Source organism: Paenibacillus lycopersici (genome assembly GCF_010119935.1).
GTDB lineage: Bacteria > Bacillota > Bacilli > Paenibacillales > Paenibacillaceae > Paenibacillus_Z > Paenibacillus_Z lycopersici.
The window spans coordinates 770,686-886,028 of the sequence record NZ_CP048209.1 but is presented as its reverse complement, the minus strand read 5'-3'; the positions used below and the strand labels follow the sequence as shown (position 1 = coordinate 886,028).

Genomic DNA, 115,343 nt, shown 5'->3' with positions numbered 1-115,343 from the left:
TTCGCGCTCGAAGCGCTCCTGCAGCTGCGCGTACCGCTCCAGCAGCTTGTCGATCGCGCCGCCGTCCCCCGTGTCCGCCATGCGCTGCTCCAGCTCCGACATCTCGGCGCGGCACGCGATCAGCGGCCGGAAGCCGGAGGCGAGCACATCGTACACCGTGCCGGCTTCCCATTCCGTCGGGATTTGGGCGAGATAGCCGATCGTCAGCTCTTTGCGCGCCGTTAACTGCCCGTCGTCCGGCTTCTCCAGCTTGGAGACGAGCCGCAGCAGCGTCGATTTGCCGCTGCCGTTCCGTCCTACGAGCCCGACGCGTTCTCCTTGATGGATGTCGAACGTGACATCGGCCAGCACCAGCTTGGCGCCATGGTATTTCTGTATATGTTGAGCACTGATTATCATCATCGCGAAGGATCCTCCTTGGTAATGAAGACCCTATCCTGAACATACCGGAAGCAACAAAAAAAGACCGCAGGAAAATTCCTACGGCCTTCGGGGATCGCTCCGAACGAGGTTAAGGTAGGCGTCTTCTCATGAGTTGTGATGCCGTATGAGCGCTAATGGACAGACTTCTCCCGTTGCGAGCAAAAGCATGAACGATGCCAGCCATCGCAATCGGCAACTGGCTCACACGGTTGTTCACGAACTCTTGATTCATCCTACCTTCACCTCCATTTCCTGCTGATTACAGCCAGCATAACATAGCCGCCCGGCCATTCGCAACCGAGCAGCGCCCATTTCAATCGGTACCTGGTCGCCCGCTGCCCCTATTCGAAGAAAATCGCCATCTTCTGATCGATCAGGTCGATCTGCGATGCCGCACCGCCCTTGTTGCCATCGAACAGCGCGGAGATCAGGAAAATCCGTTCCCGCTCCAACTGGATCTCATTGGAGTTGGCTTTCGTCTTATCGACAAACTGACCCGCCTTCGTGTCGTAGGCGTAGTCCAGATTATACGGCGTTGCTTCATACGCGTATTGGCGCCCATAGAGATTCATGACCTCGTCCTTGCTCATCCCGACGCGAGCCCCGCGCGCCGTGCGATAGACGCCTTCCGAGCCTTCCCCCAATAAGAAGCCCACGGCGGCATCCCCGCGATACGCGACGCGCACGCCCGAATCATACCCTGCGATGGGCTTTCCGTTATCGCCATCGCCCCCAACGACCGCCTCGACAGCCGCTCTCGAATCGCCGTAGCACAAGGTCTTGTTAGCCTCTATGCTGACGATACACTTATCCTTCTCCAAGAAAGCATCCGCCTGGAACGAAGTCGTTTGTCCCCGGCAGCCGCTGATCGCGAACAACGCGATTGCGCCGATTATCCCTAAGTTTCTCCTCTTCACGCAGCCCTCCCCTTTCGGGGCGTCGATCTCGCTTGTCGTCATCGGTACAACCCCAAACTGTTTTCGCTTCATAACCTTTAATCGCTGCGGCTCATCCAAGCGCGGAACAAGCTTTCCAGCTCGTCGCTTTGAATCCGGTACGCCTTGTCGCCCGACCTCGGGAGAAGCTCGATGCCGCCCGAAGTAGTGATGAGCAGGTCGTCCGATGTCCCGTCCATGTAGACGATCGTCGCCTCGCCCGCACCGCTATAACTCATGCCTAGCGTGAAGCCGTCCATCGGCGCATGCGCCATCAAGTCGACGGCCCGGGCTAACTCTTCCTCGGATAGGGACGGCGCATCGGCCGGGATGCCGATCCTCATCTCCTGCACCTCGCCGGCGAGCAGCCGCTTCTGGAACGCAGACGCATAGCCGGAGCTCCCGCCGCCGCCGAACGAGCAGCTCGACACCATAATAACGAGACCGATAATGGCTGCGATTACGCCGACCGCGCGGTTCGTGAAGAGCGCCGCCTCGGTCGGCTCGGCATCCTTGATGCGCCAACCGACCGAAAGGTACCACGACGGGTACGGGAACACCGCATTGAAAAGCCCTAGCAGCATGAGCAGAAAACCGCCCAACGCGAACGCCTCCTTCCATTCTGTAAGGTTATACGCGGCCGTTCGAGAATTGTTGCCGAATTCCGCGCCGGACGACTCCATTCGCTGGCGAACCGTTGAGCGTCCTTCGATGAGCGTTGAGAGATGAGCGTTTAGAGATGAAGCAGGTTCGCAAGCATAACTACAGCCTGCGCTGGTACTCCTGCCGGCCAAGAAAAAGGCCCCCTCCAAAATCGGACGGGTCCCGCTTCTTTTTTTACGGTGTAACAGCTCCATTTATCTTCCCGAAGTACGGGGCTAGCCTGGAGGAGAGCTGCTCAACCCGCTGCTGCTCTTCTTTGGTCAACTTCTCCTCATGTACGACTCCATTGGCATCAGTGATCTTCAGTTTTAATTGCACCAATTGCTTGGTCAGTTCCGTGTACTCCTTGAATTCGTCTTCCGTGAGCTTGCCTTTCGCTGCTTGAAGCAGTCCCTCGATTTCTTGATATTCTTCCTGTGTGCCGCCGTGCTGTTCAATGGCCGCAGAAGAACCAAAAATATCGTCGGCCAGATAAGAAGCAGCAAAAGCGGCGGACGGAATCAGGATGGCTACTGCGGCAATGCCTGCCAGCATGCGTTTTTTCATGGGCGATCTGCCTCTCTTCTCATTTGCATAGTGTTTATAGGACTGTTGGACGCGTCGATACATTTCAGGCGGGCAGTGCAACGTATCTGCCGCCTTGCGAAGCTCTTCGCGCAATTCTTTCATCCTCGATGTCCTGTTTGTTGAAGACGAGAAACGCAACCGTTCGATATACGTCCCGGTGCGTCGCCTGGTAGACAAGCTGAAATGCCGATTCGTCGCCTATGATTGCTTTTTCTAACAACTGCAGTAATTCATTATCATCCATGGGGGGCCCTCCCTGACGTGTTACAACCTTTAATTCGCTCTCACGGGGAGAAAGGTTCAGTACGAGAATAAACGTTTTGATTTTACTCGTCAGGCGTATTCTTGATATTTTATACGTTTGCCCCTGGTATCGCGGACGTTCCCGGGAACACGAAGAAGAAGAGAACACAATCACCTAGCTAGGCGACTTTGTTCTCTTCTTCTTCGGAGTTATTCTTTTCGAATAGGGCCAAATTTTTCTAGGGCCTGTAGTGGAGTAAGGGTTTGAAACGAGTAGAAGACACAAAAAAGCGCGGTTTCGAAATATCGAAAACCGCGCCGTTATTGGAATGAATGGTGCTGGTGAAGGGAATTGAACCCCCGGCCTACGCATTACGAGTGCGTTGCTCTACCCCTGAGCTACACCAGCTTGTCTTGAAGCAATGTCGCATAGGCGACTTTTATAATATACGCCATCCTGGGCGATGAGTCAACCCTCTGCTCAAAAAAAAATACCCACCGCCTTCAGCCGTCCTGCTCGTCTGTATCTCCCGCAGCCGACGCGCGTCTTCCCGCCCCCCGCACGCGGACGGACAAGGGATCGCGATCCATAGGCTCGCGATCCGGCATGGACGCCGGATCGCCGTCGGCATCGGTTCCGGCTTGAGAGACCGGCAGCCGCAGCGTAAATTTGCTGCCCGCTCCCTTCTGGCTCTCCAGCGACAACGTGCCGCCGAGCAGCCGCGCCAGCTGCAAGCTGATGGACAGCCCCAGCCCCGTTCCGCCGTATTTGCGATTGATGGAGCCGTCCTCCTGCCGGAAAGCCTCGAAGATGAGCTGCTGCTTCTCCGGCTCGATCCCGATGCCCGTATCCGTAATCGAGAACGCGATGCGCATCGGATGGACGATCCGCACGGCCGGCCGGCCCCAAGCGACCGGATTCCAGCTTCGCAGCCGCCGCTTCCGCAGCTCGCCGGGCTCGATCGGCACGCCGCCCTCCGCCTTGACGGAGAGAATTATGCTCCCGCTCTCGGTAAACTTGAACGCATTGGCGAGGAGGTTGCGCAGGATCTGATTGATCCGCAGCGCGTCGGTCACGATCGCCTCCGGCACCTGCGGCGAGATGTCCGTTTCGAACGTCAACCCTTTCTGGTCCGCGATCGGCAAAAACTGCTGATGGATCGTCTGCACGAGCTCTTCGATGGAGTGCGGCTCCATGTAGATATCCATTTTGCCGGCCTCGACCTTCGACAGGTCCAGAATATCGTTAATCAGCTGCAGCAGCTCGTTGCCGGCGCCGTTAATCAAGCCCGCATACTGCAGCTCCTCCGTGCCGCTTCCGCGCTCCTCCTCGCTTTCCTTCATCAGCTGGGAGAGCATGATGATGCTGTTGAGCGGCGTCTTCAGCTCATGCGACATGTTCGCGAGAAACTCCGATTTGTACTTGTTGGCCAGCATCAGCTCGCGCGCCTTCTCTTCCACCTCGCGCTTCGCTTCCCGCAGCTCGCGGGTTTGCCGGCGGAGCAGCATGTTCATTTTGCGCAATTCGTCCACGCGCTGCTGCTCCTTCTGGAAATCGCGGATCGTGAAGATCATGAGACCGCACAGCAGCAGCCGCAGCGGAAAGGCGTACACCCCGTATTCGAGCCAGAACGCCTTGACCGTCATGTCCGATACGAGACCGATCACGAGCGAGGCGGTGATCGCGAAAATCACGTTGACGGAGACGACCGCCACGATGCTCTTCGTCAGGAAGCTCCACGGCTTCCAGCGAAGCCAGGCGCTCATCCATGTACAGATAAGCCCCAGCACGATCAAATTCGCGCAGCTCGCGACGGCGGTTTCGTCGAAGCCGATGAACAACCGTCCGATCCCGATCCCGAAGCCGATTAGCGCGATGGCCGACAGGCTGGGGAAGACGAGCATGGCGACGATCAGCGGCAGGAAGCGCAAATCCAGTACAAGCAAGCCGTCCACGCGCAGGCCGAAGGCCATCGCAAGCCACCCGCCGATGATGAAGACGGCGATCGTAATGCCATATTTCACGCGCATCGGCGCATATTGAAACAAATACCGGTACCCCAGGTCGAACATATAGGCCAATGCGATAAGCAAGCTGATGTTGGCGAATACCGCTTTTGCGAATGCAAACGTCACTCTCGTAATCCCCCCGCCTTGTATATCCCGGTCATTACCCGCTCCGGCCAAGTTTGACGCAGCGGCGAAGCGTTGGCGGATAATACCTCCGGCCTTGAGCGCATAATACTCTCTACAATCCCCTCGCGCGCCGTCTTGGATTCCAAACCTGTTAGAAAAGGGTAAGCAAAACAAACAGCTGACTCATGTTCATTTTATAAGGGACTAAAACTCACCCTATACAATGGCAGTATTATAGAAACGGAGGTACAATGCAAATGACCAAAGTCATAACCTTCAAAAATCGTTCAGTGCCGGTACACTATCCTTCAGAGCAGTTGTCGTACATGGAGCTGCTGCAAAATAAATTGCAGGAAATGGAGTTCAATTTTGACTTTCGCAAGAAATGGAAGCGAATCAAGTCCGTCGAGATGGTGCGCGACGTAGCGATTCTCCAGTACAGCGACGGAACCAAGCTTTACCTGGAAGTGTGCTGATCCGGACCGCCGCTCTCGCTTCAGCATGAGCTGCGGCCCAGACGGCCAAAAGGCAGCCTGTGCTTCCGTCGGTCCCGGCCTGCGCCGCGGCCCGGAAGATGCACAGACTGCCTTTTTTTGCTTCGGCAGCACCTGTCGGCATGCTTCCGAATACCTGCCAGCCCCCTTGCTTTAGCAGGCATTTCTTCGTATCTCCCACGGCTGGCAGCCCAGCACCGCCCGCATTCGCGGACCTGTTCGCAGGTCTATCATCCTGCTCCCAATGGCATACGTAACCATACACGGACATAAAAACCCTTCTCGCCAGGCAAGCTTCGCGGGAAGGGTTTTCGCCGATTCGAACGCCTTATTGCGGCGCCGATTCGTCCTCGATGACATATTTGTAGCCGACGCCCCAGACGGTGCGGATAAAATGCGGCTCCTTCGGGTTCTTCTCCACCTTGCGGCGCAAGTTCACGATGTGCACGTCGATCGCCCGGTCCGTCACGAAGGAATCGAAGCCGCGGATCGCGTTAATCAAGTCCTCCCGGCTGAACACTTTGCCGGGATGCGTCAGGAAGAGCTTCATGATCTCGAATTCGGAGAACGTCGTCTCGACGAAATTGCCGCGCACGAGCAGCAGCCTGCGCTCGGAATCCAGCTTGATCTCCTTCTCGGCCGCCGTATCCGCCGCTTCCGCCGTCCGGCTCTCCGCCGCAGCGGCCTGCATCAGACGGGATCTGCGGATAAGCGCTTCCACGCGGGCGCTCAGCTCATGCATGCTGAACGGCTTGCACAGATAATCGTCCGCCCCGGCCCGCAAGGCCTGTACCCGTTCGGATACTTCCGATTTCATCGAAACGATCATGATCGGCACGGAGGAATGCTGGCGCATCCGGCCGCACAGCTCGATACCGTCCCAGTCCGGGAGCATAAGGTCAAGCAACACGACATCCGGCCCAAACTGCTCCAACAGCTTCAGCCCTTGTTCGCCGTTCTCTGCCTGCTTGATGTCGTATCCCTCGCCGGACATATACATGGACAGCATATCGCTCATCATTACATCATCTTCGATAATCAAGAGCTTGTACATGAAATGCCCCACCTCATGAAGGAATTCGTTCCATTGCGACAGTAAACGCGGAGCTGATCGGCGGCGCGTTTCACCTACTATAAATATACAATAGGAAGATCGCACCAACAATAGATTGTTAGAAAAATGTTAGGAACTGCTGTCGAATTCTGGCATAACGGTTGACAATTCATCCATCAAACGCCGCAGCACCGCGCCTGCTTCGGCAGCGGCGGACGCCAGGCCGGGCGCGGGCCGGCCGTCGCTCGCCGCCTTCAGCAGCAGCTCCAGCCGCTGCGCCGACGCCGCCAGCTCCTCGGCGGACAAATTGCCCGCCACGCCCTTCAGCGTATGCGCCATCCGGCGGGCGCCGGCGTAATCGCCGCTTTCCATCGCCCCCGCGAGACGCTCCTCGAACGTACGATAATCCTTGAGAAACAGCTTCAGCATATGCGTCAATATATCCCGTTTGCCGTTCACCCGCTGCAGCGCCTCGCCAAGCCGCAGGCCCGGTATTCCCCGTTCCAGCCATTCCTCGCCGGCGTTCGGCACCGGCATGTAGACCGCGCTCGCCGCATCCCGCTCCTTCTGCTTCGGTTTGGCCGAATCGGCCGGCTTGCCCTTGCCCGGGTCGACGCGCATCGACTTGCCGTAGCGCAGCCACTTGGCGATCACTTGCTGCAGCGCTCCGGAGTCGATCGGCTTCGTCAGCACGTCGTTCATCCCGAGCTGCATGTAGCGGTCGTGATCCTCCTGCATAATATTCGCGGTCAGCGCGACGATCGGCATGCGGTCGTACTTGGAGTCGAGGCGAATGACGCGGGCCGCCTCGTCGCCGTCCATCTCCGGCATATGGATATCCATCAGAATCAAGTCGTACCGTTTGACCGTCAGCTTCTTCAGCACCTCGTTCCCGGTCACGGCGACATCGACCTTGCAGCCCCATTCCCGCAGCTGTTCAACGGCCACGAGCTGGTTGATGTCGTTATCTTCGGCAAGCAAGATCGTGCCGTTCAACGGTTCCGGCATCGCGGAGGAAGCCGCCGTTTCCTTCAGCCCGTCGCCTTCCTTCCGCTCCTGACGGTCGAACAGCGTCAAGAGCGCCTGATACAGGCTGATCCGCGTGCAAGGCTTGACCAGAATCGCGTCGGGCCGATTCTCCTGCGGCAGCTTCAGCAGCTCCTCGCGGCCGTAAGCCGTCGTCAGCGCAATCGTCTTGACGCCGGCCTCCCTGGCCGTCTGATGCATCGCATGCCACGTTTCTTCGGCGTACATGTCCGGCATCTCGAAGTCGAGCAGCACCGCGAACGGAAGCACGCCGATCCCGGAACGGATCAGCCGCTCGTAGGCGGTTTTCCATGACCATAACGGAATCGGCATGAGCCCGCTCTCCTCGATCACCGTGCACAGACGCTCGCTCAAGAGCGCGTGATCCTCCACGACCCATACGCAGCAGTCCCTGCCGGCTTCGATGGCGAACCGGTCCGCAAGCGGCGGCTCGGCAACGGCCAAATCAAGCGTGAAGGAGAACAAGCTGCCCTTGCCGGGCTCGCTCTTCACCGAAATCGTGCCGCCCATCAGCTCCACCAGCCGCTTGACGATCACGAGGCCGAGGCCCGTCCCGCCGTATTTGCGATTCGTCTGCGCATTCGCCTGGACGAACGGCTTGAACAGGTTGCTGAGCTGCTCTTCCGTCATGCCGATGCCGGTATCCTCGACGGTGAACGCGATACGGACGCGGCCGGCCTTCATCTCCCCTTCGTCCGGCATCCGCAGCCGCAGCCGAACGAATCCGCGTTCCGTGAATTTGATGGCGTTGATGCACAGATTCAGCAAAATTTGCTCGATCCGCAGCCAATCCCCGATCAGCGACTCCGGCAGCTGCAGCGGCGTCTCCATGACGAATTGGAACTGCTCCTTGCCGCCGACGAAGACGCTGAGCGTCTCGCTCAGCTTCTGGATCAGGTTGTACGGATCGAACGGCATCTCGTTCAGCTCGATTCGGCCCGCCTCTGCTTTGGAGAAATCCAGAATATCGTTGATGATCGTGAGCAGCGCTTGCGAAGAATCCCGCATTTTGTGCAAGTAATCAAGCTGCAGCGGCGTAAGCTCCGTCTTCTGCATCAGGCCCGTCAGTCCGATGATGCCGGCGAGCGGCGTCCGGATTTCGTGGCTGATCTGAGCCAGGAAGTGGCTCTTGGCAACGTTCGCGCTTTCCGCTTCGCGCTTGGCCTGCTCCAGCTCGAACTGTACGCGCTTCGGTTCGGAGATATCCCTCGCGATGCAGGAGTAGAACGCTTCCCCGTTCTCGTCGTCCCGGTGCAGCACCAGAATTTTGGAGACGGGAATAAACTCGCCCTGCAGCGTGCGGAGAAGCGCTTCCTTCTCCCGGTAGCCGGCCGATTGCGCGTCCTCGATGCCGTCGAGCAGCTCTTCGATCGTGCGCTTCGGCACATCCTCCACGCCCATCGCGGAGGGCTGCATGCCAAGCAGCGCCTTACCCGCCTCGTTAATGTAGAGCAGCCGGCCTGTCTTGTCGAACGTAGCGATCAAGTCCTTGGCGGCCCCCAGCACCTTCAGCTGCTGGCTTCGCACCTGCTCGGCCTGCTTCTGCTGCGTAATATCGCGCGCAATGGCGGCCACGCCGATAAACCGGCCTTCCCGGTCCAGCATGCCGTTCGAGCTGTGCGCGACCGGGAAGCGCGTGCCGTCCTTGCGAATATAGTTCCATTCTCTTTCGTAAGTGAACTGCTCCTCGCGCAGCATGCGGAACACCGTGATATCCGCGGGAACCGCCATGCCGTACGTCCGGCTGAGGCGGGCCGCCTCCCTCGCGATGTCGCCCGGATCGATGAACAGGAGACCGGTGGCATGCTGAATCACTTCCTCGGCCTTATAGCCGAGCATCCGCTCCGCGGCTTTGCTGAAGTAGGTCACTCTGTACTCGCTGTCCAGAACGATGAACGCAAACTGGTTCTGGTTGATCATGGCATCCATCTGTCCGAACATGCCGCTTAGATGATGCTTCATCTGATTGACGGAATTCGACAGCTGCGACAGCTCGTCCCCGCCGTTGTCGACGACGTTGTTCACATCGAAACGGCCTGCCGCGGCTGCTTCCGTGACGCTAATAATGCGTTTGAGACGTAGAATAATCGGATACGAGAACAAGAATAGAAGAACGGCCAGAATCGATTCCGCGATGACGATCAACAGGATCGAGCGCCATTTGATTTCCGAGAGGGGCTCGCCGAATTCCCGGTGCGGCACGTTCAAGGCAAGATGCCATGACGTGCCTTGGACATTGGCGTAGAAGAGGAAGGATTCGCCGGACGTTCCGTCCAGCTTGACGAAACCGTCCGGGCTCGTCAGCATCTGCTTGGCCGCCGGATAGAACGGGGAATCCGGGGACGTAATCGCATTCGCCGCGGTCGGCAACCCGCCGGCACCCGACGCGTCGATGATCCGCCCTTCTTTGTTGAACATGAACAGGGCATCGGAATCTCCGGCATGCGCAGGCGTATACATATGACCCTTGTACACTTGTTCCACGGACATGGAGGCGTCCACTACGCCTACGACCTCGTTGTTGCGGCCGTACACGGGAACTTGAATGACGATGCTGACGGTGCTGCCTTGCTGACGGATGAAAGGCTTGGTGACCATCGTGCCGCCCCTCATGGCAGCGGCAAAGGCGGGCTCGGCCGAAATGTCGACGACCTCCCCGTCGCCGAGCGTCAAGCGTCCGGCGGCATCCGCGAATCCGAGCGCGGCGAAAGGAGAGCCCGAACGGTCGAATTCGCGGCGGAAGTATTGCAGCCGTTCCTGTTCGGAGCCGAACCGCACGATATCGGTTCGGCTCATGACCTCCGCCTCGGCAATGCGGGCCGAGAACCATGCCGAGAGATTGTAGGCCGCGTTCTGGACATTCGTGCCGGCCTTGTCGACCAGCGCTTCAAGAATGGTGTGTTTCGCTGCCGAATAGTTGCCGTATCCGACGATAGACAGCACGCCCGCGGTGATGAATAGAATGAGAACCAATACCTTCGTCCTGAGTGACCATTTTCCCAATGCCCAATCCCCCTGCGCCCGTAGATCGTAATGCCCTCATTATACCTCCGGCGGAAATCGCTTCATAGGGAATTCGCTGGGAATGATCACACCTCTTGCAATTTCGTCTGCGGCTGCTGCAGCCGTTGTATGTAGTAGTGTTTCGAACAGTATCCCTTGGTGACGGAGAACCTGCCGCAATTGACCCATTTGCAGGCGGTAGGCTCGGCGGCCTGGCGGACTTTGATGACCGCCGGATCTCCATGTCTAAGCCAGCGCTGGTGGTGCATCGCGCACATTTTCTTCGCCTTTACCGGTTTGCCGCAAGCAGGGACGATACAATTGCCCATCTCTAGAATCTTCCTCTCGATGCAAGAATCTCATGATGCGTTTTTGTCTTATTATGAGGGAATCCGAATCGTTTGGAAAGTCCTCGCATGCCGCAATTCCACTATAAATGATGGGATTCGCAGAAATGCCCGGGCGTCATTTCCACATCGGTTCCAGAGCTGCAGCGGGCTGTTAAAATAGTGAAAACGCCTCGTCCGAGCAGCCATGGGGGTTCCCCGTTTCGGCAAGGCGATTTGCGGCAGAATGCAGCCGTCCCGTCCGCATCCGACGCAAATCTCGCTTCTTCGCGACATACCTGTTGAAATGTAGTTCCCCCCCTCTTATACTGTTGTATAAATCAGACTAGCCATAGATTGCGAGGGGACGCCGTTTGACGCTTTCTGCCGTTGTTTTTCAGCACCTCAAAACGCCGCTGGCCGTTGTCGTGATCGATCATGACGATGATTGCCGCTTTGATGTGGCCAACAAAGCTTTCGCTCGTCTCGTGGGCTGCTCCGAGGACGTGCTCGAGGGTCTGCCGCCGGAGCGATTGTTCACCGAATGGGACAGAAGCGCGCTGCAGTCGTCCAATCGGCACGAGACCACCCTGCTCCGGCATTCGGACGGCGATCATCCGCCCCGACTGCTCCTTACCTGCGAGGCGCTGGCCGATACGAAGGGCGACGCCTTCCTGCTCACTGCCGAAGACATCAGCGCCAATTCGTGGATCGACCGCCTATGCGAGACGCAGAAAGTGCTCATCGCCGGCATCCTTAACGAGCGCTACGCGATCGAGCGCATGTTCAAGTATTACCCGACGCCCGTCTTCGACAATTATCGGTTTCCGGTCGGCGAGCCGCTGGACGCTTACTTGGATGACGACGAACGAGAACGGCTCATCTCCGTACTCGAGCTGACGTCGCGGCAGGCCCGTACGCATCAGATCGCCGTCCGCACCAAAGCCCTGAACGATGGCGTGCAGCTCGACCTGAACATGATGTATCGTCCGTTCTGTCATACGGACGGCAGCTTGAAGCACATCGCCTTCATCGTGTCGGATATTCGTTCGGCAGCCGATTCCGAGTCCAATGCCGCCGATTCGTCCGTGACCTTGAAAGTGCTTATGGCGCGCAGTTACATGTCCGCCCAGCAGCTATCCGCCGCGACGGGCATCTCGATGCAGACGATTTCCAAGCTGCGCAACGGCAAGATCAACAAGCCGCAGCGTCAGACGGCACTGCTCATCGCACAGGCATTGAAGGTCGCACCGCAGGATATTTGGCCTTAAAACAGAAAAAGCCATCGAATGCCTAAATCCGAGGCACGCTGCGCCCCGATAGTTTAGTGCATTAAAGCGTCTTCCTATAAACGGGATGTAGCGTTACAGCGTTGCCCGATTTGTGAATTTATGCGTTGAAGCAGCGCTGCCGCAGTGCCCGTCAGAGAGCTTGCGGAGCTTGCGGAGAGCCGTTTGCGGCCTCAGGCAAAGAACAAGCGTGCAGAGCCCGAGCGCTGCACGCTTTTCTTGCCTGAGTACGGACCGGCCTCACTGCACCGCTTTGTGCACCAGCCGCAGCGACCGGCTGCTTGCCGCGATTTCGCCGATGAATTCGGCGTCCGCAGCCGTCAGCCGCTGCCATGCTTGGACGCAGGAAGGGCAGAAATGAACGCCGCTGCCTCCGATAATGATCGCCATTGCTTCCTCGTGCGACATCGCCTGCCGGTACGACCGGGACGACGTCAGCGCGTCATACACGTCCGCGACGGCCGCTATGCGGGCCAGCAGCGGGATTTCCTCGCCGCGCAGCCGATCGGGATAGCCTGTCCCGTCCCATTTCTCGTGGTGGGATCGGATGACGGCCAGCTCGTCGCCCAAGAATCCGAGCTGCTTGCACATATCGTAGCCCGACACGGGGTGCTGTTCGATGACGCGACGCTCTTCCGGCGTCAGCTTGCCGGCCTTATTCAGAATCGTGTCCGGCACCTTCAGCTTGCCGACGTCATGAACGACGCCGCCCTGGGCGATGGCGCGCAGCCTATCCTTCGACAGCCCCATCTCTTCGCCGAGGCGAAGCGCGTAGAGCGCCACCCGGTTATTATGGCCGGCCGTATATTCATCCTTGGCTTCCGTCGCCATAATGAGCGCTCTGACGCTTGGCGTCTTGCACGCCTCCAGCCAGGCTCGCGGGTCGGATTGGAACAGCACGCGCAGCGACGAACTGAACGAGCCTTGCGAGAAATACTGCTTGAACAAGCCGGCGACCATGACCAGCATGGCGCTCAGCAGCAGCAGATGGTACAGCCACCAGCTTAACCGCCACGTCGTGCCTTCGACGATGATATATTGGGCGGAGATGATCAGGCTGACGCTGTATACGACCGCCCTCTGCAGCGGAAAGCCCGCATGCAGGTAGGATCGCCAATAGCGGTAGAACGTCCATGCGCAGGCCGCCAGCGTTATGCCTGCCGCCAGCCATTTGTACGGATTATCCTCCAGCGGCACCATGCCTATGCGATGCGGCATTTGTACCGTATATAAGCCGGTCAGCAGGAGTACGAGCAGCCAGAAGGGAAGCAGCCACTGCCGTCTGCCGGCAATGGCCCGGACGAGCCGGTGATCCGTCGAGACGGCCGACAAGGCGAGCCACAAGGAAGCCAGCAGCACGCTGAATTGCGCGAACATGGCGGGCAATTCATAATCATGGGTAATGAAGCCGGGCGTCGTCAAGCCGTGGAGGAAGAATACGCCGGCGAGCGACAAGTACGCCAACGACATGAACCCGACCTTGATGTTGCGCAGCCGATGGCCGGCAAAGCCGACGGCGATCGCGACGGCCGCGGCCAATCCCGCCACAATGGTGACGACGACGAAATGGCCGTGCGGCATTCGCATCGTCATGTCGGCGGCCTGATGCGCGCGAAACCATTCAAACACTACAATTGGAAGCATTGCGGCCAATAAAGGACCGATAATGGCTTTGCGGCGTCCCTGCATACCCGGAAAACCTCTCCTTCATTCCTCGTTTGCCTTTCATGTCCGTCTGACCCGAACCGTCGTAAACATGCCGCCGGCCGGCAGCGTGAAGTTGTTCGCGTTATGATGGGGAATATGGCAATGAAACGGCCAATTGCCCGGATTCCACGCCAGAAACCGCACATCGCGCGTCTCTCCCGGCGCGACGAATATCGTGCTTCTGCGCTGACGGTTCCACGGCGGAATATCATTGCCGTCGCAAGCCGTTTCGAGCATTTGCACCCCATGCAGATGCATCGGATGCCCCTGCATGCCGAGGTTGGCCAGCCGTATCCGCACCGTCTCGCCCTGCCTGACGTGCAGCGGCGACGCATGCGGAAAGCAGCGCCCGTTCATCGTGAAGAAATTGAACCCGTCCGACAGCGGATCGATCGCATACGCGCCGGGTCCCAGCTGACCTTTGGGCAGCCCGGCCACCGCGAATTCCTGCAGCATGTACGCGAAGTCCCGGTCGATCCCCCGTTCATGCCGGTCCCCTATAATGAACAGCCCGCCCAGCCCCATCATTTCTTGGCGGATCGTTTCATAATGCGTGTGATACATATGCGTGCCGGGCGGATTCACGATGCGAAACCGGTAATCCGCGTAACGGCCCGGCTGGATCAGCGGAGTCGGTTCAATGTCCGGCACGCCGTCCATCGCGTTCGGCACGTCAAGGCCATGCCAGTGAACGCTGGTCTTCTCCGGCAGCAGATTGACGACGCGAATCCTTACCTCGTCCCCGGGCTCCACGACGATCGTCGGTCCCGGAATCATGCCGTTATAGCCGTATCCTTGCATGAACAAGCCCGGAAGCAGCTCCCGACTGACCGGCTGCGCAACCAATTCGAAGCATTTGACGCCGTGATGAAGCGTATAAGGCAACAGCGGCACATCAGGAGATTCCACCATTCCGCATCCCTCCCTCGTCGCAACCAACGAAATGTATGCGGTGCGGCCTCGAAACATGAGCGATGCGCGCGAAAAAAGTTCCCTACTCAGAATATCGGATGCAGGCGGGATAAATTCTAGCTTCAACCGTTATTTTTTTGTCGAATGATGTTGAATTCGATTAAGCTGCCCCTATGAGCAAAGACAAAAAAGGCTTTGTCCTCCATATCGATGGAACAAAGCCTCTTATGCGCTAACGCGATTACCTGCTGCCGACGTCGAGATCGCCGGAGCCCGTATGAATTTGTACCGGCACGGAACCGCTGCCGAAGACGAGGCGATGGACGTCGTCGTCGTCCGTGGAGCCTTTCCCTGCGTCCCAGTCGTTGTCGAGATCGCCGGAGCCGGTGCTGTAGCTGATCGTCACGTCGCTCGGCGGCTGATCGGTATAGATGCCCACGTCGCCGCTGCCCGTCTTGAGCGTCGCCGGGAGATTCAGCAGCTTGCCTTCGACCGTGATGTCGCCGCTGCCCGTCTTCACGTTCAGCTCGGCAGCCGCCTCCGTCAGGTCGACGTCGCCGCTGCTCAGATTGATATCCAGCCGTTTCGCCTTCAAGCGATCCGCCGAGATATCGCCGGAGCCGGATTTCAGCGTTACGCCTTCCGCGGCGTCGGTATCCGCGACCGACAGATTGCCGCTGCCGATCGACACCGTGACCGTTTGGCCGTGAATCTCCTTCAAGTCGACGTCGCCGGAACCGCCGTCCAATTCAACGGCATCTGCCTGCAGGCCGGCAATCGCAATGTCGCCGCTGCCGGATTTCAGCTTCAATCGGTCAAATTGCCGCTGCGGCACTTCAAGCTTCAGATTGACGTTTACGATATTCAGTCCGAACCGGAAGCCGGCCGACTCCTTGAAGCCGACATTGATCGTGTCGCCGTCCTTCTTCAGCAGAATGTCCAGCTTGTTGAGGTACGCTTTGCTTGCGCGGCCGGTCAGGCTTGCTCTTACTTCGCTGCCCGAAACGGGAACGACCGTCACGTCGACGCTGTCCGTATGAATATCGATATTGCGAATGCCGTCTATTGGCAGCGATTGATGACGCTCGATCTTCTCCGTCCCGAAAGAGAAATCCCCTGACGCGCCGATCGTCCCCGCCGCGCCGATCAGCCCGACGACGAACAGTATGAGGCCGACGATCACCCAGTTTCTCATTTATTCTTCACCCTCATCACTCTGGAATTGAATTTCAAATATTGAAGCGTCAGCTTGGCGAAGGCGCGCGTCAGCCAGTGCGTACCGGCGCCCAGCAGCATGCCGAGACCGATGAGCCCAAGCGCGATGAAGCCCGCCTGAACGGCCGTTACCGCTTCGCCGAACAAGCCTTCGTACATCACCATGAGCGAAGACGCTCCGACCGCGATGGCCGTCACCCATAGCGCGGCCAGTATGCCAAGCACGGCGCAGAACGGTCCGAGCACGAAAATCAAGTTGAAGAACCCGAGACTGACCGCCGCGAACACCGCGCGCGAGACGAGCGTAATGCTGCCGCTCTTATTGTCCGCCTGGTCGACGCGATAGTTCAGCAGCAGCTCCTTCGCGATCAAGCGCGGATCGCCAAGCTCGCCCGCCGCCTCCTCCTCGCTTCGTCCAAGCTCGGCCGAGACGCGGAAATGCTCCTCGTAATCGTACATCCATTCCCGTCGTTGCTTCTCCGGCACGGGCGCAAGCAGCTCCCACAAATGGCCCAAATACTGCTCTCTGATCATCGTTCTACACCTTCCTTAATGAGTTCATCCACCGCAACGGAGAAATTTCGCCATTCGCGGATCAGCTCCATGAGATGCGCATGGCCCTGGGGGGTCAATTTGTAATACTTGCGCGGCGGCCCTTCGCTCGATTCCTTGAGATACGTAGAGAAGAAGCCTTCCAGCGTCAGTCGGTTAAGCAGCGGGTATACGCTCCCGACCGCAACCTCGAACTTCGACGACATCGTCACCGCCAGCTCGTAGCCGTACCGGTCTTCCCATGCAGTCAGCGCCAGTACGCATAGATCGAGTACGCCTTTCTTAAATTGCACATTCATTCGCAGCGCCCCTATTAGTTATCGTTGAGTATTCATCAATGTAGAATAGCTGGCCAAAAAAATGGTGAGCTTTCGCTCGATAGCTATACTATATCACCAGCTATTCAACAATGCAATATAGCTGGCGGGAAACAGTAACATTTTGGCAGGCTTTAGCCAGGGCCAGGCAATATGGTATGATTTTCAATAAGCAAGACGACCGAATGTGACGACGGAGGATGATCCCTATGAATCAGAAACGCTATGAAGTGACGCAGCACGCGGACGTGTATCCGCTGTACACCTTGCAGGACGCCGGGACCGATTCTTCAGTTACGATCTGCCCCGAGCGCGGCGCCATCGCCATCAGCTGCAAGCTGCGCGGCGAAGAGCTATTTTATTTCGACCGGGCGACGTTCGTCGATCCGCAAGCGAATATTCGGGGCGGCAACCCGGTGCTGTTCCCGATCTGCGGCCAGCTCGTCGAAGGCAAGTTCGAGTGGGAAGGCCGTACCTATGCGATGCGCAACCACGGCGTCGCCCGCAATCGCCCGTGGGAGGTCGTTGCCGTATCCGAGGACGGCGAAGCGTCCGTGACGGTTCGCTTGCGCAGCGACGACGGCACGCTTGCGGAGTTCCCGTTCGCGTTCGAGCTGCTTTTCACCTATGCGCTGGTGGACGGCGAGCTTCGGATTCGCCAGTCGTACCGCAATCTGTCGGAGCGCAGCATGCCGTTCTACGCGGGCTTCCACCCGTATTTCCGCGCCGACGATAAAAACCTTGTCTATGACACCGATGCAACCCAATACCTCGATTACAACGATAACGTCGTCAAACCGATCAAGGGCGCTATCCCGCTCGACGGCCTGAAGGAATCCGTTGCATTGCTCGACGCCTCGGCGCGGCGCATCGCTTTTCCGGGTCCGGGAGGCGGCGCCGTGGCGCTGACATACAGCGACGCGTTCAAATACGTCGTGCTCTGGCAGGTGACCGGCTCGCCGTTCGTCTGCGTGGAGCCGTGGATGGCGCTGAACAGCGCGTTGAACACGCGGGACGGGCTCCCGGAGCTGGCGGCCGGCGGGCAGCTGGATCTGGAGCTGGCGATCGGGTATACCCGCTAGGGGAGTTTAGCTGGACGAGCCGCTTGCGGGAAGTTTGGTGCGTGAGGTGTTGGCGTCGTTGGTGTGTGAGTGCGTGAAATGATGAGGTGCTGGCACCGTGCGTACGTGAGTGCGTGATTTGATGGGGCGCCGGTACCGTTCTTTTGTGAATGGCTGGCACCGTGCGTACGGTGAACATGTATAAAGGAGATGCGGAGATGACGCGAACGGAACTGAACGAGCAAGGTGGTCCTATTCCAGGTCAAGGCCAGCCGGCCCAAGGCGGAGCAGCGCAAATCCGGCTTCGGCGAATGGGCCCTTCCGATTTGAACCTGTCGCCGCTCGGTCTTGGCTGCTGGCAGTTCAGCAAAGGCAGCGGCATGGTCGGCAGGTTCTGGCCTATGCTGAGCGATGCCGACATCGCCTCGATCGTGCGAATCAGCCTGGCCGGCGGCATTAATTGGTTCGATACCGCCGAAATCTACGGCGGCGGCCGGTCCGAAGAAGCGTTGGCGAATGCATTGAACGCAGCCGGGGCCTCTCCCCGGGACGTTCGCGTCGCGACGAAATGGTGGCCGATCATGCGAACGGCAAGCAGCATTCCGCGTACGATCGATGAACGTCTGCGCCGGCTGAAGGGCTGGCCGATCGACCTGTATCAGGTGCACCAGCCGTTCTCCTTCTCGTCCGCGACCGCCGAAATGAACGAGATGGCGAAGCTGGCGAAGGCCGGGCGCATCCGCCATATCGGCGTCAGCAATTTCTCCGCGGACAAGATGCGCGAAGCGGACAAGGCGCTGCGGGCGCAGGGCCTGCGCCTGACGTCCAACCAGGTCAAATACAATCTGCTGGACCGGCGTATCGAGCGCAACGGCATCCTGGAAACGGCCAAGGAGCTGGGCATCGCCATCATCGCCTATTCGCCGCTGGAACAAGGGCTCCTGAGCGGCAAGTTTCACAAGAACCCGGAGCTGATTCGCAGCATCACGGGCCCGCGCAAGCTATCCGGCGGCTTCAAGCCCGCCGGGCTGCAGCGGACGCAGCCGTTGATCGCCCGACTGGACGAGCTCGCCGCCAAATACGGCGCATCGCCGAGCCAAATCGCGCTCAATTGGCTGATCCACGCCAACGGCGAGACGGTCTTCGCCATCCCCGGCGCTTCCAAGCCGCATCATGCGGAAGAGAACGTCCGCGCGATGACATTCGCGCTCGGCGCGGACGAGCTGCACGAGCTCGCCGAGCTGTCGGCGCTGTGCGCGAAGCGCTAGGGGGCGAAGCGCTAGGGGGCGAACTGAATCCCTGTCTACTAAGCAGCTTGTTCGGGCGGGCATATCGCCTCGAACGAAAGCGAATTCCTACCTTCAGGCAGCTTTTTCGGCCATTTCGGCTTGGACGAGACCGAATTCCCAGTAGCCTTGCAAAGAACCTTACACACCTGCCTCAGAATGACGAAAAGTTGCTATACGAACAACTTTATTCGCGTCAGACCGACTAAAATGTCGGTAAAGTTGCTGTTCGGGCAACTTTTCCCGCCTCTGGCCGGCAATAATGCCGGTAAAGTTGCTGTTCGAGCAACTTTACCCACCACGGACCGGCAATAATGCCGGTAAAGTTCTGTTCGAGCAACTTTTCCCTCCTCGTACTCAGTAGCTTTGCAAAGAGCCTGCCGAAAAAGCTGCCTTCAGGCAGCTTTTTCGGCCATATCGCTTCGCCCCGAACGAGCGAGGCCAATTCCTACCACAGCAGCGTCCAGCCCGCCTGTCCGACGCGCCTCAGGCGACATTTCCCTTCCTTCTTTTCCATCCTTCCCTCCTTTCTTCCCCCTGCCTGCCGCGGCAGCATTTCCGCCCCGCGCGCCTCGAGCTCCACGGCCCCTGCCGTAGCGCAAGCCTCGTGCAAGCGAAGCCATAGCCGCTCCGTCGGCAGCAAACAAAACAAGCAAAAAGCTTGGTCCATCGACCAAGCTTCTTAACATAGAGAAACCCGCGTACGAACACCAAGTACGCGGGTTTCTCTTCTTAATTTAAGCTGCCCTTACTCGTCCTCCGCAAACACCGGACGAACGGTAAGCTCGAACGTGAACGCCTTCTCGTCGAAACGGTACTGCGGCAGCAGCTCCGGTCCGCAAGAGTTGGAGCCGATGCCGCCCATGCGATAATCCGCGTTGACGATCGTTTCCTTCCGCGGCTTCAGCTCATGCGTGTGGGCCGCTGCCGTCAGGTCGTGCGCCGTGTAATGCGACGCCTGGAACGAGAAGCTGTCCGGCGCTTCGAGGCGCAGCCCCATGCCGAGCGCGTTCGTGACGGCCGCCCATTCCGTGCCGTACCGCGAGCCGTTCTCCTGCGGCATCACGTACGACTCGAACATGCCGTCCACGGTCGTCCGGTATTTGCCCCGGCGCACGCTGCGGCGCTTGTCGATGTAGCTCTCATGCGGCCCGTAGCCGAGGTACTCGACGGACTCGCTGCCTGCCGGCATGGCGAGCTCCAGCCCGAAACGCGGCAGATGCGTCGCGCTTTCCTTCACCTGGATGTCGGCGCGAAGACGGATCGCCCCCGTCGCGTCCAGCGTCCAGCGCGCTTCGCCCTGCAGAATCGGCGTGCGGATGTAGCCGCCGAGCGAGAATCGGACGGTGATGGCAACCGTACCGTCCGTTTGACGCTCCCAGGCGGCGTCGTATACTTTCATCTCCGCCCGTTGGAAGCCCTCCTGCTCCCAGGCGGAACGAATGCCGCGGTCGTTGTCGGTCGGCGCGCGCCAAATTTGGAAACGCAGCGCCTCGGCGAGCAGCTGCACGCCATTCTTCGAGATGCCCGTGAATACGCCTTGGCGCAGATCGAACGTATGGCTGAAATCAAGCCCGCTCAGCTTCAGCACTCCGCCCGACTCCTCGGCCTGCACTGCCGCTGCGCCTAGACGCACGGCTGCTCCCCCATTGCCCGCCGCGGCGCCCACCGTACCGGCACCTCCGCTAGAAGCCGAAGCATCGCCGAGTCTGAACTGCTCGAACGTGATCTCGTAGCCCGCTTCCGCCCATGCCGTATCCGCATTCAACCGGCACGACAGCGTCAGATCGCATGCGCCGTCCGTCTGCTCGTTCCACGCGCAAGGCAGCTCGATCACCTGCGTTGCCTGCGGTCCGGCTTCAAGCGCATCGTACCAGCCTTGGCGCAGCAATTCGCCATCCCGCTCCAGCTTCCAGTGCAGCGCGAAATGCGATAGCCCGATGAAATCGTGCAGATTCGTCACTTTTACCCGTCCGCGTGCCGCGTCTTCCGCTTCGAAGCGCACGGGAGCGATGACTTTCTTCAGCTCCAGCAGCCCCGTGTGCGGCTTGCGGTCCGGCGAGACGAGCCCGTCGATGCAGAAATTGCCGTCGTTCGGCTTGTCCCCGAAATCGCCGCCGTAAGCGAAATATGACTGCCCGTTCGCCGCCGTCCGCAGAATGCCGTGGTCGCACCACTCCCAGACGCAGCCGCCCATCAGGTTCGGATAGCGGTAGATGACGTCCCAATAATCCTGCAGATCGCCAGGCCCGTTGCCCATCGCATGACTGTATTCGCACAGGAAGACCGGCTTGACTTGCGCCGGATCCTGCCCGTAGCGCTCCATCTCCTGCAAAGAGGCGTACATCCGGCTTTCGACGTCGAGGCTGCTCGTATCCTCGTTGCCCTTGTAGCCGACCGTCGCGCCTTCGTAATGGACCGGACGCGAGCGATCGCGACCGCGCGTCCACTCCGCCATGGCGATATGGTTATGGCCGTAGCCGGACTCGTTGCCCATCGACCACATGACGACGCATGGCTGGTTCTTGTCCCGTTCCACCATGCGCGAGGCGCGCTCGACGAACGCCGCTTTCCACGCCGGATCGTTGGACAGACGATGGAACGATCCTTCCTTCCAGTCTTCCGCCATGCCGATGCCGTGGCACTCCAGGTCGGCCTCGTCCACGACGTAGAAGCCGTATTCGTTGCACAGCTCCAGGAAGCGCGGATCGTTCGGGTAGTGCGACGTACGGACCGTATTGACGTTATGGCGCTTCATCAGCTGCAGATCCTCGATCATATGCGCGACCGGAATGGTCTGGCCGAGCGTCGGATGGGAATCGTGGCGGTTGACGCCCTTCAGCTTGACCGCCTGCCCGTTGATGCGGAAGACGCCGCCGTCCGTCGTCACCGTCTTGAAGCCGACCGGGAACAGCAGCGTTTCTTCGCCCGACCGCAGCGTCAGCTCGTACAAATACGGGGTCTCCGCCGTCCACAGCCGCGGCGCCTCCACGTTCAGCGACATCGCGCCCTGCCCGGAAATATCGGTTTCGGCCGCGGCAATCAGACTGCCGCCCGCGTCGCGCAGCTCGGCCGTCGCCCGCACGCTGCCCGTCGTTTCGATTTCGACGCTCAGCGTCGCGCGGCTGAAGCCCTCGGCGAACGACTGCCGATTGAACACGTCGCGGATATGCGCCTTGTCTCTTGCGAGCAGGTACACATCCCGGAAAATCCCCGAATACCGCCACAAATCCTGGTCCTCGATATACGTGCCGTCGCACCATTTCAGCACCATGACCGCCATCCGGTTCAGGCCCGGACGGACATGCGGCGTAATCCGGAATTCCGCCGGCACGCGGCTGCCTTGGCTGTAGCCGACGAACTCGCCGTTCACCCACAGGTAGAAGCAGGAATTGACGCCTTCGAAGACGGCGTATTGCTCCTTGCCGTCCCATTCTGCGCCCAGCTGGAACTCCCTCACGTACAAGCCGGCCGGATTGCGGTCGGGCACATACGGCGGATCGACGGGAATCGGATACGCTACGTTCGTGTAGTGCATCTGATCATAGCCGTTCGTCTGCCAGCAGGAAGGCACGAGCAGATCGTCCCAGCCGGATACGTCCGCGCCGTCTTCCCAGAAGCGTTCTTCCACGCCCTGCACCGATTCGCGGTACTGGAATTTCCAATTGCCGTTCAATGTCCGGTAAAAAGGGGATTGTCCTCGTTTGCGCCGCTTCGCCGAAGCGGTGTCCCCGTAAGGAATGTAATAGGCCCGCGGCGCTTCGCGATTGACGTGAAGCTGTTCGGGATTCTCCCAATAACGCTCGATTGCGATCATGCTGTGACCATCCTTTCTTTCATAAGAAATTTAAGTTCGCGGTTTGCGCCGAAACGTACGTATACGACTGTCTTTATACCAAGCTTGATTTCGGTCCCGCCCCCGACGATTCCTGCATGCGCCGAATTATCGCCCGCGATTTCGTCGCGAAATCAGACCCGATGAGATTCTGATAAAAGCCGCCCTGGCGCACGATTTCAAGCCATGCGCCGGGACGGCTGTAGAACATCGTTTGCAACCCGGTCTTCAGTGCACCGGTACACGGTACATGCCTAACGCGGCAGGCCGTTCGATTACCCTTTGACGCCCGTCGTTACGATCCCCTCGACGATATAGCGCTGTCCGAGGAAGAACGTGATGACAACCGGGACGATGAGCAGGATTGCCGCCGCCGTCGATACGGAGGTCAGAATCATTTTATCATTGCCCTCAACCTTGTAGCTGATCATGCTAAGCGCGGTCGCAAGCGGATAGTGGTCCTGCTTCAGATACATGAACGGCCCCAAGTAATCGCCCCACGTGCCTTGGAACGTCATGATCGACACCGTCGCCACGATTGGAATCGACATCGGCAGGAAGATGTTCCAGTACGTCCGGAAGATCGAGCAGCCGTCGATTCGCGCCGCTTCTTCCAGCTCCTTCGGAATCGCGGCGAAGAACTGGCGGTACAAGAAGATGAAGAACGCGCTGCCGCCGATTCCCCCGAATACCCATGGCCAGTACGTATCGATCAAGCCGTATTTATGGAACAGAATGTACTGCGGAATTTGGGTAATAATACCCGGCAGCATCATCGTCGACAGCACGATCATGAACAGCGCGTTGCGGCCAGGAGCCGCGATCCGCGCGAACGCATAACCGACCAGACCGCTCGTCAGAACCGAGATGAGCGAGAGCGCGCAGATAATGACGGAGTTCTTCGTAAAGTTCCAGAAATCGATCAGCGTTGTCGCATATTTGAAGTTTTCCAGGTGAAAGCCGACGGATACGAAGCCAGGCGTCGTATTCCATGCGCTCAGCGCTTGCACGAAGGCCAGGTACATCGGGAAGATGAAGATGGCGGAGAAGAAAATCAACGCCACGTACAGCGGAACACTGCCTTTTACTCTTTTCTCTGTCATAACGTCGATTATCCCTCCTGATCCGTTTCGTAGTGAACCCAATATCTGCTCGTCGTGAAGACGATAAGCGACAACACCAGAATCGCCAAGAACAATACCCACAGCAGCGCCATGCCGTATGCGAACCGCTGGAAGGCGAAAATTTGCTGGAACGCATGGACGAAGTACAGATAGTTCGGCTGAATCGGACGCGAGAGCAGCTCCGAACCGTTGAGCAGGATCGCCTGCAAGCCGATTTGCAGCGAGCCGATGATGCCCATAATGAGGTTGAAGAAGAGAACCGGCGTCATGAGCGGCACGGTAATATGCATCGTCTGCTTGAGCTTTGTCGCGCCGTCGATCGATGACGCTTCATATAGATCCCGCGGAATGCCCTTCAATCCCGCCAGATTGATTAACACGCCGCCCCCTGCGCCCCATAAGAGCATGATAATCAGTGACGTCGTGGCATAGTCGTATCCAAGCCAGTTCACGGAATGCAAGCCGAAGATATTCAGAATGCCGTTCAATACGCCATTGTTGCTGGAGAACATAAACTTCCACATCAGGACGCTGGCAATCGCCGGCACGATGGAAGGCAAGTAGAAAATCGTCCGGTACACCCCGACTCCGCGCACCTGCCTATTCAGCAGCATGGCTAGGCCAAGACCGATCGCCAAGCTCAGCGGCACGTAGATGACCGTGACATACATCGTTCTGCCGAGGGAATACATGGCATCGGAGTCCGTAAACACCTTGTGGTAATTTTGCAGTCCCATCCATTTCAATTTCTTGATATTGAAGCCGTAGAAGTTGGTGAAGCTCAAATAGAGGCCGTATAACATCGGATAAAGGCCGAATACCAGGAACACGATAAACCATGGCGAGATCATCGAGTAGAATGCGATGGTTTGTTTTGTCTTCTCTTTCATACTTTCGCTCCTTTATGACGAGAAGGGAGAGTTCCGACTGGAACCCTCCCCGCTAGACTTGACTATTACTGTCCTGCTGCGGCTTTTGCTTCGTCGATGGCCACGTTAGCATCTTTAGTCATGCCTTTAATGGCGTCGTCCACATTTGATTTGCCAAAGTACAGAGGCTGCACGTATTTATCGAAGATCGACCAGCCGCCGCCCGCGAGGTACGGATTGACTTGCAGGTATTGGCTCGTGTAGTTCAACTCGTCTTGGAGAACGGCGTTGACTTGCTTGTCGAAGTCGGTTTCGTTCGGCAGCAGATCCATCTTGCTCTTGAAGATCGGCAGACCCCAGCCAGTCTTCGCACGGTCGTCGGCCGGTTTGCCGCCGAAGAACCATTCGAAGAACGTCCACGCTTCGTCAGGATGCTTCGAATCCTTGTTGATGATCGCGCCGGTTGCGCCGCCCGTAGGCGCTACGCGCGTGCCGTTCGGAGCGATCGGCGTAGGCAGCATGCCGTAGTCGGACAGATGCGTCTTGGCGCTTTCGTTGCTGCGGATTGCGCCGCTGTACCAGTATCCGTCGATGAGCATCGCGGCTTGATCCTTGAAGAACAGGTCGCCGCCGGACGTTTGGTCGTTGTTGACGGAGTTCGGGCCGACGTTGTCCTTGATGCCTTGCACCCACATGTTGATGTAGTCTTTGACCGCTTGGTTATCGAAGTTGACCGATCCGCTGTCTGCCGCATTGATGTCTACGCCTGCGCTGAGCAGATATTGCAGCAGGTTGTTGAAGTTCGGTTCCGTTTTGCCCCACTCGTTGGCAGCCAGACCGTATTGCTTGACTTTGTCGCCGTCCTTGATCGTCAGCTTCTTGGCCAGGTCGAACACTTCAGGCCAGGTCAGCGGCTTCGTCGGATCCGGAACCTGCACACCAGCAGCGTCGAACGCCTTCTTGTTATAGAAGATGGCATAGTCGTTGGACCAGTCTTTCGGCATGCCGTAGATCGGGCCGGTGCCGACCGTCTTGCCGTCGAAGCGGTACACGTTCGTGATCGGCAGCAGATCGTCCGACTTGAATATCGAGCTCGTATTCACGCGGTCCGTCAAGTCAAGCGCAATGCCCTTGATCACGTAGTTCGGGAGATCGAATACGCCGGAGAGGCGAATGACGTCAGGCGCGTCGCCCGTTGCCAGCTCTGCCGCCAGCTTCGTAGCGTCGAGCGTTTCGATTTCAATCTTGATGTTCGGATGTTCTTTCTCGAATTCGGCGATTTGATCCTTCGACAGCTCGCCGTCCGAGATGCTCGTACGGATCGTCACGACTTCGCCGGTGTCCTTGCTGCCGGAATTGTCGGTTGCTGCCGCATTGGTATCGCCGCCGTTACCCGTCGTCGCAGCGGCGTTGTTGCCGCTGCTATTGCTTGCGGCATTGCCGCCCCCATTGTTGTTGCTGTTACCGCAGCCCGACAGCACGACGGCCGCAGCCGTTACAGCCGTAAGCATGATGCTCCATTTTCTCAATTTCTTTTCCCCCTTGGAGAAGTAAATGTGTCTTGCTCGATATTAAGAATAGCATGGGGGATGTACACGTTTGTATACGATGATCCTCTAATTTTAACGGGTAATCGTATGGAATGCGGATGAGCGCAAAATGCAAAAAAAGCGACAGACGCGCACCGGTTTCCCAGTGCACGCCTGTCGCGGCAGTCCGTTCGATTACCCTTTGACGCCCGTCGTGACAATCCCCTCGACGATATAGCGCTGTCCGAGGAAGAACGTGACGACGACCGGCACGATGAGCAGGATCGCCGCCGCCGTCGATACGGAGGTCAGAATCAGCTTGTCGTTGCCCTCGATCTTGTAGCTGATCATACTGAGCGCCGTCGCAAGCGGATAGTGATCCTGCTTCAGCAGCATGAACGGCCCCAGGTAGTCGCCCCACGTGCCTTGGAACGTCATGATCGATACCGTCGCCAGGATTGGAATCGACATCGGCAGGAAGATGTTCCAGTATGTCCGGAAGATCGAGCAGCCGTCGATCCGCGCCGCTTCTTCCAGTTCCTTCGGAATGGCTGCGAAAAACTGGCGGTACAAGAAGATGAAGAACGCGCTGCCGCCGATTCCACCGAAGACCCACGGCCAGAACGTATCGATCAAGCCGTATTTATGGTACAGAATGTATTGCGGAATTTGGGTAATAATACCCGGCAGCATCATCGTCGACAGTACGATCATGAACAGCGCGTTGCGGCCAGGCGCCACGATCCGCGCGAAGGCATAGCCGCCAATACCGCTCGTCACAACCGAGATGAGCGAGAGCGCGCAGATTATGACGGAGTTCTTCGTAAAGTTCCAGAAATCGATCAGCGTCGTCGCGTACTTGAAGTTTTCCAGGTGAAAGCCGACGGACACGAAGCCAGGCGTCGTATTCCATGCGCTCAGCGCTTGCACGAAGGCCAGGTACATCGGGAAGATGAAGATGAGGGAGAAGAAGATCAACGCCACATACAGCGGAACACTGCCTTTTACATTTTTCTCTGTCATAACGTCGATTATCCCTCCTGGTCCGTTTCGTAGTGAACCCAATATCTGCTCGTCGTGAAGACGATAAGCGTCAGCACCAGAATCGCCAGGAACAATACCCATAACAGCGCCATGCCGTACGCGAACCGCTGGAAAGCGAAAATTTGCTGGAATGCATGGACGAAGTACAGATAGTTCGGCTGGATCGGGCGATCAAGCAGTCTCGAGCCGCTCAGCAGAATCGCTTGCAAGCCGATTTGCAGCGAGCCGATGATACCCATAATGAGGTTGAAGAAGAGAACGGGCGTCATGAGCGGCAATGTAATGCGCATCGTCCGCTGTGGCGCCGTCGCACCGTCGATCGACGCCGCTTCATATAGATCCCGCGGAATGCCCTTCAGTCCCGCCAGATTGATTAACACGCCGCCGCCTGCGCCCCATAAGAGCATGATGAGCAGGGACGTCGTGGCATAGTCGTATCCAAGCCAGTTCACGGAATCTAAGCCGACGAGGTTCAGAATACCGTTCAACACCCCGCCGTTGCTGGAGAACATGAACTTCCACATCAGGACGCTGGCAATCGCCGGCACGATGGAAGGCAAATAGAAGGCCGTCCGGTATACCCCTACCCCGCGCACCTGTTTGTTCAGCAGCATCGCCAGGCCAAGCCCGATCGCCAACCCCAGCGGCACGTTGATGATCGTGACGTACATCGTTCTGCCAAGGGAGTACATGGCATCGGAGTCCGTAAACACCTTGTGGTAATTTTGCATGCCCATCCATTTCAATTTCTTGATATTGAAGCCGTAGAAGTTCGTAAAGCTCAAGTAGAGACCGTATACCATCGGATAAAGGCCAAATACCAGGAACATGATAAACCAAGGCGAGATCATCGAGTAGAACGCAACAACTCGTTTAGTCTTCTCTTTCATACTTTCGCTCCTTTATGACGAGAAGGGAGGGTTCGGCTTTGAACCCTCCCCGCTAGACTTGATTTACTGTCCGGCTGCTGCCTTCGCTTCCTCGATGGCATTATTCGCGTCTTTGGTCATGCCTTTGACGGCATCGTCCACACTCGATTTGCCGAAGAGCAGCGGTTGTGCGTATTTACTGAAGATCGAACCGCCACCGTTCGAGAGATACGGGTTCACGACCAGGTATTTGTTGGAGTTTTCGATTTCGCCTTTCATAACCTCATTGACTTGTTTGTCGAATGCGGTTTCGCTAGGCAGGAGATCCATCTTGCTCTTGAAGATCGGCAGACCCCAGCCAGTCTTCGCGCGGTCGTCGGCAGGCTTGCCGCCGAAGTACCACTCATAGAACGTCCAAGCTTCGTCCGGATGCTTCGTAGCCGCATTGATGATACCGCCGGTCGCGCTGCCCGTAGGCGCTACGCGCGTTCCGTTCGGCGCAATCGGCGTAGGCAGCATGCCGAAATCTTCAATGTGGGATTTCGCGCGCTCGTCGTTGCGGATTACGCCGCTGTACCAGTAACCGAAGATCTGCATTGCGACTTGGTCCTTGAAGAACAGGTCGCCGCTGTCCGATTGGTCATTGTTAACGGAGTTCGGGCCGATGTTGTTCTTCACGCCATCGAGCCAGAAATTGATGTAGTCTTTGACCGCTTGGTTGTCGAAGTTGATCGACGAGAAGTCGTCGGCATTGATGTTCACGCCAGCGCTGAGCAGATATTCGAGCATGCTGTCGTACGTAGGCTCGGCTTTGGCTCCGCTGTTGGTACCAATGCCGTATTGCTTGATTTTGCCGTCAGCGCCTTTGATCGTGAGCTTCTTCGCCAGATCCATCAATTCCGGCAGCGTCATTGGCTCCGTCGTGCTAGGAAGCGGTACGCCTGCAGCGTCGAACGCTTTCTTGTTATAGAAAATGGCATAGTCGTTGGACCAGTCTTTCGGCAAGCCGTAGATCGGGCCGGCGCCGACGGTCTTGCCGTCGAAGCGGAATACGTTCGTGATATCCATCAAGTCGTCCGCTTTGAACACCGTGCTGGTGTTGATGCGATCCGTCAGGTCCATCGCAATGCCTTTGATAACGTAACTAGGCAGATCTTGCACGCCGAGAAGACGAATGACGTCAGGCGCATCGCCCGTCGCCAGCTCTGCAGCCAGCTTCGTAGCATCGACTTCTTCGATTTCAACGTGAATATTCGGATGCTCTTTCTCGAATTCGGCGATTTGGTCTTTGGAAAGCTCGCCTGCCGTAATACTCGTTTTAATCGTTACAACGTCACCGCTCTTGCTGCCGGAATTGCTCTTCGAGGTGTCACTGGATGAATTTCCGCTTCCGCTGTTCGTGGAATTGGAAGCGTTGCCACCATTGTTGTTGCTGCTGCCGCAACCCGACAGCACGACCGCAGCTGCTGTAATGGCTGTAAGCATGATCGTCCATTTTCTCAAATTCTTATCCCCCTTGAAGAAATAGTATATTCCTTACAAGATCAAGAATAACACGAAAAATGTAAGCGCTTAAATATGGTGATCCTCTAATTTCCCCCGGTAATCCTATGATTTTTATAAGGCGATCGTATGATTTCTACGGGGTAATCGTTACATTTTATCCGAAAATTGGTTTACCGGGGTAAAAGACGATTTTTTCGACATCCCTTCGACATTCCATCGACAAGAAAATTCCGTCTTTTTCGACACAATCCATCGACAAGAAGCGGCTATTTTTTCGACGTTAGGTTTCGAAGCCTCGCATCGGATGCGTTCCGGTTCGTTCAAGCAGCCCTGAAGCCGTTATATGCCGATCTATAAAACGAGGCCGCCCGCAGTATTCGCAATCTGCGGACAGCCTGTCGTTATTCCGGCAGCGGAACGGTCAGCGTGATGACCGTCCCCCTCATCTCGCGGCTGTCGATCGTCATGGACATGCCTTCCTTGTAGATCAGCCTGAGCCGCTGGTAGACGTTGCGCAGCCCGATGCCGTTCTCCTCGCTCTGCGCCTTCCCGTACTCCCGCTCGATATCGGCTCTCACCAGCGCCAGCGTCTCCTTATCCATGCCGACGCCGTTATCGGCGATGCGCACCTGCATGGTGCCTTCCTCCGCAACTGCCGAGACGACGATGCGGCCGCCTTCTTCCCAGCCGAGGAAGCCGTGCTTGATCGCGTTCTCGATGATCGGCTGCAGCACGAAGCGCACGATCGGCTTGCTGCGCAGCTCGTCCGGCACCTCGAATTCCACCTCGAAGCTGTGTCCGAAGCGAATCTGCTGGATCGTAACGTAGTTGGCGACATGCGCCAGCTCCCGCTCGAGCTCTACGATATCCGCTCCCTTGGCGATGCTGTAGCGGAACAGGTCCGCCAGCGCGCCGACGATCGCGCTGACTTCGAGATTGCCGGTTTTCATGCTCCGCATGTTGATGACTTCCAGCGTATTGTATAGAAAATGCGGATTGATCTGCGCTTGCAGCATATCCAGCTCCGCCCTCGTCTTCATGGCGATCAGCTCGCTCTCCTCGCGCATGACGCGGTCGAGCTGGTCGATCATCCGATTGTAGCTGCGCACGATGCCGCCGAGCTCCGAATGCTCCAGCTCCTCCAGGCGAAGGGACAGATCGCCCTCCCCGACCCGCAGCATCGTCTCCTTCAACCGGTGGACGGGCTTCACCAATTGGACCGCGATCCCGACCGCCACGACGACGGCCAGCAGCAGGACGATCGAGGTGAACAGCAGGAACTGCTGCTGATACTCCCGGTTCTTCTCCAGCACGTCGTTGAAGACGAAGCTGATCGCCAGCTTCCAGTCCGTGTTCGGAATGCTGCTCGTGTAGAAATGCTGTCCCGGCACATTGCCGATGATGCGCTGGCGCGACTCGTAGATCGTATGGCCCTTGGCGTCGGAGATGGTGTAGGACGTATTGATCAATCCTGAATCGATGTTCTCGAACGTCGACTGCTTCGGAACCATCAGCAGGTACGTGGCCTCCCCGTCAGTTCCCGGCCCTTCGATCCGCTTCACGATTGCCGTCGACAACGGATTGAAGACGTTGTCGTAATCCGCGATCCAGTACGGATCGTTGCTGTCCTTCAAGAACGCCTTGTCCGTGTTGAAGGCGCTTTTGTTATTGGAGAAGATCGACGAATAGATGCAATTCCCGTTCTCGTCCAGCAGCACGAAGTAGGAGATGTCGTTCAAGCCCGGAAACATGTACAGATTGGTCGTCAGCCCGCCCATCAAGAGCGGCGTCGAATAATTGTTGGTGACGTATTCCTGCAGCTGCCGGCTGGCGGATATTTCCTTCAGTATCGTCTCCGTAAACTGCAGCCGGTTATGGATGCTGAGCGCCGAGAAACGGCCCTCCACGTCGATGGACGTCTGCATCTCGCGCTGGATGTCGTGCTTGGTCAGCCAGCCGTACAGCAGGCTGTCCGACACGGCGGGGAGGCCGATTGCCACGATGAGCACGATAATGATTTTGTTGCGCATGGAGACGGCGTGGAAGCCCTTCTTGATCAAATCCTCCGGAAGCGGCCGCAGCAGCCAATCGCTGCTCAGCGAGAAGCTCTTGATTTGCCTGGAAACCATGCGGAACGGCTTGAACACCTGCTTCAAATAGAAATAGCTGATCAATACCGTAACGAGCACCGTGAGCACCGATACGACCGCGATCGCATAGATGCGGTCATTGCGCAGCGCGCTAGGTCCGCCCCCGTTGTCGGAGAACACGATGCTGAGCTTGAACGGCGTCAGCGATTTGATTTCGTTCTGGTACGAAGCATTGCCTGCCGCCCCGCTTTCCGCCGCCTTCAGCGGATTCGAGGGCGCCGACGTCCACAGCAGGCGCTTGTCCTTGCCGAGCACGGAGAAATACGTCCCCGCCGGCAGATTGTCGGGAATCGCTTTCTGGAAGAAGCGGTCGCTCAGCACGATCATCGTCAGTACGCCGTTGTCGCTGCCGTTCGAGAACACGAGACGGTCCTGGATTTCCGACATGAACGCTTTCAGCTGCCGAATGTCCGCTTTCTCCAGCATCGGATTGTCCGTGTTGTAATACTGCGCGAAATCCGCCTGCGTGTACATCGTCAGCTGATTCCAATCCGGAATGATCAGCTTGTCCAGCTTGGAATAATGCAGCCTGTCCTGGTCCAGCCGCGGCAGGTCCATGAACGTGCCGGACTCCACCTTCTGCACGAGGGAACGCTGCACGAAGGTTTGCGACAGAAAATAAATCGCCTGCACGGTCGAGGGAGACAGATCGAGCATGTTGAATTTCTGCTGCAGCTGCTCAATGCCCTTCTGCGAAACTTTCTCGTCGCGCAGACGCATGAGATTCTTATAGTAGTCGCTGAACTCGGGTGTCTTCAGCAGCAGCATCAAATTATCGATGTCGTTCAGCTGCACGAGCACGTTCTGCTGGAACTGGTAGAGCATGTCCTGCGACCGCTTCTTGTGCAGCGACTTGTCGATGACATCCATATACGTGAGACCGATATACGCGAGGGCGATCTGGGTGACCAATGTCAGCACCGCCGTCAGAATGACGATCCGCCTCAGCGTCGGTCCGAACCGTTTCCACATGCTGTCTCCCTCCGCGGTTTACCTGGATTTGCTGCGATATTCGTGCGGCGTTTTGCCCGTGTATTTTTTGAACACTTCCGTGAAGTACGCGGGGTCGGAATAGCCGACCTGTTCGACGATTTCGTAAATTTTGAGATTCGAGCCGCTGAGCAGCTCCATGGCGCGCTGCAGCCGGATGGAAGTAAGGAAGCTCAGGAACGTTTGCCCGGAATTCTTGAACAGCGCGAACAGGTGGCTTCCGGAGATATGCACCTGATCCGCGACCTCCTTGAGCGTCAAGCTGCGGTTAAAGTGGTCCCGGATATACTGCTTCGCCTGCACGAGCAGCATGCTTACCGGCTCCGCTTCCGCCGTCTGCGAGCCGTCGGCTCCGGCCGCGACGGCCGACAGCTCCTTGCTTGCGAGGACGGCCGGAACGGTCCGGCTCGCCGATTCTTCGGAAGGCGCGGGCGCGAGCGTACCTTCCTCCAGGTTGGCGGCAAGCGCCGCGGAGGCCGACTGCGCGGACAAATAAATGTCCGCCGGCGAGCTGACCGGACGGCCGATGCCGCCGGAGAACGACGATTTGAACAGCCCCCGGTATTTGCGCCACTGCGGCAGCAGCTCGGCGAAATGCGTCTCCGCTTCCGGCTTCACGGACAGCACGAACGCTTCGCCCGTCTGCGCGTTCACCCAGTGATAGCCAAGCTCCTTGCCTTCCCATAAATCCGTCAAAATATTATCCAGCGAGAAGACAAGCAGCTTCTTCTCCTTGTCTCCGATCGTCGCGCCCGGCTCCGCGAGCCGATCCGGCCGGAAGACCGCAACGGTATAGCGGCTTGCATCCAGCAGCACTTCGCCGTCGGAGATGCCCTGCTCCAGCTCGACCTCGGACAGCGGCTCCTGAAACAGGCGCCGCAGGAACTCGACGCGCAGCACGCGGGCGAGCAGCTCCGCCTTGCGCCTGAGCACCGAGATGCGCAATTCGGCCTGCTTCTCTTCGCTCAGCCGCTCCACGGCCCGGATGAATGTATCCTGCAGCATTTGGAACTGCAGCGGTTTAAGCAAGTAGTCGATCGCGCCGCATTGCAGCGCCTTCTGGGCATATTCGAAATCGTTATAGCCTGAAAGTATGACGACGCGGATGAACGGATAACGCGCGTTCAGCGCGCTCATCAGCTCGAGTCCGTCCATGAACGGCATGCGTATATCCGTAATGACAATATCGACGGGCCGCTCCTCCACGAATTGAAGCGCTTCCAACCCGTGCGAGCAGATACCCGCCACCTCGATGCCGACCTTTTCCCACGCCCAAGACGCGAGACCTTCCCGAATCTCTTTCTCGTCATCCACGATTAACAATTTATAATACACTTGCGATTCCTCCCGCTCGTTATCATTCCGGCAAGTCCAGGCAACCGTGCGCGTTCATAAAGTTTTATTAAAATATTCGTCGCTATCAGTTTAACGCGGGATCGTCCGAACGACAAGGCAAATCAGGATATAATGCGTCCTGATGGCCTGTCTGACAACTATATGACGGCGTCGCAGGATAACGCGGTACCCGCTGCGGCTCATGCCCGCGGATCAATGATCGGCAGCCGCGCAGGTACGTTCTGTTTCCAACCGGTACGTAATGTTTCAACCATTTTGCCGATTATAACACAATGCGCTCCGGCAAGAAATCGACGGTTTATGACAGGATGTCCGGCGAAGCACGCAGTTCCACGGCGAAAACCGCTTGTTCTCGCCGTGCTTGACCGGGAATTCCTCCGATCCGGCTTGCCTATTCCCGCCGTCTATCCGCCGCCGCTCAGGTACGTCCGAAAGAGGATGGACTGGTTGTAATTGCCGAACCCTTCGCCATAGACGGTGAGCCCTCCGACATGCCCGGCGTCCCCGGGAACGGCGAGCCGAAGCTGCCAATCGTTGCGCGCCATGACGATATCCTGCGGCGTCACGCCGGACAGCCGCTGGCCGTCGATGAACGTGCCGCCGTTCGTAATGCGGATGACTTTCAGCCAGCCGTACTGGTTGACCGTCCACCAGGCCGGCGTGAGCCTGCCCCGTCCTTCCCCGGAATCGCCCGGGCTCGTCCAATAGCCGAGCGGCGTGTCGTTCAGATAGAAATGAATGTCCGAGGGCCAGTCCGCGCGGACGCCGGGATATTCCGATCCGATCTCGAACGAAATTTCGATTTCCTCCAAGGTCTGGCCGGGCAGCACGTAATTGGGGATGCGGTACTCGACGTACCCTCTGCCGAACCATAAAATTTGCGCATGCATCCGTTCCGGTTCCATGAAATAGCGGGGATCGTCGAACTGGCCGATAATCCGCTCCGTCGTGGCAAGACCGCAGGGCGGGTATACTTCGAAGCCGGTATAATGCCCGACCGGCACGGCAACCTCCTGGCATTCCCGCTTCCCGCTCCCCGCCTGCGGCAGATCCAGCTCGATCCGGCTGACGGCCAGGGAACAGATTTTATGCGTGCCTCCGCCCTTGCGGACGAGCTTGGTCTGGATGAGGCCGCCTTTCTCCAGCTTCTTCGTATGCATCGTCACGATCGCGCTGCTGAGGCCGAGCGCCGCCGCAAGCTCCTTGACGTTCATGGGCTGCCCGGACAGCAGCTCCAGGATATGCAGGCGCACGTCGCTCGCGAGCGCTTCGTAGAGGGGGAGCCATTTTCGCTCCAAATTCGCGCGTATCATGTGGTTTCACTCCGCTTTGATCAAGTTAAATTAACCTTCATATTAATTCAATTTCGAGAAGAAGAAAAGCTTGCGCAGTCATGGCGCAATGCGGTTTAATAGTTCTGTATTCAACTTCTTGTTAATCAATTAATAATAATATTAATTTAACTACGAGGTGAGCCAACATGTCAATGAAAGCGAAAATGATCGTGGACAAAGATTTTACGATCGGCGAGGTCGATAAACGGATTTACGGTTCGTTCATCGAGCATCTGGGGCGGGCGGTATACGGCGGCATCTACGAGCCGGGCCATCCGTCGGCCGACGGGCAAGGGTTTCGAAGCGACGTGCTGGAGCTGGTCAAGGGGATCGACGTGCCGATCGTCCGCTATCCCGGCGGCAATTTCGTTTCGGGCTACAATTGGGAGGACGGCGTCGGCCCCGTGGAGCTTCGGCCGAAGCGGCTGGAGCTGGCCTGGCGCACGGTGGAGCCGAACCTGGTCGGCCTGAACGAATTCGTGGACTGGTGCCGCAAAGCGAACTCGGCGCCGATGATGGCGGTCAACCTCGGCACGCGCGGACCGGAAGAAGCCCGTCAGCTGGTGGAATACAGCAATCATCCGTCCGGCTCCTATTGGAGCGACCTGCGCGTGCAGCATGGCTATCGGCAGCCGCATGGCATCAAGACGTGGTGCCTCGGCAACGAAATGGACGGACCGTGGCAGATCGGAGCCAAAACCGCCGTCGAGTACGGCCGCATCGCCTCCGAAAGCGCGAAAGTGATGCGCTGGGTCGATCCGTCCATCGAGCTGGTCGCCTGCGGCAGCTCCAGCCTCCAAATGGCGACGTTCCCGGAATGGGAGCGGACGGTGCTGGATCTGTGCTACGACGACGTCGATTATATGTCGCTTCATCAATATTACGGCAATCGCGACAATAACACGGCGAACTTCCTCGCGCAATCGATGGGCATGGACAGCTTCATCAATACGGTCATCGCCGCGTGCGACTATATGCAGGCGAAGAAGCGGAGCAAGAAGAAGATCCACCTCTCCTTCGACGAATGGAACGTCTGGTATCACTCCAACGACGCCGATTCCCGCATCGAGCCGTGGTCGATCGCGCCGCCGCAGCTTGAGGACATCTACAATCACGAGGACGCGCTGCTCGTCGGCAGCATGCTGATCAGCCTGCTGAAGCGCGCGGACCGCGTGCGCATGGCCTGCATGGCGCAGCTCGTCAACGTCATCGCGCCGATCATGACCGCGAACGGCGGCGCGGCCTGGAAGCAGACGATCTACTATCCGTACATGCACGCCAGCGTGTTCGGACGGGGCACGGTGCTCGTGCCGCTCGTCGACTCGCCGAAATACGATGCGACGGATTACACTGACGTGCCTTATCTGGATGCGGTCGCCGTGCACAACGAGGCGGCCGGCGAAGCGACCGTCTTCGCGGTCAACCGCCATCTGAGCGAAGCGCTGCCGCTGGAGATCGATCTTCGCAGCTTCGGCGCATTCCGCGTATTGGAGCATCTCGTGCTGGAGAGCGACGATCTCAAAGCGTCCAACACGCAGGACGCGCCGAACCGCGTCGCGCCGCATAGCGGCGGCAACGCGGCGGCAGACGGCAGCGCGATCCGCGCCGAGCTCGCCAAGGCGTCGTGGAACGTGATTCGCGTGAAGCTGGCTTAGGGCGGCTTCGAGGGCGGATGGAAGCGTGGGCTGGGCCTTGATTGGTAAAGTTAGGATGTTCGCGCGAAGCGGGCTTTGAGTAACTTCGAGGGGAGGCCGATGCACGGCCCACGCCTTGCTCGGCCGAGCATCGTGGAACATTCGTGCGATGCCGGCTTAGGGCGGACTTGTGATGGCGGCTCGAGTGCAGGGCAGGAACGGTAAGCTTGCGGAGAGCGGGCTAGCCGGGTGAAGTGCAAAAGGGAGATATCGGCGGCCTGTCGGCAGGCTGCCATATCTCCCTCTTGTGCTTGCCGCACTCCTGCATCTCTTGCTCGCTCACGCTCTGCCGTCTGTATAAGCAGCCACACCCAAGCACATGAGCAACGCCTCTTCGAATCCATATGCCAATTTATATTATTCGAAGACATCGCCTGTTCGATCGATGGATGGATTTCTGTCTCTTCTTCGCATACAATAATTTTATGAAACCAAGTTCCGAACAATGAAACCGATGCTCGAAGGAGGAATTTCAATGCTTTTCTCGTTCACTGGAATCGACCATGTTCAGCTCGCGGCTCCGGAGGGCTGTGAGACGGCAGCCCGGAGCTTCTTCAGCGGCGCGCTCGGATGGCCGGAGCTTCCGAAGCCGGAGCCGCTCCGCCAGCGGGGCGGGGTATGGTTTCAATGCGGCGTGCAGCAGGTGCATATCGGCGTGCAGCGGGATTTTGTACCGGCGACGAAAGCCCATCCGGCGTTTACGGTACGCCACATCGAAGCGCTGGCGAAGCATCTGACCGATGCCGGCTATCCGGTCACGCTTGACGATGCCAGAGACGACGAAGGCGTACGGCGGTTCTTTGTGAACGATCCGTTCGGCAATCGGCTGGAGTTTATGGAGACAAACTCGTCCGCGGCCGATTAGTCGTCTGTGTCGGCGCTTAAGCGGCGGCGGCGGCGCAAAGCTGTCGCGAGGAAGCTTTTCTCGTGATTCTGACAGTAAGTCATGTGAAAAGCTGCCGCGGCGGCAGCTTTTCCAGCAGTTTCGCGCCCCAGACGCAGCTAAAGCTGCCCGTGCAGCAACTTTTCTAGCGGCTTGGCCGCTTTTTCACCAAAAAAGCTGCCGCGGCGGCAGCTTTTCCAGCAGTTTCGCGCCCCAGACGCAGCTAAGGCTGCCCGTGCAGCAACTTTTCTCGCGGCTTGGCCGTTTTTCCACGAAAAAGCTGCCGTGGTGGCAGCTTTTCCAACAGTTTCGCGCCCCAGACGCAGCTAAAGCTGCCCGTGCAGCAACTTTTCTCGCGGCTTGGCAGCTTTTCCACGAAAAAGCTGCCGTGGTGGCAGCTTTTCCAGCAGTTTCGCGCCCCAGATGCAGCTAAAGCTGCCCGTGCAGCAACTTTTCTCGCGGCTTGGCCGCTTTTCCACGAAAAAGCTGCCGTGGCGGCAGCTTTTCCAGCAGTTTCGCGCCCCAGATGCAGCTAAAGCTGCCCGTGCAGCAACTTTTCTCGCGGCTTGGCCGCTTTTCCACGAAAAAGCTGCCGTGGCGGCAGCTTTTCCAGCAGTTTCGCGCCCCAGACGCAGCTAAAGCTGCCCGTGCAGCAACTTTTCAAGCGGTTTGGCCCACTTTTCACGAAAAAAGCTGCCGTGGCGGCAGCTTTTCCAGCAGTTTCGCGCCCCAGACGCAGCTAAAGCTGCCCGTGCAGCAACTTTTCTAGTGGCTTGGCCGCTTTTTCACGAAAAAAGCTGCCGTGGCGGCAGCTTTTCCAGCAGTTTCGCGCCCCAGACGCAGCTAAAGCTGCCCGTGCAGCAACTTTTCTCGCGGCTTGGCCCACTTTCACGAAAAAAGCTGCCGTGGTGGCAGCTTTTCCAGCAGTTTCGCGCCCCAGACGCAGCTAAAGCTGCCCGTGCAGCAACTTTTCTCGCGGCTTGGCCGTTTTTCCACGAAAAAGCTGCCGTGGTGGCAGCTTTTCCAACAGTTTCGCGCCCCAGACGCAGCTAAAGCTGCCCGTGCAGCAACTTTTCTAGCGGCTTGGCCCACTTTCACGAAAATAGCTGCCGCCGCGGCAGCTTTTTCAGCCATTTCGCCTCGCACGAGGCCGAATTCCTGCCTTTAGGCAACTTTTTCGGCCATTCGGCCTCGCGCGAGGCCAAGTTCCTGCCTTTGGGAAGTTTCCGGCCATTTCGCCTCGCACGAGGTCGGGTTCCTGCCGCAAAGGCAGTATTTTCGCCTCGCGCGCCGTCTAAGCCGCGGCCTTCAGCAGCACGCTGAACCGCACGCCCTCCGGCGTATTGCCGATGCGGTACCGGGCGCCGTGGGCGTCCAGCACTTTGCTGACGATGTACAGCCCGAGCCCGCTTCCGCCCGTCGACCGGCTTCGCGACTGCTCGGCACGGTAGAACGGCTCGAACAGGCGCGGCAGCTTCGTCTCGTCCAGCTGTACGCCGGTGTTCAGCACATCGAGCCGGTAACGGACCGGCGCCGCGTCCAGCTCGTCCAGCAAGCCCAATGCTGCGGCTCCTTCCAAGACCGCCTGATCCCGCGCAACGCCCTCCGCCGCACCGCCAGACGGCTCTCCGCCATACGCCGCCGCACTCGTACTCGCGTTCGCGCCCGCGAACGCATCGCCCGCCGAAGCGGCTGCCCGATCCGCGTCCGCGTATGCCGCATCCCTCCGCCGCTCCTCCACGAGCCGGACGAACACCCGCTCCCCGTCGCCCGAATACTGCACGGCGTTCGTAATGATGTTCGCGACCGCCTTGGAGATGAGCCGCTCATCGGCGATGATCATCGCTTCCTCCGGCAGCTCGCTGACAAGCTCCATATGCTTCACTCCCGCGAGATAGCTCATGTTGTTCATCGCCTCGCGCACGAACTCCGTCAGATCGACCCGGCGCATGAGCGGACGGAAGTCGCGGCTTTCCAGCTTCGACAGCTCCAAAATCTCATGGACGAGCTTGTCCATGTCCTGCATGATCGTATAGGACTTGCGCAAATACGTGTCCCGGTCGCGGAACGGCCCGACGCCCGCGATCATCGCCTCCAGCTGGCCGCTGACCGCGGTGATCGGCGTCTTCAGCTCATGCGAGATCGTCGCCACGAACTCGCGCCGCTTCGCCTCCTGCTCCCGTTCCAGCTCGATGTCGCTCTTCAGCTGGGCGTTCGCGTCCTGCAGCTCGCCCATCGTCGACTGCAAATTGACCGCCAGCTTGCTTAAGCTGAGCGACAGCTCGCCCAGCTCGTCGCTCGTCTTCAGCGCGGGCTCCGTCACCGTAAAATCCAGCTTCGCCAGCCGGTGCGCCACTCCGTTCAGCGACAGCAGCGGACGCGCGATCAGCCGCGCGTAGATGAAGGCCCCGCCGATCGCGATCAGCACGATCGGGATGAGCATGTACGGCAGGAAGAGCAGGATGACGCTCGCGGCCTCGCCGATCGGCTGCAGCGGCGCATCCACGTACAGCGTGAACGATTCGTTGCTTTCGGCGAACGATACCTTCCGCTCCGCGCTCAAAATATGCGTTTGCCCGCCCACGGCGCCTCCCGATACGGGACCGCCCGCGATTCCCGCAGGAACGCCGTCCTTCTTGTCCACGAACCGGCCGGTCTCCAGCTGCTTGCGCAGCAGCGGATAGCCGCCCGCCCCGCTCCCGCCGTTGAGCCAGCCCTTGAACGTACGGAAATTCGGCGGAATGTAATAGCCGCCTCCGTCCTTGTCCCGCAGCATCATGACGGCGTTATGCTCCTGCCCGAACTGGGCGATCAGCGGCAGCGCCTCTTCCACCGGCTGCCCGTTCACGGCGCGCAGCAATTCGTTCACGCCGCTCTCCAGCCGAGACTGCTTGATGTACTTGTAATAGCTCGGCAGCGCGAAATAGAGCGTCAAATAAATCAGTACGGCCGATACGACGAGCAGCGCCGTCGTCACGAGGAAGATTTTGAACCGGATGCCCCTCCGCCGAATCATCCGCCCACCCCGGCCAGTTCCGATTCGAGCGAGTAGCCGACGCCTTTGACCGTGCGAATGATGGAGATGCCGAGCTTCTTGCGGATATTCTTGATATGCGCGTCCACGATGCGGGAATCGCCGAAATAATCGTAGCCCCACACTTTGTCCAGCAGCATGTCGCGCGTCATGATCCGCCCGGCGTTATGGATGAGCGTATGCAAAATATCGAATTCCTTCGTCGTCGTCTCCACCAGCTTGCCGTCGACGAACACTTTGTACGCGTCGGCATCGAGCCGGAGCCGGCCGTCGAACAGCAGCTCCCCGGATTGCGCGCTGCGCGTGCGGCGCAGCACCGCCTCCACCCGCTTCATCAGCACGTGGAACGAGAACGGCTTCGTGATGTAATCGTCGGCTTCTTCCTCGAAGGCGCGCAGCTGATCCTTCTCCTCGCCGAGCGCGGTCAGCACGATGACGGGCGTATCGCCTTTCTCCCGTATGCGCCTGCATATCTCATAGCCGTCCATCGTCGGCAGCATTAAATCGAGAATGACGAGATCGTACGTCCCGCCCTGGAATTTCTCCCAGCCTTCCATGCCGTCCGCCGCCACATCGACATCGTACGGCTGCGCGCGCAGAAACTCGACAATGAGCTCTTGAATATAGTGATCGTCTTCGATGACAAGAATAGCCGCGGGCATAGGCAAACAACCCCCATTAAACGAATGTAGGATTTCAGTGTAAGCAAGAATCCTGAAGCATGCATGAAACGAATCTGAAATAAAGCTGAAAAAGGTTGAATATTTTTCCAGATCAGCCAATTAGCCAACTTCGAATTCGCGCGAACACGCCAAAAAGCCATCCGCGCAAAGCCGCAGATGGCTGTATTCGATTTGCCGCCCTTCATTTCCTGCCGATCGCCGCCGGTTCCGAACAGAAGCATGGACTGAATGTGCAGTCCGAAGCCAATCGCCTTCTGACCGGGTCGCTGCCCGGACGTTACGGATTGCCGTTCGCCAATTTCTCCTGCGCCATACGCACGAGCTCCTTCACCATCGCGCCGCCGATTTGCCCGCCGACCTGGCCCATCGACTCCGTCGATGCGTTGCCGTTGTAGCCGGGCTCGAGCGGAATGCCGAGCGACTGCGCCACTTCGAATTTCACGTCGTCCGGCCGGCCGGGATCGACGACGAACCCTTCCCGCCGCATCACTTCGGCCTTGAATGCGCTCATCGCGGCGTCCGCGCCGGGAACGAGATGTTTCCTCCGACTTCGTCTTGCCATCTGCCCATCGCCTCCTGAGGACTGTTTACGAGTACGTTCCCCGAAGGAAGGCCGAATTATGCAGCGGGCCGCGGCAGGCCGGTCAATCGAACCAGCCCTTGATCTTGAACCATGCGTACATGCCGCCCGCCATCAGCGCCATCGCGGCCAGCACGCCGAAATAGCCGTTATGCCAGGCCAGCTCGGGCATGTAGTTGAAATTCATGCCATATATGCCCGCGATGAACGTCAGCGGCATGAAAATAACGGTAATGACCGTCAGCGTCTTCATGATCGTATTCATCCGGTTGGCGTTCAGCGACATATAATGATCGCGCAAATCCGAGGTCATGTCGCGGTTGGAATCCACGATTTCCGCCAGCTTCAGCAGATGATCGTAGATATCGGTGAAGAATAGATGATAATGCGGCATCGCCTCGATCCGCTGCGTATTCAGAATGCGATACAGCAGCTCCCGCATCGGTACGACCGTTTTGCGCAGCTTCAGCAGCTTGTTGCGGATGTCGAATACCTGCAGCAGCTTCTGCTGCGTCCCCGGCTCCTGCGGCCCGGTCTCAAACTCCAGCAGCTGGTCTTCGATCGCCTGCGCCGCCGGGAAGTAATCGTCCACCAGCTCGTCGATCACCGTGTACGCGGCATGCAGGCAGCCGTGCTTTTCCCAATGCGGCTTATGAAGCACCTTCTCCCGCGCCCGTTCCAGCTCGCGGCGCGGATGCTGATGGTAGCTCACCACATAATCCGTCCCGATGAACAAGTCCACTTCCTGCGTCTCGAGCGTATCCGGCGACATCGCGTGCAGCACAAGAAAATGCACGTCGCCGTAGTGATCCATCTTGGGCCGCTGCAAATAATACAGGCAGTCCTCGATCGCAAGCGGGTGAAACCCGAAGAAATCCTCCAGCAGCTTGACTTCGTCCGGCGAAGGCCCGCAGAAATCCGCCCAATACCAGGATAGATCGTAGTCCGCCAATTCATCCAGCGACGACAGCTGCAGGATCCGGCGATCGTTCGTTACGGCAAGGATTCGTATCATATATGCGGCTCTCCAATGCTTGTCTTCATAATATGTCTACATTCTAGCACTGCCATTTCAAGCCTTGCAACGCGGCTTCCGCGGCTCTGGCTGGCGGACGACCTCCGGCCGATAAAACAAACCGTTCGTTAGTCGAAGGAGCGAGCACCTCGGCCAAGCGAACGGTTTGTTCATACGAGCACTTTTACGAACACTTCTACGATTGCTTCTACGGTCACTTATACGTGAATTTGATGCTGATCACCTCGCTGCTATCCGTCGATATCACCATCTGCACGTCGCTGTGCGAAGCGGCCAGAGCATCCCATGCCGACTCGCCGTCCGCTTCCTTGTACGTACGCTTGATCGAGACGGAAGCGGCGCGCGCGCCGATCGCGGCATCGACTTTGGCCGCGAACGCGGCCGGGGAATCCGCGATCAAGCCGTTGTACGCGTGATAGTTCATCGTCTTGGCTGTCGCTTGCGGCAGCTTGTCGGTCCATACATGATCGAGGCGCAGCTCTTCGTCGGTGACGTTGAAGTAGCCGTAAGCCTGTCTGCCCGCCTCGTCCGGAACCGGGTCGTCCCAGGTCACGTCCAGGTTGTAATACGCCCCGTCGATCTTGACCTTGTTCCACGCATGCGGTCCGCCTCCGGCCGTTCCGCGCACGTAATACGCCTCGATACCGGCCATCCGCAGCATCAGCTGGGCGGTGTAGGCATATCCTTGGCACACGGCGATGCCGTTCACGAGCGTGCCGTAGATCGTATAGGAATCGGCAGGCACCGTGCCTTTGCGGAAATTATCGTAATCGTACGCCGTATGCTGCACGATATAATCGTGAATCGCCAGCTCGCGTTCATAGTCCGACATGTCCGGCTTGATAATATCCGCCATGATCTTGCGCGTCAGCTGATCCACCGTCTTGGCCCGCTCGTCCTCGATGACGACGGGCTTCGATTGCAGCAGCGCGGCGAGCAGGTCGGACTCCTTCCGCACGAAATAACGGCCGAATTGTTCAAAAATGCGGTACACGAGCACGATCGACTGCTCCCGCGTCGTCGTCTCTTTCGGCATGAACCGGACATAGGCGCCGGTGCCGTTCCCTTTCATGACGGCGTTCGCGGTCAAGGCGTCGACGGCGCCGCGCGACCAGGCGGCAATCTGCTTCGCATCGGCGAAGGCAGGGACGGTTCCCTTGCTCTTGCCCGCGGCGAGGTCGTTCTGGAAGCCCGCTTTGACGAGCGTATTGTAGAGCATGAGCGCGATCTGTTCGCGCGTAACCGTCGCTTTGGGCGAGAACGTCGTCGCGCCCGTGCCTTTCACGATGCCGAGCGCGTAGGCCTTCAACACCTCGGCGCTATTCGTATCCTTGAACGGATCGGCCCCGGGAGAGGGCGCCCTCTGATCGGTAAGCACCTCGTACAGCTGCACGGCCATGGCGCTGAATTCCTGCCTGGTCAGCGCTTGCTGGTAACTGTTCGTTAACCCGTAAGGAATCAGTCCGCTTGATATCGCCGCATCGATCTCCTGCTTGGCCCAGGCGCTCGGGGCGCCCGAAACCGCGGCATCGGCCGGCTTGGCGGCGACTCCGAGCTGGCCTGCCAGAAGCGCGGCGGAGACGGCTAACGCAATCCATGATTTTCGCATCGGTGGTCCATGTCCTCTCAGTCGGTTTCTCTATGTATTTCTATATTCTAGTATTAGTTCCACTAGAAATCCAGTTCCGGTTAATAGGCTGACATCTTGCTATACACCGATTCCGGGATATTGAAACAGGCGGCCGCTCACTTGGTCTTCGAAATCGAGAAGGCCGTCCCTGCATCCGGCGCCATGGAGCAGCAGGTCTCGGATGTTCAGCCCTCCACGCCATGACAAAAAGCCCTGGAAACGCTCCGCCGGCGGGCATTCCAAGGCTTCCTTCCAATCAGTGCGATTTACGCGGTTTATCGTAGACGTTACGTCTCTCGCGCGGCTTCACAGCCACCCGTTCTTCTCCGCAATGCCGATCGCGTCGATCCGGTTCTTCGCCTCCAGCTTCTGAATCGCCTCGGACAAATAGTTGCGCACCGTGCCCGCCGACAGATAGAGCTTGCCCGCGATGTCGTTCGCGGACAGCCCTTCCGATGCCAGCCGCAACACCTCGCGCTCCCGCTCCGACAACGGATTCTCGCTCTCGAAGAACGACATGGCCAGCTCCGGACTGACGGCCCGGCCGCCCTTGGACACCGTCCGCAGCGCCGCGCCCAGCTCGTCGATCGGCGAGTCCTTCAGCAAGAAGCCGCGAACGCCCGCCTTCATCGCGCGCTGGAAATACCCCGAACGCGAGAACGTCGTCAAGATGACGACTTTGCAGGCATGGCCTTGCTCCTTCAGCTTCTCGGCGACATCGAGTCCGCTTAAGTGCGGCATCTCGATGTCCATGACGCAAATATCCGGCTGGAACCGCTCGATCTGCTCGAGCGCCTGCCTGCCGTCTTCCGCCTGGGCCACGACCTCGATGTCGTCCTCCAGGTCGAGCAGCGCGCTGAGCGCGCCGCGCAGCATGCCCTGGTCTTCCGCTACGATGACTTTCATGGCCTATGCGCCCTCCTCCCTTGCTTTATCCACGAGCGGCACCGTGAAGACGAGCCGCGTGCCGCGGTCCGTTCCCGCCCGCTCCGCCGTCAGCACGCCTTCGATCAGCTTCAGCCGGTCGCGCATGCCCTTCATGCCGTTGCAGCCGGCGGCCGCCTCGTCCTTGCCCTTGTCCGGCAGGCCGACGCCGTCATCCTCGACCGTCAGCCGCAGAACGCCCGGCTCCCGCCGCAGATCGACCGTGCAAACATGGGCCCGGCTGTGCTTCACGACGTTCGTGACCGATTCGCGCAGGCACATGCCGAGGATGTTGTCGATGAGCGGCGACGGGCAGAGATTCTCGGCATCGCCGTTCGGGCCGATCGCGCTTCCCGCACCGGCTTCAAGGGCTCCGCCGTCCGCATCCGCCAGACCGCCCGCGCGTCCAGCGTCGTCCGCGGCCAAGGAGCCCGCCCGGCCGCTCTGCGCCGCGGGCTGCAAGCCAGCAAGCTCGCCCCGCTTCTCCAGGACGATGCCCGCCGCGGCGAGAATCTGCTTCGCATGGTCGACCTCGAGCCGGATCGTCACCGCGTTCATCCCGGACACGAGCTCGCGCACCTGCTTGAGCGCCGCGCGCGACGTCGCTTGAATGTCCTTCACTTCCTGCACGGCGCGCTCGGGGTTCTTCCGGATGAGCTTCTCCGCCAGCTCGCTCTTCAGGGTGATGAGCGAAAGCGTATGGCCCAGCGTGTCGTGCAAATCCCGCGAGATGCGCTGCCGCTCCTCGTTCTTGGAGAGCCGCGCGATCTCCTCGTTGGCGAGATTCAGCTTCTTGCGCAGCTCTTTCGACCTCATGCCGAGCTTCATCGCGAGCGGCATGACCAGGATCACGACCATCGCCGGCAGGATCGCCAGCAGGACGTCCTGATCGCCGTACAGCTTCCAGTAGGCGAAATTGATGACGAACAGCGCGATCATGGCGGCATAGCCGACGATCAGCTCCCAGCGCTTCTTCAGCTGTCCGATGATCGGCGCCGAATAGAACGCCATATAGATGCCGGTCGCGTCCAGCTCCACGCAGAACAGCAGCGTAATCGCGATCAAGCCGAGCACCAGGTATAACCGCGCGCGCGGAAAGAAATAGCAGCTGACGTACAGCGTCGCGAACACGGACACCGTGACGAGGCCTTCGATCAGCTCCGTCGCCGGCTGCTGGAACAGCGCAACGAGCGGAAACACGAGATAGACGAGCCAGACCAGCGAAAAGATGAGAGGCGGTCCCGATTCGGGCCGCCTTTCCGATTTGCGTAAGCGCATGAATCTACACCGCTTCCTGCTTTCTCATAATATATGAGGATAATACCATGAACACGACCACGTAGGCGACCAGTATTCCGATGCCCGACCAGTCCACCGTGCCTCCGCCGAGCATGTTCCATGCGCCTTGGCCGAGACGGTAGGTCGGCAGAGCCTTGGCGATGTCCTGCATCGTCTTGGACATCGTCGATACCGGCATCCACAGTCCACCGAGCACGGACATGCCCATGTAGACGATCATGCTGATGACTTGCACGGCATCGGGATTGCGCATCGAGCCGAACAGCGTGCCGAGCGCCATGAACGACATGCCGCCGACCCAGATCCATAAGCCGCACGACAGCCAAGTGGAAACCGGCAGGTCGATATGCTTGCCGAATCCTCCGACCGCGAACATCATGACGACGATGAAGAGGTTAATGATCGCTTGCGCGCCGATTTTGGACAGGATGTACGCCCAGGAAGGCAGCGGCGTGATTTTCAGCATTTTGATCCAGCCCTGCGACCGTTCGCGGGCCAACCGTTGGCTGAACGTCGTGAAGCTGGCGCCGATAATGCCGTAGCATGTCATGGACATGAGGTAATAGGAAGTGAAATTCACGCCGTCCACTTGCTGGTCGCCGACCGAGCTCGAGAAGAGAAAGAAGAACAGGATCGGCATGAGCACCGAGAAAATCACAAACCGCCGGTTGCGGAACGTCCGCAGCAATTCCGCCTTGCACTGGGCAATCGTTGCCCGAAGCATCGTCTGATTCATTCGTATTCATCCCCTAAATTAGAATGGTATATGCTTTGCGTCTGCGTTAGTTCGCCTGCTGGACGAGCGCCTGGAAGGCATCCTCGAGACCGCCGCTGTGGATTTCGATGTCGCGCATTTCGAACTTGCCTTCGACGAGCGCGCGGATCAGCCGGTCGCTGTCGTTGCTGAACACCTTCACGTGACGGCCGCTCCACTCCACGTCGGTCACGCCGGGCAGCCGGTACAGCGCGTCGCTCGTCACCGTCGGTCCCGCCACGAACGAGACGACACGTCCCGTCGTTTCGGATTTGATCTCGCCCGGCGTGCCGTCGGCGATGATCTTGCCGTTGTTGATGACGACAATCCGGTCGGCGACGCTGTCCGCTTCGTCGAGGTAATGCGTCGTCAGCACGATCGTCCGGCCCTTGCCGGCCATGGCGCGCACCGTATCCCAGAACAACTGGCGGCTTGTGACGTCCATGCCGACCGTCGGCTCGTCGAGGAAGAGGACTTCGGGATCGCCCGCAAGCGCCAGCGCGAAGCCGAGACGGCGCTGCTGCCCGCCGGACAGCGAGGAAGCCATCTTATCCTTCTCGGCTTCGAGGTTGGACACTTTGAGCAAATAATTCAGCGGCAGCGGCTTCTCGTAATAGCTGCGGAACAGGTTGATGCTCTCGCTGACCTTCAGGCCGTCGATGACGCTCACTTCCTGCAGCATCGCGCCGATCCGGTCGCGGACGCGGACGTCGCCGGGGTCGCCGCCGAGCAGCTTCACCGTGCCTTGCGTCGGCTTGTGAAGGCCGAGTATCATCGATACCGTCGTCGTCTTGCCCGCGCCGTTCGGCCCGAGCAGCGCCACGACCGTTCCTTCCGCGATCGACAACGTCAGGTTGTCGACGGCTTTCTTATCCTTATATACCTTGCTTACGCCCGTTAGTTGAATGGCTGCTTTCAATTCGCTCACTCCTGTCATCGAACTTGATGCACTCATTGTACCCCGCGGACAGGTGGCTCGGAATACATGAATATAATGCGTTTCGCATGACAAACGTCATCTTATCTGCATGGACTCCGCATCTTGACACATGACGGAATCAGGTCTATAATTAACATTTGTATCAAGTGTAACCTCTGGTTTTTTCCTCGGATTGATTGTGATTTACCCTCCATGAATCACCACAGTTATTTTCCTTTTAAACACGGCTGCTTGAAGGAACACGGATTCACACTGGCGCGGTCGAGGAACCGCAAGGACGATAGAGAGGTTAGGGCTTTCGTTGCTTTCGTGCATGATTTAGTATGAAGGTAGGAAGACATTAGCGGTTACGCTTACTATATCAGGGCAGCGCTGCAAGAATACCGGCGCTATGCCCCGCTTACACACAATAGACCCCCGCTTCGGGATGAAGCGGGGGTCGTCCAATTTCTATCAGCTATTTCCGAGGCGGTTAAACGATGCATGCGTTAGCTGTCAGGCGCTTACGGGCGTCGGCTCCGGACGTTCCAGGCTGATCCACACCAGGCCGGCCGCCATGCAGACCGTGCCGGCCAGCTGCCAGCCGCTGAACGCTTCGTCGAAGAAGAGATAGCCGGCCCCCGCCGCGAATGCCGGCACCAGGTAGCGGAAGAAGTTCGCCCGGGTCGCGCCGATGCGCAGCATGCTGGCGTTCCAGACGATGAAGCCGATGACGGTGCAGACGAACACGTTGAACAGCACCGCCGTATACTCGTTGTTTCCAAGCGCCAGCCAATCGACTTTGCCCCAGGACGGAAGCGTGAACGGGAACATGAACAGCACGCCGAAGGCCGTGTACCATGTGCTGACGTACAGCGGCGAGAAGCGCTTCATGAGCGGCATGCAGGCCAAATTGTACAGCGAGCCCATGATGCTGACGACGAACGCGAGCAGGTTGCCGAGCATGTTGTCCGAGGACATATCGAGTCCCGCGCCGCCGCCTAATATAATGAAGCAAACGCCGACCATCGAGGCGATGCCGCCCGTTACCAAGCGCGACGTGATCCGCTCGCGCAGGAAGAACGGCCCGAACAGCGCGGCGAATATCGGCCACGGGGCGACGTTCAGCAGCGACGCGTTGGCCAGCGTCGTATATTTAATCGAATACAGCACCATAATTTCGAGCACCGTCACGCCGAAGAAGCCGAGAAGCATGAAACGCGGCACCATGTTAAGCGGCAGTCCGATCCGCCCTTCCTTCAGCTTAAGGATGAGGAAGAAGAACGGGATCGCGATCGCGAAGCGCAAGAAGGAGAACAGCACGGGATCGAACGTCTCCATCCCTTTGCGCGACACGCCAAAATTCATTCCCCAGAAGGCGGCGACCATCGCCAGCCCGATATAGAACACCCATTTCTTCTCCTGCTTCATCCGATGTCCGGTCTCCAATCCGCATAGTGTCGGCTTCGCGCCAAAATCAGTTTGACGGATTCCGGCCGGAAATACAATAACCAATTCCAAAAATAACCGTATGCCGCAATCATCGCCTCTCCCGGACAGCAGACGGCGGATGCGAATCCTAATCATACGTCTTCCGAAGCATCGTGATGAAACGCGGCACGTCTCTGACGGTCGTATATGCAGTCCGGCATGCGGGCGCCTACAGCTATCCTACGCCGGACGCATAGCCCGGCATGCCTGAACGCCCGCCGCCTGCCAGACAAAATTTCGGGCATTATAACAAGCGGAACCGATGGTCAGTCCCGCTCCGGAGGGAGCGCCGCGGAAGGCTTGAATAAAGGCAGCGTCCAGTCGATCCAGTCGATCTCCTCCCGGACCAGCCGCATCCTCCGCTGGTAGAGCAAGTAGCGGCCGAATTGCCTGGAGGCGTAGTCCGTCACCGGCATTTCCCGTTCTTCTTCCATCAGCCTCATCTCGCCTTCCAGCCGATGAAGCCGAATCTCCAGCGCCTCGCGCCGTTCAAGGAACAGCGCCCGGCTCGTTTCCGGCTCCATCAGCCCGATCGCGTAGATTTTGATCAGGAACTCGTCGCGTTCCAGCTGCTCCGTCGGCGGCTGCGTGCGGATCCAATGCTGCAGCTTGGCGATGCCGTCGGCGGTGATGCTGTACAGCTTCTTGTCCGGCTTCCCGGTCTGGCCGATCAGCTCGAAGGTGACCAACCCCGCTTTCTCCAGCTTCGCCAGCAGCGGGTAGATTTGGCTGTGCTGCGCCTGCCAGAACATCTGCAGCAGCTTCGTCAGCTCGTAGCCCGAGCAAGGCTTCCGCGCCAGCATGCACAGCAAGGCGTACGATAATGCGATCATCGATGCGGGTCCCCCTACGAATGCACTCTTTTGCCCAAGATCGTACCACAAAACGGCGCGGAACGCATTCGGGAACTTCGGTCTGCCGCGGCTATGTCGCGCCTGCGGGCAGCTCGCGCCGACTGCGGGCAACGGGGCCCATGTAAAATAGAACTCCCCGGCTTCGTTCGGCGGCGGTATGCTGAAAGCAACGATAAGGGATGCATGCCCGCGAAGGAGCGATTCCGATGTATACGCCCCATTCCAGCCTGACGGGCGTCATTCCCGCCTGGCTCAAGCGCAAGCTGACGGCCGCGGCCGTCTCGGCGGTCGCCGTCGTCCTCGCGCTGATCGTCTTCCAGAACGAACGGAGCGCGGCGGCTTCCTGGCGGGAGCTGCTCGGCATGGGCAGCGTTCTCCTCCTCTACGTTACGCCCGTGATCTACGGATACGGGGTCCCGGCCTCCCTGCTGGCCGAATGCCTGCTCGTCAAGCTCTTGCCCCGTGCCTGGCCGCACGCCTTGGCCTCGCTTGTCCTGCATGCCGCCTTCGGCGGTCTGGGCATGCTGCTGATCCTGCCCTTCCCGCATGCGGCGTGGCACGGCGCTGCGTATGCCGCGCTGTTCGGCCTCGCGGATCTTGCCTTGTCCCGGCTGCGCGCCGAGTACGAAACTTCCCATGCGGCGCTGAGTTTTATTTTCCTGCCGCTCGCGCTGTTCTTCATCGGGGTGATCGGCGTTAATTTATAGCGTTCGCATTGTCATGGTTGCGCTTTCTTGTTAAGATGATCCTAAGATTGCAGGCAATGCCGCATGATACGGAACAGCGCTCCTGTCGCCGGTCTGCGGTCAAACGGGGTGTGCGCATGAACAAAGCCGAGGCAGAATTCAGCAATTTGGTGAAAGCTTACCGCAAACGGCATATGGGCAAAGGGCCCGGCCGCATTACGACGACCTTCTGCAAGCAATGGGCGATCTGCGAGATGGAAGGCAATCTGTCGCCGGTGGAGAAGTTCATCGCGACCGCCGACGACGGCAAGCAGCTGCTGCGCGAAGCGCGCACGCAGTGGGTGAAGGAAATCTACCGCAACCATCCGCCGCTCGAGATGGAGGCGCTGCTCGGCGCGCGCTTCCTGGAGCTGTTCGTGGATATCGATATCGACAAAGATTTCGGCATGTCGGTCTTCGTGTTCGATCAGGACATCGAACGCAAATTCGGCAGCGGCCGTTCATGATGACGCGCTTGGCGCTCGGCAGCGAACCTGCGAGAGACTAACCGCCCGAGACGATTTTTTCTTGACTTATGAAACCCCGGTTTCATGCGGAAGAAAAAGCCGGCCTCGGCGCGGTTTTTTTATTTTCGGGCCGGCGCTGGGGGCGCTTCGCCCTTCCGGAGCTTAGGGCGCTTCGCTATTAATGGGGAGGAATGTTTCTATGGGAAAAACGAAACATACGGGACCGATCAAGCTGCCTTCGCGGCCGGATCCGAAGCTGTGGGTCAGCAAGATGCCGTTCGGCCTCGGCAAGGTGAAGCCGCATCATATCCGCGATACGCTGAAGGTGATGGCGGAGAACCGCGACAATCTGCCGTACGCGTTCCGCATCCTGACGCAGGGCGTCTGCGACGGCTGCGCGCTCGGCGTCTCCGGCCTGTACGACCAGACGCTCGCGGGGCCGCATGTGTGCACGACGCGGCTGAACCTGCTGCGGCTGAACACGATGCCGGCGATCAAGCCGGACGTGCTGCATGCGGACATCGACGAGCTGCGCAAGATGGACAGCGCGGCGCTGCGGAAGCTCGGCCGGCTGCCTTACCCGCTCATCCGCCGCAAGGGCGAACGGCGGTTCAGCCGCCTGTCGTGGGACGAGGCGCTGGACATGATCGCGTCGCGCATCCGCGCCATCGACCCGAAGCAGCTCGCCTTCTACTTGACGGCGCGCGGCATTACGAACGAGTCGTACTATGCGGCGGCCAAGGTCGCCCGCTTCCTCGGCACGAACAACATCGATAACGCGTCGCGCATCTGCCATTCGCCGTCCAAGACCGCGCTGAAGCGCTCGGTCGGCATCGGGGCGTCCAGCTGCAACTACAAAGACTGGATCGGCACCGACGTGCTCGTCTTCTGGGGCAGCGTCGCCGCGAACAACCAGCCGGTATCGACCAAGTACATGTACGCCGCCAAGCGCAAAGGCACGCGCATCGTCGTCATCAATCCGTACCGCGAACCGGCGATGGACGGCTACTGGGTGCCGTCGATCCCCGAGTCCGCGCTGTTCGGCACGCGGATCGCCGACGACTTCTACCAGGTCAACATCGGCGGGGACATCGCCTTCATGCACGGCATCATGAAGCATTGGTTCGACATGGAGGCAGCGCGGCCCGGCTCCGCGATCGACCACGCCTTCGTCCGCGAGCATGCCGACGGCTATGAAGCGCTGCGCGACCATGTGCTGCGCCAGGACTGGGCGCTGCTGGAGCGCTCTTCCGGCCTGTCCCGCGCGCGGATGGCCGAATTCGCCGAGCTGCTGGCCGCTGCGAAGTCCGGCGTCTTCGTCTGGAGCATGGGGCTGACGCAGCACCGCTTCGGCACGGACAACATTTCGCAGGTCGCCAATTTGGCGCTGCTGCGCGGATTTCTCGGCCGCGAGCACTGCGGCCTCATGCCGATTCGCGGCCACAGCGGCGTGCAGGGCTCCGGAGAGATGGGCGCCGACCCGTTCAGCCTGCCGGGCGGCGAGTTCAAGGGCGCGGACATTCCGCGAATCGAGAATGTCTGGGGCTTCCCGCTGCCCAAGTGGCAGGGCGACATCGTCGGCGTCACGCTGGAGAACGCGCAGCTGCCGGATGAGCATGAGCGGAAGCTGAAGCTGTTCTATACGTCGGGTGGCAATTTCCTGGAGACGATGCCGGACCCGGACTACGTCCGCGCCAGTCTGGAGTCGATCGATATCCGCGTCCACCAGGATATCGTGCTCAATACGTCGACGCTCGCAGACGCGCGGGAAGCGGTCATCGTGCTGCCCGCCATGACCCGCTACGAGCAGCCGGGCGGCGGCACCTCGACGTCGACGGAGCGGATGGTCTACTTCTCGCCGGAGATCGACGGCCCGCGCATCGAGGAAGCGCGCGCCGAATGGCAAATCTATTGCGATCTGGCGGCGCGGGTCGACCCGGAGCGCGCGAAACTCGTCACGTATAAGAACGCGCATGCGCTGCGCGCGGAGATCGCGCTCGCCGCGCCGAACTACGACGGCGTTCAGCTGTTGAAGCACAGAGGCGACGTGTTCCAATGGGGCGGCGCCTGGCTGTGCGAAGGCGGCGTTTGCCCGACGAAGAACGGCCGCGGCCAGCTGCTGCCGATCGAGCTGCCGGAGCTGCGCAAGCCGGAGGGGCATTTCTACATCACGTCGCGGCGCGGCAAGCAGTTCAACTCCATGATTTACAGCAATACGGATCCGTTCAACGCCGCCGACCGCTACGACGTGCTCATGCACCCGAATGACGGCGCGAAGCACGATATTCGGGAAGGCGATGCCATCGTCCTCTATAACAGCTGCGGCGCGTTTCACGGCAGGGCGAAGTTCGCCTCCATCGCCGCCGGCAATCTGGAATTGTATTGGCCGGAGTGCAACGCGCTGCTGCCGAAGAAGGTCTACGAGCCGTATGCCGGCATCCCGGAATACAATACGGCGGTCGTGATGGAACGCGCGGACACATATCATGCACTCAAGGATACCCGCTACGTGGAGAAGCGCATCGCGGAGCTGGATCAAGAGTGGGACGATGCCGAAGAGCCGTCTTCGACCGTACCCGTCGACGATCGGAAGCGCAATCCGCGTTAACGGGAATGCCATGCACAGCGCGCTGGCGCGTAACGGGGCGGTATGCCGCTCCCTGCCGGCCGCTTGGTATACGGTGCTGAGGTCTTGGGGGGGTTGGCGCTTGGGACTCGGCGCTTGGTACGAGGGCTCAGTGCTCGGCGCTCGGCACACGTTGCTCGGCGATTGACCACAGCACATGGCGCTCGGGTCAGTCCGACTGACCGCGCGCCATTCACTATCATTCGAGGAGGAGATCGCACGATGATGCCGCGCGTCATTACCACTTGGCCGATCCGCAAATATTCGGACGGCACCGCCATCCTGCGGGAAGACGACATCGCCTCGGAGTATCCGCTTACGCTTCAGCTGGACGGCGAGGAATTCGCGACAATCGTATGCTCGCCGACGGAGCTGACGGAGCTCGCGATCGGCTTCCTCGCGTCCGAAGGCATTATCCGGGAAGCCGCCGACTTGAAGGAGCTGCGGGTCGACGAGGAACGGGGTTATGTGTACGCGGAGCTGCATCGTCCCCAGTCGACGGGCAAGGACGATTACGCGAAACGGTTTATCGGGTCGTGCTGCGGGAAGAGCCGCCAGTTTTATTTTCGCAGCGATGCCCGCACGGCACGGACGTCGATGAGCCGCCAGACGGTGACGCCCGCGCAGTGCATGACGCTCATGCGCCTGCTGCAGCACAGCTCCCCCGACTTTCAGCTGACGGGCGGGGTCCACAATGCCGCGCTCTGCACGCGGGAGGCGTTGATCGCCGTGCGCACCGACATCGGGCGCCACAACGCGCTCGACAAGCTGTTCGGCTATGCCTTGCAGCAGCGACTGGCCGTGACGGACCTCATCATCGCCTTCAGCGGCAGACTCTCCTCCGAGGTCGTGCTGAAAGCCGCCAAGATCGGCGTCGGCATCCTGCTCTCCAAATCGGCGCCGACCGATCTTGCCTTGAAGCTTGCGGACGACCTCGGCATTACCTGCGTCGGCTTCATTCGCGGGCGCGAGATGAACGTGTACACGCATGGCGAACGCATCGTGGAATAGGAAGGGTTCACGCTTGCCATTGGTGCGGCTGTAACCGTAACGATTTGTTACTTGGTCTCTTGGACGGAGGAAGGACTATGGCTACGATCAGACAAGCGGCCCAGCGCGATCTGCCGCGGGTTGTCGAGCTATCCGCATTATGGGCCGCCGAAGCGATTACTTATGGCCTTGCGGCTACTCGCGAAGAAGAATTGCAGGCATATATCGGGGATTACTTCTGGGTAGCGGAGAATGAAATGGGCGTCATCGGGTACATCACGGGAAGCGTGCATGAAAGCGAAGGGCTTGCCGTCCTCCCCAAAGGGGAGCTTTACCTGGAGATCGACGAGGTATACGTGCATCCCGATTATCGAAGCGATAAGATCGGGCACACGCTGGTCGACAGCCTGCTTCAAACGGCGGAAGCGAACGGCATCGTCCGTTCCACCGTCTATTCCGCAAGCAAACAGTGGCGCGAAATCGTCGGTTTCTACGAGAAGCACGGCTTTCAAATGTGGTTTGTACAGATGTACCGTTAGCGGCGTGAATTGATTTGGGAGCTCGGGGCGCGGCTCGTGGTCGAGGGGTTTCGGGGTTACGTTAGCACCCCTGCGGACACAGGATCCGTTATTTGATGCAAAAGAGGCGATTTTCCGAAGAATCGGACTACAGTTCCGCTATTTGACTCAAAGCCATGACTTTCGGCGCTTCAGCTAGCCAAATAGCGTATTCTGTGTCCGCTGAGCATCGAAAATCGCTAATTCGGGGCAAATAACGGATCTAGGGTCCGCAACGTTGCGAGCCTCACAGCCCTGCGTCACTTACTGCCAAAGCAGCATGCTCTGCCTCGACCACGCTCGGGCGCGAACGGCCGCATCGCCCTGCTTCTCCAGCCCACCGCCAGACAGCACGCTCAACCTCGGTCTCGCCCCCACGCGGATCGTGAACGGCCACAGAACTACTCTCCACCGCCAAAACAGCATGCTCTGCCCATACCCCACACGAGGCGCGTTCGCAGCGAACCTCTCCTGCCGCCAAAGCAGCACGCTCTGCCTCGGCCTCGACACCGCTCGGGCGCGCTCACCGCATCGCCCTGCTCCCCCAGCTTAACGCTGACCGGCGCCGCCGTCCCCTACTTAACGCCCGCCTCTTCGCCCTTCCTCCCGTTACGGCGTATCGCCCTTCCAGCTATTACGCCGCACCGCCCTCCCTCTGCCGTCCCAGCACGCCCGGCATCCAACCTTCACGTCTGCACCGCGCGGTCGCGATACTCTTGCGGCGTCATGTTCGAGTACGCCTTGAACAGCTTGATGAAATGCGGCACCGCCTGGTAGCCGACCGTCTGCGCAATCTCATAAATCTTCTTCTCGCCATTGCGCAGCAGGTACGTTGCCAGCTCCATCCGGCAGCGCAGAATATAGTCGCTCAGGTTATTGCCCGTCTCCGCCCGGTAAGCGCGCGATAGATAGGCCGGATGCAGGCCGACATGCGCCGCCAGCGTCTGCAGCGACAGATCGGCGTTCATGTTGTGCGCCACGTATTCGTGAACCTTCTCGATCAAGCCGGACTTCTGCTTCTCGCCCCGCTCATGGCACAAGTGCCGGATGCTGCCGAAGATGGAGAAGGCCCACCGCTCCAGCTGCTGAAGCGACGGCGCGGACGGCATCAGCCCGAGCGAAGCTCCGCCGAGCTCGCTCAGCAGCTTCCCCTTCTTGTGCGTCATGTACTGATAGGCGTTCGCAATGGCGAAGTACGCCTCATTGGCGTATTCCGGCGGATAATGCACGCTCTTCAGTTCAGCGAAAATATCGTTCAGCTTCTTCTCCGCGCCTTCCCAATTGCCCGTATCCAGCAGATGGAGCAGCAGCGGCGGCCGGTATAACGACGTCATCGTGCCGATGACCACCTCGCCCGGGTTCTCGATGACCCGCAGGAACGCGCCGTCGCGGCCGTCGTCGATTTGGCGAATCCCGTTCACGAGCGTCCGGTACAAGTCGCTTAAGCCTTCGGGGAAGAGCGCCCAATTGCTGCCGAGGACGATGGACAAGCTGCTGTTCAGCAGCGCTTCGGCCTTCTTCTTGAGCGTCGCCGCCCGCTGATCGAACTCGTAGCGGTCGACCGCCGAGCCTGCGGCGTCCGGCCCGTGTACCTTCTCGATCGGCGTCGCGACGAAGACGAGGTATTCATTGTGATCCCGGCAGAACCAGAGATGGAAGACATCCTTGAACACTTCCTCCGCCATGTTCATCACGGCGTATTCGATCAGGTCGCGGTCCGCGTTGACGTACTCCTGCAGCCTGCCCTCCAGCCGCACGATGAACATCCCCGCCTCGCGTTCCGTGGAGAACGGCAGGTTCAGCAGGAAGAGCTTCCGTTCCAGTTCCGAATACGGAATGCGCTCGCCGCCGATCAGCCGCTTCAGCAGCTCGTTGCGCAGCGCCGGCAAATTCTCCCGGAACGCGTACACGTCGCGCTGCTGCTGCTTGCGCTGCTCCATCTCGCCGGCGATTTCTTCAAGCAATTTGCCCAGCATGCTCTGCAGCTGCTCCGGATTGACCGGCTTCATCAGATAGCCCGACGTATTATAGGGCACGACGCTCTGCGCATATTCGAAATCGGCATAGCCCGACAGCACGATAATCCTGATCTTGGAATCGGTCTCGCGCAGCTGCCGGATGAGCTCGACCCCGTTCATCTCGGGCATTCGGATATCGGTAATGACGATATGAATCCTGCGCTCCCGGCTGATCTTCAGCGCCTCTTCGCCCGAGAACGCCTTATGAATATGCGCGAACCTGAGCTTGCCTGCCGCGATCGTCGCCGCGATACTCTCAACCTGCGAAGGCATATCGTCCACGATGAGCACTTCAAACATTGGAATTGGAACCGCCCCCGTCCTTAATGATCAATCCGACGCATAATCCGCCGAGCGGCGAATGCTCGATGCGCAAACCCGACGAATCGCCAAAATAATGCCGCAGCCGCTGATGGACATTCCGCAGCCCGATGCTGTGGCTGAGGCTGGTCGACTGCTGCAAGGAGTATCTCAGCGCCGCCAGCTCGTCCGGCTTCATGCCGATGCCGTTGTCCTCCACCAGCAGCTCGCAGCCGTCTGCCGTCCGGCGTCCCGTAATCAAGATATGAAACTCGCCTTTCTTGCCTTCCATGCCGTGCACGACCGCATTCTCGATCAACGGCTGCAGCAGCAGCCGCGGCAGGAGCAGCGACATCATGCCTTCTTCGATCTGCTCGGCGTATTGCAGCCGTTCGGACTGCATCCGGTGAATTTCCAAGTAATTGCGAATCAAATCCATCTCGTCCGACAGGAACGTCAATTGCTGCTCCGTTCGGGTCGTATACCGGTAGTATTGGCTCAGATGCTGCGTGAACGCGACGATCGCCTTCGTCCGGTCAAGCTGCGCCATGCTTTGAATATAAGCGAAATTATTGTAGAGGAAATGCGGATTGATCTGCGCCTGCAAATGCTTGAGCGACGACTCCTTCGCCCGCAGCTGCTCCGTATAGACCTTGTCGATCAGCTCCTGGGTATCCTGGGACATCAAGTTGAACTGTTCGATCAAATACCGGAACTCGTTGCTCGGCCAATGCGCGATCCGATAGCCGTAATCGCCCCGCCGCAGCGACTTGACCGCGCGGATCAATTCGTAGATCGGCTTCTGCACGTGGCGGTAGAGCAGCGCAACGGAAGAGATGCCCATAAGCAGCAGCAGTCCGCTAGCCGCATAGAACATATACTTGCTCTGATCGATCGGCTTCAATACCTGGGTCATCGGCACGAAATCGACTAAATACCACCCCAGTGCGTCCGAGGCGGCATAGTTGACGAGATATTCTTCATCGCGAAATTTCAGCTTGACGGAGCCTTCCTTGCCCAGCTCGTCCGCCTTCATATCCGCGAAGATCCGGGACATCTCCAGCATTTGCGCGCGATCCATGTCCGAAGGCAGAATCGGCTCGAAATTCGGATTGAACAGAAACGCGCTGCCGGCGCTGCCCTGCATCAACCGGTCCAGCATGCGAACCAGGTTCTCCGCCGAGAATGTCACTTCGACGTATAAGCTCGGGTTCTCCGGCATTTCCTTCGGATCGAAAGGCGTGATCAACTGGCGCAGGAACGCCTGCTCGCTGCCGCGCTCCGTCGTGATCAGACGGTAATCCCAGTGATCCTGGACCGGATTGCGGAAGTAGTCCGCATCGTACTGCTGCTTCCAGTTCGTCGAGACGACGACGCCCGAGGGCGGCGAATAGACGGTCAGCTTATTGCTCCATTCGAACGTGGACGACTGCAGGTCCAGCTTCTCTTGCACTTGCTTCTTGGCTTGCAGCCACGTGTAGACGGGATCGGAAGACGCCCGGAACTGAAGCTGCACAACATCCGGATCTTTGGCGACGACGTAGGCGGCTTTCCAGAGCCTGTCCGCTTCCGCATCCATCTGTCCGACGAACAGGCGAAGGCGGTTCAAGTTGACCTGGAGCAGCTCTTTCTCCACGACATCGGTGCTGATCTTATTGGACGAGTTGTACATGACGACGATCGGCACGAGCATGATCACGATGACAATCATAATCTTCGTGAAGATGTTCATTCTTCGGCCTGTCATTCGGTTGATCTTCAGAAATTGCAGCACGTGCATCCATCCCGTCATCCAGTTATTCCATTAGGTTACGACTTCACGGAGCCAAGCACAATGCCCTTCACGAAATATTTCTGCAGGAACGGATAGACCATCAGGATCGGCAGCGCGCCGATGAAGATCTGCGCCGCTTTCACCGTACGGCTCGAGAAGTTCTGTACCTGATCGGCAGATACGCCGACACGGGACAGATTGTCGCTCACGATCATGGAGTGCAGGTACGTTGCGAGCGGGTAACCGGACGGCTTGGACATATAGATCATGCCGTCGAACCAGGAATTCCAGCTGCCTACCATGCAGAAGAGCGACAAGGTGGCGATGGAAGGCATCGAAACCGGCAAATAGACGCTCCATAACACTCTTAAATGGCCGGCTCCGTCGATCAAGGCGGCTTCTTCCAGTTCCGGCGGAAGCGTGCGGAAGAAGTTCAGCATCAGAATCATGTTCCAGACGCTGACCGCGCCAGGGAGAACAAGCGACCAGATGGTATCGATCATATGGAGCTTGCTAACGACGATATAGCCCGGAATCAACCCGCCGGAGAACAGCATCGTGAACACGAAAATCCACGTGTACAGCTGTCTTCCGGGGAAGCGGAGGCTCGACTTCGACAAGCTGTAGGCCGCCATCGTAACGACGAGCATGGAGATGACCGTCCCGAGAATCGTCCGTTCCCCCCCGATCCACATCGCCTTCAGAAACGCATGGTTGCCAAGCGTCTTGGCGTAGGCGTCGGACGTAAAGCCGACCGGCCAGAAATTAACGATGTTCGCCGTGGCCGCGGCGCGCGAGCTGAACGAGACGGCAAGGACGTGAATCAACGGGAGAATGCATAGCAGCCCCAGTAATGTCAGAAAGATCGTATTAGAAACCGTAAACACAGCATAGCTTCGCGAGCGGTAGCGCATGGGGGGCCCTCCTTAGAAAATCCGGTAGTTGGCTAGTTTGTATGCCATTCGATAGCTGATCACGATCAGGATGAACCCGATCACCGATTTAAACAAGCCGACAGCCGTACCGAAACTGAATTTGCCGCTGCTTAAGCCTTCGCGATAAACGAATGTATCGATAATATCGCCATGCGAGTAAACGAGCGGGTTGTACAGGTTGAAAATCTGGTCGAAGCCCGCATCCAGAACCCGCCCAAGCGACAGCGTCGCAACGACGATGACGATCGGCATAATGAGCGGAAGCGTTATGTGAATGACTTGCTGCCAGCGGGTTGCCCCATCGATTTCCGCCGCTTCGTACAGTGACGGATCGATGCCGACCAAGGTAGCCAGGAATATGATGGCAGAAAATCCAAATTCTTTCCAAACGTCGCTGACGATGACCGTGAAGCGGAACCACTGGCCATTGCCCAAGAAGAAAATATCATGCATTCCGAGAGCATTAAGAAAACGGTTGACGATACCGCCGTCCGTCGACAGAATGTCGATCAAGATCCCGCCGAGAATAACCCAAGACAAGAAATGCGGCAAATACACGAGCGTTTGCACGACGCGTTTGAAATACGTGTTGAGGACTTCGTTCAGAAGCAGCGCGAATACGATGGGAATGATCAGGTTGAAGACCAGCTTCAACGAAGCGATGATCAGCGTGTTGACTATTACTTGCTTGCTGTCCGGGTATTCGAAGATCGTCCGGAAATGCTCAAGCCCGACCCACGGCGATTTGGTAATGCCGAGCCAAGGCTGATAATCCTCGAAGGCAATTGCAGTGCCGAATAACGGGATATATGAGAAAATGATGACTAAAACTAATGCAGGCAACAGAAGCAAATGAAACGGCCATGTCTTTCTCCAATATGAAGCCACACTGCATCCTTCCTTTCCATGAAAAACGGGAGATCGGCGACAGCTTGCGGCAGCCTGATCCCCCGTTATCGAATCTCAATCCATTGAAGCCCGTGAAACGTTCAGTTCGGTCCTTACTTGTTGCTTTCCGCGTACCAAGCGTTGACTTCGTCCGTAATCTTCTGGCCGCCGTTGTCGTTCCATTGCTTCACGAAATCATCGAAATAGTCCATCGGCTTCTCGCCGTAGATGATCTTCAGGTACGTTTCCGTCGCCAGCTTGGTGAGCAATTGGCCCTTCGACTTCATCGTCGGCGTCAGCGGACCCGTGAAGTAGTTCTTGCCTTCGGTAATGCCTTGATTCAAACGTACGCCTTGCGCCTTCAAGGCTCTCGCCGGCGATGCCTTGACATCGAATTCCGTGGACGTCTGCGGCTCGGCTTTCGGATCGGCAAGGAACTTCTTGATCGCATCCGTATTCGAATACGGAATCGTCGTCGTGCCGCCCGTGATGTTCGCCATCATGAAGCGCATATCCATCCGGCTGCCGTCTTTCAGCGGCCATTTGTCTTCCGGCACGCCGGCTTCTTTAAAGTCGCCTTTGACGATTTTGCCGTTATAGTTCACATAGTCGTAGCCTTCGTGGAAACCGTCCTTGAAACGCGGATCGTTATACGGATCGCCATCCTGATTCAAGTTTTTCGCGAACAGCTTGTTGAAATACGCGAACCAGGCTTCGATGTCCTTGAAGTCTTTGTTGAACATCGTGAAGCCCGCGGTGATGCCTTTCTCGGCTCGGCCGAACTTGCCGTCCGGACCGGAAGGTAGATTGTACGCTTCGAAGTCGGCTTTCGGGTCGACCTTCTCCGCGTCGCCGAGCGGCCAGCCGCCCATCCAGGCAGGTCCGAACATGACGCCGGCTTTGCCTGCGGCCGCGGCCTCGGAAGCTTTCATCGGATCCATGATGCCGGCTTCCTTGTCGATGTAGCCGTTGCTCATCCAGTCTTTCATGAGCTGGAGGTATTTCTTCGCGTCCGGCTGAATCGCGCCGTAGCTCAGCTTGCCGTCCGCGCCTTTATTCCAGTAGCTGCGGATATCGAACGTATTGATCATTTGATCCGTCAGCGCCGCGACGATCGCGTCCGTCTGACCCATCCATGTCCACGGGCCTTCTTTCAGCGGCACCGCCAGACCGATCGTGTCCGCTTTGCCGTCGCCGTCCGGATCGTCTTCCGTGAACGCTTTCAGAACGTTCGTCAGTTCATCCAACGTTTTGGGCTCTTGCAGACCGAGCTTGTCCAGCCAATCTTTGCGAATCCACATGACGGTGCCTTCATCGCCCATGAAGAAGCCCGGGAGACCGTACAGCTTGCCGTCGCGCTTCACTTCGCCGAGCGCGTAATCGAATTTCTCGAGCAGTTTCTTATATTCAGGATGCGCGTATTTCTCGATGGCATCGTCCAGCGGCATTACTTTGCCGGCATCGATCAGGTTCTGCAGGGAGTCCCCCGGCGCCGAGAACACGTCCGGAAGCTTGCCGCCGCTGGAAAGCAGCAAACGGATCTTCGTATCGTAGTCTTCCGCTTTCGTCACGATAAAGTCGAACTTCACGTCGATGCCCATGTTTTCTTTCATCCAACGGGTGTTCACGTTGTCTTCCATGGATTCGCCCGGCTTGAAGGCATTGCCTCTGGAAGCGCCGTCATCGACGATCGCCGTCGTAATCGTTACGGGAGGATCGAATTTCTGCTCCCACAGCTTCGATGGATCCACATCGGATTTCGCGCCGTCGTTCGCGGCTGCTTGATTGTTCGTGTTCGTCCCCGAACCGTTGGCCGCATTATTATTGTCGCTCGAGCAAGCAGCAAGCGTCGGCAACGAGCTGATGACGAGCGCCAGTGTCGTCCACTTCGCAAGCTTTACATACCGTTTCATGTGTGAATACCCCTTTTCTATATGATGGGTGGTACATGACTGAAGTATAAGGGAGTCATTTTTAAGTTTAAATAATTCATTTTTAACATAATAGCGCAAATTAAACTTTTCCATCGTCAAGCTTGCAAGCGGCGGTTTCGCTTTATGCGCGCGCGAGAAGCCTCGAATGAGGTTCCGTCATGCCGAAAAGCCCCGAAACGTCGCGTTTCGGGGCCTTTTGCCGTGCTTGCTGAACGGGTTGTTGCGCTGTGTCGGGCTTGCTGTTGAGCTTGCTGTTGGGCTTGCTGTTGGGCTTGCTGTTGGGCTTGCTGTTGAGTTGGTTGTCGGATTTGCCGTTGGGCTCTGCGGGAGAGGTGCGATTTGCGCTATTCCTCTCCGCTCGGTTTATCGGTATCGGTTTCTTTACTTTGCATCCGCGAGCAGCTTCTTAATCCGCCCTTCGAGCTTCATCGGCTTCGTCGTCGGCGAGAAGCGTTTGACGACCCGGCCTTCCGCATCCACGAGAAACTTCGTGAAGTTCCACTTGATGGACGAGTTCAGGAACCCGGGTGCCTGCCGTTTCAAATACGCGTAGAGCGGATCCGCGTTCGGGCCGTTGACGTCGATTTTGCCAAGCAACGGGAACGTGACGCCGAAATTGATTTGGCATGTCTCCTGCATCTCGCTGTCCTTGACCGGTTCTTGGTCCCTGAACTGGTTGCACGGGAAGCCGAGCACCGTCAAGCCTTGATCCTTGTATTGCTCGTGCAGCTGCTGCAGCGCCTTGAACTGCGGGGCAAGCCCGCATTTGGTCGCGGTATTGACGATCAGCAGCGCTTTGCCGCGATAATCGGCCAGCGGCTTGCGCTCTCCCCGGGACGTCAGGACCGTGAAATCGTAAACACTCATCGCGAATCACCTCGATTACATTTTATATAATCATATTGTATAAAATTTATTGTCGTTTGAACAGCTTGAATTTTATGGGGCGCCAGCGTTTGTATCCTGCGACAATCACCTTAATTTTGCACAAACCGTCCTTAATTCCGCATATCCCAAGCGAAGCGGCTTCCGGGTACAATGAGGGCAAGCAAACGGCTGCTTTTGCCGCCGATCATTCCTACGCCAACGAAGGAGGCTTCAATCCTTGATGGAGACGAGACAGCAAATTCTGTTCCTGCATTCCACGACGCCGGATCTCAAATCGCCGGTCATCGCCTGGTCGTTGTACGACGGCGCCGCGGCCGAGGACGCGCTGCAGATGAATACCGGCGACGCATCCGTCCCGCCGTACAAGTCCGTGCTTCACGCCATGCGCGACGGCTGGAACGTGCTGCAAGTTCCGGCGCTGCCGCACTATCCGTCCGGCCAAGAGCATGACACCGGGCATCTGCCCTATGAATACGTAATGGAAAGGAAGGTGGCCATTCATGAGTGAACTGACCATGACAGCGGTCGAGCGCAGGCACTTGCTGAGCGCGGAGCAGATGGCGCGGTTCGTGACGGAGGGGTTCCTGCTGCTGGATGCGTTCGTGCCGCAGCAGCTGAACGAGCGCGTGTACGAGGATCAAGTCCAAGGCGGTCACGGGCATACGTTCTGGAACCGTTCCGAAGCGGTACGCGAGGTGTTCGAGCTGCCGGAAGTGCAGGGCATCATCCAGAGCCTTGTCGGCAGCCGGCCCGTCTACGACCATTCGTTCCTCCATATCGTGCCGGATCATTATCCCGTCGCCCAGGATTGGCACGGCGATTCCATCATCGACGTGCGCCCGCACGCGTTCGACATCCAGCTCTTCTACTTCTCCCACGACGCGCCGCCGGAGATGGGGCCGACCCTCATCCTGCCGGGCTCGCATCTGCGCAAAATCAACACGTTCAGCCTGGCCCGCTACAAGAACATCGTCGGCCAGCGCCAGCTTGCCGGCAAAGCGGGCACGCTCGCCATTCTCCATCATGGCATTTGGCATTGCGCGCAGCCCAACGCAACGGACCGCACGCGGTACGTCTTCAAGCTCCGGCTGCGCCCGGGCCAGGAGCAGCGCGGCTTGTTCAACCTGGACGGCTACGACAGCCCGGAAGTCCGCCGCATTATCGAGCAGGGCTATCAGCGCTGGCAGGGCAACGAGGACCGGCTGGACCATATGCAGCGCGCCAAGCTGTGGCGGTACGTGACCGGCGACGACAGCGTCGATGTCTCGTTCGAAGGCGCGCTCACGCGCATGGGCATTTGATTCGGGTTTCGGGCAGTAGGTGTGGAGGGCTGAGAGGTGTACGAGGCAAAAAGGTGCACGGGGTGCACTTCATTGCTGTCGAGAACGTACTCGGTTCTTCGACATTGCCCATGCCGGCTGGATCGTCTTCATGGGCAACGGACACAGAATCCGTTATTTGGTTGAAACTCGGTAGGTTCGGGTTGATGAACGGACACAGGATTCGTTATGGTCTCCCGAGAGCATCGAAAGTCTGCCATTTTGACGAAATAAAGGATCCTATGTCCGCGAGCATATACAAACTCATGAAAACGGGCGAATAACGGATCTCCTGTCCGGGTACCATACTTTTCAAGACAGAGTCATTCAGCGGCATCAAACATGAGTTCCTCTAACTTCTGGAGGTGCACCGGGTGACACCGGGTGCACCTCATGGTACTGGGGACGGCTATTGCCGTCCCTTTTGCATGCGCATCGTTTTGCGGTACTCGCTCGGGCTTGAGCCCGTGTACTGCTTGAACATTTTCGAGAATTGATACAGGGAGCTCCCGACCCGTTCGGCCGCTTCCGAGATCGAGATATCCGTCGATACCATCCACGCCTTCGCCTTCTCCATTCGCCGCTGATTCATGTACTGCATCGGCGATCGTCCCGTGGCCGACTTGAAGAACCGGATGAAATAGTTCGGGTGAAAATGCGCCAGCTCCGCCAGCTGCTCCAGCGTAACGTTATCCGCCAGATGGTGGTCGATATACGCCAGCACCCGGCTCACTTTATCGACGCTGCCGCCCGCCGGCTGCCGCAGCCTCGCATTGCCGCCGCGCTCCAGGAACTGGCATAGCAGCTCCTGCAGCAGCAGCTTGGCGCGCAGCATCGACGTCAGATCGCCGCTGTGATAATGGCGCACCAGCTCGCCGAACGTCCGCGCCGCCGCCTCCGGATCGGCCGTGTCCACGCAGCTCGGCGTTTCCAGGAGCTGAAACAATTCCTGCTCGCCGCTTCGCGCGTTGAAGTGGCAGAAGTACTTGGGAAACTCCCGGCCCTCCATCGTTCGCACCGACAGCATCGTGCCGGCCGGCATCACGACCAGCTGGCCCCGCTTCGGGTAGATCTCCTCTTCGCCGATTCGAATATGCCCGCCATCGCCCAGCATGTAATAAAGCCGGTTGAAGTCCGACAACACGTCCATATGGTACCAGCTCGCCGTGCAGTGGAAGAATGCCGCTTCCGAAATATGCAGCTGCATATTGGCGATATAATTGCTGAGCGCTACATTTTGCATGTTCTAACCGCTCCGTCCGATTGTGAAATCCGCTGGCTGAGCCGGATCAGGCCCCGCTCAGCCTCAACTCGCCAAGCTTCCCGTCCCAAGCCGCATGAACGCCGAGCAGCTTCAGCAGCGAGACAGGGATCATGCGTACGCCGGAGAATCCAAGCTTCACGGCCGGAAGCGCAACCCGCTTGCCGCCGATTTCGGCGAAGCCCCCGTCCGGAAGCAGCACGGCCGTCGATTGCTTATACGTGATCGTCGTCGAATAGTCGTTATTCACTGTAAAACTGCCGCCCAGCGCCTGCAGCACGGCCTTCATCGGAACCGAAGCGCTTCCGTTGTCGATTCTGGCGGGGAACGGGGAGTCGAGCAGCTTGCCGTTCACGTACGCATTCATTGCCGTCTGAATCGGCTTAGGCGCATACACCATGCCGTCGCCATCCGGCCGGACGATCCCGGTCTCGTTCCAATTGTCCGCTCCCCAGCCCCACACCCGGCCGACGGCATCCAGCGCAAGGTTGTGAAAGGGACCGACGGCAATCGAAACGATGTTCGAGAGCCCCTTCACTTTGCCCGCCTTTCCCGTCGGCCCGTTATCGAGCCTCCACACGTCTCCGCTCTCGGTCAACAGCAAGCCGCCCGGTACGATCGCTTTCGCCTTCAGCTCCGGATGCACGCGCTTCGCCTTGCCCGTTACTTTCACGGGCGCCAGATCTTGCCCTTCGTAAACCCCGTTCGGCGACAGCGTCCATGTCCACGCGCCGCCGCTGCGGTCGATGCCGCTCGTGCACCCCGCGAGCTGCTTCAGAACCGGCACGCCCGTCAGCCGGTACGGATTCACAATCGTCATGCTGCCGTCCGCCTCCAGCCGCGAGCCGAAGCCCCACGCCGTGCCTGCCGCATCAAGCGCGAACGCCATGTCCCCGCATGCGACCAGATTCGTCCATTCGAACGTGCCGGATACCTGCTTGACGTTCGCCTTGCCCGTCGCCGCGTCATGCGTCCACACCCGCAGGCCGCCGTCGGCCTTCAAGGCTGCGCCGGCACTCTTCAGTGCGACGGCCGCGGTCGCGCCCGCAAGGCCCTCCACCTGTCTCGGCGGCACCGTTTCGCGGATGTTCGCCTTTAATCCGGTGATGGAGCCCCACTCCCATACGGTACCGTCGCTTTTCAGTCCGACCTGCATGCCGTCTCCGTTCGTGGCAATCGCCGTTATGCCCGACAGATTCGGAAGCCGGACGGGTGCCGCGACCGACGTAATCGGGTTATCCGTTGTCACGCCAAGCTCGCCCCACAAATTCCGGCCCCAGGTCCATACCGTGCCGTCCGCGCGCAGCGCGACGGAATAATACATGCCTGCCGCGATCTGTTTGAAAGCCGTCGCGCTGAGCGGCACCGCAGTCTTAGGGCTAGCGGCGGACGAAGCCGTCCAAGGCGCCGGGGCAGTACCGGCCGGAGACGCCGCGAGCGACAGGCTCCCTGCTGACCCGGCTCCGGCCGAAACCGCGCCGGACATCAGTGTAGTGACCGCCAAAGCGGCGATAAGCACAGCTTTGAACCGATTTCTCATCGTAACGTCCCCTCTCGACAACAGCTAATATGGCACGCTCCGATGCTTGCGGCTCGACGCGCATGCGATGACCGTTTTAACTCCCGGTAGCGGGTGGCGGCGTATTCGGCGGCGATCGGCGTGACTCGAATTTATTCCTGCAGCTTCTTCTCTATGATGTAGACGGTCCCGCAAGCGAAAAGGTTGCGCCGCCCGCCAAGTCCCTGAACGAACGAAATCCGCAGCCCCCGCTCCTAATGCCCTACTGGCATCCGGCGCGGTTCGCTGCGGATTTCGCTGCATCGTCCTATAAATAGTGGCACATCATCAGCGCGTTGCCGTCGCAATCCCGAAACGAGAACGACGCATGATCGCCATACCGTTCCAGCGTGCCGACTTCCACGCCGCGCCCGGCGAGAATGGCATGCGCCGCTTCGATGTCCGGCGCATCGAACGCGAACGTCGCACGCTCCGCCGGCCGGGCGTTCTCGTCCTTGAATAGGTGCATGACGTACTGCCCGTTAAGCCCAAGCTCCACGAAGTCGTTCTTGCCGTAACCTCTGAGCTCGAGCCCGAGCATTTCGCAATACCAGGCGCTTGCCCGGTCCAGATCCCGAACATAGTGCATCACGCCGATTAATTCTCTCTTGATGAGCGGTTTCATTGGCATTCCCCGCTTTCCGTTAAGAATTATGCATTCGCCGTTAACTGAGCGTCCTGAATTTCCTGAGCTCATTGAGCCGGCTGATCTTGCCGGGCTTCCCGCTTTTACTGAGCCGCAATGGCGCCGCGCAGCAGTTCGACCGCCTTGTCCGTGCCGCCTTTCTGTTCTTCCAATCCTTCGTATTCGACGCTCATCCATCCCGTGTAGCCGACGCCCTTGAGCTTGGCGACGATTTCGGGCACACAGGCATCGCCTGCCGTGGGCGCGACGCCGACGTAGAAGGACTTGCCGCTGAGCGTACGATAAGCGCCCGCCGTGCCCTCTTCAACCTGTTTGAAGTCCTTCGCGTGCACATGCGCAATGTAAGGCGCAAGCGCGTCGAACGACGGCTGCGGATCTTGGTCCACGAGCAAATAGTTGCCCATGTCGTACGTGCTGCGAAGCGCGGTGGAGCCCACCTGTTCGATGATTTCCTTCACCTGCTCGCTTCTGCCCGCGAATACGCCGTGGTTCTCCAGGCACAAGACGATGTTCTTGCTTTGCGCATAGGCCGCCGCTCCCCGCAAGCCTTCGATGATCCAGACTTTGCCTTGATCGTAGCTGACGCCTTCCTTGACGTCGCCTGCAAAGACGCGAACGACCGAGGCGCCGAACAGCGCCGCCATATCGACCGCGTTCATAATGTCCGCAAGCGCGGCGGCCCGGCCTTCCGCCGACACGTCGGCGAAATCGTTACACGCGCCGAAGCACGCCAGCTTGAGGCCCGTTCTAGCCAGCGCCTCGCGAACGGCGGGCACGTCGGTCTCGGCATTCCAGAAAACGCTCAGCAGCTCGACGCCCTCCGCCCCGATGCTCGCCGCATAGTCGATGAAATCCGCGTTGGTCCAAGAACCGTCGTAGAGATAATGATGAACGCTCCATACGCTAACCGATACTTTCATGGTTTCTTTCCTCTCCCGTAATACCTAGCGGTATCGTTTAATGAACTCTACCGCTTTGCGGATGTCCTGCTCCGGCTGCTCGCCCACTTCGCGTTCGATCGTCAAATAGCCCTTGTAGCCGATCGATTGCAGCGCCGCGAAATAAGCGTCGAAATCGACGTCGCCCTCGCCGAGCGGCAGCTCCGCGAAATCCGCTCCGCCCGCGGCCATCTCGGCGATATGCTCATGCGACATTTCGTCGTAGCCGAGGAAGCCGTATACTTGGCGCGGGTCGACGGCGCGATAGCGGCGGCCGTCCTTCACATGGGTATGGACGATGTAGTCCTTCAGCGTAATGACGCCTTGGACAGGATCGTCTCCTGTCACCATGATCATGTTCGCCGGGTCGAAATTGACGGAAACGCCGTTCGTGCTGAGCGTGTCCAGGAAGCTCTTCAGATGCGCCGCGGGCTCCGGGCCCGTCTCGATCGCGAAATACGCGTTCATGCTCTTCGCGTACGTGCTTAGCTCTTCGCACGCGCGCTGCATCGCCGCGTAGATCGCGCCGTTGCGGTCGTCCGGAACGATGCCGATATGCGTCGTCACGACGGATGTGCCGAGCTCGACCGCCAGGTCGAGAATCCGCTTCGATTTCTCGATCTTCGCCGCGTTGGCCGCCGCGTCCTGGAAGCCGTGGCCGCCGAGGTCGCCGCACAGCGCCGAAATTTCAAGGCCCAGCCCGTCGATGTAGCCGCGCAATTCGCGTCTTGCCGCCGCATCCAGGTTCGCCGGATCCATCTCGCCGGACACCGCGTAGATTTGCACGCCTTCCGCGCCGACCTCCTTCGCCTTCAGCAGCCCTTGCCGCACGCCGATGCCGAAGCTATCCACGATTACGCCGATTTTATTATTGAGCGGAGTCGCCATCACTTTCATCCTTCTTCCTATCTATGAATTTACCCGCTGGCCGCAGGCTGAAACGGACTGCCCGGATTCGGAGCAGCCCCTGTCCCGTGAATGCTGCATGTCCAATCTTGCGATCGGACACGCAAACCAATCTGCTTCTTGCAGCAGAATGCTGCATGTCCAATCTTGCGATCGGACACGCAAACCAATCTGCTTCTTAAAACTGAATCTCTTTGCCCGTCGCCGCCGATTCGTAGATCGCGCTCAGCATGCGTGTTACTTCCAGTCCGTCCTCGACAGGGCTCAGCGTCTCGCAGCGGCCCAGGCAGCTGTTGACGAAATGCGTGATTTCGCGGCCGAACGCCTCGTTCGCGTCGAACGTCGTGTGGTCGATCTGCGGCGTTACGTTGACGATCGTATTATGCTTCTCGGACATGACGACGAGCGCCGGCTCGACTTCCGCGCCGCCTTTGTCGCCGTACAGCTTCACCGAAATTTCGTCCTTGACCGCATGCAGCGTGAAGCTGACGTCGACGATCAGCGACGCGCCGTTCTCGAAGCGGATGACCGCGTTCGCCGCGTCCTCGACGTCGTTACGCGATGCGTCGTAATCGGCCGCTTTATAGAACGAGAGATTCTGGATATGCGCGCGGTTGCCCAGCTTGCGGTACGTGTTGCCGCTGATGGACTTCACCTTCGGACGGCCCATCAGGTACCAGCAAATATCGATGATATGAACCCCAAGGTCGATCAGCGGTCCGCCGCCCGAGCGGCTCTTGTCCGAGAACCAGCCGCCCGGATTGCCGAGCCGGCGCAGGCAGGTTGCCTTGGCATAGTAGATTTCTCCGAGCTCGCCCGCGTCGATGAAACGCTTCAGCACGTCCACGCTGCCGGCATAACGGCGCACGAAGCCGACCTGCAGCAGCTTGCCCGAGCGGCGAACGGCGTCTTGCACGCGTTCGGCGTCCTCGACCGTCTTGCACATCGGCTTCTCGCACAGCACATGCTTGCCCGCTTCCAGCGCGGCGATGCTGATCTCGGCATGGCTGTCGTTCCATGTGCAGATGCTGACCGCTTCGATCTCGGGATCGGCCAGCAGGTCGCGGTAATTCGTGTAGACGCGCTTCGCCCCGTACTTCTCGGCAGCCGCCTTGGCGCGCTCCTCGTTCAAGTCGCACACGGCAGCAAGCTCCGCGTCCGGATTCTGGCGGTAAGCCTCCAAATGCAGTCCGGATATCGACCCGTTCCCGATGACGCCTACCTGCAGTTTCTTCCCTGTGTTCTCCATGTCGTGGTCCCTTCCTTTCGCGCAAGCCGCCCGATATAATTGACTTGCATGACTAATGTAATTAAATAATGTCTTTAACATACCATGACAAACCCGCCAGGAGAATGCACATTATGCCAACCTACATGGATAATATGATCAGTCCGCTTCCGATTCGATTATACGATAACGTCATCGACCTGAAGAAGCTGCGCGTGCAGTCGCTCCTCATTCGTTATGCGGGCCATCTGCCCGGCCGGATTCAGCAGCGGACCGATGCGTCGTTCGAGCAGTGGGCATTCGTCTACATCGGCGCGGGGCGGGGCTACTACCAGGCCGGAGACGGCGCGCGGCAGACCGTGGAGGCGGGAACCGTGTTCTGCCTCTACCCCGGCGAAGTGTTCCAGTACGGCCCGGAGGAGGGCGGCTTCTGGGACGAATACTATTTCACGCTGGAGGGTCCGCGCGTCCAGGAATGGCTGGCGAGCTGGTACGAGCAGCCCGAGACCGTCAAATTCGTCGGCACGGACGAAAGCTTCTTCAGCAAAATCGAGCTCATCTTCCGGCTGCTCGACAGCGCCGTCCCGGCCAACCAGGACCGGGCCGCGCTGGCGCTGGAGGCGCTGCTCTTCGACATGTCGCTGCGCTTCCGCCAGCCGGAGACGAGCAGCCGGACCATGTTCGTCCATCAGCTGCTGGACGACGTGACGAGCGCCGTATACGGGAAGCCGGACAGCGCCGCAATCGCCGCGCGGCACCATATCTCCGTTCCGACGATGCGGCGGATCGTGCACGATTACACCGGCTATCCGCTCGGGGAGTTCATGCACCGGCTGAAAGTCGCGGAGGCGAAGAAGCTGCTGCTTAACACGGATAAGACGGTGATGGAGATTGCCGGGCTTCTGGGTTACTCCGACATGTTTTATTTCTCGCGGCTGTTCAAGAAATATACGGATGCGGCGCCGACGACGTACCGGGCGCGGATGGGCTGAAGGCGATCGCCCGGGGGGATGGGAATAACTGTCACACAAAGTTCGATAGTTCATTATGGGATATTCCGGTATATTACTCTTTGTGAACGTATTTCCACTTCCTGGTGAAAGGTGTGTTCGTTTGAAGAAAATCACTGCACTACTCGTCTCCGTTATCCTGCTGCTCGCCTTCTCCGGCCTTGCCTCCGCGGCATCCGCCAAGCCGCCGATATCCGTATGGGTCGGCGATCGGGAGGTCGCCTTCGATGCGCCGCCGATGATTGCGAACGGTACGACCTATGTCGAATTCAAAGCGCTGTTCAATGTCCTCGGATTCACGGTCGCTTACGATGCGAAGAGCAAGACGATTACAGGAAAATCCGCATCCGCGACGTTGACGCTGAACGCCAAGACCGGTGCCGCGACCGTGAACGGACAAGCTTCGGCGAAGCCCGTTCAACTGATCGTCCAAGACGGACGCACGCTCGTTCCGCTTCGCTTCGTGGGCGAATCGACGGGCTTGCTCGTGGATTGGAACGCTTCGGCGCAAACGATCAAGATCAGCGCTAAAGGACCGTCGCCCGCCGACGCGAAGGAGCTCCAAGCCTATCTCGCGCAGATGGATGCCTATGATACGGCAGGCGATCAGGCAGGCATCCTGTCGCTGATCGATCCGGCTTCGCCGTTCTATGCGGCGATCAAGACGGAGGGCGCGCCCCAAGAAGGCGATCCCGTCGTCCGGACGACATCGAAGCTGCAGAGCATCGTGAGCTTCGACGCAGCTGCCGCCGTTATCGTAATCAGCCAGCACTCGGCCAAAGTAAGCGGCGGCTTCTACCTGGACAACGACTGCGTCATGCAGCTGAAGCTCGTACGCGGCCCGAAGAACCAATGGCTGCTCAGCGATCTTGCGCTGCAGCAGATGAACTACGTGAACACGGATGACGCGCTCAGCCGCGAGGCAGACGTTCCGGCCGACGAGAAGGCCGCCATTCTCGCCGTGATCGACCAGGAAACCCAAGCGTCCAACGACGAAAACATGGACGCGTACAAAGCCGTGATCGACCCGGATGCGCCAGGGATTGCCGAAGCGCTGAAAGCCGCGCAAACCGCCATGGACACGTATGATTTGAAATACACGAACGAACAAGTCCGCATCGTCGATTATTCGGGCGACGAAGCCATCGTCTACATCGTGCAAACCGTGGAGAAAACGAAAGGGCCGGCCTTCCAGGATTTCCGTGTCTCGGTCGTTTCGACCCTTCATAAGACGGCCGACGGCAAGTGGCTGGACGAAGGACAGGGCAAGATCATCAAAGTCGAGGCGCTGCCAGCCGTTTAACCGGCAGCGCGCTCCAATGCCGCAAGCTGTATATGACGCTTCTATCGTAATATGAGGCTTCAATCGCGAAAGCCCGCTCCTTCGGCATGAAGGGGCGGGCTTTCGTATGTCCGTGGCAGCTATTCATAGATTAGTCCCCGATCAATCGCGTTCCACTAAATTTCGCTGCAAATAATGCTCCAGCGTATTGGAGATATCGAATACGGTATGCGCAAGATCGTAATTCTCGAAAGCGTGCTCGCAATTCGGCTGGTAAGCGATCGCCGTTTCGTACTGGTCCATCTTGGCTTGGACGATCGCGGCGTCGAGGCCCGACTCCTGCTGGCGCTCCTGCACCGTGCGCCGGTCCGCGTAGATGAACAGCCGCACCGCTTGGTCGCCGTACCGGTCCTTGAGCAGCTGCGCGCCTTCCGGATTGACGATGAGATACACGCTGCCGCCTTGCCGCAGGCTTTGCTCGATATCCTCTCCGCGCACGCCGTACCGGCTGCCGCCGATGCTGATGCTCTCGATGAAATCGCCTGCGCGTTCGAACTGTTCGTACAGCTCGGGAGTTATGAAGTGGTAATCCTGGCCATTCACTTCGCCCGGCCGCGGCTTGCGGGTCGCGTACGAAAGCACCTTGGCAATGCCAAGCGTAGCTCCGACACTGTCGGCAACGGTCTTGCGCCCGGAGCCGTCCGGACCGGTGAACACGAAAATCAGCTTGCGATCCGACTCTACGTTCATCGTCTCCGCCTCCTGAATTCATTCGATTTGCGTTGCTGCCAAACGGTGCTGCAGAAGCGTAGGGCCATTTCCAAATCCTGCAATAATACAACCATTATACCGTATGATGAGAAAATCCGGCAACGGGCGTCCGCTGTTCATCTTGACTAATTTTGTAAGTTCGGCTATAGTGAATAAAAACATATGTTCGCGGTTCACTTACGTCGGAAGCACCCGTAAGCAAAGGCAATCCTGCCTTTCTTGCGGGTTTTTTTGCGTTTCCGGACAAGTGCCGCGGCAAAGGAGGAATATTGTCGTATGTTTCATTCTATGAGATTGAAGCCGTTTTCATCCATGCTGCTTGCGCTGTTTGCTTTCATGCTGCTCGTTTCGGGCACCGCGTCGGCCGCGTCGGTCTCGCTTTCCAACGCCGCCCAGACCGCGCTCGCGAAGCATATTGCCGCCGCCCCCGCCGACATGAAGAACAAGCTGAACGCGCAATCGTCCAGCCTGCAGTCGTACCAGAAGCAAGAGACGCTCCTGGACGAGCAGTACAAGACGCTCCACTCGAACAACGGCAAGGCGCTCGATGCCTTGAACAAACGGATCAAGCTCGTCGACGCGGAGAAGCTGAAGCGGATGACGAACGAGCTTGCTGCGCAGCGCGGGCGGTATAAGCCGCTCTTCGACCAGTATACCGCGATCAACAAGAACGTCTCGAACGCGCGCTCGTTGAAGCTCAAGCCGCTGGTCTCCCTGCTGAGCGGGCAGGCGGAAATGCTCAAGCCCGCCGTACAGCTGGCGCGTGCCGATATTCGCATCCGCGAACAGGCGCTCTCGGAGGCCAAGGCGGCGACCGCCAAGAAGATCAAAGCCCTGAAGGCGAGCCTCGCGCCCATCGACTCGCTCCGTGCCCAGTCCAAGAACGCCCTGTCGTCCGTTTCCGGCATGAAGAAGGGCATCCCCGGTACCGTCAAGACGCTGAACGCATGCGTGAAGAGCGGCTCCTTCAGCGGTACGCTCCAAGCGCTGAACGCGCTCGCGTCGGTATCGCAAAGCATCGTGGCGAACAAATCGCGCGTCATCGAATACGAGAACAAGATCAAGGCCATCATCGCTCAAGTCGGCGCGCAGACTCCCGCGGGCTGACGGGGAAGCAGGCGGAGCGGCTGGTGCCCGAGGGTTGACGAAGTAGTCAGGCGGAGCGGCTGGCCCCGCCCGCGTGCCCTCATAAAACCATGGCATGCGCGGAAGCGATCGCGAATACGTTAGAAGAGACGTTTTCTCGGGACCAATCGGATGTACATGGAGGGATCAGGATGCAAATTCATGTCGTACAGGCCGGACAGACGCTCTACCGGCTCTCGCAAGCCTACGGCATTCCGGTGGACGCCATCACGTCGGCCAATGAAATCTCGCCCGCCCATACGCTGGTCATCGGACAGGCATTGGTCATACCGATCGTCGGCCAATACTACTACGTAAGAGCCGGCGATACGCTGACGTCCATTGCGAGCAGGTTCGGCACGACCGCCGCGCGGCTCGCCGACGTCAACGAGCTGGATTCGAACGCCGCGCTCCAGGCCGGAACGAGGCTGTATATCCCGCCGCCGCCGAAAAGGCAAGCCTACGTGAACGCGTATATCGATGCGCGGGGCACGACCTTATCGCCCGCCCTGACGGAGGCGGCGCGGCAGGCGGCTCCGCTGCTGACCTACCTCGCTCCTTCCAGCTTTCGCATTCAGCGCGACGGCACGCTCGCGCTGCCGCCGCTCGGCGACCTGGAGAGCATCGCGACGAAACAGCGCACGGCCATGATGATGACCGTCACGAACCTGGAGAACGACCAGTTCAGCGCCGAGCTCGGCCATCTCCTCCTCAGCGACGCTTCGCTGCAGGATAAAGTAATCGCCAATATACTCGAGACGGCCAAAAACCTGCATTACCGCGACATCCATTTCGATATCGAGCACCTGCTGCCTTCGGACCGGGAAGCGTACAATCGATTTCTGCGCAAGGCGGTCGTCCCTATTCACGCGGCCGGCCTTACGATGTCCACGGCGCTTGCCCCCAAGACCAGCGCCGCGCAGGAAGGCGCCTGGTATTCCGCGCATGATTACAAGGCGCACGGCGAGATTGCGGATTTCGTCATTATTATGACGTACGAATGGGGCTACAGCGGCGGGCCGCCGATGCCGGTCTCCCCGATCGGTCCCGTCCGCAACGTGCTGGAATACGCGCTGACGGAGATGCCTGCAGACAAAATCCTCATGGGCCAGAATCTGTACGGCTACGATTGGACGCTGCCTTACGTTCCCGGCGGCGCCTACGCCAAGGCGATCAGTCCTCAAGCCGCCATCTCGCTCGCCAGAGAGCGCAACGCCGAAATCCTGTACGATGCGGCAGCCCAGGCGCCTCACTTCACGTATTGGGACGATAACGGCAAGGAGCATCGCGTATGGTTCGAGGATGCCCGTTCCATTCAGGCCAAGTTCAATTTGATGAAGGAGCTGAAGCTGCGCGGCATCAGCTATTGGAAGCTGGGGCTCAGCTTCCCGCAGAATTGGCTGCTGCTCGAGGACAACTTCCACATCGTCAAGCTGCTGCCTTGACGCGGCATGATTTGGTTTGACTTAATCTGGTTTGACTTGACATGGCTTGACATGAATCGGTCGAACTCGACTCGATTCGTTCGGTCTCGCATTTGCTTGAACGCCCCGCATGCCGCTTGCAAGAGCGCGGTACGCGGGGTGTTTTGCGCTTATCCGGACCGGCGCGCCGGGGCCTAGGGTCTTAGCCCTTCCCCGCCTAAAGGCTGGCTGCCGCGACCGCCGCTGGACCGTTTCGGGCAAGCGCGCTTCACGGTAAACTTAAGTCATCGGTCAAGACAAACTGGCTATCGCCATTCGAAACATTCGCCACGACGCTCTAGGGCAGTCAGTCATACAGCAAGATCAAGATCGCTTAATTCAGCTCAAAGGAGAGAATCGCAATGAAAAAACTGTACCGTTCCACTATGGACCGCAAATTAACCGGCCTCGCCGGCGGCATCGGGCAATGGTTCGGCATCGATCCTACCATCGTCCGGCTCGTGCTCTTGGTTTCGGGCGTGTTCAGCCTCGGCACGACGCTGCTGCTCTACATCGTAGCCAGCCTGCTCGTTCCGAAAGCGCCGTTCGAGGTGCTGTCGCCCGATCCTTCCTTCCGCTATTACGGTTAATTGCAGCGTCCGTCATTCAGCCGAAAACTAAACACTTACTTGTAGGAGATGAACGAAATGGGAATTTTGAACCGTTTGTTTAACATTACGCAAGCCGCGGCCAACGAGCTGCTCGACAAAATGGAAGATCCGGCAATGATGATGAATCAGTACATCCGCACAAGCCAGGAAGAGATCGCGAACGTGCAGCATGAGCTGCTGAAGCAGGAAGCGCTCGCCAAAGGGTTGGGGCAGCAAGCCGCCGAAGCATCGGCGCTGGCCGAGCACTGCGAAGCCCGCGCGCTGGAAGCGATGCGCGCCGGGCAGGAGGCGCATGCGCGCGAAGCGTTGACGGCGAAGCTGCACCACGAGGAGAAGGCGCGCGAGTACGGCACGTGGCATGATAACGCGAAGCGGCAAGCCGCGGAGCTCGCCATCCGGCTGGAGACCGCCAAAGCGGAGCTGCCGCAGCTGCTCAAGAAGCGGGATGAGCTGGTCAGCCGCATTCACCAGGCCCAGCGGCAATCGCGTTCCGTCATGCCGAGCTTCAGCGCAGGCCCGTCCATCCTCGAAGGCGGCAACGCCGCCCGCGGCTTCCAGCGCATGGAAGAGAAAATCGCGCAGTGGGAAGCCCGCCTTGCCGTCCGCGGCCCGTACGGTGCGCAGGGCTACGGCAGCGGCAGCGTGTATGGAAGCGCGGCGGGCGGCGCCGATGCGGCGGCTGACGCGAACGCCGGCAAGAGCTCGCTCGTTGACGAGCAGCTGGAGCTGCTCCGCAAGAAGCTGCCGACGGACAATGAATAACGAATAACCGTTAGCGAATCAGCGGTTACAGCCGCTGCGGGGAATAGAAAGCCCGAAGGCCTGCGATGACATCACGTCGCCGGCTTTCGGGCTTTCTTCGTTCATGGTTTGCTCGGTCATGGCTTGAGCATCTGCTCAGTCACGGCTTGGGATGTCATGGCTCGCACATGAGGTAAGCACTGCGCGCTATTCCGCGACCGGAAACTTGTAGAAGGCGAGCAGCGGCATGTAGGTGGCGCTGTCCAGCGGCAAATACACGATCGGGTTTCGCTCGAAGGCGCCATGGACATAAGCTTGGCCATGGAGCCGGCGCGCAAGCTTCAGGGTCACGGAAGCCGGACCGCTGATCGTGCATGCGGCAATGTCCGCGGTTCCTTCGGCGTCCTGGACGGTGAACAGGCGGTTCAACTGGCCGGTCGGCAGCAGATAGCCTTTGACATGCTCGAACTGCAGCTCGATGGACGGCGTGCCGGCATCGTCCGCCGGTATGTACCGCGCCTCCCGGATCTCCGGCGCCCGGAAATGCACGTCTTGGCCGTATACGGCCGCCAGCGCGGCTCTCGCCATCCGTTCCCCGATCAACAGATTCCCCGCGGGACTGTTATGGATCTCGTCCGACAACGGGCAATCGATCGCGGGTATGACCGTGACATGCGGAATTTCCCGCGCCGCGCGCCGCTGCTGCTCCCGAACGGTTCCCCAGGAAGCGTCGTCTTCCGGCGTTGTATCGGCACCCGTAAAGCGGTTCAATTGCACCGTCAGCACGGGCAGCGCCTCGTCGCCGAAATCCGCGCGCCACGAATCGACCATATGGCGGAATCGGTCCAGATAGGTAGCCGACAGCTCCGGCGAACAATCGGAACAGCCCTGATACCATAGCACGCCGCGCACGCTGCCGCCTACGGATTCGACCACGCCGCGCATCATCCGGTACAGCTCGCCATCCTCGGCCGGGTTCCATTTGCTGAGCGGCGAGCCCCCGAGCGCGGTCTGCACCAGTCCGATCGGCCATCCGGTCTCCCGTTTGACGAGCCGCGCGAATGCCAGGAACGGCGAATGGCCAGGGTTGGCCGTCTCCCGGTTCTCTGTGTGGATCGTGCGCGTCGATTCGTTAAACGGATGCGTGGCCAAATCCCATCGTCCGCTGTTGCGAAGCAGATGCACGCCGAATTCCGGCGGATCGACGACAGGCCCTTTACCGTAACCGGCCGCATTGCTCTGGCCCGCGATGACCCACAGATCGCCTACGCCCCAATGATGAATCATGTCCCCGCGGACGTTCCATTCCATGGCCGTATTGCCGTCCGCCTGCAGCGACGTTTCCAGCCGGTACAAGCCTCCGGCGGGAACCCGCTCGAGCCGAAGCCGCCATGTGCCGGCGCTCGGATCCGTTTCGGCCGGCGTCCACGTCACGACCTCCTCGCCCGAATCTTCCCTGACGACCCGCGCATACACTTGCCCCTTCGCCCCGCCGCCATCGGGCAGCTTCCAGCTGCCTACAAGCGCAATTGCGGCGCTGCCGCCCCGCTGCTGTACGATTTCCCAAGCTTGCGGTCCTTCCTCGATCATGACTCCGATTGGTGTGGTCACGGACAACTCCCTCTCCTTCGCAATGATGGATCCATCTCCAACATAGGCTATTTTGGGAGAGCGGTCAAAGCTTAAATTCGCCGGAAATCGCCGCGGCCCATACTGGCCGCCCGGCCCAAGACCGTGCATTGGTTCCCGCAACGGCAAGGCCCCGTTCGGATGAACGAGGCCTCAGCGTCTCAGATTGTAATGAAGCCCCACTACAGATACCAGGTACGCCAGCGCACCGGCCTCAAATCGAAGAGGAACCTATAATTGGAGGATTCGAGCAGGCTCGCAACAACTCACGTCTTGAGCAAGGACAGCTCCCGCAGCCGCTTCGCCGGCCTGGATTGGTTTGGTGGTTCGGGCTGGTCTGGTAGCTTGGACTGGCTTATGGACTGGCTTATGGACTGGCTTATGGACTGGCGTGGGCTGGTTTGTTGGCGTTGAATGGCTTGAGCTGGTTTGGACTGGGTGAACTGGCGTGGTGGTTCGGGCTGCTCTAGGCTGGTTTGGACTGGCTTGTGGACTGGGTGAAACTGGCCTGGTGGTTCGGGCTGGACTGACGTGGGCTGGGCTGGCGCGGACCAGCGTGGGCTGGTCGGGACTGGTTTGGACTGGCTTGAACTGGCTTGTAGACCAGCTTGGGCTGGTTTGGGTCGACGTGGACCGGCGTTGGCTGCCTGGACTGGCGTGGACGGCGCGGGCTTGCCTGAACTGGTTCGGACTGGGCTGGGCTGGTTTGGACCGGCGTGGACCGGCGTGGACCGGCGTGGGATGGCCTGGACTGGCGCGCGGGCCGGCTCGGACTGGCTTGGGCTTGCCTGAACCGCCAGAACCCTCGCGACCCGGTCGTCTTCATGACGGCCATATCGCGATACCTCCGCCGAAGTACGGAAACGGACAGGAGATCCGCTATTCCCTTCCTAATCACGTATTTTCATGTGCCGGCGGACAGGAGATCCGTTATATCGGCCAATGAACCTGTTTTCGATGCCAATCCGAGCCAATAACGAATCCTGTGTCCGACTGCTAACCCTCAAAGACTGTTTTCGCTCAAATAACGGAACCTGTGTCCACTTGCCCCTGAGGAGTACGATCCTTCCAACACATACGGCGTCAAACGGTCTAGAGCGGCCCGAAGGGGTTGTCCCGCAAACGATCGCATGCCATGGGAATTTCCCGTTAATTACGCGAAAGGACCTCTGCTTCCGCGAAGCGGAGGAAGGGGTCCTTTTCTCGAAGAAGCTCGGTTCTACGCGGGACTCCCATCATCAGAATCCGGCTTTTGGGACAGCCCTCTTCCTGTCGTGCCGACGGTCTCTTCCTACGTACGGCCAGCCTCTTCCCGAAGCGCCCTTATACGAGGAATAACTAAGCTCCGTGCAATACTGAAGCGCCGCTATACGAGGAAGAACCCTTCCTCGTGCAAATACTGCTCCGCTTCCTCGTACGTCTCGAGCACCATCTCCAGGTTGGCGCCCGCATAGACGTACCACAGATCGTCCTCGTGCTTCAGCGTCAGCGTCTGCTTGTCGGCGCCGTGCCATACCGACGCATTGCCGCTCTTCCTTCGGCCGCCGCTTTCTGCGCGGGCCGCCTTGGACGAAGCGGCCGGCTCCGGCTCGCGGACGGACAACGAGCGGATCGACTCCGCCACCAGCTCGCGCAGCGCCGCCTCGTCGTAGTCGCGAATATTGACGAAGCCCTTATCGTCCGTCTCGTAGCCGCTCAAGAGACCGGCATAGACGAAGCCGTTGCCGTTCGGATGCAGGTGGAAGGCGACGTTCTTCTTCTCGTACAAGCTCTCCTCGTACTGATAATTGACGCGGCCGAGCGACACGTCCTTCCTGTCGAGCTCGGGAAAGGACTCCAATATCGAAAGCTTCTGTTCGAAACTAAGCATAATCGCCTCCGGATAACGGTAATAGAATTGCCTGTGATTATACCACAGCCGCACGCGCAAGACCAAAAACCGCCGATTGATACGACATTTTATGTCGTACCGGCTGTTTTACACTGAAAAGGCAACAAACCATTACAGCAATCGAAATGGGGTCACACGCCAATGGCAAAAACGAAACGGGGCCGCATCCTCTGGAGCCTGCCTTCCCGGGGCCGGGGAACTTGCCCCATCTGCAGCCGCACGCGGATCAAGCTTCTGTATCCGCGCGCCAAATCCGACGGGACCGCGATCAAAGTATGCAAACGATGCATCCATGCCCCGCAGGACAAAATCGATGTCAACGCAGGTTGAGGCCGCAGCCCGTTTCCTATACGGAAGCGGGCTTGCCGTTTCAAAAAAACCGCTTGCCTCGCACCGCGCGCAGATGATGTAATGAGGTCTGAAGAGGTGGTTCCATGAGCAACTTGCACCGGATTCGGTGGTTCGACGGTCAGATCAGAGAAGGCAACTATCCGAACAGCACCGCGCTCGCCGGCCAGTTCGAGATTTCCAAGCGGCAGGCGCAGCGCGACATCGAATACTTGGCCTATTCTTTATCAGCCCCCCTGCTCTACGTTGCGAAGTACCGCGGGTATTGTTACGAGGATAAAACATACGCGCTTCCGCTCCTATATATGACCGAAGAAGAGCAGAAGATTTTGAACTATTTGGCCCGGCGCTACCGGGAATACAATTACGACGGCGCGCCCGCCGTCAACCGCGTGGCCAACCTGCTGGACCGCTTCGCTCCGAATGACGCGCCCCCGGATTTCCGGCTGCCCGTCTTCGATACGAACCCCCGGCTGATCGATCACGCGGAGCGAATGTCCGAAGCGATTGCCCGGGAAGCCGTCGTCACGCTGACGTACAAAGAGGGCGCCGAGACCGATTCGCTCGCCGTCTGGCCGTTGAAGCTGCTCTCCAGATACAATTGCGATTATGTCGCCGTCTATTCGGCAGCGGAGCACAGAAGGCGCATGCTGAGGCTCGACTGCATTGTCGGCATGACGGTCACGGCGGACCGCTTCGACGCTTCCGGGCTGGAAGAACGGGAATGGAGCGGCGACGGCGGCAGCGAACGAATCGCGAAGAAGCCGTTCACCGCCAAGCTCGGACTTCGCGAGCCCGCTCGCGGCCCGTCATGGAACGGCTATCGGATGCGGAGCACCGACGATCCGCTCGTCTACCTGGTCGAGTTTCACGACACGGACGCGTTCCTCCAGCAGCTCTGGATGTCGGGGTCGGCTTGGGATACGCTGCTCGCGCCCAGATGGCTGATCGACAAGCTGGAACGCCGATGCAGCGCCGTCCTGCGGCAGCTTGCACAATCGAAGGAGAGGTGAACCGCCAGCCATGTCCCGCGTCATGCTGCACGATATTCGAATGAAACGCGAGTCCAAGTCCTACGCGGACAGTCTCCATGCGATCCTGACGGCCGCCGGTCTGTTCCAAGGTCCCAAATATCTGTTGTCCGGCCTCTCCGGCTTGGCTTTCAAATTCGCCGTCCATCGGAAGCTGCTGCCGTTCTCGGTATCGGCCTACGGCCAATGGGGCAACGAGCATGACCCCGCCATTGAAAACCTGGGCCTCTTCTCGATTTCGGACGGCGGGCGGACGCGTCATCCGACGTTCCCGCAATACCAGCGGGACGCCGTCGACTGGGTCAAACAATCGCTTGACGCCGGCATCGGCGCCATCTATTGGATACCCGAGTTCGGCGTTATTTGCGGCTACGATGACGAAGACGAAGTTTTCTACGTGCTGGACGGCCGGAACGAAGAGCCGAGCGTCGTCCTGTACGATAATTTAGGCCTGAATTTCACGCCCTTCTGGTGCTGCCAAATTTTCGGCGAACGGGTCGAAATCGACCTGGCCGACATGGTGCTGGAATCGCTCCGTCTTGCCATCCGGGATTGGGAGACGCCGCACAAAACGCTGCCCGACACGGAGATCGCCTCCGGCAGGCTGGCCTTCGCCTTCTTCCGGGACGGACTCGCGGCAGGGGGATACGACGAGCGCGGCGCCGCATATATCCTGACGGACTACGTCTATACGCGCGGCGAAATCGCGGATTACCTGCATGACGTGCGGCACGCGCTGCCCGTGCTCGGCGAAGCCGCCGCCCTGTACGCCGAGCTTCGCGGCGCGCTCAAGGCCATCGACGGCTGCTGGACGCACGGGCCGGACGGCAAGCGAATCGATCCGGCGCGGATCGCGTTGCTCTGCGACGTCATGCGGCAGGCCGAAGCGCTGGAGGAGCGCGCAGTCGCGGTCTTCGCAGTCATATCCGCCCAGTTCCCCGACCGGAAACGGTCGACCGTCCCGCGATGGGGAGAACATACGCCGCGCTAACGACAGGAGGTGCCCGCAGCCATGGGCAGCAGAAGATTGACCGGACTCGCCTTGACCCGCGAATCCCTCTCTTACATTGACGCCATGCATGCGGTTCTTGCGCATTGCGGCTGGTTCGGCGCGTCCAAGGCGATGCTCGCCGGCATGACCATTAACGGCTTCCGCTTCAGCGTCGACCGCAAGCTGAGCGCGGATTCCTGGCATGCGTACAACTGGATCGCCGAGCATTTTCTCGCCGCCGACTTCATCGGCGTCGCCTCTTCCCAGAAGGCCGGCTTCAGCTTCGCCCCGACCTTCCCGCTGTATCGCAAGCACGCCGTCGCCATGATCAAGGAAGCGATCGATAACGGGATCGGCGCCGTGTTCTGGAAGGACGACTTCGTCGTCGCAGCGGGCTACGACGATGAAGCCGGCTGCTTGCTGTATGCCGATGGAAGCGGAGCGGCGCCGGAAGAACTGAAGCCCCTCCCCTATGACGAGTTCGGCTGCAACGAAACGCCATACTGGTACTATCAGACGTTCGATGCCCGAATCCCGCTCGACGAGCTGGAGATATACAGAGAATCGTTCATGCAAGCTATTTTTAAATGGGAGACGCATGATCTAATGCTGTCTCCAAGCGACTACGCATGCGGCAAACAAGTCTATGAGGCGTTTATTAAATTCCTAGACGCGGATGACGGATGTCACGCAGAGGCACGGCCGCTGTTGTGGCGGTACGCCGCAGCCAAACGCGATCTTGCCGATTACGCCGCGGAGCTGGCGAAGATTTGGCCGGACTGCCTCCCCATCGCGGACTGTTACGCGGGGGTAGCCGAACGGTTCGCGCAGCTGTCCGCGGAATTATCGGCGTCCGATACCGGCGGCAGCGGACCGAACGCCGACCGAATGAACGCCGACGTCCCTGCCGTCCCGCTGCTGCGGGAAGCCGCCGAGCTTGAGAACCGTGCCGTGCAGCTCATGAAGTCCATGATGCGCGAACGGCTCCACAACCGTTTCGGCGATATCTCCTTGCGCTAGCTGCATGAATGGGGGCATGCCTGAGTGTATTTTCCCGCTCCGGGGTAATATAACAGGGATGCAGCTGGAACAGTCCTCCAACCCATGCAGAAAGGCGGTGCATTCCCATGACGAAGCACAGAGACGGCTATGACGAAATGTACAACGAAACCTCGAATACCGCGGCAGGCATCAATACGCCGAAGAATCACGAGGGTTACGGCCCTCTCGATATGATCAGCGATGCGGTCGAGGAAATCGTCGACAACGTGCAGCATACGTTCCAGCACGAAGACGACGATCCGCTCGCTCACCTGCATCAGCATCACGCGGCTTATGACCGGCATTCCTATTGAAACAACGAAACCGCCCTCCGCGCGGCCAATCGGCCGATGGAGGGCGGTTTTGCATGGTTTGCATGGATCATGATTTGCATGGTTATGCCGCCGGAGCGCAAGCGTTCGGAAGCTCGGGACAGGCTAGCTCTCCGCGCCGAGCGACAGCGCCTCGGCCGCCTGATCGATGTCCCCGATCAGATCCTGCGGGCTTTCCAGGCCGATATACAGCCTGACGATGCTGCCGTCTTCCGGCTGCTTGCCCGCCGCATTGACGGTGACGAGGCTCTCGAACCCGCCCCAGCTGACGCCGATTCTGAAGTACTGCAGCTTGTCCGCCCACAGCTTCATCGTCGCGGGCGGCGCGGACGTCCGGAACGAGAACAAGCTGCTGCTGCCGGACATTTGGCTGGCCGCCAGCTCATGCTGCGGATGGGACGCCATGCCCGGATGGTTGACCTGATGCACGAACGGCAGCGATCGTACATGCTCCGCGACGGCCATGCCGCTCGCTTCGTGCCGCTGCATGCGCAGCGGCAGCGTCCGCAAGCCTTTGGCGACCAGCGCCGCCGTCTGCGGCGTCATGATCGCGCCGAAAAGCATGTACTCCTTGTTGCCGACCGCGTCGACCAGCTCCCGCGAGCCGAGTACGACGCCGCCGACGCAGTCGCTATGGCCGCCGATGTATTTGGTGACGGAATGCACGACCAGGTCGACGCCGAGGGCAAGCGGATTCTGATAGAGCGGCGTCGCCCACGTGTTGTCGATGATCGTCCGGGCTCCGATGCTCCGCGCGAACGCGGCGCATGCCCGCAAATCCTGCAGCTGGAAGTGCAGCGTCGTCGGGCTCTCCAGATAGAGCAGCTTGGTGTTGGGACGGGCCGCCGCCCGCCAACTCTCGATCGAGCGGCCGTCGATGAACGTCGTCTCTACGCCGAAACGGTTCAAGTACTCGGACAGGAACTCCCGCGTCGGCCCGTACGCCTGGTCGACGCAGACGATATGATCGCCCGCCCCGATGCAGGACATGATGGCCGCGGAGATCGCGCCCATGCCGGATGCGAAGCATTTGGCCCGCTCGGCCCCTTCCAGCGCGGCCAGCTTCTTCTCCAAGTAATCGACGGTCGGATTGTTGCCCCGCGAGTAGATATGATTGTCCATCAGCGATTGAAAGGCCTGCTCGAACGCCTCGTACGTCTCGAAGGCGAACAGGCTGTTCTGATAGACCGGGACGTGAATGGCGCCGTGATGCCGGGTATCGACGGCATCGTGCGCGACATGCGTGAACTGCGCCTCCAGTGAAGCATTGCGGATTGTCTGGTTGTTGTTGTCTGTGCTGCTCATCCTTTTTCTGCTCCTTGTGTCAAGCCTTCAACGATAAAGCGCTGCGCGAACGCGAAAATAACGACCGTGGGGATAACCGAAAGCACGACGCCGGCCGACATGGAGCCCCAATCGACGTCGAATTTCAAAATAAACGCGTTCATGGCGACAGGGAGCGTCTTCAGCTTCTCGTCGTCGATGAACATCGCCGCCAGGAACAGCTCGTTCCAGTTCTGCACGAAGGCGAAAATAAACGTCGACGCGATGCCCGGCAGCATGACCGGAATGATGACGCGCAGCAGCGCCGACCAGCGCGAGCAGCCGTCGATCATCGCCGCTTCCTCCAGGCTGGACGGAATCCGCTGGAAGAAGCCGCGCAGCATGATCGTCGAGAACGGGATGAGTCCGACGGTATACATGAGCACGAGCGAGAACCGCGTATTCAGCAAATTCATATGGCTCATCATCAGGTACAATGGCGCCAGCGCGATGAAGCCCGGCAGCATCTGGGTCAGGAAGAACGCCAGCATGATTTGGCCGTGGCCGCGGAATTTGAAGCGCGCCAGCACGTAAGCGCTCAGGACCGCGATGACGATAACGATCAGCGCCGCCAGAATCGCGACGATCAAGCTGTTGCCGATATAAATTTGGAACTTCGAGATTTTGAAAATGTTAATGTAGTTGTCCATCGTAAACGTCTTCGGCCAATAACGCAGCGGAAACGAGAAGATGTCCTTCTGCGGCTTGAACGACGTGATGACGATCCAATAAAGCGGGAAGACCATCAAGAGCAGGTAAATCGCCAGAAATACGATTTTGAACGCCGTGCCTAACCGTTGCTTCATTAGAAGTCACCTACTTTCTCCGCCTTGGTGACGGCCAGGAAGAAAATCGTATAGAGCAGCAGCAGCGCGATCATGATGACGCCGATCGCCGAAGCCGCGCCGTAGTCGCCGGCGTAGATGATTTTGTCCAGCATCATGGAGGACAGAATATGCGTGCTGCCGGCCGGACCGCCGTTGGTCAAGCCGTAGATGATCGTCGGATCGTTGAAGATCCAGATCGCCCGCAGCAGCGTCGTCGCGATGATCGTCGGTAAAATATATGGAAGCGTGACGTTCCACAGCTTGCGAATGCCCGTCGCCCCGTCCATGTCGGCCGCTTCGTACAGCTCCGACGGCACGGATTGCAGCGCCGCGAGCAGCATGATCGCGAAGAATGCGATGCCGTACCAGACATTGGCGATAATGACGGAGATCATCGCCCACTTCGGATCCGAGAGGAACCCGATCCGCTCGTGGATGATGCCGAGCCGCAGCAGTAGATCGTTGATGACGCCGATTTGCGAATTGAACATCCACTTCCAGATCATCCCGATCAGGAAGCCCGAGAGCGCCCAGGAATAGAACGCGAAGCCTTGGAATATCCCTCTGCCTCTGAACGGCTTCTTCAGCAGCAGCGCAAGCGCCAGACCGAACAGGAATTGGAATACGAGCGAGAAAAAGACCCAGTAGCCGCTGTTCTTCAGCGCGGTGAAAAATTTCGGATCGTGGAAGGCCGCCTTGAAATTGTCAAAGCCGACAAACTTGACATTGCGGAGATTGAACAGCTTGTAATCCTGAAACGCCATGATGATCCCCTTCAAGAAGGGATAGTACGTAAAGGCAAGCACTAACAACAAGGCGGGGAGCAGCCCCGATAGGATAAAAATCGTATGTTTTCTCATTATTCGCACCGCCTTGCTTCGTGGAATGTAGGAGGGGCGGCCAATGCCGCCCCTTCCTCAAGTTCAATGACCGTCGTCAGTTACTTCTGCTGCGCTTTCTGATCCGCCCAGTAGCTGTCCCACTTCTTGAGCGTGTCGTCCACGGATGCCTGACCGAGCAGCAGCGCTTGGCCCGATTCCATCTCGACTTGGCCCCATTGGCCCGTGCCCGGGTAAGCGAACGGAGGCTTGAAGTTCAGGAACGTATCCGGCGCTTGCGTCATGTCGAGCAGCGTTTTGTACGGACCGGACTTGAAGAAATCGTCTTCAGCCGCGGACGTATGAATCGGAATGAGTCCGTATGCTTTCGAGAACTCCGTATTCTCTTCCGGGCTGGACAGGAACGAGATCAGCTTCCAGGCGGCTTCCTTATGCGTGGAGTTGGCCGCGATGCCCCAGCCTGCTCCGCCTGCGGCGAGCAGCGCTTTGCCCGTAGGTCCCGCTTGCAGCGGCGCCGTTGCCCAAGTGCCTTCGGCCATTTTCTCCTGCAGCGATTGGATAACGTCCGGATCCTGCAGCAGCATGCCGGTTACGCCGGACGTAAACGCCTGCACCTGCTCCTGGAAGCCCCAGTTGACGGAGTCCGGCGGCGATGCTTCCTTATACAGCTTCTGATACAGCTCGATCGCGGCTTTCGCTTCCGGCGTCGAGAAGACCGTCTTGCCGTCCTTCGTGAACATCGAATCCTCGAGGTTGACGTTATCGCCGTTGAACGCGAGCACCATCGCGTCCGTCGTGCCGTTCGAACCCGCGCCGCCGCGGAACGAGAAGCCGTAACGGTTCTTCGACGGATCCGTCAGCTTCTTCGCCGTCTCGAACAGCTCGTCCCATGTCTTCGGAGGCGTCAAGCCTTGCTCCTTGAACCAGTCCGCGCGGTAGAACAGCTGGCGCTCGTACAGGCCGTTCGGGATGAAATACAGCTTGTCGCCGATGGAGCCGAGCGATTTCGAAATTTCACTCACCGTAGAATAATCCGACCACTTGTCGGCATATGCGTTAAGCGGCTCCACGAAGCCGTTGTTGACAAACTCTGCGACCGTCAAATCGCGTACCTCGAGCACGTCTATGTTTTCTTTGGCCCCAAGCATCGTTCTGATCTTGTTGTCGGCTTGATCGAATGGAGGCGAGATCAGGTCCACCTTAATATTCGGGTTTGCAGCCTCGAATTTGCTAATGGAAGCTTGGATCAATTGCGTCCGTTTCGGACTTGTAAGGCTTTCAATCATGCGCAGCGTTACTTTGCCGCCGTCAGCGTTTTCATTCGATGAGTCCTTGGTACTGCCGCAGCCCGCCAGCAGACCGGCAGACAGCGCACCGCAAAGCAATAAAGCAGAAACCTTCTTGCGATTCGTCATGTAGATTTCCCCCTATCTAGATGTATCATACAGTCATCCTGTCTGATAGGTTTGATTATATTGAAAGCGCTAACTGGTGTCAATAACAAAAACCAGCTACTGTACGCCCTTGATCTTGGCCTCGATGCAGTCCATCATCTTGTAAAACTCTTCCATGGCCTGTTCGGTATCGTGCACCTTGATCGCGTCGAACATCGTAATGTGGAATGGATAGGTCTCGTCGAACAGCTGCTTGTCGCCGAGCGGATCGTTGAAAAACTTCTCGTACAGCCCCGAGAAAGAATCGAGCACCGTTTCCAGCACCGGGTTGCCCGCCGCCTTGATGATGTGGCGATGGAATGCCAAATCGATCTGCGAGGTGTCCTGGCCCGCTTCCTTCAGCTTGCGGTATTCATACAGGCACGCCTCGATTTCGGCGACCTGATTGTCGGTGATTCGTTTGGACGCGAGGAAGACGGCTTGGCCTTCGAGCGCTCTGCGAACCTCGAGCGTATGCAGCAAGAAGACGCGCTCCTGCTCGATCTTGACCTTGCCCGTGAAGCGGTAGGTGTTCACGTCGCGGACGAAGATCCCTCTGCCGTTCTCCACCTGGATAATATCCATCGCTTCCAGATAACGAAGCGCCTCGCGCAAGGACGAACGGCCGACGCCGAACATATGCGTCATCTCCTCGACGGAGGGAAGCTTATCGCCTTCCGACAGTTCTTTCTCTTGAATATAGTTCTGAATTTCTTGCGACACCTGTTCATGTACAAGAACCTTTTGGATTTTTCGCATGCTTTCCAGCTATCCCCCTCACCTGGCTACCTATCTGATAGGTCAATAGTAAGGCAGCCCTTGCCGAAAGTCAATTCACACTCATACGATATGGAATATCATGTAAAATATGGCGTTAAACGTGATTCTTCGTGACATGGCATGAGCAATGGAGGGGGGAACGCGAGGCTGCAGCGGACGCTGCAAGGGGCGGCTTCAGCCTGTCGCCGATGGCCAGAAGCGGCGGCGCACTACCGCTGACGGCATGAAGCAGCGGGCGCACTGACGCAACGGCCAGAAGCGGCGGCGCACGGTGTTGATCGCGCGCGAGGAGCCGGCCCGGTAGCTCGGCGGCTCCTCGGCGGCTCCTTGATCGGCGCCCCCCGCCCTGCCTCGCTCGCGACACCCGCTATCGCGCCGGCAGCAGCTTGACGATGGCGCCTTTCCCGCTGACCTGAATCCCCGTCTCCTTGTTTCCTTTACCCTTGAGATCCGCGAGCAGCCGCTCCAGCAGCGCCTTCGCCTCCTTGCTCTCCTTGCCTTGCGCGCGGACGTTCAGCTCCACGGCTTTGCCGGCTTCCAGCAGCTTCTCGATCTGGCGCAGCTTCGTATCGTAATCGTGCTCCTCGATATGCGGCGTCAGCCGGATTTCCTTCGTCTTCTGCGATAGTTCATTCCGCTTCTCCGACTGCTTCTTCGCGTTCATGTCCTGCTTCGCGGCACTGCGGCTGACGAGCCGGCACGGCGGCGGGCTGGACATCAGCGACAAGCATACGAGGTCGACATTATGCCGTTTGGCCAGCGCCAGCGCCTCGCTGCGCGAAACGATGCCGAGATCCTCGCCGTCAATGCCGGTCAGCAGAACCTCGGATGCCTTGATTTGTTCGTTAACGATCATGATGCTGCCTGTTCCTCCTCTTGTACAAGCCGTGCGATCAACGGCGTCATCCAGTCGTCCAGCTTGCGGAACGCGTAGCCCGCGGCTTCCGCTCTCGCCGTGTCCATCCGCCATGCGCCCGGCACGCCGAACGGAGAGCCGTCCGCCTTGTCGGTCTCAGGGAGGACGATGGCCGCCTTGCCGGACGCCCTCTCGATCCGCTTCACGATTTCGCCCGGCGTAATGTCGCCCGCGGAGCAGGCATTGAACGCGCCTTCCGCGCCCGAACGGCCGATCCAGTCCAGAAACGCCGCCGCCTCGTCCGCATCGATGAACGACAAGGGCGCGTCAGGCACGGGGATGCCGATCGGCTGCCCGCGCAGCACATGCTCGACGTGAAAATGCAGCCGGCGCGTGTAATCGTCCGCCCCGAGCACGATCGGGAACCGCACCGCGGCTACGGGGAACGGGGCTTTCTGCAGCAGAACCGCTTCCACGAGCCGCTTGCCTTCGCCGTAGTCGGTATCCGCGGCATAGGTGGCGGGCAGCTCGTACCGATGCGCGTCGAACGCCGATTCCGCGTTGCTCGGTCCCCCGAACGGATAGACGCTGAGCGTCGAAGTGACCACGTATTGGCCGGTGCGGCCCGCGAACAGCTTCACCGCGTCCTCCGCCTCCTGCGGCTGGAAGCAGATGTTGTCGTAGACGACATCGTACCGCTCGTTCGCCAACGCTTGCCGCACGGCCGCGAAGTCCTTCCGGTCAGCCTGGATATGCTTCGCGCGGGCGCCGAACGGATTCGGCGTCCCGCCCCTTGTCAGAATCGTAACCGCATCGCCCGCAGCCAGCAGCCGCTCGACCAGCTTCAAGCCGAAAAACCTCGTCCCGCCAAGCACCAGTACGTTACGCATGTCATGCCACTTCCCTTCTCCTCCGTCTTATCATGGATAGTACGGTCTTGCTTATATGGTCTTGCTTGCCATATCGTCAAGGTTCTCTCGTTAACCCTCGCGGCCAGCGGCGGCTTACGAGCGCAGCGTCGAAGAAAGCTCGGATAACCGCTGCGTCGCCGCGGCATCAGCCGGGTTCACATGCAGCTTCAAGAAGATAGTCCGCAGCTCCGGCGCATGCCGAAGGACCGTTTCCTTGTTCGACGGATTGTTCAGCATGCCGACGAAGCCGTACAACACGCCGTCGATGAGATCGTTCTGCGCTTCGTAAGTCGTGAGCGGGGATATTGCCGCAGCGGCGGATAGAGCCGCTATGCACTGATGGTAGCCTTCCTCGTCCTCGGCCAAGTCCTTGCCGAAGCTCGACGCCACGATGCTCAGCTGATAGCTCAGCGCGTTATCCGCGTTCTGCCGAAGGAAGCGGACGCTTTCGTCGCTGTCGTTCCGGGCTCTGATGCTCACGGCCAGGAAGGCGGCAAGCACGACGATCACGCCGACCGATGCGGCGGTCCAATAGGTAGCAGGCTTCAAAGCGGCAGCTCCTTTCGTTGCATCCTCATGCCGGTCTCGCTAACGCGTAATAATAAAGTCCGTCCCGCAGCGCCGTTGCGCGCGTGAAGCCAAGCTTGGCCAGCAGCGATTGGCACCGCGTATTGTCGACCTCCACGGTCGCTTCGATGACGGCCAGCTTCATCTGCCGAAAGCCGATATCGATCAGCTCGCGCAGCGCTTCCGCCATATAGCCTTGTCCCCAGCAGGACGGCGACAGGTCGAAGCCGATCTCCGCGATCCCGGCCGGATCTTGGCGCCAGCAGTGGAAGCCGCATGTGCCGAGCAGCGCCGCGGTCTCCTTATCGAACATGCCGTACCTGCACCCGCTGTCGTCCAAGTGGAACTGAATGATTGCCTCGGCCTCCCGAATCGATCCGCAAGGCTCGATGTCCATGAACCGCGTCACTTCCGGATCGGCGAAATGACGGCACGCCGCTTCGGCGTCCGCCAGGGTCAGCTCCCTGAGCCGCAGCCTTGGCGTTGTTCGCTCCGGATAGATCATCCTGTTAATCGTAGTCCAACTCCTTCACGAAGTATAGCACCAGCTCGTCGTCGACGCGGACATTCTGTCCGGGCGCCACCTCCACGTCCCCGTACATGACGCCGTTGCCGTCCGGAATGTAGCCCCGCTGGCAATAAATCCGCTGCGCCGCTCCATAATCCTTGTACAGTCCGACGCCGATGCCGATCCGGTTATGGTCCCGGCCGACGATCGCTTCGAACTCGTCCATCATCAAGTTGGCCGCGCCGCGCCTGCGGAAGGGCGGAAAGACGTTCAAGTCGCTGATTTCCGGGATATGGCGATCCAGGAAATACGGATACGAGGATTGGTACTTCAGATGCGAGCAGCCGGCAAGCTGCCCGTTCGCGTATGCGAGCAGCGTCACGCGGGCGCCGGATTCGTTTTCAGCCAAACATTGGTCGTAATATGCCTCGTCGCGGTACATGCCATGCGCCGCGAACGCGGTCTTCCACTGCGCCTTCTGCGCTTCGGTGCCGAGCCGTTCCAGTACGATTTCCATGCCGATTGCGCTCCCCTTATCCCGATTGTCGCGTGCGGTACGCTCCTGCCGGTCCGGCTAGTCCGTCCCAAGCAGGCGCGATTCGTCCGCAAAGTGGCTCATATCCCCATGCAGCACGATGTCCGATCGCCCCTCGCCGATGACGATTTTGCTCAAGCACGACGGGTGAATGTAAGGCGGCTGCCAAATATCCTTCATCGCCCGGCCTTCGAAATACGCCATCACCAGCTTCACGACCACCGTATGGGTCACGATCAGAATCGACCGGCCCCGATGCTCGTCAAGAATGCGGTTCACTTGACGGACCGCACGCGCGGCAACGTCCGCGAACGTCTCGCTGCCGCTGACGCCGAACGCTTCCGGATCGTTCCAGAACCGCCCGAACTGCTCGGGGAACCGCGCTTCGACCTCGCTCTGCGCCAACCCTTCCCAGATGCCGAGACCGATTTCCTTCAGCGCCTCCGCAGTGACGACGTCCGCCGCCCGAATGCCCCGAATAAGCTCCGCCGTCCGGCAGGCCCGCGAGCTCGGGCTGGCATAGAAGGCGTCGATCCGCTCGTTGCGAAGCGCCTCGCCGAGCCGCACCGCCTGCTCTACCCCGAGCGGCGTGAGCGGCGAGTCTTGGTGTCCCTGCATGCGATGCGCAACATTCCATTCCGTCTGGCCATGCCGGACGATATAAAGCGTCGTTGTCAAGCGGCGTCCCCCTTCCCGGCCTTACGGCCTGCGCCCGGTCTCATCCGTCTCGCGCGCCAGGAAGCCCTTCTCCGCGGCATCCGCGATAAGCTCCTGCGCGTACGTCCACAAGCGCTCCGAGCCGTTCGCGATCTCCCGGTTGCGCTTCAGCACCATGCCTTCCGTAATGCTATGCCGCTGCCAGGATTCGCCTTCATTATGATGGTTGTGGATGAGCGGCTGCAGACGGTCCAGCGACGACGCGAACCGCGCTTCCGGCGTCTCCTTCGCTTCGAACTCCCGCCAGAGCTCGTGCAGCTCCCGCTCCTGCGCTTCGGGCAGCAGGCCGAATATCCGGTTCGCCGCGCGTCGCTCGCGCTCATCCTTATCCTCATGCCCTTTCGTATCGTATGCGAACGTGTCGCCGGCATCGATCTCGACGATATCGTGGACGAGCAGCATCTTCACGACTTTCAGCAGGTCGATTTCCGCATTCGCTTCCTGCCGCAGGATGAGCGCCATCATCGCCAGATGCCACGAGTGCTCCGCATCGTTCTCGAAGCGATCGCCGTGCATGATTCTCGCTTGGCGCTGGATCGTCTTCAGCTTGTCGATTTCAACCAGGAACGCCATCTGCTGCTCCAACATGGACAAGGTCACTATCGCTACGCCTCCCGTATGCCGAATCTATGAGCTACTCTATAATTCTAGCACAAATTGGAACCGTTTACGCCAATGCGTTGTTCGGACTTGCATGCAGAAGCAGGCGTCTCGCTTTAGCTCCCTCGCCGTTCCCGTACCGGAATTCAGCCGACGGGAAAAAGGCGGCTCCGTCTACGGGCCGCCCGATTAGGGGATAGCTTGCCAAACGCATGGCTGCGGCCTTGTCCTCGGCCTCCCGCCGGCTTAATAGGAGATCGCGATTTCCCTCGACCGCTCGTCCCAGCTGCACGCGGCATGCAGCGCTTCGCTGACGAACCTGAGCGGCACCATTGCAGCGGCGCCGATCAACACGGCGCTTGCATTCATCGTCGTTTTCGTGCCGTTAATGTACGAGACGGACGAACCCAGCGTGAGCTGAACGGAGGTGCCTTCTTTGCTGGCCCGGATCGTCTTGCCGCGCGGATCCCATTGCACCGAGGCTCCCAGCGCTTCGAAAATCGCGCGCATCGGCACTCGCGTAACGCCCTGCATCATCACGGCGGACTGCGCGGTATGGAACGGCTGTCCGTTGATCGTAATCAAGATGCCCGGCGTGTAGTCTGCCCGTAATACATAATCGTACCGGACATCCGTAAACAGGCTCACCTTATAAGTTCCGGTCTCGGCAGCCATGAATTCGAAGCGCATGCCCGCGTTCGAAGAGGCGCTCCGCACGGTTTGATTATTATGGGATATGATGACCGTGAGTTCATCGTCGCTGCCCCTCGCGCCGTTGATTTCGAATTTGACCTTCGTTCCCTTCTCGGCGACCAACGAATAGAACTGCCATTCGCCGGCTTGCAGCTGTCCGTGCTGCAGTTTTCCGGGATAGACGGGGTATGCGGTTTCAGCCGTTGTTCCCTCGCCGCCCTGCTCCGCGCGGACATGCGGAACGGTCTGCCCCGTCAAGAGAATCACGGCCGCCAGCGCGACACCGATCCTCCTGCTTAGCTTCGACCCGATTATCGTCTTAGTTACCTTCTGAGTTGCCGTATGGATTGCCGTCCTGATTGCCGTACTGATTGCCGTCCTGATAACCGTCTTGGTTGCCATGGTGGATTTCGCTCCTTCTCATTATGTGCAGCGAATGCTGTTGAATCGCTTAACGTCCTCGTCTCAAGCGGATGACAAACCAGGAACCGAGCATGATGAAGACGCCGGCCGCCGCCGCGCCGAAGAACAAGCCGATTGCCGCGGGATTGATGCCGCCGCCCGCGAACCCCAGAATAATGTTCAGCATAAAGCAGATAAAGCCCAGGAAGAACATCGCCATGCCCGCAAGCAGGAACGAATGGGCCAAGCCCCATGTTCCTTTGCTTCGCGCGCGGGCGAGCTCTCGTACCATCTCGAGCAGCAGCTCCATGTCGGCAGCGCTGTTTCTTCTTCGCGAGTAATAAGGTTTGCGCATCGTTCGTTTCTCCCGTTCGCTATAATTTGGCCTCGTACACGGCAATGCCGGCATCCCTTGCGTATAGTTTGGCGCCTCGATCCTTGCTGACGAACAGCAGGCTGCCGCCCGTACGGTTCTTCTCGGCCAAATACGCCCCGATAATGCGCTGATCCGGCTCGTTCGGATCCAAATCGTGCCGCTCCATCTGCTCGCGGTTCTCCCGCACGATCGACAGCCGGCCGGCAGCCTGCAGCTTGTCCAGATGGTAGAATGCCTTGGACGCTTTCTGACCGAGCGCGGCATCCTTCTTCATGCCCTCCAGCTCCGCCACGACCTGCTTCGCGATGACGAGACGGTTCGTCTCCGCCGCTTCATCCATCAGCTCCGGCATATCGAGCAGCACGTTGGTGTCGAATCCGACGACATACTCGCCATACCCGGAGAAATCGGCTCGCGGCTTCATGAACCGGTCCTGTGTCTGTCTCAACTGTTCCGTCTCGCGGCGATAGGCATTGCGGACGGATCTCCCGCGGACGGACGGGGCGTACCGTTTTCTCGGCTGCGGCTTCCTGTAAGACAGCACGATCAGCGAAGCGGCTCCGGCAATGACGGCGAAGATCGCCTTCTTGAAGAACGCCCCGTTCATCTCCTTGCGGCCCAGCTGCACCTTCATTGCGGATGTCGCCCTCTCCATGATCGAGCCGTCCGTTACGAGCTCCGGTTCCAGGAAAGGCTTGAGCTTGGCAGCCTGCAAAGCGTTGACGGCGCATGCATACAGCAGGACCAGCCCCAATGCGACGCGAATGAGTTTACCCATGCTCCTCCACTACTCCTTTGTATGTATGGTATGGCGCGCGCCATTCTCTTCTGCTTCGTCTTCCTTGTCTTCATCGTCTTCCAGAAAATCCGCCGGCTCCTCACCCTCGGAAGCATCGGACTCCAGGCTGTCCAGCCGATACCGCAGCGACTGGCTCATCCGGGTATAGTGCATCTCCCTGACCGTCCGGCTAATATCCCACAGCCGAAGATCCATTTTGTACACCTCGTTCTTCACGAGGCTGATATGCACCATAATCAAGACCGCGCTCAGAAACAGCACCAGCGCGATGATGCCGGCCCCCTCGATGTAGACCTTGTGCGCGAATATGCTCATCATATAATCCGCCGTCTGCAGCGTGATCTGATTGCTGTCGACCAGTCCGGTCACGCGATCGGCCTCGTCCGAATACGCCCAGTACAGTCCGTAGAACATGTAGACCAAATAAAGCAATAGCAGCGCGATCACCGCGCGAAGCGAATATTTGAGCATGATCTCCCATGCGCCGGAGCCCAGTTCCTTCAATCTCTTCATCGCGTTCTCCCTCCTTCTCAATACTTCAAAAAAATCTGCCGCAGCTTGTCCGCGTTCAAAATCGTAATCCGGCTGCGGTGCTTCCTGATGATGCCGTTCTCGGTCAGATTGCTCAGGGCGCGGACGATCGTGGAACGGGCATAGCCGCAGCGATCGATAATGAACGGCTCCGTCAGCTTCTCGTTAATCCGCATGCCTTCCGGCGTCATGTCGTATTCCCCTGTTTCCACATAGTCGTACAGCAGCCGCGCGACCGAAATGATCGATAGCGAAGCCGTATCGAGGACCCGCACGAAGGAGCGATTCAGCCGCGCGTTCGCCACTTTCAGCAGCTTGAACAGAATGGCGGCATTCCGGTTGGCCTTGAACAACCCCAAGCATGCCGCGATGGGGAGCATGACGAGCTCCGTTCGCTCCAGCGCCTTGACCGAGAACCCGTACACCTCTAACGGATCGAACAGTCCCTCTTCCCCGAACGTTTCGCCGTGGCGGGCGACGAAGAGAATCATGTCCAGGCTGGCGCATACCTTTCCTTTGCGAATAATATACAGATGCTTGGCCGCATCGCCCATCTTGAACACGGACTGTCCTTCGGCAACGACCGTCCTGCGCAGCTGCGGCTCAAGGCGCAGCTTGTCCTGCTCATCCATGTCTTCGAACAATGCCACCGAGTCTACCAACCTCAAGTCTACGTAAGCCCCTTTCCCGGATGATCGCTGTCGCAATTCGGCAAATCTATGACTTTCCTCCTCGAATAGTAGCAAATTTTGCCTACCCAGTCTGTACCAAATGATACATTTGTCTAAAATAACAGGCCTGCGATCAGTCCGATAGGCTTCCTTATACCTCTTGAAATCAAAAAAAGCATAGTCGTCTCTGTCGAGATGACTATGCTTAACGCAACGAAAGACCTAGTTCCCGGACTGCGGTCCGGTCAGCGAGAACCGCCTGCAGCTTCGCCAATGCCGCTAGAAACGCTGGATCGGCTCGATCCGGTATACGCCCGCTTGTCCGGGCCGCTCTTCGCGGACGTTCCAGCCGAACGAGAGCACGGACAGCAGCCGCTCGTGTTCGGCCGGCGTCAGCTTGGCGATGACCGACTCGCTGCCTTCGTCCAGCACGAGCTCGGGCTCCTGCGCGTACGCCACGTTGATCCAGGAGCGAATGCCGCGCACGGTGTTGTATTTGATCGCGTAGCCGTGCTTCACCGCCGATTCGAATGTCTCCGGATTGGCGGCGGCGAAGTCCGCCAGCTGCGCATAATCGAATTGATAGATGCTGTCGTCGGCCGGCAGGCGATCGCGCTCCTTCACGCGGCGCAGCACCTCGTCGTCGGACCAGCCCAACCGGCGCAGGCCTTCCAGTAAGAGCGCATCCCATTGGGACAGCTTGACTTGATTCTCCATGCTCGTTTCCTCCCGTTCTGATTGCCGAGTGTCCTGATTGCTGAAGCATTCCAATTGCCGAGACGTCTAATGGCCGGCTACATAATGGCCCGGGCTGACTTCCCGCAGCTCGTCATCCGCCGCGGCCGCGGCGGAGCGCGGGTCGTACACGAGCGGACTGCTCGCGCGCGCCGTCTTCGGATCCGGAATCGGAATCGAGGACAGCAGCGCCTTCGTATACGGATGCAGCGGATTCTCGTACAGCTCGTCGCTGTCCGCCACCTCCACGAGCCGGCCGCCGTACATGACGCCGATCCGGTCGGAAATATGGCGCACCATCGACAGATCATGCGCGATGAACAAGTACGTCAGTCCGAATTCGGCCTGCAAGTCCTCCAGCATGTTGATGACCTGGGCCTGCACGGAGACGTCGAGCGCCGAGATCGGCTCGTCGCAGACGACGAATTCCGGCCGCACGGACAGCGCGCGCGCGATGGAGATCCGCTGCCGCTGGCCGCCGCTGAATTCATGCGGATACCGGTACATATGCTCCCGCTTCAGCCCGACCTTCTCCAACAGCGCGCCGACCGTCTCCTTCCGTTCCGCGTCGCCCTTGTACACGCCGTGAACGTTCATCGGCTCGCCGATGAGGTCAAGCACGGTCATGCCGGGATTGAGCGAGGAATACGGGTCCTGGAAAATCGTCTGAATGCGTCTGCGGTACGGCTTCAGCTGCTTGTCCCCGAGCTTGGACAGATCCTGCCCGTCGAACAGCACTTCGCCCGCCGTATAATCATAGAGCCGGATCAGGCAGCGCCCGACGGTCGACTTGCCGCTGCCCGACTCGCCGACGAGGCCGAACGTCTCGCCCCGGCGAATCTGGAAGCTGACGCCGTCGACCGCCTTCAGCACGTCCTTCGCGCGCCCCCATACATCCGTGCCCTTCGTGAAATGCTTCTTCAACCCGCGCACGTCGACCAGAATATCGTTCTTGCTCATCGGTCCGCGCCTCCTTCCGCAAGCGCCTGTTCCAGCGTCTCCTTGCCGCCGTCAAGCAGCCAGCACAGCGAGCGGTGACCGTCGCCGAGCTCGAACATGGGCGGCAGCGCCGCGCATTTCCCGAACGCGTGCGGGCAGCGCGCCATGAACGGGCAGCCGGACGGCGGATCGATCAGATCCGGCGGCGAGCCTTCGATCGGCACGAGCCTGTCCTTGCTTGCGCCGCCATGCTTCGGCAGCGACTGGAGCAGGCCCTGCGTGTACGGATGCCCCGTCCGGTAGAAAATATCCTCGACCGTGCCTTCTTCCATCACCATGCCGCCGTACATGACGACGACGCGCGTGCATACTTTGGCCACGACGCCGAGGTCGTGCGTAATGAGCACGATCGCCGTGTCGGACTCCTCCTTCAGCTTCTGGAGCAGATCAAGCAGCTGCGCCTGAATCGTCACGTCGAGCGCCGTCGTCGGCTCGTCCGCGATCAGCAGCTCCGGGCTGCACGAGAGCGCCATCGCGATCATGACGCGCTGGCGCATGCCGCCGCTGAACTCGTGCGGATACTGGTTCACGCGCCGCTCCGGCTCGGTGATGCCGACCTTGCGCAGCATCTCGACCGCTTCGCGCATCGCCGCCTCCTTGCTCAAGCCGCGATGCCTGCGGATCACTTCCGCGATCTGAAACCCGATCTTCTTGACCGGATTGAGCGACGTCATCGGATCCTGGAACACCATCGCGATCCGGTTGCCGCGAATCCGGCGCCACTTCTTCTCCGGCAGCCCGCGCAGGCTCTCGCCGCGAAAGCGGATATCGCCGCTCAGCACCTCGCCGGGCGCGGCGATCAAATCCATGATCGCCTTCGCCGTGACGCTCTTGCCGCTGCCCGATTCGCCGACGATGCCGAGCGTGTCCCCGGCGTTCACGCGGAAGCTGACGCCCCGCACCGCCTGGTTCTCGCCGGCCAGCGTATGGAAAGAGACTTTCAAATTATCAACCGTCAGCAGCTGTTCTGTCATCGTCCTCACTCCTCGTAGCCGCGGTTTATCGTTTGCCCAGCTTCGGCTCGAAGCCGACCCGCAATATATCGCCCAGCACGTTGAAGCTGAGCACCGTCAAGAAAATCAACAAGCCCGGCAGGATCGCCAAGTATGGCGCCGTAGCAATCAGTCCCTGCGCGCCGTTCAGCATGCTGCCCCAGGTGGCGTTCGGCAGCTGGACGCCGAAGCCGAGGAAGCTGAGCGACGACTCCATCATGATCGCCGAAGCGACGTTGTTCGTAGCGCTGACGATAATGACGGAGACCAGGTTCGGCAGAATATGCCGGCCGATGATGCCGAACGCGCCCTCCCCCGATGCTTTGGCGTACAGCACATACTCGCGCTCCTTGAGCGCCATCGTCTCCGCGCGGACGATCCGCGCGATATTCATCCACATCAAGAGCGCAATGATGATAATCAAGCTGCCGATGTTCGGCTTCAGATAGATGCTGAGCAGCAGCAGGATCAAGAACGACGGAATAGACATGATGATTTCCAGGAAACGCATAAGCACGGCATCCAGCCAGCCGCCGAAATAGCCGCTGATCACGCCGATCGCGACGCCGATGCCCGTCGAGAGCACCATGGCGAGGAAGCCGACCGTCAACGAAACCCGGCCGCCGTACAAGGCGCGCGCGAAATAATCCCTTCCGTAATCGTCCGTCCCGAACCAATGCGCCGCGCTCGGCGGCTTCAGCTTCTCCATCACGTTCATCTGGTTCGGGTCATGGGAAGACAGGAACGCGAAAGCCGCCGCGAGCGCGAACGCGACGAGCAGCACGATCGCCGCGATCCCCAGCTTGTTCGCCAGCAGCTCTCTGCCGACATTGCGCCATTTGCTCCGATTCATGTGCTCACCTCGTTGTTTTGATTCGCGGATCGGCAAAGCCGTACAAAATGTCCGCAAGCAGATTGCCCAGAATCAGCATGACGGAAGAGAACAGCGTTATCCCGAGAATGACGGGATAATCCATCCCCTTCACCGCCGTCATCCCGAGCGTGCCGATGCCCGGCCAGGAGAAGACGGTCTCCGTCACGATCGCGCCCGTCACCAGTTCGCCCATCGACATCCCGAGCAGCGTGATGACCGGCAGCAGCACATGCTTCGTCACGTGGCGGAACAGAATCGTCCGCTTGTTCGAACCGAAGGCATACTGAATTTGCACGTAATCTTCCTTCAACTGGCTGATCGTGCCGGATCGGATGTACCGCACGTAAGCGGACAGGAAGCTGATCGCAAGCACCGAGCAAGGCATGATGCCGTGCTTGATGACGTCGAGCGCGCCTTCCTTGCCGATCGTGTGCATGCCCATGCTCGGCAGCCAGTGCATCTTGATGGAGAAGAAATAAATGAAGAGCATGCCCAGCCAGAACAGCGGAATCGAGATGCCGAAATAAGCGAGCATATTGACGAGCTTATCGATCCACTTCCTGCGGTTGGAGCCCGCGAGCAAGCCGAGCGGAATGGCCAGCAGCACCGCGAGGATAAGCGCCGAGCCCATCAGTCCCGCGGTCGCCGGCAGCCGGTCCAGGATCTGGTTCAGCACCGGCGCATGATTCACGAGCGAATAGCCCATGTTGCCGGTCAGGCTTTCTTTCAGCCAGATGCCGTATTGCACGTAAGCCGGCTTGTCCAGCCCGAGATTATGGCGGATGCGCTCGATGTCCGCCTGGTGCATGTTCGGCGTGACGAAGGACAGCACCGGGTCCCCGGGAGCCGCCTTCACGAGTGCGAAGCAGACAAGCGAGACAAAGAACAGCATCGGTATCGTTTGCAACAGTCTTCGAACAATCAATCGTCTCATAGTAGCCGCTCCTCTAGCTGCAATGGGCGGAAAGCAGCGCCGTGCTCCGCGGTGTGCGAAGAAGCGCGTTCTTCCTGCATTTGTGACGCCGGCCGGCTGCGGACGCGCCGAGCGGCCGAACGCAAGGCCGGTAGATACGGCAAAAAAATAAGCCGGTAGCACCAGCTTATTTTCTCGCATGGCAAAAGGCTGGGAGAAGACACGCGCCGTGCCGTTCATAGGCGCCTTCGGCCGTCTCCTCCCGCCCCGCTTATTTCAAATAGATCTTGGACGGATCTTCGAAAATAACGACCGGCTTCAGGATCGCTTGATCCAGGCCGCCGAATTTCTTGTCGATGGCCACGATCGTCTTCGTGTACGCGATCGGGTAGACCGGCGCGTCCTCGGCCGCGAGCTCCTGCAGCTTCTTGTAAATCTCGCCGCGCTTGGCGTCATCGCCCTCGGATGCGCCTTGCTGGAACAGGTTGTCCACTTCTTTGTTGGAGTAGTGGAAGTAGTTCGCGTCGCCGTTCGTTGTATAGAGAATGCTGTACGCGTCAGGGTCGTAGCCCATGATGTAGCCGCCTGCCGCCAATTCGAAGTCTTTGGCTTTGGTATCCGAGAATTTCACGCTGTACGCGGAAGCGTCCATCGCGTTGATTTGCACGTCGACGCCGACTTCTTTCAGCTTCTGCTGGACATACAGGGCAATCGCTTCCTGCGATTTATTGCCGCTCGATGTAATGAAACGGAGCTTCAGGTTGCTGACGCCCGCCGCTTGCAGCATTTCTTTCGCTTTCGCCGTATCGTTGTCGAAGCTGGCTACGTCGTTCGTGAAGTAAATGTTGTCGGAAGCCAGAATCGATTTGGCCGGATCCGCGAAATCGCCGGACATATACGCCGTCGAGATCAGCTCGTCGCGGTTCAGCGCATACGACAACGCTTGGCGGACTTCCTTATTCTTCAGTACGCCCGTTTCGCTGTTCTCGTTGAACATGAGGTACGACAAGCGGCCCTCGCTGTAAGGCTGGATATCGAAATTGTTCGTCGCTTGAATCGTCGCTACGTCCTGCGGATCCAGGTACTTCACGTTGATCTCGCCGTTCTGGAGCGCCAGGTTTGCCGCGTTCGTATCTTTCGCGATGCGGTACGTGATGGAATCCAGATGCGGCTTGCCGCCGAAATAGTTATCGAAGCGATCCAGCGTTACGTACTCGCCGGTTTTATATTCCTTGAACTTGAACGGGCCGGAACCGACCGGAGCGGCGTTCTTCGTGCTCTTCTCGATATCCGTTTCGTTCTCGAAGATATGCTTCGGAATCGGGGACACTTGCACGAGCGTCGCTTCGAATGCCGGCGCCACTTGCGGAAGCTTGAATTCGACCGTCAGGTCGTCCACCTTCACCGCTTGAATCGGCTTGCCGCCGATAATGAAGTTCCCGCGCAGGAAGCTGTTCTGCTTCTCGTCGAGGATCTTGTCGATGGTGAACACGACGTCGTCGGCCGTCAGCTTCTCGCCGTCATGCCAAGTCAGGCCGCTCTTCAGTTTCAGCGTATACGTTAATTTATCCGCGGAGAGATCCAGGCTGTCCGCCAGATAAAAGGTTTTCTTGCCGTTGTCGACTTGGAACAGCGGCGCATACAGCGCCTGGTCGATCGTCAGGCTGACGCGGTCGCCTGCGTAATTCGGGTTAAGCACGACAGGATCGGCTTGTACCGCGATAATCAGGTTGCCGCCGTCTTTCGGCTGATCGCTCGCAGCGGGTTGTCCGTTGTTCGCCGGCGCGTTGCCCGACGGCGCATTGCCGGTATTGTTGCCGTTGTTCCCCCCGCAAGCACTGAGAAGCAAACTAAACGATAGTAACACGACTGCCCCAAAATAACTTTTGCGCATACGCATGATGTCTCTTCCTCTCGTCTATCTATGATCGATATTCTCCCAGTATTGTATACTGGAATACTCGGAATTGCAATCATCTAACTAATTCCATTTGCCAGTGTACCAGATTTAAACATGGTTTGAATGGTATTATCCCACAAATGGCAGCCATTTATCAGGATGTTCATCAAATAGTCGAAATTTGAATGTTTTTGTCGAAGATGCGTGCATTTACCGTAGGCGGCAGACGGTTGTGCCTCTCTTCGCCCGCATCGCTTGCCGTCGAATCGGCCGTTCTATCCGCAGGGCCTAGCATATTTTGGCATAAAATTACTCAAACTCCGCAACCTATAGGCAAGCCCCAGCGTCAATATGGGCAGACAATGCGCGGTTGCTTCGGCACATCCCGGTCGATCGGCGGCAGCCGTCCACAATAACGATATTGGAGCTGATGATCATTTCGTACGCCATCGCATTCATCGTGTCTTTCCTGATCGTGTATCTCGCCATCCCGCCGCTCGGCAAGCTCGCTTTCCGCCTGGATTTCGTGGACAAGCCCCAGCAGGACGTCGAACGCAAAATCCATCGCAAGCCGATTCCGCTGACGGCCAGCTATGCGATTTTCGCCGGTTTCATCGTCACGTATCTGTTCGCGGTTCGCGGGTTCACGCTGCAGACGGGGGCCATAATCCTGGGGTCGCTACTGCTGCTCGCGATCGGGACGGTCGACGACTGGTACAAGACGCGCGGGAAGGACTTCCCGGCGCTGCCGAAGTTCCTGGTGCAAATCTCCGCCGCGGTCGTCGTCTATGCCGCGGGCATCACGTTCAGCGGCTTCTATAATCCGATCAGCGGGGGATTCGTGAATCTGCCGGAATGGCTGCAGTTCGTGCTGACGATTCTGTGGATCTTCGGCGTGACCACGGTCATCAACTTCTCCGACGGCATGGACGGGCTTGCAGGAGGACTGTCGGCGATTTCCGCCGTTACGCTGTTCGTGGTCGCCTTAGCCAAAGGCCAATCCGAGTCCGCGATGATGGCCATCACGCTGGCAGGGGTCACGGTCGCGTACCTGCGGTACAACAAACCGCCGGCACAGGTGTTCATGGGCGATGCGGGGGCGACGTTCCTCGGGTTCATCCTCGCGGTCATCGCGCTCGACGGGGCGTTCAAGCAGGCGACGGTGCTGTCGCTCTTCATCCCGATTCTGGCGCTCGGCGTGCCGATCTTCGACAATCTGTTCGTCGTCGCGAAGCGTCTGCGCGGGGGCAAGCCGATCTATCAAGCCGATGCCAGCCAGGCGCATTACCGCCTGCTGCGCGCGGGCCTCAGTCCGAAGCAGGCCGTGGCGTTCCTGTGCTTGATCAGCGGATGCCTGAGCTTGTCGTCGATCATATTGCTGCTGCTGCAGGTTTGAGGTGCGGAGTGCTTGTTGAAGCTGTCTCGGCACGCACTATACTATTGTTATCTAGGTCGTGAAGAACACGCCGCTTTCAGGCAATGCCCCGGTACGTTACCGGGAGCACTGCCTGGGGCGGCGTTTTGTTTTTTGCGCGGGAGGAGGATAACGATTGGGACGATTCGATGAACAATTGGAGACATGGATGGAAGGTGAAATTGCGCGCGAACACAATCCCCTTAGACTTGAGCGGCTGGAGAAAGGGCTTGGCCATGGAACGATCGAGTTTCTGCGGCGCGTCTGGTTCCCCGCCGTCGGGCATTTCCACGACCTGCACCTGGAGTGGGAAGTGCGCGATTTCGGCAATGGGTACCGTTACTTGGATTTGGCCTACATGCCGGCCGGAGCGAAAGGCGGGATCGAGATTCAAGGGTACGGACCGCATGCCCGCGATTTGGACGTACGCAGATTCAAGGACTTGTGCCTGCGGCAGTGTCTGTTATCGCTTGACGGCGCGGCTGGCCTATGGGGAATGCTTCCCGTAATAGTCGCGACGCCTCCCGCCCCGCTTCTGCGAAGGCAACGGAAATTTTTTCTTTGGACACATCTAAACCAACGTATTTTGGTTATACTGCATAGTGACAGCTTCTCCTTTAGCTCTGTAGCTCTGAAATGGTTGTTTACCTACATTCCATTTTAACCTACGATGTGTAGCTAATACGGAGGGCTGTTTTTTGTTTACGTTCATCATACGTTCATCATAGCTATTGAGGCAGACAGACGAGCATTCGGTGCCTTTGGGAGTCAATAGCGTATCCTGAGTCCGGAAGGGGGTTAAAAACCGCCGATTTAGAATAAATAACGGATCGTGTGTCCGTCGCTTTTACTAGAGCCTCCATTATTGAGGCGAGCACAAGGAAGAGCTGCGTGCATGAGGTTGATATCCGTCACGTACCGTCGCACCTCGCGCGGGGAGCTGCGCATGGTGCCGGACATAGAGGAAGGAGCGGATTGCGCTGCGGAGTCGTCTCATCAGCCGCGCCGCGCCCGGCATAATCCCCTCCGCTCGGCGTCCTCCCGCTCAGCGACTTCGCAACCGCATCGTTTCCCCGAAGGACCCGCATCCCCCGCTCGCTTCCCCTACCCCGAGCAAATTGCAAACATCCCCGCGCATCGCTCATGCGCGGGGATATATCGACTAACTAACCTACTCCTTTACGCTCCCAAGCACGATCCCCTTCATAAAGAAGCGCTGCAGGAACGGATAGACTACCAGGATCGGCAGCGCGCCGAGGAAGATTTGCGCCGCCTTGGCGGTGCGGTCATTGACTTCCGTCAGCGACTTCATGTCCGAGGAGGACATGAGCGTCAAGTCGCGGTTGATGACGACGGTCTGCAGATAGCTCTGCAGCGGATAATGGTTCGGCGAGTTCATGTAGATGATGCCGTCGAACCATGAGTTCCAGTGGCCTACCGTCGCGAACAGCGTGATCGTCGCGAGCGCCGGCAGCGACAGCGGCAGGAAGATCCGCCACAAGGTCGTCCAGTGGCCGGCGCCGTCCATGAACGCCGCTTCCTCCAGCTCCTTCGGCAAGCCGCGGAAGAAGTTCAGCAGCAGGATGACGTTGAACACCGGCACGGCGCCCGGCAGGATCATCGCCCAGAGACTGTCCATGATGCCGGTATATTTCACCGTCATGTAGAGCGGGATGAGCCCGCCTCCGAACAGAATGGTGACGACGAACAACCAGGCATAGAACGTGCGCATCGGAAACTTGGCGACTTCCTTCGCGAGCGGGTAAGCGACGAGCACCGTCAGCAGCATGTTGACCGGCACGCCGACGACGACCCGCTTCAGCGTCACGACGATGGATTTCCAGAACGCCGCCTTATGCGTGACGAAATCGTACGAGCTCAGCGTGAATTGCACCGGCCATAATTTGACGTAGCCCGCCTGCGCGGCATTGCTCGAGCTGAAGGACAGCGCCAGCACGTGGATGATCGGCAGGATGCAGATGATCCCGAGGCAGGCCAGGAAGACATAGTTGAACCCCAGAAACAGCCTGCGGCTAAATGTATAATGCTCCAGCATTCCGATCGCTCCTTCCTCTAGAAAATGCGGTACCTAGCGAGCCGGTACGCCAAATAATACGACACGGAGATGAAGATCAGCGAGACGACCGACTTGAACACCCCGACCGCCGTCGCGACGCCGAACTGCGCGTCGACCAGACCGATGCGGTAGACGAACGTGTCGATGATGTCCCCTGTCTCGTACACCTGCGGGCTATATAAATTAAACACCTGGTCGAACCCGGCGTTTAATACGTTTCCAAGACTGAGCGTCGTCAGCAGGATGATGATCGGCATCATGCCTGGCAGCGTCACATGCAGCGTCTGCTTCCAGCGTCCCGCGCCATCCATGATCGCCGCCTCGTACAGCGTCGGATTGATGCTGGTGAGCGCCGCCAAATAGACGATCGTATTGAACCCGAATTCTTTCCACGTATCCGTCACGACGAGCACGTACCTGAACCAGCGGTTATCCCCGAGAAAATAAATCGGCTGAATGCCGAACCAGCCCAGCACCTGATTGACGATGCCGTTCGTCGGCGAGAGAATATCGATCAGAATGCCGCCGAGAATGATCCACGACAGAAAATGGGGCAAATAAATGACCGTCTGAATGCCCCGCTTGAACGCTTCCTTGCGCACTTCGTTCAGCAGCAGCGCCGTCACGATCGGCGCGACCAGCCCGACGACGATTTTCATGATCGCGATGATGACGGTATTGAAGATGATCTCCTTGGATTCCGGCATATCCAGCACATAGCGGAAGTTATCGAGGCCCGCCCATTTGGAATGGAAGATCCCTTTCGCCGGCACGAATTTCTCGAAGGCGATGACCAGCCCGAACATCGGACCGTAACAATAGATGAGAATCAGAATGAGCCCCGGCAAAATCATCAGGTGCAGCGGGAGCCGCTCGCTCCTTTTTTTCCATGACATGGCGTTGTTCCTCCCTGCTCCGCTTCAGTCGAACGGCAAAGCAGGGGAAGGTTCGCTTCCCCCGCCGCCGAACGTTGTCCGTGCGTTACTTGTTTTTGGCCCAATCGTTGACTTCCTGCGTAATTTGATCGCCGCCGAGCTTCTTCCATTCGGTAACGAATTTGTCGAAGTTGTCGAGCGAGTCGCCCATGATGATCTTCGTGAACGTCTCGATCTCGCGCTTCTGCAGGGTGGAATCCTTCTCGACCATCGCCGGGGTCGGCGCGCCGTAGAATTCCGTCATCTTCAGCAGGTTGTTGCTTACGTAGTTGTCGATGACCTTGAACGAGCCTTCCTTCGCGAAAATCCGTTCATACGCCCAGTTGAGCGGATCTTTGCTCGTGCCGTCGAGGAACGAGGCGATTTTGCTGTAATTGTCCTTCTCCTCGGCGTTCAGCTGCGTCGTATCCTTGCTGTCCATCACGGCCGTCACATGGAGGTAGATGTCCAGGTTTTTGCGCGCCGGCCATGCTTGGAACGGCATCATTTTGAACTTCTCGAAGCCTTCGCTCGTGAAGTACGCCGCATAGTTCTCCGGCGTCGTCGTCTCGCCCCAGCCGGTTTCGACGAACAGGTTCATCGCTTTGATGACCGCCTCCGGATGCGCTGCGCCCTTCTTCACGGCGTAATACTGTCCCGTCGAGAAGCCGACCTGCGGCGTGACCGGCTGATCGTCGTTCGAGACGAGCGCATACGACTGCCATTGGGCGTTCGGATTGTTCTTCTTGTTATCCACGAGCGGGAACAGCGGGTTCCACATCTGGCCGAATTCCATGCCGATTTTATCCGAGGACGTCAATTCCGCTTCCTTGCCGCCGTCCTTGACGCCGAATTCCTTGTCGATCTGGCCTTTCTTGTACAGCTCCTGCAGCGCGCCGAGCGCCTGCTTCATCTCCGGCTGTATGCTGCCGTACACGAGATTGCCGCCGGCATCCTTGATCCATTGCTTCGGATAGGCATGGAAACCGTTCATGAGGCCGGTAATATCGGCGAAGCCGCCGTACAAGTCCTTGTTCATCGCGATGCCGTACGTGTCTTTCTTGCCGTTGCCGTCCGGATCCTGGTTCGTGAACGCGTCCGAAATTTTCAAGACGTCGTCCATCGTCTTCGGCGGCTCGAGGCCGAGCTTCTGCAGCCAGTCGGTGCGGATCCAGATCATCGCCGCGCCGTCCATGGAAGAGCCCGTGTTCGGAATCGCCATCAGCTTGCCGCCGAACGTGGCGGATGCGAGCGCCGACGGACCGTCCTGATTCAGAATTTCCTTCAGGAACGGGGAAGCGTATTTGTCGTACGCCGCCGTCAAATCCTCCAGCTCGCCCGCGTCCTGCAGCTGCTGCAGCTGCTTCGCGTTGACCGGGATGACTTCCGGCAGATCGCCCGACGCGATGGAGACGTTCATCTTCTGCTCGCCTTGGCCTCCGGGTTGGTCGCCGCTGACGACCCAGTCATATTTGATTTTGATGCCGAGCTTATCCTCGAGCGCCTTCGTCCACATGTTGTTGTCGATCGTCTGGCCTTCCATGAACTTGAACGTGTCGTTGATGATCCGCACGCTCGTCAGCGTGATCGGCGGATCGTATTTGCCGAGGTACGGGTCCCCCTCCGCCGGCGCGTTGGCCGCGGTGTCGGTCGTGTCCGTCGTATTCGCGGTATTCGTCGTGTCGGCCGTGTTTGTCGTGCCCGAAGTCGAATTGCTCTTGGTGTTGGATGCATTACCGTTATCGCTGTTGTTCGAACCGCAAGCCGTCGCCAGAATGAGCAAAGATGCCATCGCGGTCGCCGCCGTCCACTTTACAGTCTTTCGCATGCTTGAATCCTCCCCTATTTGTAGCAATCTTCCTTACCCCCTCAGTATAAAAGGAAGCGCTTACCAAGCTCTATGGAACAATCTTTAGATTTCTTCTCTCCTGTATAGAAAAATATAGCCCGGGCTATTCCCGGGCTCTGAATTCCTGCGGCGTCACGTGCAGCCGTTTCTTGAAGAAGCGGTTGAAGTAGCCCGCCGATTCGAAGCCGACCTGCTCGGCGATCTCGTGGATCTTGAGCGGCGTCGTCGCGAGCAGCTCCTTCGCCTTCTCCAGCCGGGCCTCCGCGATGTATTCCGACACGTTCACGCCCGTCTGCTGCTTGTACAGCACGGAGAGATAGGCCGGGTTCAAATACGCGATCTCGGACAGCCGCGTCAGCGACAGATCGCCGCCCAGATGGGCCCGGATATGCTGGTGCAGCTTCGCGATGAGCTGATGGGTGCGTTCCGTCTGCATCGATTTCCGCTTGATATAGATGCCGGACGCGGTGCGCAGCAGGTGCTGCAGCGCCGCCTCCCTGCTCTGGTGGGCGGTCAGGTTCATGAGGGCGTCGATCGCGTCGATATCCTCATCCCCCGGCTCGCTCTGGCCCTGCGTCAACTGGCTGAGCAGCAGGCTGGCGATGCCGTAATAGACGATGGCGAAGTCGGCGTAGCGTGCGGGCAGCGACGTATATTGCCGCACGGCTTCCTCGAATTCCGTCTCGGTGCCTTCCTCCAGCAGCCGCTCCAAATTCGCGTTCAACACCCGCAGCGGCGGCAGCGGCGGCACCTCCGCCGGCCGTTCCCCGTCTTCGCCGGGATGCCACAGCAGCAGCATCCGGTTGCGGGCGCCGAGGCCGATCACGAGCTGCTTCTTCATGCTTTCGTAGACGCCCGGAAGCGCTGTCCAGTCCACCTGCTGCGTACAGCAGACGAGCGACACGTTCAGCTTCAGCAGCCGCTCGCATGTCTGCTGGACGGAAGCCATCGTTCCCTGCACGAAGTTAAGCGCCTGCTGCCAGCCCTCGCCGCCGGCTTCACTGGACGGCTGCGCCAGACATACGAAATGACGCATGTCCAGGCTGACCGAGAAAAAGGCGAGCGACGCGTAATATTCGGCCGCGATGTTCTGCACCGCGTACATGAGCGCCCGCTCCCCGCAGCTCTCCGTCTCCGGCCATTCGATCCGCCCGATGAGCGGAATGACGAACGCCCCGCTGCGCAGCGGAATTTGCAGCTCGGCCAGCTTCTCGTCCGTGACCGGAGGCGACTGCAGCTCCAGCAGCGACTGCAGCCAGTCGCGGTGAAGCAGGGGCATCGCCTCGCTCACGCGCATCCGCGCCTGCAGCAGGAAGCTCTCGCTCGCCGATTCCGCCTCCAGCGCGGCGACCGCCTTGCGAATGCTGCGCTCGATGGCCTCGTCGCCTTCGGTCTTGAGAATATAATCGATCGAACCGGAGCGCATGGCATGCTGCGCGGTTTCGAGCTGATGGATGCCGGTGAGAA

At 59.0% G+C, this 115,343-nt stretch carries 103 protein-coding genes, 1 tRNA gene and 2 pseudogenes (2 of these 106 only partly in view); 27 read left to right on the top strand and 79 right to left on the bottom strand.

Annotated elements, in window-relative coordinates; genetic code table 11:
- The 7 genes from abc-f to GXP70_RS03940 form a co-directional block, all read right to left on the bottom strand.
- Nucleotides 1-402, bottom strand: partial view of a ribosomal protection-like ABC-F family protein gene (abc-f, locus tag GXP70_RS03970; protein WP_162355274.1) — the 5' end (the start) only. Its footprint begins 1,518 nt before the window's first position; 402 of the gene's 1,920 nt are visible here — the first part of the coding sequence; its start codon is at nt 400-402; the stop codon falls past the left edge of the window.
- A 362-nt stretch (nt 403-764) separates the two neighbouring features.
- On the bottom strand, nt 765-1,340 hold the full coding sequence (locus GXP70_RS03965; protein WP_162355273.1) for a hypothetical protein: 576 nt from the start codon (nt 1,338-1,340) through the stop codon (nt 765-767).
- 77 nt (nt 1,341-1,417) lie between these two features.
- Nucleotides 1,418-1,960, bottom strand: a complete 543-nt coding sequence (locus GXP70_RS03960; RefSeq protein ID WP_162355272.1) for a DUF6199 family natural product biosynthesis protein — start codon at nt 1,958-1,960, stop codon at nt 1,418-1,420.
- Between the two features lie 235 nt (nt 1,961-2,195).
- Nucleotides 2,196-2,567 carry a DUF3600 domain-containing protein gene (locus GXP70_RS03955; protein WP_225442654.1) on the bottom strand — a complete coding sequence of 124 codons (372 nt, stop codon included), beginning with the start codon at nt 2,565-2,567 and terminating at the stop codon, nt 2,196-2,198.
- A gap of 64 nt (nt 2,568-2,631) precedes the next feature.
- Nucleotides 2,632-2,832 carry a hypothetical protein gene (locus GXP70_RS03950; RefSeq protein WP_225442653.1) on the bottom strand — a complete coding sequence of 67 codons (201 nt, stop codon included), beginning with the start codon at nt 2,830-2,832 and terminating at the stop codon, nt 2,632-2,634.
- A 333-nt stretch (nt 2,833-3,165) separates the two neighbouring features.
- A tRNA-Thr gene (locus GXP70_RS03945) sits at nt 3,166-3,240 on the bottom strand.
- A gap of 95 nt (nt 3,241-3,335) precedes the next feature.
- Nucleotides 3,336-4,967 carry a sensor histidine kinase gene (locus GXP70_RS03940; protein WP_162355270.1) on the bottom strand — a complete coding sequence of 544 codons (1,632 nt, stop codon included), beginning with the start codon at nt 4,965-4,967 and terminating at the stop codon, nt 3,336-3,338.
- 257 nt (nt 4,968-5,224) lie between these two features.
- On the opposite strand from GXP70_RS03940, the gene GXP70_RS03935 reads away from it, so the two are divergent.
- Nucleotides 5,225-5,443 carry a hypothetical protein gene (locus GXP70_RS03935; RefSeq protein WP_162355269.1) on the top strand — a complete coding sequence of 73 codons (219 nt, stop codon included), beginning with the start codon at nt 5,225-5,227 and terminating at the stop codon, nt 5,441-5,443.
- Nucleotides 5,444-5,789: 346 nt separating this feature from the next.
- On the opposite strand, the gene GXP70_RS03930 is transcribed toward GXP70_RS03935, so the two are convergent.
- From GXP70_RS03930 to GXP70_RS03920, 3 genes are all read right to left on the bottom strand, one after another.
- A complete protein-coding gene (locus tag GXP70_RS03930) occupies nt 5,790-6,515 on the bottom strand; it encodes a response regulator transcription factor (protein ID WP_162355268.1) in 726 nt (241 codons plus the stop codon).
- 129 nt (nt 6,516-6,644) lie between these two features.
- On the bottom strand, nt 6,645-10,565 hold the full coding sequence (locus tag GXP70_RS03925) for a response regulator (RefSeq protein WP_162355267.1): 3,921 nt from the start codon (nt 10,563-10,565) through the stop codon (nt 6,645-6,647).
- 86 nt (nt 10,566-10,651) lie between these two features.
- Entirely contained in the window at nt 10,652-10,894 is a 243-nt protein-coding gene (locus GXP70_RS03920) for a hypothetical protein (RefSeq protein ID WP_162355266.1), read from the bottom strand.
- Between the two features lie 371 nt (nt 10,895-11,265).
- Here GXP70_RS03920 and GXP70_RS03915 point away from each other — a divergent pair, with 371 nt between their 5' ends.
- Nucleotides 11,266-12,162, top strand: a complete 897-nt coding sequence (locus GXP70_RS03915; RefSeq protein ID WP_162355265.1) for a helix-turn-helix domain-containing protein — start codon at nt 11,266-11,268, stop codon at nt 12,160-12,162.
- A 258-nt stretch (nt 12,163-12,420) separates the two neighbouring features.
- Here the strand turns inward: GXP70_RS03915 and GXP70_RS03910 are convergent, their stop codons facing one another.
- The 5 genes from GXP70_RS03910 to GXP70_RS03890 form a co-directional block, all read right to left on the bottom strand.
- A complete protein-coding gene (locus tag GXP70_RS03910; protein WP_225442652.1) occupies nt 12,421-13,773 on the bottom strand; it encodes an HD-GYP domain-containing protein in 1,353 nt (450 codons plus the stop codon).
- Between the two features lie 132 nt (nt 13,774-13,905).
- A complete protein-coding gene (locus tag GXP70_RS03905; protein ID WP_162355263.1) occupies nt 13,906-14,799 on the bottom strand; it encodes a multicopper oxidase family protein in 894 nt (297 codons plus the stop codon).
- Nucleotides 14,800-15,040: 241 nt separating this feature from the next.
- Entirely contained in the window at nt 15,041-15,994 is a 954-nt protein-coding gene (locus GXP70_RS03900) for a DUF4097 family beta strand repeat-containing protein (protein WP_162355262.1), read from the bottom strand.
- Nucleotides 15,991-16,548, bottom strand: coding sequence for an HAAS signaling domain-containing protein (locus tag GXP70_RS03895; RefSeq protein ID WP_162355261.1), 558 nt, complete (start codon nt 16,546-16,548; stop codon nt 15,991-15,993). The genes GXP70_RS03900 and GXP70_RS03895 overlap by 4 nt, the downstream gene beginning before the upstream one ends.
- Nucleotides 16,545-16,865: a PadR family transcriptional regulator gene (locus GXP70_RS03890; protein WP_162355260.1), complete on the bottom strand. Its 321-nt coding sequence runs from the start codon at nt 16,863-16,865 to the stop codon at nt 16,545-16,547. Before GXP70_RS03890 ends, GXP70_RS03895 begins: the two co-directional genes overlap by 4 nt.
- A gap of 227 nt (nt 16,866-17,092) precedes the next feature.
- Here GXP70_RS03890 and GXP70_RS03885 point away from each other — a divergent pair, with 227 nt between their 5' ends.
- Both GXP70_RS03885 and GXP70_RS03880 read left to right on the top strand, forming a co-directional pair.
- Nucleotides 17,093-17,965: an aldose epimerase family protein gene (locus tag GXP70_RS03885; protein WP_162355259.1), complete on the top strand. Its 873-nt coding sequence runs from the start codon at nt 17,093-17,095 to the stop codon at nt 17,963-17,965.
- Nucleotides 17,966-18,255: 290 nt separating this feature from the next.
- The gene (locus GXP70_RS03880) at nt 18,256-19,212 is read left to right on the top strand and encodes an aldo/keto reductase (protein ID WP_225442824.1); all 957 of its coding nucleotides are present in this window, start codon (nt 18,256-18,258) and stop codon (nt 19,210-19,212) included.
- A 766-nt stretch (nt 19,213-19,978) separates the two neighbouring features.
- On the opposite strand, the gene GXP70_RS03875 is transcribed toward GXP70_RS03880, so the two are convergent.
- From GXP70_RS03875 to GXP70_RS03830, 10 genes are all read right to left on the bottom strand, one after another.
- Nucleotides 19,979-23,047, bottom strand: coding sequence for a glycoside hydrolase family 2 TIM barrel-domain containing protein (locus GXP70_RS03875; RefSeq protein WP_162355257.1), 3,069 nt, complete (start codon nt 23,045-23,047; stop codon nt 19,979-19,981).
- 293 nt (nt 23,048-23,340) lie between these two features.
- Complete coding sequence (locus GXP70_RS03870; RefSeq protein ID WP_162355256.1) at nt 23,341-24,168, bottom strand: carbohydrate ABC transporter permease; 828 nt, start codon at nt 24,166-24,168, stop codon at nt 23,341-23,343.
- A gap of 8 nt (nt 24,169-24,176) precedes the next feature.
- Nucleotides 24,177-25,079: a carbohydrate ABC transporter permease gene (locus GXP70_RS03865; RefSeq protein WP_162355255.1), complete on the bottom strand. Its 903-nt coding sequence runs from the start codon at nt 25,077-25,079 to the stop codon at nt 24,177-24,179.
- A gap of 65 nt (nt 25,080-25,144) precedes the next feature.
- Nucleotides 25,145-26,587, bottom strand: coding sequence for an ABC transporter substrate-binding protein (locus tag GXP70_RS03860; RefSeq protein ID WP_162355254.1), 1,443 nt, complete (start codon nt 26,585-26,587; stop codon nt 25,145-25,147).
- Nucleotides 26,588-26,782: 195 nt separating this feature from the next.
- The gene (locus GXP70_RS03855) at nt 26,783-27,610 is read right to left on the bottom strand and encodes a carbohydrate ABC transporter permease (protein WP_162355253.1); all 828 of its coding nucleotides are present in this window, start codon (nt 27,608-27,610) and stop codon (nt 26,783-26,785) included.
- Nucleotides 27,611-27,618: 8 nt separating this feature from the next.
- A complete protein-coding gene (locus GXP70_RS03850; RefSeq protein WP_162355252.1) occupies nt 27,619-28,521 on the bottom strand; it encodes a carbohydrate ABC transporter permease in 903 nt (300 codons plus the stop codon).
- A gap of 63 nt (nt 28,522-28,584) precedes the next feature.
- On the bottom strand, nt 28,585-30,003 hold the full coding sequence (locus tag GXP70_RS03845) for an ABC transporter substrate-binding protein (RefSeq protein WP_162355251.1): 1,419 nt from the start codon (nt 30,001-30,003) through the stop codon (nt 28,585-28,587).
- Between the two features lie 404 nt (nt 30,004-30,407).
- On the bottom strand, nt 30,408-33,128 hold the full coding sequence (locus GXP70_RS03840; protein WP_162355250.1) for a sensor histidine kinase: 2,721 nt from the start codon (nt 33,126-33,128) through the stop codon (nt 30,408-30,410).
- Between the two features lie 18 nt (nt 33,129-33,146).
- On the bottom strand, nt 33,147-34,481 hold the full coding sequence (locus GXP70_RS03835; protein WP_162355249.1) for a response regulator transcription factor: 1,335 nt from the start codon (nt 34,479-34,481) through the stop codon (nt 33,147-33,149).
- 425 nt (nt 34,482-34,906) lie between these two features.
- The gene (locus tag GXP70_RS03830; protein ID WP_162355248.1) at nt 34,907-35,815 is read right to left on the bottom strand and encodes an ArsR family transcriptional regulator; all 909 of its coding nucleotides are present in this window, start codon (nt 35,813-35,815) and stop codon (nt 34,907-34,909) included.
- A gap of 167 nt (nt 35,816-35,982) precedes the next feature.
- On the opposite strand from GXP70_RS03830, the gene arfA reads away from it, so the two are divergent.
- From arfA to GXP70_RS03815, 3 genes are all read left to right on the top strand, one after another.
- Nucleotides 35,983-37,491: an arabinosylfuranosidase ArfA gene (gene arfA, locus GXP70_RS03825; protein ID WP_162355247.1), complete on the top strand. Its 1,509-nt coding sequence runs from the start codon at nt 35,983-35,985 to the stop codon at nt 37,489-37,491.
- A 514-nt stretch (nt 37,492-38,005) separates the two neighbouring features.
- Entirely contained in the window at nt 38,006-38,395 is a 390-nt protein-coding gene (locus GXP70_RS03820; protein ID WP_162355246.1) for a VOC family protein, read from the top strand.
- Nucleotides 38,396-38,939: 544 nt separating this feature from the next.
- Nucleotides 38,940-39,182, top strand: a complete 243-nt coding sequence (locus GXP70_RS03815) for a hypothetical protein (RefSeq protein WP_162355245.1) — start codon at nt 38,940-38,942, stop codon at nt 39,180-39,182.
- A gap of 525 nt (nt 39,183-39,707) precedes the next feature.
- Here GXP70_RS03815 and GXP70_RS30415 read toward each other — a convergent pair.
- The 12 genes and pseudogenes from GXP70_RS30415 to GXP70_RS03760 form a co-directional block, all read right to left on the bottom strand.
- A pseudogene (locus GXP70_RS30415) lies at nt 39,708-39,932 on the bottom strand (ATP-binding protein); the annotation flags it as partial.
- A gap of 510 nt (nt 39,933-40,442) precedes the next feature.
- Nucleotides 40,443-40,856, bottom strand: a pseudogene (locus GXP70_RS30410) (histidine kinase dimerization/phospho-acceptor domain-containing protein); the annotation flags it as partial.
- A 569-nt stretch (nt 40,857-41,425) separates the two neighbouring features.
- Complete coding sequence (locus GXP70_RS03805; protein ID WP_162355243.1) at nt 41,426-42,109, bottom strand: response regulator transcription factor; 684 nt, start codon at nt 42,107-42,109, stop codon at nt 41,426-41,428.
- A 298-nt stretch (nt 42,110-42,407) separates the two neighbouring features.
- Entirely contained in the window at nt 42,408-42,692 is a 285-nt protein-coding gene (locus tag GXP70_RS03800) for an alpha/beta-type small acid-soluble spore protein (RefSeq protein WP_162355242.1), read from the bottom strand.
- A gap of 82 nt (nt 42,693-42,774) precedes the next feature.
- The gene (corA, locus tag GXP70_RS03795) at nt 42,775-43,725 is read right to left on the bottom strand and encodes a magnesium/cobalt transporter CorA (RefSeq protein ID WP_162355241.1); all 951 of its coding nucleotides are present in this window, start codon (nt 43,723-43,725) and stop codon (nt 42,775-42,777) included.
- 214 nt (nt 43,726-43,939) lie between these two features.
- On the bottom strand, nt 43,940-45,355 hold the full coding sequence (locus GXP70_RS03790; protein ID WP_162355240.1) for an S-layer homology domain-containing protein: 1,416 nt from the start codon (nt 45,353-45,355) through the stop codon (nt 43,940-43,942).
- A gap of 327 nt (nt 45,356-45,682) precedes the next feature.
- Nucleotides 45,683-46,282 (bottom strand): response regulator transcription factor, encoded by a 600-nt coding sequence (locus GXP70_RS03785; RefSeq protein WP_162355239.1) that lies wholly within the window; start codon nt 46,280-46,282, stop codon nt 45,683-45,685.
- A 3-nt stretch (nt 46,283-46,285) separates the two neighbouring features.
- Nucleotides 46,286-47,578: a sensor histidine kinase gene (locus tag GXP70_RS03780; protein ID WP_162355238.1), complete on the bottom strand. Its 1,293-nt coding sequence runs from the start codon at nt 47,576-47,578 to the stop codon at nt 46,286-46,288.
- Between the two features lie 4 nt (nt 47,579-47,582).
- Entirely contained in the window at nt 47,583-48,335 is a 753-nt protein-coding gene (locus tag GXP70_RS03775) for an ABC transporter permease (protein ID WP_162355237.1), read from the bottom strand.
- A 46-nt stretch (nt 48,336-48,381) separates the two neighbouring features.
- Nucleotides 48,382-49,272: an ABC transporter ATP-binding protein gene (locus GXP70_RS03770; protein ID WP_162355236.1), complete on the bottom strand. Its 891-nt coding sequence runs from the start codon at nt 49,270-49,272 to the stop codon at nt 48,382-48,384.
- Nucleotides 49,273-49,788: 516 nt separating this feature from the next.
- On the bottom strand, nt 49,789-50,703 hold the full coding sequence (locus GXP70_RS03765) for a DMT family transporter (protein ID WP_162355235.1): 915 nt from the start codon (nt 50,701-50,703) through the stop codon (nt 49,789-49,791).
- Between the two features lie 326 nt (nt 50,704-51,029).
- Nucleotides 51,030-51,596, bottom strand: a complete 567-nt coding sequence (locus GXP70_RS03760) for a PadR family transcriptional regulator (protein WP_162355234.1) — start codon at nt 51,594-51,596, stop codon at nt 51,030-51,032.
- Nucleotides 51,597-51,823: 227 nt separating this feature from the next.
- Here GXP70_RS03760 and GXP70_RS03755 point away from each other — a divergent pair, with 227 nt between their 5' ends.
- The 5 genes from GXP70_RS03755 to GXP70_RS03735 all read left to right on the top strand — a co-directional run bounded on the left by GXP70_RS03755 (nt 51,824) and on the right by GXP70_RS03735 (nt 56,964).
- The gene (locus GXP70_RS03755; protein ID WP_162355233.1) at nt 51,824-52,324 is read left to right on the top strand and encodes a hypothetical protein; all 501 of its coding nucleotides are present in this window, start codon (nt 51,824-51,826) and stop codon (nt 52,322-52,324) included.
- Between the two features lie 116 nt (nt 52,325-52,440).
- Nucleotides 52,441-52,809 carry a Na-translocating system protein MpsC family protein gene (locus GXP70_RS03750; RefSeq protein ID WP_162355232.1) on the top strand — a complete coding sequence of 123 codons (369 nt, stop codon included), beginning with the start codon at nt 52,441-52,443 and terminating at the stop codon, nt 52,807-52,809.
- Between the two features lie 199 nt (nt 52,810-53,008).
- A complete protein-coding gene (locus GXP70_RS03745) occupies nt 53,009-55,417 on the top strand; it encodes an FdhF/YdeP family oxidoreductase (RefSeq protein WP_162355231.1) in 2,409 nt (802 codons plus the stop codon).
- Nucleotides 55,418-55,657: 240 nt separating this feature from the next.
- The gene (fdhD, locus tag GXP70_RS03740) at nt 55,658-56,446 is read left to right on the top strand and encodes a formate dehydrogenase accessory sulfurtransferase FdhD (RefSeq protein WP_162355230.1); all 789 of its coding nucleotides are present in this window, start codon (nt 55,658-55,660) and stop codon (nt 56,444-56,446) included.
- A 77-nt stretch (nt 56,447-56,523) separates the two neighbouring features.
- Nucleotides 56,524-56,964, top strand: coding sequence for a GNAT family N-acetyltransferase (locus tag GXP70_RS03735; protein WP_162355229.1), 441 nt, complete (start codon nt 56,524-56,526; stop codon nt 56,962-56,964).
- Nucleotides 56,965-57,668: 704 nt separating this feature from the next.
- Here GXP70_RS03735 and GXP70_RS03730 read toward each other — a convergent pair.
- The 6 genes from GXP70_RS03730 to GXP70_RS03705 all read right to left on the bottom strand — a co-directional run bounded on the left by GXP70_RS03730 (nt 57,669) and on the right by GXP70_RS03705 (nt 65,698).
- Nucleotides 57,669-59,300 (bottom strand): response regulator, encoded by a 1,632-nt coding sequence (locus GXP70_RS03730; RefSeq protein WP_162355228.1) that lies wholly within the window; start codon nt 59,298-59,300, stop codon nt 57,669-57,671.
- A complete protein-coding gene (locus GXP70_RS03725; RefSeq protein WP_162355227.1) occupies nt 59,293-61,092 on the bottom strand; it encodes a sensor histidine kinase in 1,800 nt (599 codons plus the stop codon). The genes GXP70_RS03730 and GXP70_RS03725 overlap by 8 nt, the downstream gene beginning before the upstream one ends.
- 17 nt (nt 61,093-61,109) lie before the next feature.
- Complete coding sequence (locus GXP70_RS03720; RefSeq protein WP_162355226.1) at nt 61,110-61,988, bottom strand: carbohydrate ABC transporter permease; 879 nt, start codon at nt 61,986-61,988, stop codon at nt 61,110-61,112.
- 12 nt (nt 61,989-62,000) lie between these two features.
- Nucleotides 62,001-62,897, bottom strand: coding sequence for an ABC transporter permease (locus GXP70_RS03715; protein WP_162355225.1), 897 nt, complete (start codon nt 62,895-62,897; stop codon nt 62,001-62,003).
- Nucleotides 62,898-63,010: 113 nt separating this feature from the next.
- Nucleotides 63,011-64,810: an extracellular solute-binding protein gene (locus GXP70_RS03710; protein WP_162355224.1), complete on the bottom strand. Its 1,800-nt coding sequence runs from the start codon at nt 64,808-64,810 to the stop codon at nt 63,011-63,013.
- Nucleotides 64,811-65,212: 402 nt separating this feature from the next.
- Nucleotides 65,213-65,698, bottom strand: a complete 486-nt coding sequence (locus GXP70_RS03705; protein WP_162355223.1) for a glutathione peroxidase — start codon at nt 65,696-65,698, stop codon at nt 65,213-65,215.
- 238 nt (nt 65,699-65,936) lie between these two features.
- Between GXP70_RS03705 and GXP70_RS03700 the strand changes: the two genes are divergently transcribed.
- On the top strand, nt 65,937-66,227 hold the full coding sequence (locus tag GXP70_RS03700) for a hypothetical protein (RefSeq protein ID WP_162355222.1): 291 nt from the start codon (nt 65,937-65,939) through the stop codon (nt 66,225-66,227).
- A complete protein-coding gene (locus tag GXP70_RS03695) occupies nt 66,220-67,020 on the top strand; it encodes a phytanoyl-CoA dioxygenase family protein (RefSeq protein WP_162355221.1) in 801 nt (266 codons plus the stop codon). The genes GXP70_RS03700 and GXP70_RS03695 overlap by 8 nt, the downstream gene beginning before the upstream one ends.
- Before the next feature lie 427 nt (nt 67,021-67,447).
- On the opposite strand, the gene GXP70_RS03690 is transcribed toward GXP70_RS03695, so the two are convergent.
- From GXP70_RS03690 to GXP70_RS03665, 6 genes are all read right to left on the bottom strand, one after another.
- The gene (locus tag GXP70_RS03690; protein WP_162355220.1) at nt 67,448-68,281 is read right to left on the bottom strand and encodes a helix-turn-helix transcriptional regulator; all 834 of its coding nucleotides are present in this window, start codon (nt 68,279-68,281) and stop codon (nt 67,448-67,450) included.
- A gap of 46 nt (nt 68,282-68,327) precedes the next feature.
- On the bottom strand, nt 68,328-69,839 hold the full coding sequence (locus GXP70_RS03685; protein ID WP_162355219.1) for a stalk domain-containing protein: 1,512 nt from the start codon (nt 69,837-69,839) through the stop codon (nt 68,328-68,330).
- 286 nt (nt 69,840-70,125) lie between these two features.
- Nucleotides 70,126-70,482, bottom strand: a complete 357-nt coding sequence (locus tag GXP70_RS03680; RefSeq protein ID WP_162355218.1) for a VOC family protein — start codon at nt 70,480-70,482, stop codon at nt 70,126-70,128.
- Between the two features lie 104 nt (nt 70,483-70,586).
- On the bottom strand, nt 70,587-71,423 hold the full coding sequence (locus GXP70_RS03675; protein WP_162355217.1) for a sugar phosphate isomerase/epimerase family protein: 837 nt from the start codon (nt 71,421-71,423) through the stop codon (nt 70,587-70,589).
- A gap of 24 nt (nt 71,424-71,447) precedes the next feature.
- Nucleotides 71,448-72,329: a sugar phosphate isomerase/epimerase family protein gene (locus tag GXP70_RS03670; RefSeq protein ID WP_162355216.1), complete on the bottom strand. Its 882-nt coding sequence runs from the start codon at nt 72,327-72,329 to the stop codon at nt 71,448-71,450.
- A gap of 196 nt (nt 72,330-72,525) precedes the next feature.
- The gene (locus GXP70_RS03665; protein WP_162355215.1) at nt 72,526-73,596 is read right to left on the bottom strand and encodes a Gfo/Idh/MocA family protein; all 1,071 of its coding nucleotides are present in this window, start codon (nt 73,594-73,596) and stop codon (nt 72,526-72,528) included.
- Between the two features lie 113 nt (nt 73,597-73,709).
- On the opposite strand from GXP70_RS03665, the gene GXP70_RS03660 reads away from it, so the two are divergent.
- Both GXP70_RS03660 and GXP70_RS03655 read left to right on the top strand, forming a co-directional pair.
- The gene (locus GXP70_RS03660) at nt 73,710-74,567 is read left to right on the top strand and encodes a helix-turn-helix domain-containing protein (protein ID WP_162355214.1); all 858 of its coding nucleotides are present in this window, start codon (nt 73,710-73,712) and stop codon (nt 74,565-74,567) included.
- Between the two features lie 121 nt (nt 74,568-74,688).
- On the top strand, nt 74,689-75,888 hold the full coding sequence (locus GXP70_RS03655; RefSeq protein ID WP_162355213.1) for a stalk domain-containing protein: 1,200 nt from the start codon (nt 74,689-74,691) through the stop codon (nt 75,886-75,888).
- A 141-nt stretch (nt 75,889-76,029) separates the two neighbouring features.
- Here the strand turns inward: GXP70_RS03655 and GXP70_RS03650 are convergent, their stop codons facing one another.
- On the bottom strand, nt 76,030-76,617 hold the full coding sequence (locus GXP70_RS03650; RefSeq protein WP_162355212.1) for a guanylate kinase: 588 nt from the start codon (nt 76,615-76,617) through the stop codon (nt 76,030-76,032).
- 297 nt (nt 76,618-76,914) lie between these two features.
- Here GXP70_RS03650 and GXP70_RS03645 point away from each other — a divergent pair, with 297 nt between their 5' ends.
- From GXP70_RS03645 to GXP70_RS03630, 4 genes are all read left to right on the top strand, one after another.
- Nucleotides 76,915-77,745, top strand: coding sequence for a hypothetical protein (locus GXP70_RS03645; RefSeq protein WP_162355211.1), 831 nt, complete (start codon nt 76,915-76,917; stop codon nt 77,743-77,745).
- A 170-nt stretch (nt 77,746-77,915) separates the two neighbouring features.
- Entirely contained in the window at nt 77,916-79,208 is a 1,293-nt protein-coding gene (locus GXP70_RS03640) for a glycoside hydrolase family 18 protein (protein ID WP_162355210.1), read from the top strand.
- A 380-nt stretch (nt 79,209-79,588) separates the two neighbouring features.
- The gene (locus GXP70_RS03635) at nt 79,589-79,816 is read left to right on the top strand and encodes a PspC domain-containing protein (protein WP_162355209.1); all 228 of its coding nucleotides are present in this window, start codon (nt 79,589-79,591) and stop codon (nt 79,814-79,816) included.
- Between the two features lie 57 nt (nt 79,817-79,873).
- The gene (locus GXP70_RS03630; protein ID WP_162355208.1) at nt 79,874-80,599 is read left to right on the top strand and encodes a PspA/IM30 family protein; all 726 of its coding nucleotides are present in this window, start codon (nt 79,874-79,876) and stop codon (nt 80,597-80,599) included.
- A 186-nt stretch (nt 80,600-80,785) separates the two neighbouring features.
- On the opposite strand, the gene GXP70_RS03625 is transcribed toward GXP70_RS03630, so the two are convergent.
- Nucleotides 80,786-82,189, bottom strand: coding sequence for a sialate O-acetylesterase (locus tag GXP70_RS03625; RefSeq protein WP_162355207.1), 1,404 nt, complete (start codon nt 82,187-82,189; stop codon nt 80,786-80,788).
- A 1,384-nt stretch (nt 82,190-83,573) separates the two neighbouring features.
- Complete coding sequence (locus GXP70_RS03620; protein WP_162355206.1) at nt 83,574-84,077, bottom strand: hypothetical protein; 504 nt, start codon at nt 84,075-84,077, stop codon at nt 83,574-83,576.
- A 162-nt stretch (nt 84,078-84,239) separates the two neighbouring features.
- On the opposite strand from GXP70_RS03620, the gene GXP70_RS29690 reads away from it, so the two are divergent.
- The 5 genes from GXP70_RS29690 (at nt 84,240) to GXP70_RS03600 (ending at nt 87,823) form a co-directional block, all read left to right on the top strand.
- Nucleotides 84,240-84,428: a hypothetical protein gene (locus GXP70_RS29690; protein WP_225442651.1), complete on the top strand. Its 189-nt coding sequence runs from the start codon at nt 84,240-84,242 to the stop codon at nt 84,426-84,428.
- A 104-nt stretch (nt 84,429-84,532) separates the two neighbouring features.
- Nucleotides 84,533-85,459 carry a helix-turn-helix transcriptional regulator gene (locus GXP70_RS03615; protein WP_162355205.1) on the top strand — a complete coding sequence of 309 codons (927 nt, stop codon included), beginning with the start codon at nt 84,533-84,535 and terminating at the stop codon, nt 85,457-85,459.
- Nucleotides 85,460-85,469: 10 nt separating this feature from the next.
- Nucleotides 85,470-86,468, top strand: coding sequence for a cysteine peptidase family C39 domain-containing protein (locus tag GXP70_RS03610; protein ID WP_162355204.1), 999 nt, complete (start codon nt 85,470-85,472; stop codon nt 86,466-86,468).
- A gap of 21 nt (nt 86,469-86,489) precedes the next feature.
- A complete protein-coding gene (locus GXP70_RS03605) occupies nt 86,490-87,488 on the top strand; it encodes a hypothetical protein (RefSeq protein WP_162355203.1) in 999 nt (332 codons plus the stop codon).
- A 107-nt stretch (nt 87,489-87,595) separates the two neighbouring features.
- Nucleotides 87,596-87,823 carry a hypothetical protein gene (locus GXP70_RS03600; RefSeq protein WP_162355202.1) on the top strand — a complete coding sequence of 76 codons (228 nt, stop codon included), beginning with the start codon at nt 87,596-87,598 and terminating at the stop codon, nt 87,821-87,823.
- A 123-nt stretch (nt 87,824-87,946) separates the two neighbouring features.
- Here GXP70_RS03600 and GXP70_RS03595 read toward each other — a convergent pair whose 3' ends face one another.
- The 23 genes from GXP70_RS03595 to GXP70_RS03485 form a co-directional block, all read right to left on the bottom strand.
- Nucleotides 87,947-89,146, bottom strand: coding sequence for a trans-sulfuration enzyme family protein (locus tag GXP70_RS03595; protein ID WP_162355201.1), 1,200 nt, complete (start codon nt 89,144-89,146; stop codon nt 87,947-87,949).
- The gene (locus GXP70_RS03590; protein WP_162355200.1) at nt 89,143-89,970 is read right to left on the bottom strand and encodes a carbohydrate ABC transporter permease; all 828 of its coding nucleotides are present in this window, start codon (nt 89,968-89,970) and stop codon (nt 89,143-89,145) included. Before GXP70_RS03590 ends, GXP70_RS03595 begins: the two co-directional genes overlap by 4 nt.
- The gene (locus tag GXP70_RS03585) at nt 89,970-90,851 is read right to left on the bottom strand and encodes a carbohydrate ABC transporter permease (RefSeq protein ID WP_162355199.1); all 882 of its coding nucleotides are present in this window, start codon (nt 90,849-90,851) and stop codon (nt 89,970-89,972) included. Before GXP70_RS03585 ends, GXP70_RS03590 begins: the two co-directional genes overlap by 1 nt.
- A gap of 80 nt (nt 90,852-90,931) precedes the next feature.
- The gene (locus tag GXP70_RS03580; protein WP_162355198.1) at nt 90,932-92,245 is read right to left on the bottom strand and encodes an ABC transporter substrate-binding protein; all 1,314 of its coding nucleotides are present in this window, start codon (nt 92,243-92,245) and stop codon (nt 90,932-90,934) included.
- A gap of 96 nt (nt 92,246-92,341) precedes the next feature.
- Nucleotides 92,342-93,022: a FadR/GntR family transcriptional regulator gene (locus GXP70_RS03575; RefSeq protein ID WP_162355197.1), complete on the bottom strand. Its 681-nt coding sequence runs from the start codon at nt 93,020-93,022 to the stop codon at nt 92,342-92,344.
- A 388-nt stretch (nt 93,023-93,410) separates the two neighbouring features.
- On the bottom strand, nt 93,411-93,902 hold the full coding sequence (infC, locus tag GXP70_RS03570) for a translation initiation factor IF-3 (protein WP_162360279.1): 492 nt from the start codon (nt 93,900-93,902) through the stop codon (nt 93,411-93,413).
- The gene (locus GXP70_RS03565) at nt 93,896-94,789 is read right to left on the bottom strand and encodes an NAD-dependent epimerase/dehydratase family protein (protein ID WP_162355196.1); all 894 of its coding nucleotides are present in this window, start codon (nt 94,787-94,789) and stop codon (nt 93,896-93,898) included. Before GXP70_RS03565 ends, infC begins: the two co-directional genes overlap by 7 nt.
- Nucleotides 94,790-94,903: 114 nt before the next feature.
- Nucleotides 94,904-95,359, bottom strand: a complete 456-nt coding sequence (locus GXP70_RS03560; protein ID WP_162355195.1) for a hypothetical protein — start codon at nt 95,357-95,359, stop codon at nt 94,904-94,906.
- A 25-nt stretch (nt 95,360-95,384) separates the two neighbouring features.
- Entirely contained in the window at nt 95,385-95,882 is a 498-nt protein-coding gene (locus GXP70_RS03555; RefSeq protein WP_162355194.1) for a GNAT family N-acetyltransferase, read from the bottom strand.
- A 4-nt stretch (nt 95,883-95,886) separates the two neighbouring features.
- A complete protein-coding gene (locus tag GXP70_RS03550; protein ID WP_162355193.1) occupies nt 95,887-96,402 on the bottom strand; it encodes a GNAT family N-acetyltransferase in 516 nt (171 codons plus the stop codon).
- 57 nt (nt 96,403-96,459) lie between these two features.
- A complete protein-coding gene (locus tag GXP70_RS03545; protein ID WP_162355192.1) occupies nt 96,460-97,098 on the bottom strand; it encodes a histidine phosphatase family protein in 639 nt (212 codons plus the stop codon).
- Between the two features lie 21 nt (nt 97,099-97,119).
- Complete coding sequence (locus GXP70_RS03540) at nt 97,120-97,725, bottom strand: HD domain-containing protein (protein ID WP_162360278.1); 606 nt, start codon at nt 97,723-97,725, stop codon at nt 97,120-97,122.
- Between the two features lie 258 nt (nt 97,726-97,983).
- Nucleotides 97,984-98,832 (bottom strand): copper amine oxidase N-terminal domain-containing protein, encoded by an 849-nt coding sequence (locus tag GXP70_RS03535; protein WP_162355191.1) that lies wholly within the window; start codon nt 98,830-98,832, stop codon nt 97,984-97,986.
- A 49-nt stretch (nt 98,833-98,881) separates the two neighbouring features.
- A complete protein-coding gene (locus GXP70_RS03530) occupies nt 98,882-99,187 on the bottom strand; it encodes a vitamin K epoxide reductase family protein (protein ID WP_162355190.1) in 306 nt (101 codons plus the stop codon).
- A gap of 19 nt (nt 99,188-99,206) precedes the next feature.
- Nucleotides 99,207-99,986 (bottom strand): PIN domain-containing protein, encoded by a 780-nt coding sequence (locus tag GXP70_RS03525; RefSeq protein ID WP_162355189.1) that lies wholly within the window; start codon nt 99,984-99,986, stop codon nt 99,207-99,209.
- A gap of 9 nt (nt 99,987-99,995) precedes the next feature.
- Nucleotides 99,996-100,520 carry a hypothetical protein gene (locus tag GXP70_RS03520; protein ID WP_162355188.1) on the bottom strand — a complete coding sequence of 175 codons (525 nt, stop codon included), beginning with the start codon at nt 100,518-100,520 and terminating at the stop codon, nt 99,996-99,998.
- Nucleotides 100,521-100,537: 17 nt separating this feature from the next.
- Nucleotides 100,538-101,206 carry a Crp/Fnr family transcriptional regulator gene (locus GXP70_RS03515; RefSeq protein ID WP_162355187.1) on the bottom strand — a complete coding sequence of 223 codons (669 nt, stop codon included), beginning with the start codon at nt 101,204-101,206 and terminating at the stop codon, nt 100,538-100,540.
- A gap of 282 nt (nt 101,207-101,488) precedes the next feature.
- On the bottom strand, nt 101,489-101,926 hold the full coding sequence (locus GXP70_RS03510) for a hypothetical protein (RefSeq protein WP_162355186.1): 438 nt from the start codon (nt 101,924-101,926) through the stop codon (nt 101,489-101,491).
- A gap of 66 nt (nt 101,927-101,992) precedes the next feature.
- A complete protein-coding gene (locus GXP70_RS03505) occupies nt 101,993-102,904 on the bottom strand; it encodes an ABC transporter ATP-binding protein (protein WP_162355185.1) in 912 nt (303 codons plus the stop codon).
- Nucleotides 102,901-103,917, bottom strand: a complete 1,017-nt coding sequence (locus GXP70_RS03500) for an ABC transporter ATP-binding protein (RefSeq protein ID WP_162355184.1) — start codon at nt 103,915-103,917, stop codon at nt 102,901-102,903. Before GXP70_RS03500 ends, GXP70_RS03505 begins: the two co-directional genes overlap by 4 nt.
- Nucleotides 103,918-103,942: 25 nt before the next feature.
- A complete protein-coding gene (locus GXP70_RS03495) occupies nt 103,943-104,788 on the bottom strand; it encodes an ABC transporter permease (protein ID WP_162355183.1) in 846 nt (281 codons plus the stop codon).
- 4 nt (nt 104,789-104,792) lie between these two features.
- Entirely contained in the window at nt 104,793-105,743 is a 951-nt protein-coding gene (locus GXP70_RS03490; protein WP_162355182.1) for an ABC transporter permease, read from the bottom strand.
- A gap of 250 nt (nt 105,744-105,993) precedes the next feature.
- Nucleotides 105,994-107,616, bottom strand: a complete 1,623-nt coding sequence (locus tag GXP70_RS03485) for an ABC transporter substrate-binding protein (RefSeq protein ID WP_162360277.1) — start codon at nt 107,614-107,616, stop codon at nt 105,994-105,996.
- A 436-nt stretch (nt 107,617-108,052) separates the two neighbouring features.
- On the opposite strand from GXP70_RS03485, the gene GXP70_RS03480 reads away from it, so the two are divergent.
- Both GXP70_RS03480 and GXP70_RS29685 read left to right on the top strand, forming a co-directional pair.
- Nucleotides 108,053-109,018: an MraY family glycosyltransferase gene (locus tag GXP70_RS03480; RefSeq protein WP_192043465.1), complete on the top strand. Its 966-nt coding sequence runs from the start codon at nt 108,053-108,055 to the stop codon at nt 109,016-109,018.
- A 154-nt stretch (nt 109,019-109,172) separates the two neighbouring features.
- Nucleotides 109,173-109,700, top strand: a complete 528-nt coding sequence (locus tag GXP70_RS29685; protein WP_225442650.1) for a hypothetical protein — start codon at nt 109,173-109,175, stop codon at nt 109,698-109,700.
- Nucleotides 109,701-110,207: 507 nt separating this feature from the next.
- Here the strand turns inward: GXP70_RS29685 and GXP70_RS03470 are convergent.
- The 4 genes from GXP70_RS03470 to GXP70_RS03455 form a co-directional block, all read right to left on the bottom strand.
- Entirely contained in the window at nt 110,208-111,092 is an 885-nt protein-coding gene (locus GXP70_RS03470; protein WP_162355181.1) for a carbohydrate ABC transporter permease, read from the bottom strand.
- Between the two features lie 17 nt (nt 111,093-111,109).
- Entirely contained in the window at nt 111,110-112,009 is a 900-nt protein-coding gene (locus GXP70_RS03465) for an ABC transporter permease (RefSeq protein WP_162355180.1), read from the bottom strand.
- Between the two features lie 85 nt (nt 112,010-112,094).
- Nucleotides 112,095-113,855, bottom strand: a complete 1,761-nt coding sequence (locus GXP70_RS03460) for an extracellular solute-binding protein (protein WP_162355179.1) — start codon at nt 113,853-113,855, stop codon at nt 112,095-112,097.
- 124 nt (nt 113,856-113,979) lie between these two features.
- Nucleotides 113,980-115,343: the 3' portion of a response regulator transcription factor gene (locus GXP70_RS03455; RefSeq protein ID WP_162355178.1), read on the bottom strand. It continues 241 nt past the right edge of the window; only the last 1,364 of its 1,605 coding nucleotides appear in the window; the start codon falls outside the window, past its right edge — the gene reads right to left on this strand; it ends in the stop codon at nt 113,980-113,982.

Excerpts from the sequence above, each read along its gene's own strand:
- GXP70_RS03955 (WP_225442654.1), bottom strand. The coding sequence starts at position 2,567 with ATGAAAAAACGCATGCTGGCAGGCATTGCCGCAGTAGCCATCCTGATT.
- GXP70_RS03950 (WP_225442653.1), bottom strand. The coding sequence starts at position 2,832 with ATGGATGATAATGAATTACTGCAGTTGTTAGAAAAAGCAATCATAGGC.
- GXP70_RS03935 (WP_162355269.1), top strand. The coding sequence starts at position 5,225 with ATGACCAAAGTCATAACCTTCAAAAATCGTTCAGTGCCGGTACACTAT.
- GXP70_RS03930 (WP_162355268.1), bottom strand. The coding sequence starts at position 6,515 with ATGTACAAGCTCTTGATTATCGAAGATGATGTAATGATGAGCGATATG.
- GXP70_RS03920 (WP_162355266.1), bottom strand. The coding sequence starts at position 10,894 with ATGGGCAATTGTATCGTCCCTGCTTGCGGCAAACCGGTAAAGGCGAAG.
- GXP70_RS03910 (WP_225442652.1), bottom strand. The coding sequence starts at position 13,773 with ATGACGATGCGAATGCCGCACGGCCATTTCGTCGTCGTCACCATTGTG.
- GXP70_RS03905 (WP_162355263.1), bottom strand. The coding sequence starts at position 14,799 with ATGGTGGAATCTCCTGATGTGCCGCTGTTGCCTTATACGCTTCATCAC.
- GXP70_RS03900 (WP_162355262.1), bottom strand. The coding sequence starts at position 15,994 with ATGAGAAACTGGGTGATCGTCGGCCTCATACTGTTCGTCGTCGGGCTG.
- GXP70_RS03895 (WP_162355261.1), bottom strand. The coding sequence starts at position 16,548 with ATGATCAGAGAGCAGTATTTGGGCCATTTGTGGGAGCTGCTTGCGCCC.
- GXP70_RS03890 (WP_162355260.1), bottom strand. The coding sequence starts at position 16,865 with ATGAATGTGCAATTTAAGAAAGGCGTACTCGATCTATGCGTACTGGCG.
- GXP70_RS03885 (WP_162355259.1), top strand. The coding sequence starts at position 17,093 with ATGAATCAGAAACGCTATGAAGTGACGCAGCACGCGGACGTGTATCCG.
- GXP70_RS03880 (WP_225442824.1), top strand. The coding sequence starts at position 18,256 with ATGGGCCCTTCCGATTTGAACCTGTCGCCGCTCGGTCTTGGCTGCTGG.
- GXP70_RS03875 (WP_162355257.1), bottom strand. The coding sequence starts at position 23,047 with ATGATCGCAATCGAGCGTTATTGGGAGAATCCCGAACAGCTTCACGTC.
- GXP70_RS03870 (WP_162355256.1), bottom strand. The coding sequence starts at position 24,168 with ATGACAGAGAAAAGAGTAAAAGGCAGTGTTCCGCTGTACGTGGCGTTG.
- GXP70_RS03865 (WP_162355255.1), bottom strand. The coding sequence starts at position 25,079 with ATGAAAGAGAAGACAAAACAAACCATCGCATTCTACTCGATGATCTCG.
- GXP70_RS03855 (WP_162355253.1), bottom strand. The coding sequence starts at position 27,610 with ATGACAGAGAAAAATGTAAAAGGCAGTGTTCCGCTGTATGTGGCGTTG.
- GXP70_RS03850 (WP_162355252.1), bottom strand. The coding sequence starts at position 28,521 with ATGAAAGAGAAGACTAAACGAGTTGTTGCGTTCTACTCGATGATCTCG.
- GXP70_RS03840 (WP_162355250.1), bottom strand. The coding sequence starts at position 33,128 with ATGTGGAAACGGTTCGGACCGACGCTGAGGCGGATCGTCATTCTGACG.
- GXP70_RS03830 (WP_162355248.1), bottom strand. The coding sequence starts at position 35,815 with ATGATACGCGCGAATTTGGAGCGAAAATGGCTCCCCCTCTACGAAGCG.
- arfA (WP_162355247.1), top strand. The coding sequence starts at position 35,983 with ATGTCAATGAAAGCGAAAATGATCGTGGACAAAGATTTTACGATCGGC.
- GXP70_RS03820 (WP_162355246.1), top strand. The coding sequence starts at position 38,006 with ATGCTTTTCTCGTTCACTGGAATCGACCATGTTCAGCTCGCGGCTCCG.
- GXP70_RS03815 (WP_162355245.1), top strand. The coding sequence starts at position 38,940 with ATGCAGCTAAAGCTGCCCGTGCAGCAACTTTTCTCGCGGCTTGGCCGC.
- GXP70_RS03805 (WP_162355243.1), bottom strand. The coding sequence starts at position 42,109 with ATGCCCGCGGCTATTCTTGTCATCGAAGACGATCACTATATTCAAGAG.
- GXP70_RS03800 (WP_162355242.1), bottom strand. The coding sequence starts at position 42,692 with ATGGCAAGACGAAGTCGGAGGAAACATCTCGTTCCCGGCGCGGACGCC.
- corA (WP_162355241.1), bottom strand. The coding sequence starts at position 43,725 with ATGATACGAATCCTTGCCGTAACGAACGATCGCCGGATCCTGCAGCTG.
- GXP70_RS03790 (WP_162355240.1), bottom strand. The coding sequence starts at position 45,355 with ATGCGAAAATCATGGATTGCGTTAGCCGTCTCCGCCGCGCTTCTGGCA.
- GXP70_RS03785 (WP_162355239.1), bottom strand. The coding sequence starts at position 46,282 with ATGAAAGTCATCGTAGCGGAAGACCAGGGCATGCTGCGCGGCGCGCTC.
- GXP70_RS03780 (WP_162355238.1), bottom strand. The coding sequence starts at position 47,578 with ATGCGCTTACGCAAATCGGAAAGGCGGCCCGAATCGGGACCGCCTCTC.
- GXP70_RS03775 (WP_162355237.1), bottom strand. The coding sequence starts at position 48,335 with ATGAATCAGACGATGCTTCGGGCAACGATTGCCCAGTGCAAGGCGGAA.
- GXP70_RS03765 (WP_162355235.1), bottom strand. The coding sequence starts at position 50,703 with ATGAAGCAGGAGAAGAAATGGGTGTTCTATATCGGGCTGGCGATGGTC.
- GXP70_RS03760 (WP_162355234.1), bottom strand. The coding sequence starts at position 51,596 with ATGATCGCATTATCGTACGCCTTGCTGTGCATGCTGGCGCGGAAGCCT.
- GXP70_RS03755 (WP_162355233.1), top strand. The coding sequence starts at position 51,824 with ATGTATACGCCCCATTCCAGCCTGACGGGCGTCATTCCCGCCTGGCTC.
- GXP70_RS03750 (WP_162355232.1), top strand. The coding sequence starts at position 52,441 with ATGAACAAAGCCGAGGCAGAATTCAGCAATTTGGTGAAAGCTTACCGC.
- GXP70_RS03745 (WP_162355231.1), top strand. The coding sequence starts at position 53,009 with ATGGGAAAAACGAAACATACGGGACCGATCAAGCTGCCTTCGCGGCCG.
- fdhD (WP_162355230.1), top strand. The coding sequence starts at position 55,658 with ATGATGCCGCGCGTCATTACCACTTGGCCGATCCGCAAATATTCGGAC.
- GXP70_RS03735 (WP_162355229.1), top strand. The coding sequence starts at position 56,524 with ATGGCTACGATCAGACAAGCGGCCCAGCGCGATCTGCCGCGGGTTGTC.
- GXP70_RS03730 (WP_162355228.1), bottom strand. The coding sequence starts at position 59,300 with ATGTTTGAAGTGCTCATCGTGGACGATATGCCTTCGCAGGTTGAGAGT.
- GXP70_RS03725 (WP_162355227.1), bottom strand. The coding sequence starts at position 61,092 with ATGACGGGATGGATGCACGTGCTGCAATTTCTGAAGATCAACCGAATG.
- GXP70_RS03720 (WP_162355226.1), bottom strand. The coding sequence starts at position 61,988 with ATGCGCTACCGCTCGCGAAGCTATGCTGTGTTTACGGTTTCTAATACG.
- GXP70_RS03710 (WP_162355224.1), bottom strand. The coding sequence starts at position 64,810 with ATGAAACGGTATGTAAAGCTTGCGAAGTGGACGACACTGGCGCTCGTC.
- GXP70_RS03705 (WP_162355223.1), bottom strand. The coding sequence starts at position 65,698 with ATGAGTGTTTACGATTTCACGGTCCTGACGTCCCGGGGAGAGCGCAAG.
- GXP70_RS03695 (WP_162355221.1), top strand. The coding sequence starts at position 66,220 with ATGAGTGAACTGACCATGACAGCGGTCGAGCGCAGGCACTTGCTGAGC.
- GXP70_RS03690 (WP_162355220.1), bottom strand. The coding sequence starts at position 68,281 with ATGCAAAATGTAGCGCTCAGCAATTATATCGCCAATATGCAGCTGCAT.
- GXP70_RS03685 (WP_162355219.1), bottom strand. The coding sequence starts at position 69,839 with ATGAGAAATCGGTTCAAAGCTGTGCTTATCGCCGCTTTGGCGGTCACT.
- GXP70_RS03680 (WP_162355218.1), bottom strand. The coding sequence starts at position 70,482 with ATGAAACCGCTCATCAAGAGAGAATTAATCGGCGTGATGCACTATGTT.
- GXP70_RS03675 (WP_162355217.1), bottom strand. The coding sequence starts at position 71,423 with ATGAAAGTATCGGTTAGCGTATGGAGCGTTCATCATTATCTCTACGAC.
- GXP70_RS03670 (WP_162355216.1), bottom strand. The coding sequence starts at position 72,329 with ATGGCGACTCCGCTCAATAATAAAATCGGCGTAATCGTGGATAGCTTC.
- GXP70_RS03665 (WP_162355215.1), bottom strand. The coding sequence starts at position 73,596 with ATGGAGAACACAGGGAAGAAACTGCAGGTAGGCGTCATCGGGAACGGG.
- GXP70_RS03660 (WP_162355214.1), top strand. The coding sequence starts at position 73,710 with ATGCCAACCTACATGGATAATATGATCAGTCCGCTTCCGATTCGATTA.
- GXP70_RS03650 (WP_162355212.1), bottom strand. The coding sequence starts at position 76,617 with ATGAACGTAGAGTCGGATCGCAAGCTGATTTTCGTGTTCACCGGTCCG.
- GXP70_RS03645 (WP_162355211.1), top strand. The coding sequence starts at position 76,915 with ATGTTTCATTCTATGAGATTGAAGCCGTTTTCATCCATGCTGCTTGCG.
- GXP70_RS03640 (WP_162355210.1), top strand. The coding sequence starts at position 77,916 with ATGCAAATTCATGTCGTACAGGCCGGACAGACGCTCTACCGGCTCTCG.
- GXP70_RS03635 (WP_162355209.1), top strand. The coding sequence starts at position 79,589 with ATGAAAAAACTGTACCGTTCCACTATGGACCGCAAATTAACCGGCCTC.
- GXP70_RS03630 (WP_162355208.1), top strand. The coding sequence starts at position 79,874 with ATGGGAATTTTGAACCGTTTGTTTAACATTACGCAAGCCGCGGCCAAC.
- GXP70_RS03620 (WP_162355206.1), bottom strand. The coding sequence starts at position 84,077 with ATGCTTAGTTTCGAACAGAAGCTTTCGATATTGGAGTCCTTTCCCGAG.
- GXP70_RS29690 (WP_225442651.1), top strand. The coding sequence starts at position 84,240 with ATGGCAAAAACGAAACGGGGCCGCATCCTCTGGAGCCTGCCTTCCCGG.
- GXP70_RS03615 (WP_162355205.1), top strand. The coding sequence starts at position 84,533 with ATGAGCAACTTGCACCGGATTCGGTGGTTCGACGGTCAGATCAGAGAA.
- GXP70_RS03610 (WP_162355204.1), top strand. The coding sequence starts at position 85,470 with ATGTCCCGCGTCATGCTGCACGATATTCGAATGAAACGCGAGTCCAAG.
- GXP70_RS03605 (WP_162355203.1), top strand. The coding sequence starts at position 86,490 with ATGGGCAGCAGAAGATTGACCGGACTCGCCTTGACCCGCGAATCCCTC.
- GXP70_RS03600 (WP_162355202.1), top strand. The coding sequence starts at position 87,596 with ATGACGAAGCACAGAGACGGCTATGACGAAATGTACAACGAAACCTCG.
- GXP70_RS03595 (WP_162355201.1), bottom strand. The coding sequence starts at position 89,146 with ATGAGCAGCACAGACAACAACAACCAGACAATCCGCAATGCTTCACTG.
- GXP70_RS03590 (WP_162355200.1), bottom strand. The coding sequence starts at position 89,970 with ATGAAGCAACGGTTAGGCACGGCGTTCAAAATCGTATTTCTGGCGATT.
- GXP70_RS03585 (WP_162355199.1), bottom strand. The coding sequence starts at position 90,851 with ATGAGAAAACATACGATTTTTATCCTATCGGGGCTGCTCCCCGCCTTG.
- GXP70_RS03580 (WP_162355198.1), bottom strand. The coding sequence starts at position 92,245 with ATGACGAATCGCAAGAAGGTTTCTGCTTTATTGCTTTGCGGTGCGCTG.
- GXP70_RS03575 (WP_162355197.1), bottom strand. The coding sequence starts at position 93,022 with ATGCGAAAAATCCAAAAGGTTCTTGTACATGAACAGGTGTCGCAAGAA.
- GXP70_RS03565 (WP_162355196.1), bottom strand. The coding sequence starts at position 94,789 with ATGCGTAACGTACTGGTGCTTGGCGGGACGAGGTTTTTCGGCTTGAAG.
- GXP70_RS03555 (WP_162355194.1), bottom strand. The coding sequence starts at position 95,882 with ATGATCTATCCGGAGCGAACAACGCCAAGGCTGCGGCTCAGGGAGCTG.
- GXP70_RS03550 (WP_162355193.1), bottom strand. The coding sequence starts at position 96,402 with ATGGAAATCGTACTGGAACGGCTCGGCACCGAAGCGCAGAAGGCGCAG.
- GXP70_RS03540 (WP_162360278.1), bottom strand. The coding sequence starts at position 97,725 with ATGTTGGAGCAGCAGATGGCGTTCCTGGTTGAAATCGACAAGCTGAAG.
- GXP70_RS03535 (WP_162355191.1), bottom strand. The coding sequence starts at position 98,832 with ATGGCAACCAAGACGGTTATCAGGACGGCAATCAGTACGGCAATCAGG.
- GXP70_RS03530 (WP_162355190.1), bottom strand. The coding sequence starts at position 99,187 with ATGCGCAAACCTTATTACTCGCGAAGAAGAAACAGCGCTGCCGACATG.
- GXP70_RS03525 (WP_162355189.1), bottom strand. The coding sequence starts at position 99,986 with ATGGGTAAACTCATTCGCGTCGCATTGGGGCTGGTCCTGCTGTATGCA.
- GXP70_RS03520 (WP_162355188.1), bottom strand. The coding sequence starts at position 100,520 with ATGAAGAGATTGAAGGAACTGGGCTCCGGCGCATGGGAGATCATGCTC.
- GXP70_RS03510 (WP_162355186.1), bottom strand. The coding sequence starts at position 101,926 with ATGGAGAATCAAGTCAAGCTGTCCCAATGGGATGCGCTCTTACTGGAA.
- GXP70_RS03505 (WP_162355185.1), bottom strand. The coding sequence starts at position 102,904 with ATGAGCAAGAACGATATTCTGGTCGACGTGCGCGGGTTGAAGAAGCAT.
- GXP70_RS03500 (WP_162355184.1), bottom strand. The coding sequence starts at position 103,917 with ATGACAGAACAGCTGCTGACGGTTGATAATTTGAAAGTCTCTTTCCAT.
- GXP70_RS03495 (WP_162355183.1), bottom strand. The coding sequence starts at position 104,788 with ATGAATCGGAGCAAATGGCGCAATGTCGGCAGAGAGCTGCTGGCGAAC.
- GXP70_RS03490 (WP_162355182.1), bottom strand. The coding sequence starts at position 105,743 with ATGAGACGATTGATTGTTCGAAGACTGTTGCAAACGATACCGATGCTG.
- GXP70_RS03485 (WP_162360277.1), bottom strand. The coding sequence starts at position 107,616 with ATGCGCAAAAGTTATTTTGGGGCAGTCGTGTTACTATCGTTTAGTTTG.
- GXP70_RS03480 (WP_192043465.1), top strand. The coding sequence starts at position 108,053 with ATGATCATTTCGTACGCCATCGCATTCATCGTGTCTTTCCTGATCGTG.
- GXP70_RS03470 (WP_162355181.1), bottom strand. The coding sequence starts at position 111,092 with ATGCTGGAGCATTATACATTTAGCCGCAGGCTGTTTCTGGGGTTCAAC.
- GXP70_RS03465 (WP_162355180.1), bottom strand. The coding sequence starts at position 112,009 with ATGTCATGGAAAAAAAGGAGCGAGCGGCTCCCGCTGCACCTGATGATT.
- GXP70_RS03460 (WP_162355179.1), bottom strand. The coding sequence starts at position 113,855 with ATGCGAAAGACTGTAAAGTGGACGGCGGCGACCGCGATGGCATCTTTG.